This window comes from Paraburkholderia sp. RAU2J, from assembly GCF_003634845.1.
GTDB classification, from domain to species: domain Bacteria; phylum Pseudomonadota; class Gammaproteobacteria; order Burkholderiales; family Burkholderiaceae; genus Paraburkholderia; species Paraburkholderia fynbosensis.
In genome coordinates this window covers 2,755,061-2,870,403 of record NZ_RBXG01000001.1, presented here as the reverse complement: position 1 = coordinate 2,870,403, position 115,343 = coordinate 2,755,061, and the positions used below count along the sequence as shown (strand labels likewise).

At 63.9% G+C, this 115,343-nt stretch carries 93 protein-coding genes, 6 tRNA genes and 3 pseudogenes (2 of these 102 running past the window's edge); 37 read left to right on the top strand and 65 right to left on the bottom strand.

The annotated features are described in order from the left end of the window. From B0G69_RS13105 to B0G69_RS42940, 3 genes are all read left to right on the top strand, one after another. A protein-coding gene (locus tag B0G69_RS13105) for a [protein-PII] uridylyltransferase (RefSeq protein ID WP_121317538.1) crosses the window boundary here: on the top strand, positions 1 to 1,379 show its 3' portion. The gene continues 1,201 nt to the left of window position 1, outside the view; the window shows 1,379 of its 2,580 coding nt (coding positions 1,202–2,580); its start codon lies off the left edge, out of view; its stop codon occupies positions 1,377 to 1,379. A 241-nt stretch (positions 1,380 to 1,620) separates the two neighbouring features. Continuing rightward, positions 1,621 to 2,517, top strand: a complete 897-nt coding sequence (locus B0G69_RS42945) for a hypothetical protein (RefSeq protein WP_347232469.1) — start codon at positions 1,621 to 1,623, stop codon at positions 2,515 to 2,517. Positions 2,518 to 2,834: 317 nt separating this feature from the next. Next, entirely contained in the window at positions 2,835 to 3,587 is a 753-nt protein-coding gene (locus B0G69_RS42940) for a pseudouridine synthase (protein WP_347232468.1), read from the top strand. 160 nt (positions 3,588 to 3,747) lie between these two features. Here the strand turns inward: B0G69_RS42940 and def are convergent, their stop codons facing one another. The 5 genes from def to B0G69_RS13075 all read right to left on the bottom strand — a co-directional run bounded on the left by def (position 3,748) and on the right by B0G69_RS13075 (position 12,684). Further along, on the bottom strand, positions 3,748 to 4,281 hold the full coding sequence (gene def, locus B0G69_RS13095; RefSeq protein WP_121317534.1) for a peptide deformylase: 534 nt from the start codon (positions 4,279 to 4,281) through the stop codon (positions 3,748 to 3,750). After that, positions 4,278 to 6,344 carry an NAD-dependent DNA ligase LigA gene (gene ligA, locus B0G69_RS13090; protein WP_121319370.1) on the bottom strand — a complete coding sequence of 689 codons (2,067 nt, stop codon included), beginning with the start codon at positions 6,342 to 6,344 and terminating at the stop codon, positions 4,278 to 4,280. Before ligA ends, def begins: the two co-directional genes overlap by 4 nt. 253 nt (positions 6,345 to 6,597) lie before the next feature. After that, positions 6,598 to 7,908: a cell division protein ZipA C-terminal FtsZ-binding domain-containing protein gene (locus tag B0G69_RS13085; RefSeq protein ID WP_121317532.1), complete on the bottom strand. Its 1,311-nt coding sequence runs from the start codon at positions 7,906 to 7,908 to the stop codon at positions 6,598 to 6,600. Between the two features lie 112 nt (positions 7,909 to 8,020). Then, a complete protein-coding gene (gene smc / locus B0G69_RS13080) occupies positions 8,021 to 11,539 on the bottom strand; it encodes a chromosome segregation protein SMC (protein ID WP_121317530.1) in 3,519 nt (1,172 codons plus the stop codon). Positions 11,540 to 11,688: 149 nt separating this feature from the next. Continuing rightward, complete coding sequence (locus B0G69_RS13075; protein ID WP_121317528.1) at positions 11,689 to 12,684, bottom strand: DMT family transporter; 996 nt, start codon at positions 12,682 to 12,684, stop codon at positions 11,689 to 11,691. Positions 12,685 to 13,210: 526 nt separating this feature from the next. Between B0G69_RS13075 and dapC the strand changes: the two genes are divergently transcribed. From dapC to cls, 6 genes are all read left to right on the top strand, one after another. Next, a complete protein-coding gene (gene dapC / locus B0G69_RS13070; RefSeq protein WP_121317526.1) occupies positions 13,211 to 14,428 on the top strand; it encodes a succinyldiaminopimelate transaminase in 1,218 nt (405 codons plus the stop codon). A 96-nt stretch (positions 14,429 to 14,524) separates the two neighbouring features. After that, positions 14,525 to 15,352, top strand: a complete 828-nt coding sequence (gene dapD / locus B0G69_RS13065) for a 2,3,4,5-tetrahydropyridine-2,6-dicarboxylate N-succinyltransferase (RefSeq protein WP_121317524.1) — start codon at positions 14,525 to 14,527, stop codon at positions 15,350 to 15,352. Further along, complete coding sequence (locus B0G69_RS13060; RefSeq protein ID WP_006053008.1) at positions 15,352 to 15,717, top strand: ArsC family reductase; 366 nt, start codon at positions 15,352 to 15,354, stop codon at positions 15,715 to 15,717. The genes dapD and B0G69_RS13060 overlap by 1 nt, the downstream gene beginning before the upstream one ends. A 154-nt stretch (positions 15,718 to 15,871) precedes the next feature. Next, entirely contained in the window at positions 15,872 to 17,011 is a 1,140-nt protein-coding gene (gene dapE / locus B0G69_RS13055; RefSeq protein WP_121319368.1) for a succinyl-diaminopimelate desuccinylase, read from the top strand. Positions 17,012 to 17,027: 16 nt separating this feature from the next. Continuing rightward, entirely contained in the window at positions 17,028 to 17,912 is an 885-nt protein-coding gene (gene prmB / locus B0G69_RS13050; RefSeq protein ID WP_121317522.1) for a 50S ribosomal protein L3 N(5)-glutamine methyltransferase, read from the top strand. Positions 17,913 to 17,983: 71 nt separating this feature from the next. Further along, entirely contained in the window at positions 17,984 to 19,435 is a 1,452-nt protein-coding gene (cls, locus tag B0G69_RS13045) for a cardiolipin synthase (RefSeq protein ID WP_121317520.1), read from the top strand. A 35-nt stretch (positions 19,436 to 19,470) separates the two neighbouring features. On the opposite strand, the gene B0G69_RS13040 is transcribed toward cls, so the two are convergent. Beyond that, complete coding sequence (locus B0G69_RS13040) at positions 19,471 to 19,950, bottom strand: glutathione peroxidase (RefSeq protein ID WP_121317518.1); 480 nt, start codon at positions 19,948 to 19,950, stop codon at positions 19,471 to 19,473. 135 nt (positions 19,951 to 20,085) lie between these two features. On the opposite strand from B0G69_RS13040, the gene B0G69_RS13035 reads away from it, so the two are divergent. Both B0G69_RS13035 and B0G69_RS13030 read left to right on the top strand, forming a co-directional pair. After that, positions 20,086 to 22,038: an ATP-binding cassette domain-containing protein gene (locus B0G69_RS13035; RefSeq protein ID WP_121317516.1), complete on the top strand. Its 1,953-nt coding sequence runs from the start codon at positions 20,086 to 20,088 to the stop codon at positions 22,036 to 22,038. A 70-nt stretch (positions 22,039 to 22,108) separates the two neighbouring features. Next, the gene (locus tag B0G69_RS13030) at positions 22,109 to 23,206 is read left to right on the top strand and encodes a CaiB/BaiF CoA-transferase family protein (protein ID WP_199731198.1); all 1,098 of its coding nucleotides are present in this window, start codon (positions 22,109 to 22,111) and stop codon (positions 23,204 to 23,206) included. A 99-nt stretch (positions 23,207 to 23,305) separates the two neighbouring features. On the opposite strand, the gene B0G69_RS13025 is transcribed toward B0G69_RS13030, so the two are convergent. The 3 genes from B0G69_RS13025 to alr form a co-directional block, all read right to left on the bottom strand. After that, positions 23,306 to 23,584 (bottom strand): DUF2866 domain-containing protein, encoded by a 279-nt coding sequence (locus B0G69_RS13025; protein ID WP_121317514.1) that lies wholly within the window; start codon positions 23,582 to 23,584, stop codon positions 23,306 to 23,308. Positions 23,585 to 23,726: 142 nt separating this feature from the next. Beyond that, positions 23,727 to 25,103, bottom strand: coding sequence for a DNA repair protein RadA (gene radA / locus B0G69_RS13020; protein ID WP_121317512.1), 1,377 nt, complete (start codon positions 25,101 to 25,103; stop codon positions 23,727 to 23,729). Between the two features lie 365 nt (positions 25,104 to 25,468). After that, complete coding sequence (gene alr, locus B0G69_RS13015) at positions 25,469 to 26,539, bottom strand: alanine racemase (RefSeq protein WP_121317510.1); 1,071 nt, start codon at positions 26,537 to 26,539, stop codon at positions 25,469 to 25,471. 218 nt (positions 26,540 to 26,757) lie between these two features. Here alr and lplT (B0G69_RS13010) point away from each other — a divergent pair, with 218 nt between their 5' ends. Continuing rightward, positions 26,758 to 28,065, top strand: a complete 1,308-nt coding sequence (gene lplT, locus B0G69_RS13010) for a lysophospholipid transporter LplT (RefSeq protein WP_121317508.1) — start codon at positions 26,758 to 26,760, stop codon at positions 28,063 to 28,065. 59 nt (positions 28,066 to 28,124) lie between these two features. Next, complete coding sequence (gene thiD / locus B0G69_RS13005) at positions 28,125 to 28,931, top strand: bifunctional hydroxymethylpyrimidine kinase/phosphomethylpyrimidine kinase (RefSeq protein ID WP_121317506.1); 807 nt, start codon at positions 28,125 to 28,127, stop codon at positions 28,929 to 28,931. A gap of 350 nt (positions 28,932 to 29,281) precedes the next feature. Here the strand turns inward: thiD and B0G69_RS13000 are convergent, their stop codons facing one another. From B0G69_RS13000 to tsaB, 4 genes are read right to left on the bottom strand one after another with little or no spacing between them, the layout of a single operon-like run. Then, positions 29,282 to 30,340: a DUF1853 family protein gene (locus B0G69_RS13000; protein ID WP_121319364.1), complete on the bottom strand. Its 1,059-nt coding sequence runs from the start codon at positions 30,338 to 30,340 to the stop codon at positions 29,282 to 29,284. Then, positions 30,340 to 31,563: a uracil-DNA glycosylase gene (locus B0G69_RS12995; protein ID WP_199731196.1), complete on the bottom strand. Its 1,224-nt coding sequence runs from the start codon at positions 31,561 to 31,563 to the stop codon at positions 30,340 to 30,342. The genes B0G69_RS13000 and B0G69_RS12995 overlap by 1 nt, the downstream gene beginning before the upstream one ends. Beyond that, complete coding sequence (gene rimI, locus B0G69_RS12990; protein ID WP_121317504.1) at positions 31,550 to 32,044, bottom strand: ribosomal protein S18-alanine N-acetyltransferase; 495 nt, start codon at positions 32,042 to 32,044, stop codon at positions 31,550 to 31,552. The genes B0G69_RS12995 and rimI overlap by 14 nt, the downstream gene beginning before the upstream one ends. Further along, positions 32,041 to 32,904, bottom strand: coding sequence for a tRNA (adenosine(37)-N6)-threonylcarbamoyltransferase complex dimerization subunit type 1 TsaB (gene tsaB, locus B0G69_RS12985; protein WP_121317502.1), 864 nt, complete (start codon positions 32,902 to 32,904; stop codon positions 32,041 to 32,043). Before tsaB ends, rimI begins: the two co-directional genes overlap by 4 nt. Before the next feature lie 157 nt (positions 32,905 to 33,061). Here tsaB and B0G69_RS12980 point away from each other — a divergent pair, with 157 nt between their 5' ends. The 3 genes from B0G69_RS12980 to aceA all read left to right on the top strand — a co-directional run bounded on the left by B0G69_RS12980 (position 33,062) and on the right by aceA (position 37,179). Next, positions 33,062 to 33,331 (top strand): acyl-CoA-binding protein, encoded by a 270-nt coding sequence (locus B0G69_RS12980; RefSeq protein ID WP_121317500.1) that lies wholly within the window; start codon positions 33,062 to 33,064, stop codon positions 33,329 to 33,331. Between the two features lie 497 nt (positions 33,332 to 33,828). Next, positions 33,829 to 35,454, top strand: a complete 1,626-nt coding sequence (locus B0G69_RS12975) for a DEAD/DEAH box helicase (protein WP_121317498.1) — start codon at positions 33,829 to 33,831, stop codon at positions 35,452 to 35,454. Positions 35,455 to 35,874: 420 nt separating this feature from the next. After that, a complete protein-coding gene (aceA, locus tag B0G69_RS12970) occupies positions 35,875 to 37,179 on the top strand; it encodes an isocitrate lyase (protein WP_121319360.1) in 1,305 nt (434 codons plus the stop codon). Between the two features lie 289 nt (positions 37,180 to 37,468). Here the strand turns inward: aceA and B0G69_RS12965 are convergent, their stop codons facing one another. Further along, positions 37,469 to 37,903, bottom strand: a complete 435-nt coding sequence (locus B0G69_RS12965) for a universal stress protein (RefSeq protein WP_121319358.1) — start codon at positions 37,901 to 37,903, stop codon at positions 37,469 to 37,471. Between the two features lie 157 nt (positions 37,904 to 38,060). After that, entirely contained in the window at positions 38,061 to 38,963 is a 903-nt protein-coding gene (locus B0G69_RS12960; RefSeq protein ID WP_121317496.1) for a LysR family transcriptional regulator, read from the bottom strand. A gap of 172 nt (positions 38,964 to 39,135) precedes the next feature. Here B0G69_RS12960 and B0G69_RS12955 point away from each other — a divergent pair, with 172 nt between their 5' ends. Both B0G69_RS12955 and aceB read left to right on the top strand, forming a co-directional pair. Continuing rightward, a complete protein-coding gene (locus tag B0G69_RS12955; protein WP_121317494.1) occupies positions 39,136 to 39,981 on the top strand; it encodes a (S)-2-haloacid dehalogenase in 846 nt (281 codons plus the stop codon). A gap of 75 nt (positions 39,982 to 40,056) precedes the next feature. Further along, entirely contained in the window at positions 40,057 to 41,658 is a 1,602-nt protein-coding gene (aceB, locus tag B0G69_RS12950) for a malate synthase A (protein ID WP_121317492.1), read from the top strand. A gap of 211 nt (positions 41,659 to 41,869) precedes the next feature. On the opposite strand, the gene B0G69_RS12945 is transcribed toward aceB, so the two are convergent. Beyond that, the gene (locus B0G69_RS12945) at positions 41,870 to 42,271 is read right to left on the bottom strand and encodes a gamma-glutamylcyclotransferase family protein (RefSeq protein WP_121317490.1); all 402 of its coding nucleotides are present in this window, start codon (positions 42,269 to 42,271) and stop codon (positions 41,870 to 41,872) included. Positions 42,272 to 42,343: 72 nt separating this feature from the next. Beyond that, positions 42,344 to 42,838 (bottom strand): ribonuclease E activity regulator RraA, encoded by a 495-nt coding sequence (gene rraA, locus B0G69_RS12940; protein ID WP_121317488.1) that lies wholly within the window; start codon positions 42,836 to 42,838, stop codon positions 42,344 to 42,346. Positions 42,839 to 43,019: 181 nt separating this feature from the next. Between rraA and B0G69_RS12935 the strand changes: the two genes are divergently transcribed. Continuing rightward, positions 43,020 to 43,919: a helix-turn-helix transcriptional regulator gene (locus B0G69_RS12935; protein ID WP_121317486.1), complete on the top strand. Its 900-nt coding sequence runs from the start codon at positions 43,020 to 43,022 to the stop codon at positions 43,917 to 43,919. 9 nt (positions 43,920 to 43,928) lie between these two features. Here the strand turns inward: B0G69_RS12935 and B0G69_RS12930 are convergent, their stop codons facing one another. The 7 genes from B0G69_RS12930 to gltX all read right to left on the bottom strand — a co-directional run bounded on the left by B0G69_RS12930 (position 43,929) and on the right by gltX (position 46,832). After that, the gene (locus B0G69_RS12930; protein ID WP_121317484.1) at positions 43,929 to 44,393 is read right to left on the bottom strand and encodes a GNAT family N-acetyltransferase; all 465 of its coding nucleotides are present in this window, start codon (positions 44,391 to 44,393) and stop codon (positions 43,929 to 43,931) included. Between the two features lie 140 nt (positions 44,394 to 44,533). Then, a tRNA-Asp gene (locus B0G69_RS12925) sits at positions 44,534 to 44,610 on the bottom strand. A gap of 55 nt (positions 44,611 to 44,665) precedes the next feature. Continuing rightward, positions 44,666 to 44,741: transfer RNA gene (locus B0G69_RS12920), tRNA-Glu, on the bottom strand. Between the two features lie 61 nt (positions 44,742 to 44,802). Beyond that, positions 44,803 to 44,879: transfer RNA gene (locus B0G69_RS12915), tRNA-Asp, on the bottom strand. A gap of 103 nt (positions 44,880 to 44,982) precedes the next feature. Continuing rightward, positions 44,983 to 45,058: transfer RNA gene (locus tag B0G69_RS12910), tRNA-Glu, on the bottom strand. Between the two features lie 164 nt (positions 45,059 to 45,222). Continuing rightward, a tRNA-Ala gene (locus B0G69_RS12905) sits at positions 45,223 to 45,298 on the bottom strand. Between the two features lie 124 nt (positions 45,299 to 45,422). After that, a complete protein-coding gene (gene gltX / locus B0G69_RS12900; protein ID WP_121317482.1) occupies positions 45,423 to 46,832 on the bottom strand; it encodes a glutamate--tRNA ligase in 1,410 nt (469 codons plus the stop codon). 687 nt (positions 46,833 to 47,519) lie between these two features. Here gltX and B0G69_RS12895 point away from each other — a divergent pair. Continuing rightward, the gene (locus B0G69_RS12895; protein WP_121319356.1) at positions 47,520 to 48,470 is read left to right on the top strand and encodes a patatin-like phospholipase family protein; all 951 of its coding nucleotides are present in this window, start codon (positions 47,520 to 47,522) and stop codon (positions 48,468 to 48,470) included. Between the two features lie 234 nt (positions 48,471 to 48,704). Here B0G69_RS12895 and B0G69_RS12890 read toward each other — a convergent pair whose 3' ends face one another. The 5 genes from B0G69_RS12890 to B0G69_RS12870 all read right to left on the bottom strand — a co-directional run bounded on the left by B0G69_RS12890 (position 48,705) and on the right by B0G69_RS12870 (position 55,321). Beyond that, positions 48,705 to 49,370 carry a C40 family peptidase gene (locus tag B0G69_RS12890; protein ID WP_121317480.1) on the bottom strand — a complete coding sequence of 222 codons (666 nt, stop codon included), beginning with the start codon at positions 49,368 to 49,370 and terminating at the stop codon, positions 48,705 to 48,707. Positions 49,371 to 49,508: 138 nt separating this feature from the next. Continuing rightward, positions 49,509 to 51,128: a dipeptide ABC transporter ATP-binding protein gene (locus B0G69_RS12885; protein ID WP_121317478.1), complete on the bottom strand. Its 1,620-nt coding sequence runs from the start codon at positions 51,126 to 51,128 to the stop codon at positions 49,509 to 49,511. After that, positions 51,125 to 52,231, bottom strand: coding sequence for an ABC transporter permease (locus tag B0G69_RS12880; RefSeq protein ID WP_121317476.1), 1,107 nt, complete (start codon positions 52,229 to 52,231; stop codon positions 51,125 to 51,127). Before B0G69_RS12880 ends, B0G69_RS12885 begins: the two co-directional genes overlap by 4 nt. Beyond that, on the bottom strand, positions 52,231 to 53,268 hold the full coding sequence (locus B0G69_RS12875; protein WP_121317474.1) for an ABC transporter permease subunit: 1,038 nt from the start codon (positions 53,266 to 53,268) through the stop codon (positions 52,231 to 52,233). The genes B0G69_RS12880 and B0G69_RS12875 overlap by 1 nt, the downstream gene beginning before the upstream one ends. Before the next feature lie 61 nt (positions 53,269 to 53,329). Beyond that, positions 53,330 to 55,321 carry an extracellular solute-binding protein gene (locus B0G69_RS12870; RefSeq protein WP_121317472.1) on the bottom strand — a complete coding sequence of 664 codons (1,992 nt, stop codon included), beginning with the start codon at positions 55,319 to 55,321 and terminating at the stop codon, positions 53,330 to 53,332. A 125-nt stretch (positions 55,322 to 55,446) separates the two neighbouring features. On the opposite strand from B0G69_RS12870, the gene fabI reads away from it, so the two are divergent. After that, positions 55,447 to 56,238, top strand: a complete 792-nt coding sequence (gene fabI / locus B0G69_RS12865; RefSeq protein WP_121317470.1) for an enoyl-ACP reductase FabI — start codon at positions 55,447 to 55,449, stop codon at positions 56,236 to 56,238. A 203-nt stretch (positions 56,239 to 56,441) separates the two neighbouring features. Here fabI and B0G69_RS12860 read toward each other — a convergent pair whose 3' ends face one another. The 3 genes and pseudogenes from B0G69_RS12860 to B0G69_RS12850 all read right to left on the bottom strand — a co-directional run bounded on the left by B0G69_RS12860 (position 56,442) and on the right by B0G69_RS12850 (position 57,797). After that, positions 56,442 to 56,789 (bottom strand): hypothetical protein, encoded by a 348-nt coding sequence (locus B0G69_RS12860; RefSeq protein ID WP_121317468.1) that lies wholly within the window; start codon positions 56,787 to 56,789, stop codon positions 56,442 to 56,444. A gap of 370 nt (positions 56,790 to 57,159) precedes the next feature. Continuing rightward, positions 57,160 to 57,252: pseudogene (locus B0G69_RS41795) on the bottom strand (ABC transporter ATP-binding protein); the annotation flags it as partial. Continuing rightward, positions 57,225 to 57,797, bottom strand: coding sequence for a zinc ABC transporter substrate-binding protein (locus tag B0G69_RS12850; protein ID WP_241991313.1), 573 nt, complete (start codon positions 57,795 to 57,797; stop codon positions 57,225 to 57,227). The gene B0G69_RS12850 and the pseudogene B0G69_RS41795, both read right to left, overlap by 28 nt. A gap of 382 nt (positions 57,798 to 58,179) precedes the next feature. Between B0G69_RS12850 and B0G69_RS12845 the strand changes: the two genes are divergently transcribed. From B0G69_RS12845 to B0G69_RS41380, 3 genes are all read left to right on the top strand, one after another. Continuing rightward, positions 58,180 to 59,187 (top strand): GTP-binding protein, encoded by a 1,008-nt coding sequence (locus tag B0G69_RS12845; RefSeq protein ID WP_121317466.1) that lies wholly within the window; start codon positions 58,180 to 58,182, stop codon positions 59,185 to 59,187. A 103-nt stretch (positions 59,188 to 59,290) separates the two neighbouring features. Next, the gene (zigA, locus tag B0G69_RS12840) at positions 59,291 to 60,481 is read left to right on the top strand and encodes a zinc metallochaperone GTPase ZigA (RefSeq protein WP_121317464.1); all 1,191 of its coding nucleotides are present in this window, start codon (positions 59,291 to 59,293) and stop codon (positions 60,479 to 60,481) included. A 113-nt stretch (positions 60,482 to 60,594) separates the two neighbouring features. Next, entirely contained in the window at positions 60,595 to 60,936 is a 342-nt protein-coding gene (locus B0G69_RS41380) for a hypothetical protein (protein ID WP_199731194.1), read from the top strand. A 271-nt stretch (positions 60,937 to 61,207) separates the two neighbouring features. Here the strand turns inward: B0G69_RS41380 and B0G69_RS12830 are convergent, their stop codons facing one another. Then, a complete protein-coding gene (locus B0G69_RS12830; protein ID WP_241991312.1) occupies positions 61,208 to 61,483 on the bottom strand; it encodes a metalloregulator ArsR/SmtB family transcription factor in 276 nt (91 codons plus the stop codon). 663 nt (positions 61,484 to 62,146) lie between these two features. Between B0G69_RS12830 and B0G69_RS12825 the strand changes: the two are divergent. Continuing rightward, positions 62,147 to 62,551, top strand: a pseudogene (locus B0G69_RS12825) (cation diffusion facilitator family transporter); the annotation flags it as partial. A gap of 255 nt (positions 62,552 to 62,806) precedes the next feature. On the opposite strand, the gene B0G69_RS12820 reads toward B0G69_RS12825, so the two are convergent. The 7 genes and pseudogenes from B0G69_RS12820 to metC all read right to left on the bottom strand — a co-directional run bounded on the left by B0G69_RS12820 (position 62,807) and on the right by metC (position 70,535). Then, entirely contained in the window at positions 62,807 to 63,409 is a 603-nt protein-coding gene (locus tag B0G69_RS12820; RefSeq protein WP_121317460.1) for an SCO family protein, read from the bottom strand. 253 nt (positions 63,410 to 63,662) lie between these two features. Continuing rightward, complete coding sequence (locus tag B0G69_RS12815; protein WP_241991311.1) at positions 63,663 to 65,315, bottom strand: penicillin-binding protein 2; 1,653 nt, start codon at positions 65,313 to 65,315, stop codon at positions 63,663 to 63,665. Positions 65,316 to 66,549: 1,234 nt separating this feature from the next. Further along, positions 66,550 to 67,046: pseudogene (locus B0G69_RS12810) on the bottom strand (putative Na+/H+ antiporter); the annotation flags it as partial. Positions 67,047 to 67,072: 26 nt separating this feature from the next. After that, the gene (locus B0G69_RS12805; RefSeq protein ID WP_121317458.1) at positions 67,073 to 67,843 is read right to left on the bottom strand and encodes an amino acid ABC transporter ATP-binding protein; all 771 of its coding nucleotides are present in this window, start codon (positions 67,841 to 67,843) and stop codon (positions 67,073 to 67,075) included. Continuing rightward, the gene (locus B0G69_RS12800; RefSeq protein ID WP_121317456.1) at positions 67,840 to 68,490 is read right to left on the bottom strand and encodes an amino acid ABC transporter permease; all 651 of its coding nucleotides are present in this window, start codon (positions 68,488 to 68,490) and stop codon (positions 67,840 to 67,842) included. The genes B0G69_RS12805 and B0G69_RS12800 overlap by 4 nt, the downstream gene beginning before the upstream one ends. Positions 68,491 to 68,492: 2 nt before the next feature. Further along, complete coding sequence (locus tag B0G69_RS12795; RefSeq protein WP_121317454.1) at positions 68,493 to 69,332, bottom strand: ABC transporter substrate-binding protein; 840 nt, start codon at positions 69,330 to 69,332, stop codon at positions 68,493 to 68,495. A gap of 39 nt (positions 69,333 to 69,371) precedes the next feature. After that, positions 69,372 to 70,535 (bottom strand): cystathionine beta-lyase, encoded by a 1,164-nt coding sequence (gene metC / locus B0G69_RS12790; protein ID WP_121319350.1) that lies wholly within the window; start codon positions 70,533 to 70,535, stop codon positions 69,372 to 69,374. Between the two features lie 101 nt (positions 70,536 to 70,636). Between metC and B0G69_RS12785 the strand changes: the two genes are divergently transcribed. Further along, positions 70,637 to 71,629, top strand: a complete 993-nt coding sequence (locus B0G69_RS12785) for a LysR substrate-binding domain-containing protein (RefSeq protein WP_241991310.1) — start codon at positions 70,637 to 70,639, stop codon at positions 71,627 to 71,629. Between the two features lie 419 nt (positions 71,630 to 72,048). Here B0G69_RS12785 and B0G69_RS12780 read toward each other — a convergent pair. The 6 genes from B0G69_RS12780 to cysS all read right to left on the bottom strand — a co-directional run bounded on the left by B0G69_RS12780 (position 72,049) and on the right by cysS (position 79,047). Beyond that, positions 72,049 to 72,142 (bottom strand) — tRNA-Ser (locus B0G69_RS12780). 181 nt (positions 72,143 to 72,323) lie between these two features. Continuing rightward, the gene (locus B0G69_RS12775; protein WP_121317452.1) at positions 72,324 to 73,574 is read right to left on the bottom strand and encodes an aspartate kinase; all 1,251 of its coding nucleotides are present in this window, start codon (positions 73,572 to 73,574) and stop codon (positions 72,324 to 72,326) included. 384 nt (positions 73,575 to 73,958) lie between these two features. Further along, the gene (gene tilS, locus B0G69_RS12770) at positions 73,959 to 75,410 is read right to left on the bottom strand and encodes a tRNA lysidine(34) synthetase TilS (protein ID WP_121317450.1); all 1,452 of its coding nucleotides are present in this window, start codon (positions 75,408 to 75,410) and stop codon (positions 73,959 to 73,961) included. 45 nt (positions 75,411 to 75,455) lie between these two features. After that, positions 75,456 to 76,427: an acetyl-CoA carboxylase carboxyltransferase subunit alpha gene (locus B0G69_RS12765; protein ID WP_121317448.1), complete on the bottom strand. Its 972-nt coding sequence runs from the start codon at positions 76,425 to 76,427 to the stop codon at positions 75,456 to 75,458. Between the two features lie 125 nt (positions 76,428 to 76,552). Then, a complete protein-coding gene (locus tag B0G69_RS12760) occupies positions 76,553 to 77,602 on the bottom strand; it encodes a DNA-3-methyladenine glycosylase (RefSeq protein WP_121317446.1) in 1,050 nt (349 codons plus the stop codon). A 47-nt stretch (positions 77,603 to 77,649) separates the two neighbouring features. After that, positions 77,650 to 79,047 carry a cysteine--tRNA ligase gene (cysS, locus tag B0G69_RS12755; protein ID WP_121317444.1) on the bottom strand — a complete coding sequence of 466 codons (1,398 nt, stop codon included), beginning with the start codon at positions 79,045 to 79,047 and terminating at the stop codon, positions 77,650 to 77,652. A 231-nt stretch (positions 79,048 to 79,278) separates the two neighbouring features. Here cysS and B0G69_RS12750 point away from each other — a divergent pair, with 231 nt between their 5' ends. The 4 genes from B0G69_RS12750 (at position 79,279) to B0G69_RS12735 (ending at position 82,233) form a co-directional block, all read left to right on the top strand. Then, entirely contained in the window at positions 79,279 to 80,067 is a 789-nt protein-coding gene (locus B0G69_RS12750) for a tetratricopeptide repeat protein (protein ID WP_121317442.1), read from the top strand. A 47-nt stretch (positions 80,068 to 80,114) separates the two neighbouring features. Next, the gene (locus B0G69_RS12745) at positions 80,115 to 80,696 is read left to right on the top strand and encodes a peptidylprolyl isomerase (RefSeq protein ID WP_121317440.1); all 582 of its coding nucleotides are present in this window, start codon (positions 80,115 to 80,117) and stop codon (positions 80,694 to 80,696) included. Positions 80,697 to 80,894: 198 nt separating this feature from the next. After that, on the top strand, positions 80,895 to 81,389 hold the full coding sequence (locus B0G69_RS12740; RefSeq protein ID WP_121317438.1) for a peptidylprolyl isomerase: 495 nt from the start codon (positions 80,895 to 80,897) through the stop codon (positions 81,387 to 81,389). 46 nt (positions 81,390 to 81,435) lie between these two features. Then, positions 81,436 to 82,233, top strand: a complete 798-nt coding sequence (locus B0G69_RS12735) for a UDP-2,3-diacylglucosamine diphosphatase (RefSeq protein WP_121317436.1) — start codon at positions 81,436 to 81,438, stop codon at positions 82,231 to 82,233. Between the two features lie 259 nt (positions 82,234 to 82,492). Here the strand turns inward: B0G69_RS12735 and cysE are convergent, their stop codons facing one another. Further along, on the bottom strand, positions 82,493 to 83,335 hold the full coding sequence (gene cysE, locus B0G69_RS12730; RefSeq protein WP_121317434.1) for a serine O-acetyltransferase: 843 nt from the start codon (positions 83,333 to 83,335) through the stop codon (positions 82,493 to 82,495). Positions 83,336 to 83,522: 187 nt separating this feature from the next. Next, the gene (locus B0G69_RS12725) at positions 83,523 to 84,368 is read right to left on the bottom strand and encodes an RNA methyltransferase (RefSeq protein ID WP_121319348.1); all 846 of its coding nucleotides are present in this window, start codon (positions 84,366 to 84,368) and stop codon (positions 83,523 to 83,525) included. A 671-nt stretch (positions 84,369 to 85,039) separates the two neighbouring features. Here B0G69_RS12725 and B0G69_RS12720 point away from each other — a divergent pair. From B0G69_RS12720 to B0G69_RS12705, 4 genes are all read left to right on the top strand, one after another. Beyond that, positions 85,040 to 85,843 (top strand): inositol monophosphatase family protein, encoded by an 804-nt coding sequence (locus tag B0G69_RS12720; protein WP_121317432.1) that lies wholly within the window; start codon positions 85,040 to 85,042, stop codon positions 85,841 to 85,843. A gap of 353 nt (positions 85,844 to 86,196) precedes the next feature. Beyond that, positions 86,197 to 87,495, top strand: a complete 1,299-nt coding sequence (lplT, locus tag B0G69_RS12715) for a lysophospholipid transporter LplT (RefSeq protein ID WP_121317430.1) — start codon at positions 86,197 to 86,199, stop codon at positions 87,493 to 87,495. Between the two features lie 154 nt (positions 87,496 to 87,649). Then, positions 87,650 to 90,340 carry a DNA mismatch repair protein MutS gene (gene mutS / locus B0G69_RS12710; RefSeq protein ID WP_121317428.1) on the top strand — a complete coding sequence of 897 codons (2,691 nt, stop codon included), beginning with the start codon at positions 87,650 to 87,652 and terminating at the stop codon, positions 90,338 to 90,340. Then, complete coding sequence (locus tag B0G69_RS12705) at positions 90,327 to 91,712, top strand: metallophosphoesterase (protein WP_121317425.1); 1,386 nt, start codon at positions 90,327 to 90,329, stop codon at positions 91,710 to 91,712. The genes mutS and B0G69_RS12705 overlap by 14 nt, the downstream gene beginning before the upstream one ends. On the opposite strand, the gene B0G69_RS12700 is transcribed toward B0G69_RS12705, so the two are convergent. Beyond that, positions 91,692 to 92,231, bottom strand: coding sequence for a peptidylprolyl isomerase (locus tag B0G69_RS12700; RefSeq protein ID WP_121317423.1), 540 nt, complete (start codon positions 92,229 to 92,231; stop codon positions 91,692 to 91,694). The two genes, B0G69_RS12705 and B0G69_RS12700, sit on opposite strands and share 21 nt — an antisense overlap. A 32-nt stretch (positions 92,232 to 92,263) precedes the next feature. Between B0G69_RS12700 and B0G69_RS12695 the strand changes: the two genes are divergently transcribed. Together B0G69_RS12695 and B0G69_RS41790 are read left to right on the top strand one after the other, a co-directional pair. Further along, the gene (locus tag B0G69_RS12695) at positions 92,264 to 93,514 is read left to right on the top strand and encodes a cupin domain-containing protein (RefSeq protein ID WP_121317421.1); all 1,251 of its coding nucleotides are present in this window, start codon (positions 92,264 to 92,266) and stop codon (positions 93,512 to 93,514) included. Positions 93,515 to 93,749: 235 nt separating this feature from the next. After that, entirely contained in the window at positions 93,750 to 94,013 is a 264-nt protein-coding gene (locus B0G69_RS41790) for a hypothetical protein (protein WP_168669870.1), read from the top strand. A gap of 150 nt (positions 94,014 to 94,163) precedes the next feature. On the opposite strand, the gene B0G69_RS12680 is transcribed toward B0G69_RS41790, so the two are convergent. The 3 genes from B0G69_RS12680 to B0G69_RS12670 all read right to left on the bottom strand — a co-directional run bounded on the left by B0G69_RS12680 (position 94,164) and on the right by B0G69_RS12670 (position 97,762). Then, positions 94,164 to 96,434: an ATP-dependent DNA helicase gene (locus tag B0G69_RS12680; RefSeq protein ID WP_121317417.1), complete on the bottom strand. Its 2,271-nt coding sequence runs from the start codon at positions 96,432 to 96,434 to the stop codon at positions 94,164 to 94,166. A gap of 63 nt (positions 96,435 to 96,497) precedes the next feature. Next, positions 96,498 to 96,716, bottom strand: coding sequence for a DUF465 domain-containing protein (locus B0G69_RS12675; RefSeq protein WP_042322843.1), 219 nt, complete (start codon positions 96,714 to 96,716; stop codon positions 96,498 to 96,500). 134 nt (positions 96,717 to 96,850) lie between these two features. Then, complete coding sequence (locus B0G69_RS12670) at positions 96,851 to 97,762, bottom strand: hypothetical protein (protein ID WP_121319346.1); 912 nt, start codon at positions 97,760 to 97,762, stop codon at positions 96,851 to 96,853. A gap of 402 nt (positions 97,763 to 98,164) precedes the next feature. Here B0G69_RS12670 and B0G69_RS12665 point away from each other — a divergent pair, with 402 nt between their 5' ends. Then, entirely contained in the window at positions 98,165 to 100,513 is a 2,349-nt protein-coding gene (locus B0G69_RS12665) for a Tex family protein (RefSeq protein ID WP_121317415.1), read from the top strand. Between the two features lie 229 nt (positions 100,514 to 100,742). On the opposite strand, the gene B0G69_RS12660 is transcribed toward B0G69_RS12665, so the two are convergent. From B0G69_RS12660 to hisS, 13 genes are all read right to left on the bottom strand, one after another. Beyond that, a complete protein-coding gene (locus tag B0G69_RS12660; RefSeq protein WP_121317413.1) occupies positions 100,743 to 102,629 on the bottom strand; it encodes a potassium transporter Kup in 1,887 nt (628 codons plus the stop codon). 299 nt (positions 102,630 to 102,928) lie between these two features. Further along, on the bottom strand, positions 102,929 to 103,519 hold the full coding sequence (locus B0G69_RS12655; RefSeq protein ID WP_121317411.1) for a phosphoribosyltransferase: 591 nt from the start codon (positions 103,517 to 103,519) through the stop codon (positions 102,929 to 102,931). A gap of 3 nt (positions 103,520 to 103,522) precedes the next feature. Continuing rightward, entirely contained in the window at positions 103,523 to 104,869 is a 1,347-nt protein-coding gene (locus B0G69_RS12650) for an adenylosuccinate synthase (RefSeq protein ID WP_121317409.1), read from the bottom strand. Between the two features lie 203 nt (positions 104,870 to 105,072). Beyond that, positions 105,073 to 106,224: an ATP phosphoribosyltransferase regulatory subunit gene (locus tag B0G69_RS12645; protein ID WP_121317407.1), complete on the bottom strand. Its 1,152-nt coding sequence runs from the start codon at positions 106,222 to 106,224 to the stop codon at positions 105,073 to 105,075. Between the two features lie 233 nt (positions 106,225 to 106,457). Then, positions 106,458 to 106,649 carry a DUF2065 domain-containing protein gene (locus B0G69_RS12640; RefSeq protein ID WP_121317405.1) on the bottom strand — a complete coding sequence of 64 codons (192 nt, stop codon included), beginning with the start codon at positions 106,647 to 106,649 and terminating at the stop codon, positions 106,458 to 106,460. 45 nt (positions 106,650 to 106,694) lie between these two features. Next, entirely contained in the window at positions 106,695 to 107,597 is a 903-nt protein-coding gene (locus B0G69_RS12635; RefSeq protein WP_121317403.1) for a protease modulator HflC, read from the bottom strand. A 12-nt stretch (positions 107,598 to 107,609) separates the two neighbouring features. Beyond that, positions 107,610 to 108,989, bottom strand: a complete 1,380-nt coding sequence (gene hflK / locus B0G69_RS12630) for an FtsH protease activity modulator HflK (protein WP_121317401.1) — start codon at positions 108,987 to 108,989, stop codon at positions 107,610 to 107,612. 49 nt (positions 108,990 to 109,038) lie between these two features. Then, complete coding sequence (hflX, locus tag B0G69_RS12625) at positions 109,039 to 110,226, bottom strand: GTPase HflX (protein ID WP_199731190.1); 1,188 nt, start codon at positions 110,224 to 110,226, stop codon at positions 109,039 to 109,041. 57 nt (positions 110,227 to 110,283) lie between these two features. Beyond that, a complete protein-coding gene (gene hfq / locus B0G69_RS12620) occupies positions 110,284 to 110,520 on the bottom strand; it encodes an RNA chaperone Hfq (RefSeq protein WP_006051315.1) in 237 nt (78 codons plus the stop codon). Positions 110,521 to 110,662: 142 nt separating this feature from the next. Continuing rightward, positions 110,663 to 112,000 carry a ribosome biogenesis GTPase Der gene (gene der, locus B0G69_RS12615; protein ID WP_121317397.1) on the bottom strand — a complete coding sequence of 446 codons (1,338 nt, stop codon included), beginning with the start codon at positions 111,998 to 112,000 and terminating at the stop codon, positions 110,663 to 110,665. Positions 112,001 to 112,457: 457 nt separating this feature from the next. After that, positions 112,458 to 113,603, bottom strand: a complete 1,146-nt coding sequence (gene bamB / locus B0G69_RS12610; protein WP_121317395.1) for an outer membrane protein assembly factor BamB — start codon at positions 113,601 to 113,603, stop codon at positions 112,458 to 112,460. Positions 113,604 to 113,677: 74 nt separating this feature from the next. Beyond that, complete coding sequence (locus B0G69_RS12605; protein WP_121317393.1) at positions 113,678 to 114,307, bottom strand: tetratricopeptide repeat protein; 630 nt, start codon at positions 114,305 to 114,307, stop codon at positions 113,678 to 113,680. A 66-nt stretch (positions 114,308 to 114,373) separates the two neighbouring features. After that, positions 114,374 to 115,343, bottom strand: partial view of a histidine--tRNA ligase gene (gene hisS, locus B0G69_RS12600; RefSeq protein ID WP_121317391.1) — the 3' portion only. 371 nt of this gene lie beyond the right edge of the window; 970 of the gene's 1,341 nt are visible here — the last part of the coding sequence; its start codon lies off the right edge, out of view; its stop codon occupies positions 114,374 to 114,376.

Genomic DNA, 115,343 nt, shown 5'->3' with positions numbered 1-115,343 from the left:
AGCAGCCGGCCGGCATCACGCACGCGTTGCGCCTCATGAACCAGACGAGCGTGCTCGGGCGCTACCTGCTGAATTTCCGGCGCATCGTGGGGCAGATGCAGCACGACCTGTATCACGTCTACACCGTCGACCAGCACATCCTGATGGTGCTGCGCAATCTGCGTCGCTTTGCGGTGGCCGAGCACGCCCACGAGTATCCGTTCTGCAGCCAGTTGATCGCCAACCTCGAACGGCCGTGGGTGCTGTACGTGGCGGCGTTGTTTCACGATATCGCCAAGGGCCGCGGCGGCGATCATTCGACGCTCGGCATGGTCGACGCGCGGCGCTTTTGCCGCCATCACGGCATCGAGGGCGAGGACGGCGACCTCGTCGTCTGGCTGGTGCAACAACATCTGACCATGAGCCAGGTCGCACAGAAGCAGGATACGAGCGATCCGGAAGTCATCAAGCGCTTTGCCGAACTCGTCGGCACCGAGCGCCGTCTGACCGCGCTTTATCTGCTGACCGTGGCCGACATTCGCGGCACCAGCCCGAAAGTCTGGAACACGTGGAAAGGCAAGCTGCTCGAAGATCTGTACCGCGCCACGCTGGCTGTCCTCGGCGGCGCGCGGCCGGACGCGCATTCGGAACTGAAGTCCCGCCAGGAAGAGGCGCTCGCGCTGCTGCGCCTCGAAACCGTGCCGGAGGGCGCGCAAAAGGCGCTGTGGGACAAGCTCGACATCGGCTATTTCCTGCGCCACGACGCGGCGGACATCGCGTGGCAAACGCGCGTGCTGTACCGCCATGTCGAAGCGCCGACGCCGATCGTGCGGGCTCGCCCGTCGCCGATCGGCGAAGCGTTGCAGGTGCTCGTGTACGTGAAGGATCAGCCCGATCTGTTCGCCGGCATTTGCGCGTATTTCGACCGCAATGGCCTGTCGGTGCTGGATGCGCGGGTCAGCACGACCCGTCACGGCTATGCGCTCGATAATTTCCTCGTCGCGCATACCGAAGAAGACGTGCATTATCGCGATATTGCCAATCTCGTCGAACAGGAACTGACCGCACGCCTCACCGGCCACGGAACCCTTCTGCCGGGGCCGTCTAAAGGCCGCTTGTCGCGGCTGTCGCGGACCTTCCCTGTTACGCCGCGCGTCGATCTTCGGGCCGACGAGCGCGGCCAATACTACATCCTGTCCGTGTCGGCGAACGACCGGCCAGGCCTTCTTTATTCGATCGCGCGCGTGCTGGCCGAGCACCGGGTCGGCGTCGCGTCGGCGCGGATCAATACGCTCGGCGAACGCGTCGAAGACGTGTTCCTGCTGGATGGAAACGGTCTGTCGGACAACCGCCTGCAAATTCAGGTCGAGACCGAACTGCTGCGCGCGATTGCAGTGTGAGATTTCATGCGAGTCAAATTAACAGCCAAGCACCCGCGGCCGGCTTCGTCCGAACGCGCCCCTGTCCGTACCGGTAGCACGTCGGCACGTAAGCCGACGCGCCCGCAGGCACCGAAGCCGTCGATGGCAGGTTCCAGCGGGGCGCGGGGTGAAGGCGCTGGCGCAGCGGGCGGCGGCAAGCGGCCCGTGGGCGGTAAGCCGACGGGCGGCGGTGCGCGCGCGCCGCGCGCGGAGGGGTCGTTTGCGCGCCCGCGGGACGGGGGCGCCGAAGGCGCGCCGCGCCGGACGACATCGGATCGGCCGCCGCGCCGGGAAGGCGCGGGGGGTGATCGCGATGAACGCGCACCGCGTCGCTTTGAAGGCGCAGGTAATCGTGATGAACGCGCGCCGCGTCGCTTCGAAGGTGCTGGTGATCGTGGTGAACGCGCGCCGCGTCGTTTCGAAGGTGCCGGTGACCGCAGTGAACGCGCGCCCCGCCGTTTCGAAGGTGCGGGTGACCGCAGTGAACGCGGGCCGCGCCGTTTCGAAGGTGCGGGTGACCGCAGTGAACGCGCGCCCCGCCGTTTCGAAGGGGCGGGTGATCGTGGTGAACGCGCCCCCCGCCGTTTCGAAGGCGCAGGCGACCGCAGTGAACGCGCGCCCCGCCGTTTCGAAGGTGCGGGTGATCGTGGTGAACGCGGGCCGCGCCGTTTCGAAGGTGCTAGTGACCGCAGTGAACGCGCGCCCCGCCGTTTCGAAGGCGCAGGCGACCGCAGTGAACGCGCACCCCGCCGTTTCGAAGGCGCGGGTGACCGCAGCGAACGCGCACCCCGCCGCCCCGAAGGCGCGGATGATCGCGGCGAGCGCGCCCCGCGCAGTTTCGGCGACCGTCCGCCGCGTCGCGACGACGGCGAGCGCCGTCCGTTCAGCGGTGCGCGCCCGGGCGCAAACCGACCGTCGAATGCCGGCCCGCGCGCCGAACGTCCGGAGCGCCGCGAGCGTGACGCTTCCGATCGCCCCCGTTTCGGCAGCGACCGTGGCGCTCCGCAAGAGCGCCGCAACAGCGACCGGAACGACAGGGGACCGCGTAGCGACAGCGCGCCGCGTCGTCTCGAAGGTGAGCGCGGCTCATCCGGGCGCAGCTTCGCCAAACCCGTAAAAAGCGGCTACGCAGACCGCTCGGACCGTCCGGCACGCGCACCGCGCGACGACCGTGGCGAGCGCAGCGAACGGGCACCGGCCAAACGCGAGTTCGGCGATCGCCCCTCGCGTGACGGCGAACGCAGCGAACGCCCCGCACGCAGCTTCGACAAAAACCTGCCGTCCGCGCCCCGCCGTTTCGGTGACGACCGCCCTGCACGCGCCGACAAGCCGCGCGGCCCGGCGCCAGCGGCACGCGCCGAGCGCCGTGACGCCGAGAGCGGTGCCGATGCCGAGCCGCGCACTCCGCGTCGCGATTACGAAGACGCGCCAGGCATGCTGCGTCTGTCGAAACTGATGTCCGAACTCGGCCTGTGCTCGCGCCGCGAAGCCGACGAGTGGATCGAAAAAGGCTGGGTGCTGGTGGACGGCGAGCGCGTCGACACGCTCGGCACCAAGGTCCGTCCGGATCAGCGCGTCGAGATCGACCCCGCCGCCGAAGCCGCGCAAGCGAGCCAGGTGACGGTGCTGATTCACAAGCCGGTCGGTCTGGTCTCGGGCCAGGCGGAAGACGGGTACCAGCCGGCCATCACGCTGGTCACGCCGGAGAATCGCTGGGAAGGCGACCATTCGGAGATCCGCTTCTCGGTCGCGCATCTGCGCCAGCTCGCGCCGGCCGGCCGCCTCGACATCGACTCGACGGGCCTGCTGGTGTTGACGCAGGACGGCCGCGTCGCCAAGCAGTTGATCGGCGGCCATTCGGAGATCGACAAGGAGTATCTGGTGCGCGTGGCTTACGGCGAGCACACCGTGGACGTCGAAAGCCACTTCCCGCCCGAAAGCCTCGAACTGCTGCGCCACGGCCTGTCGCTCGACGACGTGCCGCTGAAGCCGGCGCAAGTGGAGTGGCAAAACGGCGAGCAACTGCGTTTCGTGCTGCGCGAAGGCAAGAAGCGCCAGATTCGCCGGATGTGCGAACTGGTCGGCCTCGAAGTGATTGGCCTGAAGCGCGTGCGGATGGGTCATGTGATGCTGGGCGCGCTGCCGCCGGGCCAGTGGCGCTATCTGTCGGCGGACGAGTCGTTCTGATGATGCTGCGAGCGTCTGTCTGAGCGAGGCGTTGGACAGGCGCAAGCCCAATAAAAAAACCCACGCAGATGCGTGGGTTTTTTATTGCCGGCGCTGATGCGGCGCACCGCAACTGCCGGGCGTCGCACGCACCAACCGCGCAACGCAGATCGCCACCGCCTCAATCGTCGCTATTCGGATCCATATCCGGAAATAGCACTTCGGTGAAACCGAACTTCGCAAAGTCGTTGATCCGCATCGGATACAGCTTGCCGATCAGGTGATCGCACTCGTGCTGCACGACACGCGCATGAAAACCCTCTGCCACCCGGTCGATCGGCTTGCCATACTGATCGAAGCCGTGATACTTGATCATCGAAAACCGGCTCACCGCGCCCCGCAGGCCCGGCACCGACAGACAGCCTTCCCAGCCCTCCTCCATATCAAGCGAGACCGGCGTGACGGTCGGATTGATCAGCACCGTTTCCGGCACCGGCGGCGCATCCGGATAGCGCTCGTTCTTGCCGAAGCCGAAGATCACCACCTGCAGATTGACGCCGATCTGCGGCGCGGCGAGACCCGCGCCGTTTGCGTCATGCATGGTCTCGAACATGTCCTTGACGAGTTCATGCAGTTCGGGCGTGTCGAAGTGATCGACCGGATCGGCAATACGCAGCAGACGCGGATCGCCCATCTTGAGAATTTCGCGGATCATAACTGCCCCTCCAGGAGCTGATGCATACCATCTTCGTCGAGTACGGGGATGCCGAGTTCCTCGGCCTTCGCCAACTTGCTGCCGGCGTCGGCTCCCGCGACCACATAATCCGTTTTCTTCGACACGGACCCCGCCACTTTCGCGCCGGCCGCCTCGAGCATTTCCTTCGCCGTTTCGCGCGACAGGTTCGGCAACGTGCCGGTCAACACCACGGTCTTGCCGGCCAGCACGCCTTGCGGCGCCTTCGGTGCGGGCGGACCTTCCGGCCATGTGACCTTGCCCGGCGCGCGCAGTTGCTCGATCACCGTGCGGTTGTGCTCTTCGGCGAAGAACTGATGAATCGACTCGGCGACCACCGGCCCCACGTCGTTGACTTCGAGCAGCGCTTCGACCGACGCGTCCATGATCGGCGTCAGCGAACCGAAATGTTTGGCCAGATCTTTCGCCGTCGATTCGCCCACGTGACGGATGCCGAGCGCATAAATAAAGCGCGCCAGTGTAGTGTGCTTGGCCTTTTCGAGCGAATCGAGCAGGTTCTGCGCGGACTTGTCGGCGAAGCGGTCGAGTTCCGCGAGCGTCGCGAAGCCGAGGTTGAACAGATCGGCCGGCGTGCGCACCAGATTCTGCTCGACCAGTTGATCGATGATTTTCTCGCCGAGCCCGTCGATGTCGAGCGCGCGCCGCTGCGCGAAGTGCCACAGCGCCTGTTTGCGTTGCGCAGGACAGAAGAGGCCGCCGGTACAGCGCGCAATCGCTTCGTCGGGCAGCCGCTCGATGTTCGAGCCGCACACCGGGCACTGGGTCGGCATCACGAACTCGCGGGCGTCCGCCGGGCGGCGCTCGAGCAGCGCGCTCACCACTTCGGGAATCACGTCGCCGGCGCGCCGCACGATCACCGTGTCGCCGATGCGGATGTCCTTGCGGCGCACTTCGTCTTCGTTATGCAGCGTGGCATTGGTGACCGTCGCGCCACCGACGAACACCGGCTCGAGGCGTGCCACCGGCGTGATCGCGCCGGTGCGGCCGACCTGCACGTCGATCGCAACGAGCCGGGTCAGCGCTTCCTGCGCGGGAAACTTGTGCGCGAGCGCAAAACGCGGCGCGCGCGACACGAAGCCGAGCGCGTCCTGCTCGTCGCGCCGGTTGACCTTGTAGACCACCCCGTCGATGTCGTACGGCAGCGTGTCGCGCTTCTCGCCGACCGCGTGGAAGAACCCCAGTAAGCCTTCGGCGCCCTGCACCACCGCCCGCTCGCTGTTCACCGGCAAGCCGAGCTCCTTGTACCAGTCGAGCAATTCGCTGTGCGTGGCCGGCATTTCGATCCCGTCGAGCACGCCAATGCCATAGGCAAAAAACGACAGCGGCCGCTGCGCGGTGATCTTCGAATCGAGCTGCCGCAAACTGCCCGCCGCCGCGTTACGCGGATTGGCGAATTCCTTCTGCTCGGCCGCGCGCTGGCGTTCGTTCAGGCGTTCGAAATCGCGCTTGAACATCAGCACTTCGCCGCGCACGTCGAGGATGTGCGGCACGCGCCTGCCTTTGAGCTTGAGCGGGATGGAGCGGATCGTGCGAACGTTTTCGGTGACGTTCTCGCCGGTGGTGCCATCGCCACGGGTGGACGCCTGCACGAACGCGCCGTCGACGTAACGCAGCGAGATGGCGAGGCCGTCGAATTTCAGCTCGGCCGCGTAGTCGACCGGAACCGGCGGCTCGCTCGCGTTCCTGCCGAGCGCGTCGCCGACGCGTTTGTCGAACGCAACGATGTCTTCATCGGCGAAACCGTTGTTCAGCGACAGCATGGGCTGGTCGTGCACGACCTGCTCGAAGCCGCTCGCCGCCTTGCCGCCCACGCGCTGGGTGGGCGAATCCGGCACGATCAGGTCCGGATGCTCCGTCTCGATACGCTCCAGTTCCTTGAACAGCTTGTCGTACTCCGCGTCCGGCAGGTCCGGCTGGTCGAGCACGTAGTACGCGTAGTTCGCGCGTTCGAGTTCCGCGCGCAGCCACACGGCGCGCTCGGCCGGAGCGCTGATTGCTGAGGGGGAGACGGGAGTTCTGGCCATGCTCTCTGACGGTTCTTGATGAAATTCGGACATTGGATTATCGCAGGAAGCGTGCCCCTTTACATCGGCCGAATGGGCTGCATGCGGAGCGTGTTTTAGCGTGGCGGCAGGATGGCCGCGGGTGGACCGCGGCTTCGCCGCGCGCCGCTTCCGGCAGGCTCGCGCGCGCTGCGTCGCGACATGCGAACGCAGCGCCTCAAACGACGACGGCCGCACATCGTGCGGCCGTCGAGACACCGGAAAATCGTGCGCGTTACTGGCTGAACAGGCGCCGGGTAGCGGGCGACCCTGCCGGAATCCCGGCCTGTTCGAGTTTCGCGTAGAGCGTCATCAACTGCTTCTCGATCGCGAGCAGCGCGGTTTCCGGCAACGGACGGCGGCCGTCGTCGACCACCCGTCCGCCGATACGCTCAGCCAGCGATTTCGCGTAGTCGCACATCAGCCGAAACGGCAGGATGTCCTCGTCGGCGACCGGCACGTCGAGCACCAGCGTAATCATCTGGCCGCCCTTGTAGGTAAGGTCGTCGCGCAGGAAGTTGGTGTCGCCGAACTGCAGCATGAACACCGGGCTCTGGCGCGCGTCGAGCTTGACGAACCGCGTGCCGTCGCGCGAGAGCAGCAAGCCGTCCTGCGACGCCACCGCCTGCACGTAGTTGGCCGACCACGGCGCGCCGTCGGAGAGCACGTTGATCGACAGCTGCGCGTCGCACTGTGCGGCGAACCCGTCGAGCTCGCGCGCCATCGCCACCGTTTCGAGCATGTCCGGGAATTCCGGCGATGCATCGAGCGCGTCGGCGAATTGCTGCACCCCGGTCACGAACTCCGAAAACTCCAGTTCGTTGAGCGCGCCGCTGCGATTGGCGAGCTGCGCGGCCGCGCGTAGTTCTTCATAGCGCGCGCCGTTTTGCAGCAGCTCCCACGCCCCGCCTTCGGGCTTGCCTTCGATATGCACCGGCTTGCTGCCGGCGCGGCGCAGGCGCTGCGCGAGTGGAATCACCTTGTCGCCGGCAACCGGCCCGTTCAGACGGATCGGCACGATGCAGTCGATCCGCCGATCGACGATGGCCGGCGGCGCCGACGAGATCGTCGTGGCGGCGGGCAGAATCGGTTCGGCCCGTTCGTTGTCCTCGCGAGCGGCATCGCGAGCGGCGGGTGCCGGCTTGCCCTCACCGGCCTCGGCCGCATGAACATGCTCGCCTTCCGCTTCGGCCACGCCCTCGGCTTCCGGAAAGCCGTTCGGCGTGACGGTGTCGGCCTGAATATCGGCCGGCGTGTCGAGCGGCGCGACGGGGCTGCCGCCGAACGTGGGCTCGACGCGCGCCTCGGCCGTTTCCGTCGGCGCATCGGAATTCACCACCGGTTCGCGGCGCGTAGTCGGCCGGGCCGGTTCGATGAACGGACTCTGCTCCTCCTGATCGTCCCGCGCGAAAGTTTCAGCGGTCTCGGCAGGCATCGGGCGCGGCATCTTGCGACGCACCTTCGCGCTCTGCCACGCGTTGTACACGACCACGCCCCCGACCACCACGGCACCCGCGCCGATCAAACCGAGTGTCAACTCGTCCATGCATGCTCCATCAGCAATTCTTTATCCGCGCGGTCATGCGCCCGCTCCACGTGTCGCGCGGCCTGCCATGCAAGCCGCTGCGCTGAACGCGGACGCCCGCGAAGGCTTTAACTCAAACGATATTCTGGGCGAAACCGGCCGCCGTTTCCATGTCGACCGCGACGATGCGTGACACGCCCTGCTCCTGCATGGTCACACCGATCAACTGTTGCGCCATTTCCATCGCGATCTTGTTGTGCGAAATGAACAGGAACTGGGTTTTGTCCGACATCGCCCGCACGAGGTTCGCGAAACGTTCGGTGTTGGCATCGTCGAGCGGCGCGTCCACTTCGTCGAGCAGACAGAACGGCGCCGGATTCAGCTGGAACATCGCGAACACCAGCGCGGTGGCGGTCAACGCTTTCTCGCCGCCCGACAGCAGGTGAATGGTCGAATTCTTCTTGCCCGGAGGCTGCGCCATCACCTGCACGCCGGCGTCGAGAATCTCGTCGCCGGTCATGATCAGCTTCGCCTGACCGCCGCCGAACAGACGCGGGAACAGTTCGCCGAAATGACGGTTCACTTCGTCAAAGGTGCCTTGCAACAGCGTGCGCGTTTCGGCGTCGATCTTGCGGATCGCGTCTTCGAGCGTTTCGATCGCGCTCGTCAGGTCAGCCGATTGCGAGTCGAGGAACGTCTTGCGCTCGGTGGCCGCCTTCAGCTCATCGAGCGCGGCCATGTTGACCGGACCGAGCGCGACGATTGCGTTGTTGATACGCGTGACTTCGCCTTGCAGATACGACGGCTTCATGTCCGGTGTGAGCTTGGCCTGCAGTTCGGCCTCGTCGACGCCCGCCGCCGCAAGTTGCTCGATGAACTGCTCGCCGTTCAGACGCGCGGCCTGCTCCTTCAACTGCAATTCGTTGATGCGCTCGCGCAGCGGTTGCAGCGCGCGCTCGGCGGCAAGGCGGGTTTCGTCGGCGGCCCGCAGCTTGGCGGTCAGATCGTCCAGTTCGAGGCGCGCGGCATGCAGCGCCTCTTCCTTGACCGAACGGATGTCGAGCGCGTCCTGCAAGCCGGTATGCGCGGTCTGCTCGTTGATCGTCTCCAGCTCGGCGCGCGCGTCTTCCAGCGACGCCGCGACACGCTCGCTCTGCTCGTGCGCGACCTGGATGCTGCGCTTCAGTTCGTCGATACGGTTCGCCATGTTGCGAGCGGCGAAGCGCGCATCGGTGGCGCCACGGTCGAGGTCGCGCGCCTGGGCGCGTGCGGTGGTCAGTTCTTCGTCGAGTGCCTCGAAGGCCAGCTGGTGATCTTCGAAACGCGCCTGCAGTTCGGCCAGTTCGCCGTCGTGCCGCTCGAAGTTCGCCTCCGATTCCGCACGCATCGCGCGCTGCTCTTCGATCTGCGCGGTGATCTCTTCGAGTTCCTCGCGAATCTGCGTGCTGCGCTGCGTGTAACGCTCGTGCGCCTGAGTGAGCTTGAGCACCTCCATCTGCAGGGCGTGCACGCGCTGCGTCGCGCGTTCGGCCTGCTGACGCACGTCGGTCAGCACCTGCGTGCCTTGCGTGTGCGCGGCTTCGGCGCGAATCGCCGCGGCTTTCGCCTCGTCGGCGAGCAAGGCCTGCGCGCGCACCTGGCGCGCGAGGTTTTCGATTTCCTGCTGACGGGCCAGCATGCCGGCCTGTTCGGAATCGGCTGCATACAGCTGCACGCCGACGCGCGTCACCACATGCCCCGCCTTCACGACGAACGAGCCGCCTTCCGGCAATTGCGAGCGCATGCCGAGCGCCTGCTGCAGGTCGTCGGCGACGAAGGCGAGCCCGAGCCAGTCGGTCAGCACCGCGCGGATGCCCGCGTCGTCGATGCGCACGAGCGACAGCAACGGCCGCAAAGCGGGCGGCGTGGCGGCCGGCTGACCGGCGACGGGCGGCGCGTAGAACGCGAGCTTCGCGGGCGGTGCGTCGGTGGCGAACGCCTTGACCCAGTCGAGGTTCGACACCTCGAGTGCGGCCAGCCGCTCGCGCAACACCGCTTCGAGCGCGGTTTCCCAACCGGCTTCGACGTGCAGCTTCTTCCACAGACGCGGCAGGCCGCCCAGTTCGTGCTTGTCGAGCCACGGCTGGATCTTGCCTTCGGTCTGGACGTTTTCCTGCAGCTGCCTGAGCGCGGCAAGGCGTGCGTCGAGCTGATGAATCTGGGCGCTTTCGGCCTGCACGCGCTCCTGCGCGGTGCGGCGTTCGGCGTCCAGACGCGGCAGCGTTTCCTGCGCGTCGGTCAGACGCGCCTGCGCGTCGTGCAGAATCTCTTCGTGCTCGGCGAGCTGCATGCGCAGGTCTTCGAGCTGCGCTTCGTCGGGCGCGTCGAGGCCGCCCGCTTCGAGCTTCAGGCGCTCGTGACGCTGCTGCAGCTGCTGCAACTGCTGATCGGCATTGCGCTGATGCGCGGCCTCGAGCTTCAACGCCTGTTCGGTCTGCGCGATCCCGCCGCGCTCCGCGTTCAGCTCGGTCTGCGCGTCGCGCCAACGCGCTTCGAGCGCGGGCATCGCGTCGTGCTTCGCGGCGGCTTCGTCTTCGGCAAGCGCGGCTTTTTCTTCGGCGACGGCCAATTGCTCTTCGGCGTCTTCGATATCGCCCTGCGCCTTTTCGGCTTGCGACTGCCACTGCTCGCGCTGCGCGCTCAGCGCGGCGATCTGCGCCTGCACGCGGTTGCGCGATTCGACGATGAACTTGATCTCGGCTTCGAGGCGGCTGACTTCCGAGTTCGCCTCGTACAGCGCGCCTTGCGCGCCCTGCATCGCATCGCTCGCGGAATAATGCGCGACCCGCAGCGTTTCGAGTTGCGCTTCGACTTCGCGCAGCTTCGCGGTTTGCGCTTCGAGGTCGATCTGCGCCTGTTCGATCGCGCGTTGCTGGCGTTCCTGCTCGCTGCCGGCTTCGTTCTTGCGCAACAGCCACAACAGACGCTGCTTCTCTTCGCCGTCGGTCTGCAGTTCCTTGTAGCGCGTGGCGACCACCGCCTGGCCTTCGAGCTTCTCGAGGTTGGTCCCCAGTTCGCGGACGATGTCCTCGACCCGCGTCAGATTTTCGCGCGTGTCGTGCAAACGGTTCTCGGTCTCGCGGCGCCGTTCCTTGTACTTCGACACGCCGGCGGCTTCTTCGAGGAACACGCGCAGCTCTTCCGGCTTCGCCTCGATCAGGCGCGCGATCATGCCCTGCCCGATGATCGCGTACGCGCGCGGCCCGAGGCCGGTGCCGAGGAAGATGTCCTGGATGTCGCGGCGGCGCGCCGGCAGATTGTTGATGTAGTAGCTCGAGGTGCCGTCGCGCGTGAGCACGCGCTTCACGGCGATTTCGGCATACTGGCCCCACTGGCCGGCGGCGCGGCCGTCGGCGTTGTCGAACACGAGTTCGACGCTGGCGCGGCTGCCGGGCTTGCGCGCGGTCGAGCCATTGAAGATCACGTCCTGCATCGATTCGCCGCGCAGCTCGGAGGCGCGCGATTCGCCGAGCACCCAGCGCACGGCATCGATGATGTTGGACTTGCCGCACCCGTTCGGTCCCACCACGCCAACCAGCTGGCCCGGAACCTGGAAATGCGTGGGATCGACGAATGACTTGAAGCCAGCGAGTTTGATCGAGGTCAGACGCACGGCGATTTCGCTGTTTGAAAAGGGAAAATGATAAGTGGCTCGTGAAGGCTGCGTAAGCCGTTCGCCATTGAGGCGAAGCAGCCCGCGATCCTTCGCGACACGGGCGCCGGCGGCACGCGGTCAGACATGCGCCGGCCAATGAGGGGCAATCATACCATCGCGCGTGGGCGATTCTTACCGCCCTTACGGTCGCCGCGACCGGCATCGTGCGCGTCGTCGAGGCTCGCGTCCCCGGTGGCCGGATCGGGCGGCACGGCCTTGCTCCGATGCACCCAACTCGACAGCGCCGACGCCAGCACGATGCACACGCCGCCGGCCCATTCGCGCGGGCCCGGCGTCTCGCCGGCGAACAGCCACGCGGACAACGCGGTGACCACGATCTCGAACAGCATGATGATCGACGCGCGGTTGGCCGGCACGCGCGCAAGCCCGTACTGCACCAGCATATTGTTCGACGCCAGCAGCAGACCGAGGCCGAGCACGAGCCACGCGGCAGTGCCCAGATGCGCACCGGTGGGCGGCGCGGGCATCGCTTCGAACAGCGACGCGCAAGCGCTGAAGAGCGCCGCGCCGCCGAAGATGGTCGCGGTGCGCATTTCCGGCTTCATGTCCGGCAGCACGCGGCTCGTCTTGAGGATCAGCACGTTGCTCATCGCGAAGCCCATGCCGCCCGCGAGGCCCGCCCATTCGGCGAGATTGCCGGGCAACGGCATACCCAGTTGCGGCGACCACAGCATGGTCATCGCGCCGGCCAGCGACAGCGCCGCGAGGCCCGCGCCCGCCCATGTCAGCCGCTCGTGCAGGATGAAGTGCGCGAAGAGCGCCGTCCACGCCGGGGTGAGATAGAACAGCAGCAGCACGCGCATCACCTGGCCATGAATCGAGCCCCACACGAAGCCGAGATTGGTGACGCCCGCGGCCAGCGCGAGCGCCGGCAGCAGCCAGTGCCAGCGCACCGTCTTGAGCGCGCGATGGCGCACCAGCAGCACGAACAGGCAGCCTGCGCCGCTCGTCAGCGCGCTTGCCGCGGTGCCGGTGACACCGAGCGCCGCGAGCATGCGCAGCGGATACCAGATCATCCCCCATACCGATGCGCCCAGCATGATCGCGAGCGTCGGCCAGCCGTTGCGAAGCCAGTGGGTCATCGCGCGGGGCTCCCCGTCGTGCCGTCAACGAATGCGGCGGGTGCCCGCCCGCGTCGTGCGGCTGTCTCCTGAACTGCTGCGTACATTGCTGCTCCTGCTTCTTTTCTTGCGCGAACCGTGTGCGGCTCGCGTCGTTCCCGCTGCAACGCATACGCTGCGCCGCCTGGCGGGTTGCGCCGCTGCTTGCCGGCGCGGCGTGTTTCGTTTGCTGCGTGGTTTGTTGCGCCACACGGCGCGGGGCGGCCGCAATTGCCGGCGCGCGCCGCCGTGCCGTGCTTGTCGACTGCTTAACGGCCGCGCACCGCCTGCCGACCAGGTCGCCCCTTCACCCAAGTCGCCCCGTCACTCGTCTCGCGATGCCCGCCACGTTGTCCGCCGCGTCATGCGCGCCACGCTATAATCATCCGCTTGGCCGCCGCTGCCGGCCGGTCGGCCCCGCGCTACAGCGGGCTGCGCCAGCGGTGCGCGTGCCGCGTTTCTTCCAGCATCCATCTGCGCCCATCTTCGATCAGGCTCGATCCGCCCAGTGAACCCCCTACTCGACTCCCTTCAGTCCTACCCGTTCGAAAAGCTGCGCGTGCTTTTCAAGGACGTTACGCCGCCCGCCGGCCTTGCGCACATCAGCTTCGGCATCGGCGAGCCGAAACATCCGACGCCCGCGCTGATCCGCGACGCCGTGGTGGCCTCGCTCGGCGGCCTCGCCGCGTATCCGGCCACGCTCGGAACGCCCGCGCTGCGCGAATCGATCGCGAACTGGGTCACACAGCGCTACAACCTGCCGCCGCTCGACCCGGCCACCCAGGTGCTGCCGGTGTCGGGCTCGCGCGAGGCGCTGTTCGCTCTCGCGCAGACGGTGCTGGACCCGCAGCGCAACGCCGGCGGCGAGCCTGCGATCGTACTCTGTCCGAACCCGTTCTACCAAATCTACGAAGGCGCGGCCCTGCTCGGCGGCGCGCAGCCGTACTTCGTCAATAGCGATCCGGCGCGCAACTTCGCGTGCGACTACCCGGCGGTGCCGGCCGACATCTGGGCCCGCACGCAACTGCTGTACGTCTGCTCGCCCGGCAACCCGACCGGCGCGGTACTCACGCTCGACGACTGGCGCGAGCTGTTCGCGCTGTCGGACCGCTATGGTTTCGTGATCGCGTCGGACGAGTGCTACTCGGAAATCTATTTCGACGAAGCGAATCCGCCGCTCGGCGGCCTGGAAGCCGCGCACAAGCTCGGCCGCGGCTTCGAGCGCCTCGTCATGCTGTCGAGCCTGTCCAAGCGTTCGAACGTGCCGGGCATGCGCTCGGGCTTCGTCGCCGGCGACGCGGCCATCCTCAAGGCCTTCCTGCTGTACCGCACCTACCACGGCGCGGCGCTCTCGACGGTGTTCCAGAGCGCCAGCATCGCCGCGTGGAACGACGAAACCCACGTGCGCGAGAACCGCGCGAAGTACGTGCAGAAATTCTCCACCGTCACGCCGATGCTCGCGGAGGTGCTCGACGTGCGCCTGCCGGACGCCGCGTTCTACCTGTGGGCGGACGTCTCGCGCACCGGTCTGTCGGACACCGAGTTCGCCCAGCGCCTGTACGCCGACTATAATGTGACGGTTCTGCCGGGCTCGTTCCTCGCGCGTACCGCGCACGGCGTGAACCCCGGCCGCAATTTCGTGCGCCTCGCGCTCGTCGCCGACGTCGACGAATGCACCGAGGGCGCGCAGCGGGTCGTCGATTTTTGCCGCGCGATCGCCGGTTGAGTTTCGCGAGGCCGTCCGAACTCCGGCACCTCGCAACCGAACTCCCGGTGCATCGCATCCCCTCTTCAGACTTCAACTCTTCAGAAAAGCACGCATATGTCGCAACAACTTCAGCAGATCATTGACACCGCCTGGGAAAACCGCGCCGACCTGTCGCCGAAGGCCGCTCCGGCCGAAGTGCGCGAAGCCGTCGCCCACGCGATCGAGCAACTGGACAAGGGCGCGCTGCGCGTCGCCGAAAAGAAGGACGGCGACTGGGTCGTCAATCAGTGGCTGAAGAAAGCCGTGCTGCTGTCGTTCCGCCTCGAAGACAACGCGCCGATGCCGGCCGGCGGCTACAGCCAGTTCTACGACAAGGTGCCGTCGAAATTCGCGAACTACACCGCTGAAGACTTCGCCGCCGGCGGCTTCCGCGTGGTGCCGCCCGCGATCGCGCGCCGCGGCTCGTTCATCGCGAAGAACGTCGTGCTGATGCCGTCGTACACCAACATCGGCGCTTACGTCGACGAAGGCACGATGGTCGACACGTGGGCCACCGTCGGTTCGTGCGCGCAGATCGGCAAGAACGTGCACCTGTCGGGCGGCGTGGGCATTGGCGGCGTGCTGGAGCCCCTGCAGGCGAACCCGGTCATCATCGAAGACAACTGCTTCATCGGCGCGCGCTCGGAAGTCGTGGAAGGTGTGATCGTCGAAGAGAACTCGGTAATCTCGATGGGCGTGTACCTCGGCCAGAGCACCAAGATTTACGACCGCGAAACCCGCGAAGTCACGTATGGCCGCATTCCGGCGGGCTCGGTGGTGGTGGCGGGCAACCTGCCGTCGAAGGACGGCTCGCACAGCCTGTACTGCGCGGTGATCGTCAAGAAGGTCGACGCCAAAACCCGCGCGAAGGTCGGTCTGAACGAGCTGCTGCGAGGCGATTGATGGCGCGCGGCACGAAAACCGTCGTCTACGGCATCCCGAACTGCGACACCGTCAAGAAGGCCCGCGTGTGGCTGGAAGAACACGGCGTCGAGTTCGAGTTTCACGACTTCAAGAAGGCCGGCGTGACCGAGCCGCTCGTGCAGGACTGGCTGAAGGACGTGAAGCTCGACGCGTTGCTGAACCGTCGCGGCACGACGTGGCGCGGTCTGTCCGACGACATGAAGGCGGCCGCGGACACGCAGCCGGGCGCGATCGCGTTGATGATCCACAAGCCGTCGGTGATCAAGCGGCCGGTGCTGGTGGTCAACGGGCGCGTCAAGTCGCTGGGTTTTTCCGCGGACGAGTACGCGGCGCTGTTCGCGTAATCCGACGCGTGTGACTGAACGCAACACGCAGAACGAGTAAGCAAGAGCAAGCGGTAAGCGCGGCACGCGCCGCGTGCATCAAACGCTGTTGCCGGCTGCGGTGCCCAACCGCCAGCCGGCATTTTTTCATTTCAAAGTGGCTTGTACTGAAACCATGTCCGGCACCCTCGCCCTTACCGAACAACTGATCGCGCGCGCGTCCGTCACGCCCGACGACCAGCATTGCCAGCGCCTCCTGATCGAACGCCTGTCCGCGCTCGGCTTCGGGCACGAGACGATCGAATCGAACGGCGTGACTAACCTGTGGGCCGTCAAACGCGGCGTCGACGGCACGAAGGGCAAACTGCTCGCGTTCGCGGGACATACTGACGTCGTGCCGACCGGCCCGCTCGAACAGTGGCACTCGGCGCCGTTCGAGCCGACCCGGCGCGACGGCAAGCTGTACGGCCGCGGCGCGGCGGACATGAAGACGTCGATCGCAGGCTTCGTGGTGGCGAGCGAGGAATTCGTCGCGGCGCACCCCGCGCATCGCGGCTCGATCGCGTTCCTGATCACGAGCGACGAAGAAGGCCCGGCCACCGACGGCACCGTCAAGGTCGTCGAAGCGCTGCAGGCGCGCGGCGAGCGCATGGACTACTGCATCGTCGGCGAACCGACGTCGAGCGCGCAGTTCGGCGACATGGTGAAGAACGGCCGGCGCGGTTCGATGTCGGGCAAGCTGATCGTCAAGGGCGTGCAAGGCCACATTGCGTATCCCCATCTGGCGAGGAATCCGGTGCATCTGCTTGCGCCTGCGCTCGCCGAGCTGGTAGCCGAGCGGTGGGACGACGGCAACGAATACTTCCCGCCCACCACGTGGCAGGTGTCGAACATTCACAGCGGCACCGGTGCGACCAACGTGATCCCCGGCCACGCGGACGTGATGTTCAACTTCCGCTTCTCGACGGCCAGCACCGTCGAAGGTTTGCAGGCCCGCGTGCACGCGATCCTCGACAAACACGGCCTCGACTACGATCTGCAGTGGAATGTGAGCGGTCTGCCGTTCCTGACGCCGCGCGGCGAATTGTCGAACGCGCTCGCGAAGGCGATCAAGGACGAGACCGGCGTGGTCACCGAACTGTCGACCACCGGCGGCACGTCGGACGGCCGCTTCATCGCGCGCATCTGCGAGCAGGTGATCGAATTCGGCCCGCTGAACGCCAGCATCCACAAGATCGACGAACATATCGAAGTCGCACACATCGAGCCGCTGAAGAACGTGTATCGCCGCGTGCTCGAACAACTGATCGCCTGACCAAGGACTATTCGCGATGACGCTCCCGTTTTCCACTGTCCGCGACCTGCTGCGTTTCGCGGTGTCGCGCTTCAACCAGGCCGAGCTGTCGTTCGGCCACGGTTCGGCCAACGCGTACGACGAAGCCGCCTATCTGATCCTGCATACGCTGCATCTGCCGCTCGATCTGCTCGATCCGTTCCTCGACGCACGCCTGAGTGCGGCCGAGATCGACGCCGTGCTGAACGTGATCGAGCGCCGCGCCGCCGACCGCGTGCCGGCCGCGTACATCACGCAGGAAGCGTGGATGCACGGCTTTCGCTTTCACGTCGATGAGCGCGTGATCGTGCCGCGTTCGTTCATCGGCGAATTGTTGCAGGACGGCCTGCAGCCGTACGTGGAAGATCCCGAACAGGTGAGCGCCGTGCTGGAGCTGTGCACCGGCTCCGGCTGCCTCGCGATTCTCGCGGCGCATGCGTTCCCGAACGCGGATATCGACGCGGTGGACCTGTCGGCGCCGGCGCTCGAAGTCGCGACGCGCAACGTGACGGACTACAAGCTCGACGACCGCATCGCGCTGTTCGAAGGCGATCTGTATGCGCCGCTCGCCGAGCGCCGCTACGACGTGATCATCAGCAATCCGCCGTACGTGAACGCGGCGTCGATGCAGGAACTACCCGCCGAATACAAGCACGAGCCGGACATGGCGCTCGCGGGCGGCGCGGACGGCATGGACATCGTGCGCCGGATCATCGCCGAGGCGCGCAACTGGCTGACCGAAGACGGCGTGCTGGTGGTCGAGATCGGCAACGAGCGCGCGCACGTCGAAGCGGCGTTCGGCGGTCTGGACCTCGTGTGGCTGTCGACCAGCGCCGGCGACGACACCGTGTTTCTGATTCAGGCGGCGGATCTGCCGGTCTGAGGTTCCGTCGGCTAGTCGTGTAGGTGCGATGCGGGTGGCGCCGCGCCGCTTCGCCAACTCTTCGCGAGCTTATGCAATTCGACCTGCTTCATGTCGGCCCACTGGTCGCTCTCGCCCACATCCTCGGGGCGATTGCGGCGTGTCACGCGATTCTCAACACCCGTACGTCGCAAGGGGCGGTTGCGTGGGCCGTGTCGTTGGTCGCGATGCCTTATCTGACGCTGGTCCCGTATCTCTTCCTCGGCCGCAGCAAGTTCGCCGGCTATGCGGACGCGCGCCGCGTCGAAAACGAACTGCTGCGCACGCGTGCGCATCCACCGGAATGGGACACGCAGGCTTCGTCGGCGGGATTGCCGACGCAGCAACTCGGCGGCAGGTTCGCGCATTCGCTCACGCGTCTCGGCGGCATGCCGTTTTTACCGGGCAATTCCGTGCGCACGCTGGTGAATGGCGCCGCAACGTTCGAGGCCATCTTCGAAGCAATCGAGAACGCGCGCCACTACGTGATTGTGCAGTTCTTCATCGTGCGCGACGACGCGCTCGGCGAGATGCTCAAGGACGCGCTGATCGCCAAGGCCAGTCAGGGCGTGCGCGTCTACTTCCTGTACGACAGCATCGGCAGCTTCGATCTGCCGCACCGCTACGTCGCGGCGCTGCGCGCGGGCGGCGTCGAGATGCATGCGTTCGCGACCAACCGCCGTTTCGTCAACCGCCTGCAACTGAACTTTCGCAATCACCGCAAGATCGTTGCGGTGGATGGCGAGCGTGCGTTTGTCGGCGGCCATAACGTCGGCGTCGAATATCTCGGCGGCAGGGCGCCGCTGTCGCCGTGGCGCGATACGCATATCGAGGTGCGCGGCCCGGCGGTCGCGAGCATCCAGTTCGTCTTCACCGAGGACTGGCACTGGGCCACGCAACAGTTGCCCGAATTCGATATGCCTGCGGCGACACCCGGCGCCCCTGCCCGGAACGAGGGCATGCACTGCCTCGTCGTGCCGAGCGGTCCGGCCGACAAGCAGGAGACCTGCTCGCTCTTTTTCGTCGAAGCGATCAATGCGGCGCGCGAGCGCGTCTGGATCACCACGCCCTACCTCGTGCCGGACGAAGCCGTGTTCTCGGCGCTGCGGCTCGCGGTGCTGCGCGGCGTCGACGTGCGCATCCTGATTCCGTGCCGGCGCGACCACCTGGTGGTGTTCGCCGCCTCGAAGCTGTATGCGTACGACTCGCTGCGCGCGGGCATCCGCATCTTTCGCTACCAGCCGGGCTTCCTGCATCAGAAGGTCATCCTGATCGACAGCGTGGCCGCCGCGATCGGCAGTGCCAATCTCGACAACCGTTCTTTCCGGCTGAACTTCGAGATCATGGTGCTGACCGTGGACCACGGCTTCGCGCAGGAAGTCGAAACGATGCTGCTGAATGATTTCGCCGAATCGCTCGAAATCGATCACAACGAATACCGGCACGCGAGCGCGCTGCGGCGCGTGCTGATGCACGTGGCGCGGCTTTTTTCACCGATTCTTTAGGCGTGCTGGAGGCGCCGCGCCGCGACGTCAGCGCCTCACAACAGCTTTTCGATATCCGCTGTCATCGCCTCGGGCTTGGTGAGCGGCGCATAGCGCTTCACGACATTGCCGTCCCGGCCGATCAGAAACTTGGTGAAATTCCATTTGATTCCTTCAAGCCCCAGCAGACCCGGCGCCTCGCCCGTCAGATAGCGGAACAGCGGATGCGCGTTCGCGCCATTCACGTCGATCTTGTCGAACATCGGGAAGGTCACGCCGTAGTTCTTTTCGCAGAAACTGCCGATCTGCGCGGCGTCGCCCGGCTCCTGCTTGCCGAACTGGTTGCACGGAAACCCGAGCACCGCGAGCCCGCGCGCGGCGTAGGCGTCATACAGCTTTTGCAAGCCCGCATACTGCGGCGTGAATCCGCATTCGCTCGCCGTATTGACGATCAGCAACACCTTGCCTTGATACTGCGTGAGGCTCACTTCCTCGCCGCCGAGCGTGCGTGCCGAAAACGAATAAATCGATGTCATGTGCTCTCCCCGTGAAAGCCGTCAGTCTATGCCAAAAGCCGCGCCACAACAGTCGTCCGAATGGCCGATCCCGACTGAGCGCCCGGTGTCACGCCGGGCAGTCTAAAATAGCGGTTTTCTTCAGCCGGCCTCTTCGTGATCCGCTTTAATCAGTTCAGCCTCGCGCGCGGCACCAAGCCGCTCTTCGACAACACCACGTTCACCCTCAACCCCGGCGAAAAGGCCGGGCTCGTGGGGGCGAACGGCGCGGGCAAGTCGACGCTGTTTGCCGTGCTGCTCGGTGAACTGCATGCGGACGGCGGCGATTTCTCCATTCCGCCCACCTGGCGCATCGCCCACGTCGCACAGGAAACGCCCGCCGCGGACAAGACCGCGCTCGACTACACGCTCGACGGCGACGCCGCGTTGCGTGCGATCGAGGCGCGCATCGCCGCCGCCTCCGCCGCGCACGACGGCGCAGCCGAAGGCGAAGCGCACGCCGCGTTCGCGGACGCCGACGGCTACACCGCGCCCGCGCGCGCCGAAGCGTTGCTGCTCGGTCTCGGCTTCACGCTCGAACAGACGCGCGAGCCGGTCAGCAGTTTCTCGGGCGGCTGGCGCATGCGGCTGAATCTCGCCCAGGCGCTGATGTGCCGCTCCGATCTCCTGCTGCTCGACGAACCGACCAACCACCTGGACCTCGACGCGATCGTCTGGCTCGAAGACTGGCTGCATCGCTACGCCGGCACGCTGATCGTGATCTCGCACGACCGCGAATTTCTCGACTCGGTCTGCAACGTCACCCTGCACCTCGAACAACAGCAGATCAAGCGCTACGGCGGCAACTACTCGCAATTCGAAGTGCTGCGCGCGCAGCAGATCGCGCTGCAACAGAGCGCGTATGAAAAGCAGCAGCGCACGGTCGCGCATCTGCAGAGCTACATCAACCGCTTCAAGGCGCAGGCCACCAAGGCGCGCCAGGCGCAGAGCCGCGTGAAGGCGCTGGAAAAGATGGAACTGATCGCGCCGGCGCATGCAACGTCGCCGTTCACGTTCGAGTTCCGCGCACCCGACTCCGCGCCGAATCCGATGATGGTGATGGAGGACGTGCGCTGCGGCTACCACGGCGAAGAAGGCGTCGAGATTCCGATCGTCGACCACGTGATGCTGTCGATCCAGAACGGTCAGCGCATCGGCCTGCTCGGCGCGAACGGCCAGGGCAAGTCGACGCTGATCAAAACGCTCGCCGGCACGCTCGAAGCGCTCGGCGGCCGCGTGCGCGAAGGCAAGGGGCTGCGCATCGGTTACTTCGCGCAGCATCAGCTCGAAACGCTGCGCGCGGACGACACGCCGCTGCAGCACCTCGCGCGCCTCGCGCCGGACACGCGCGAGCAGGAACTGCGCGATTTCCTCGGCAGCTTCAATTTTTCCGGCGAGATGGCGACCTCGAAGATCGCGCCTTTCTCGGGCGGCGAAAAGGCGCGCCTCGCGCTCGCGCTGATCATCTGGCAAAAGCCCAACCTGCTGTTGCTCGACGAGCCGACCAACCACCTCGATCTCGAAACGCGTCACGCGCTGACCATGGCGCTCGCGCAATTCGAAGGCACGCTGATTCTGGTGTCGCACGACCGCCACCTGCTGCGTGCCACTACCGATCAGTTCATGCTGGTCGCGAAACACCGTCTGACCGAATTCGACGGCGATCTCGACGACTACCGCGACTGGCTGCTGCAACACGCGGCCGAGCAGCGCGCGGCGCTCAAGGCGGGCACGGCGGCCAATGGCGCGAACGGCGGCGCGGACAGCGGCGCCGATAACAGCGTGAATCGCAAGGAGCAGCGCCGCCTCGAAGCGGAAACGCGGCAGAAGCTCGCGCATCTGAAGAAGCCGCTGCACAGCCGCATTACGAAGATCGAAAAGGAAATGGACGCGCTCAATACGGAGAAGGCGGCGCTGGATGCGTTCGTCGTCGATCCGGCCAGCTACGAGCCCGAGCAGAAGAACAAACTGACGGAGGCGATCCGCCGTCAGGCAGATGTGAACGCGCGCCTCGAAACGCTCGAAGCCGAATGGCTCGAGACTCACGAGGAACTCGAACAAATCGGCTAGCGGCACGCAGTTTCCGGTCCGCGCCGGCACCGACGAGAGGTTGGCTTTGTCTTCCGCGACAGCATCATCCATGTCATCGGCTACAGCGGTACCGCCCGCGCTGCAGGGGCTGCGCGTTCTCGACCTGACGCGTCTGCTGCCGGGGCCCGTGGCCGCGTTACGGCTCGCCGAGCTCGGCGCCGACGTGCTGAAAATCGAAGCACCCGGCGCGGGCGACCCGACCCGCACGATGATGCAATCGTCGAGCGACCGCGTGGCCGGCCGGCCCGGCGCGTTCTACCGGATGGTCAATCGCGGCAAGCGCGAAACGCGCCTCGACCTCAAATCCGACGCGGGACGCAACGTGTTGCGCGCGCTCGCGGCGGAAGCGGACGTGCTGATCGAGAGCTTCCGGCCCGGTGTGATGGAGCGCCTCGGCATCGGCTACGCTACGTTGCGCACGGCCAATCCGCGGCTCGTCTACTGCGCGATCAGCGGCTATGGCACGAGCGGGCCGTTCGTCGATCGCGCGGGCCATGATCTGAACTACATCGGCTATGCGGGCGTGCTCGATCAATTGGCAAGCCGCGACGGCACGCCGATCCTGCCGAATTTCCAGATCGCCGACCTGCTCGGTGGCGCCTTGAGCGCGGTCACGCAGATTCTCGCCGCACTATGGCATGTGTCGCGCGGCGGCGAGGGCCGCTTCCTCGACGTCTCGATGACGCATGTCACGCATGCGCACAACATCGTCGCGCAAGTCGCGCTCGCCAACGAAGGCGCTGCGCCGGCCCCAGGCGCCGGTCTGCTGAACGGCGGCGTGCCGTGCTACAACCTTTACCGCACACTCGATCAGCGCTGGCTCGCGGTCGGCGCGCTCGAACTGAAATTCTGGGAAACGCTGTGCATGGCGCTCGACCGGCCCGAGTGGGCGACGCGCCACTGGAGCCTTGGCCAGGCGATCGGCGGCCCGGACGCGAACGCGCTCACGCAGGAGTTGGCCGACATGATCGGCACGCGTACGCTGGCGGATTGGATGCTGCTGCTGGAGCCGCTCGACTGCTGTGTGTCGCCGGTGCTGACGGCGGCCGAAGCGGCACGGCATCCGCTGTTCGATCCGCAGGCGTATGCGGCGCAGGCCGAAAGCGATGCGGATGATACAGGTACCGCCGATGGCCTGAACGGATGACGTCCGCCTACCTACGGCTTCGCTGTGCTGCTTTCAGCTGATGCGGCTCTGACAGCGAAGGACTTACTGCGAGGAATGTTTGCTGCTCGGCCCCTACCCTCAGCGCCGCACAGCCGTCTGCCGCGGCAACGTCTGGCGTGGCGTCTTTTCATCGTCGTACAGCAGGTGCTTGCGGCCTTCGACGTGACGGTCGATCGTGGCGCGAACCTCGGCGGCAGTCGCGTCCTCGGCCACTACGCGCCGCGATATCTGTCCCGCCGTGTCGATCCACTCGACGATCCGGCACGCGTCGCCCCATGGCTGGCGAATCGGTGCGGACACGCGGCAGCCGCGCACCTGTATCGGCCGCTCGGCGACGGTTTCAATTGACTGTTTCAAGGCGCGATCCTTTTTCGAGCATCGGAAGGGATGGTTGCCCTCGCAGCTTAGAAAAAAGAAATGCCATTCAGGTTACAGACAATGCGGGGATATTTACGGCGCATTACGGCGCGCTTGCTGCCCTCATGCGCCGCGGTCCCGTCTATTCGAGCGTGCGGACCCGGTCGATCGCCTGTTCGATCCGTTCGACCGCAACGACCTGTAAGCCTTCGATCGGCTGTTTCGGCGCGTTGGCCTTCGGAATGACCGCGACCGAGAAGCCCAGTTTGGCCGCTTCCTTGAGCCGCTCCTGGCCGCGCGGCGACGGCCGGATCTCGCCGGCGAGGCCGACTTCGCCGAACACCACGAGCCCCTTGGGCAGCGGCTTGTTGCGCATCGACGAGTGGATCGCGAGCAGCACGGCCAGATCGGCGGCGGGTTCGGTGATCTTCACGCCGCCCACCGCGTTCAGAAACACGTCCTGATCGAAGCACGCGATCCCTGCATGCCGATGCAGCACGGCCAGCAGCATCGCGAGCCGGTTCTGTTCGAGACCGACCGCGAGCCGGCGCGGATTCGGCGCGTTGGCCGCGTCCACCAGCGCCTGCACTTCGACCAGCAGCGGCCGTGTGCCCTCCTGGGTCACCAGCACGCAGGAGCCCGGCACCGACTGCTCGTGCTGCGACAGAAACAGCGCCGACGGATTCGCCACGCCGCGCAGGCCGCGCTCGGTCATCGCGAACACGCCAAGCTCGTTGACCGCGCCGAAGCGGTTTTTGATCGCGCGCACGAGGCGGTACGACGAATGCGTGTCGCCCTCGAAGTACAACACCGTATCGACGATGTGCTCCAGCACGCGCGGGCCTGCCAGCGCGCCTTCCTTGGTCACGTGGCCAACCATGATGATCGTGGTGCCCGACTGCTTGGCGACGCGCGTCAATTGCGCCGCGCACTCGCGCACCTGCGCGACCGAGCCCGGCGCGGAGGTCAGCGCGTCGGAATAGACCGTCTGGATCGAGTCGATCACCGCGACGTCAGGCCGCTGGTCGGCGATCGTCGCCTGGATTTTTTCGAGCTGGATTTCCGCGAGCAATTGCAGCTCGCTCGCCTTCGAGCCAGGCTCCAGCAACGAAAGCCGCTGCGCGCGCAACGCAATCTGCGCGGCCGACTCTTCACCGCTGATGTAGAGCGCGCGTTTGTCGGCGGCGATTTCGGCGAGCGATTGCAGCAGCAGCGTCGATTTGCCGATGCCCGGATCGCCGCCGATCAGCACCACCCCGCCCGGCACCAGACCGCCGCCCAGTACGCGGTCGAACTCGCTCACGCCGGTGGAAAAACGCGGCACGTCGGACGCATCGATATCGGCGAGACGGCGCACCGGCGCGCTCTTCGCGAGCGACTGGAAACGATGCGTGGACGGCGCTTCGGCGACCGATTCGACCAGCGTGTTCCACGCATTGCATGACGGGCACTGGCCAGCCCATTTCGGCGATTGCCCGCCGCATTCACTGCAGATGTACAACGTCTTCGGTTTAGCCACGCGTGATTGCCTGTATTGCTGTTCTTGGGATTGATCGGGTTGATGCGCCGGGTGCGGTTAATGGCCGTTTCCGCGCCGGGACGCCAAGCGCGGCGGCGAACGCGACGACATGCAGCGGCGTGCTGTGCGACGCAAAAATACGGAGCAACACGCAGTGCCGTCAGCGGTGCGCCCAACAGCGCAAATTCCGACGCAGCCGGCGACGCAAAAAGCGAAGCGCGACGCCATCAGGGAAAACTCATCGCGAGGCGCGAACTGGCGCAGCCACCCGCCATGGCCTCGCGCCGCGCACTACCTGCCTCGCTACACCGTGCGCGACTGCGCCGCTCACTCCGCCTGTGACTTTGCCCGCTGCTGCGCGCACCCTACTCCGCCCGCACCGGCACACGCGGCGCCACCGCGCACATCAGCTCGTAGCCAATCGTGCCGCACGCCTGCGCGACGTCGTCGATCGGCAGCGCGTTGCCCCACAACTCGACGCGCGAGCCGACGTTGGCGGTCGGCACCGGCGTGAGGTCGACCGTGAGCATGTCCATCGACACGCGTCCGACGACCCGCGTGCGCACGCCCTCGACGATCACCGGCGTGCCTTCCGGCGCGACCCGCGGATAGCCGTCCGCATAGCCGCACGCGACCACGCCGATACGCATCGCGCCGCGCGCCTTGAACGCCGAGCCGTAGCCGACGGTGCTGCCTTCATTGAGCATCTGCACGGCGATCAGTTCCGAGGCGAGCGTCATCGCCGGCTGCAGCCCGGTGCTTTCGATCGCGGCTGTCACGCCCGACGGCGACGCACCGTACAGGATGATGCCCGGGCGCACCCAGTCGAAATGCGCGCCCGGATGCCACAGCGTGGCCGCCGAATTGGCGAGGCTGCGCGCGCCCGCGATGCCTTGCGCGCCGCGCTCGAACGCTTCCATCTGATACGCAATGCCGCGCTCGCCGTCGGCATCCGAGAAATGGGTCATCAGCGTGATCTGGCCGACGCCCTGGCAGGCGCGCGCCCGCTCCCACGCGGCGCGGAATTTCTCCACCGTGTAGCCGAGCCGGTTCATGCCGGTGTTCATCTTCAACTGGATGTTGACGGGCTTGGACAGGCGCGCCATTTCGAGCATGCGCAACTGTTCGTCCGAATGCAGCGCGGTCGTCAGGCTATAGCGGTCGATCACGTCGATATCGGTCGGACGGAAGAAGCCTTCGAGCAGAAGAATCGGCCCAGCCCAGCCCAATTCACGCAACTTCACGGCTTCTTCGAGGTCCAGCAATCCGAAGCCGTCGGTTGCGCGCAAGCCGGGAAACACTCGCGCAAGGCCATGTCCATATGCGTTCGCCTTGACGACGGCCCATATTTTGGACTTTGGCGCGTAGCGTCGCGCGACGGCAAGATTATTGGCAAGTGCGGCGGTATGAATCGTGGCTGAGAGGGGGCGCGGCATGGGATATTTTCGTAAAGACACTTGCGAATCAGCGGCTTACTGGGCGTTTTCAACGCGCGGCAGTCCGCTGGGCGGTGCGATCAAGGATTCTGCTAGTCCGAATTCAGCTATTTTCGTGATATAAAGCCGTGCGCACAACCCATTTCGAACGGCATAAGCCCGGACGTATTGCAAACGGCCGGGGCGGACAGACCGCAGCGAGGACAGCATCGCATCAGATGAAAAAAGGTTTTTACACCATCATGGCCGCGCAGTTTTTTTCGTCGCTGGCCGACAATGCGCTTCTGATCGCCGCTATCGCACTGCTGAAAGATCTTCACGCCCCGAACTGGATGACGCCGCTGCTCAAGCTGTTTTTTGTGCTGTCGTACGTCGTTCTCGCCGCGTTCGTGGGCGCCTTCGCCGACTCCCGTCCGAAAGGACGCGTGATGTTCGTCACCAACACCATCAAGGTCCTCGGTTGCATCACGATGCTGGTCGGCGCGCATCCGCTGATTGCGTACGGCATCGTCGGCTTCGGCGCGGCGGCGTACTCGCCCGCCAAATACGGCATTCTCACCGAACTGCTGCCGCCTGACCGGCTGGTCGCAGCGAACGGCTGGATCGAAGGTACCACGGTCGGCTCGATCATTCTCGGCACCGTGCTCGGCGGCGCGCTGATCAGTCCGCACATTGCCGCGCCGATCCTGCGGCAGCACATCCCCACCGTCAATACGCCCGCCGAAGCGGCGATGCTGGTGATCATGGCCATCTACGTCGTCGCGGCGCTGTTCAATCTGCGCATTCCGGACACCGGCGCGCGTTATCCGAAACAGGAACGCGGCCCGATCAAACTCATCACCGATTTCGCCGACTGCTTTCTCGTGCTGTGGCGCGACAAGCTCGGCCAGATTTCGCTCGCAGTCACGACGCTGTTCTGGGGCGCCGGCGCGACGCTGCAATTCATCGTGCTGAAGTGGGCCGAAGTGTCGCTGAACATGTCGCTCTCCGAGGCGGCGATCCTGCAGGCGGTGGTGGCCGTCGGCGTGGCGGGCGGCGCGATCTTCGCGGCCTCGCGCGTGCCGTTGAAGAAGTCGCTGTCGGTGCTGCCGGTCGGCATCATGATGGGGATCGCCGTGATGCTGATGGCGTTCTACACGCGCGACCTGTTCCCCGCGCATTGGGGCCTCCGGATCGGCCGCATGCATATGCCGGGCTACCTGATCTTCGCGTATATCTTCCTGATGGTGGTCGGCGGCCTGTCGGGCTTTTTCGTCGTGCCGATGAATGCGCTGCTGCAGCATCGCGGCCACGTGCTGCTCTCGGCGGGTCACTCGATCGCCGTGCAGAACTTCAACGAAAATCTCTCGGTGCTCATCATGCTGTGCCTGTACGCGGTGCTGGTGTGGCTCGACGTGCCGGTCACCGTGGTGATCGTGCTGTTCGGCACCTTCGTGTGCCTGATGATGTGGCTCGTGATGCGGCGCCACCAGGCCAACCAGCGCGCATTCGACTCGGTTGCGCTGATCGGCGAAGCCAAGCACTGAGCTTGCCGCGGGCCGCTGCTCACGAGCGTGCCCGCGCCTTCCTTCTTCCTCGCTTGACCATGACGCAAACGATTCCCAATGTGCTGACGATCGCCGGTTCCGACTCGGGCGGCGGCGCCGGCATTCAGGCCGATCTGAAGGCTTTCTCGGCGCTCGGCGCCTATGGTGCAAGCGTGATCACCGCGCTCACCGCGCAGAATACGCGTGGCGTCACCGCGATTCACGCGCCGGACCCGGCCTTCATTACCGCGCAACTCGACGCGGTGTTCGACGACATCCGCATCGACGCGGTGAAGATCGGCATGCTGGCGAACGCGCCGATCGCCCGCGCGGTCGCCGATGCGCTGCGTCGTCACAAGCCGAAGCACGTCGTGCTCGACACGGTGATGATCTCGAAGAGCAATCATGCATTGCTGCTGCCGGATGCGGTCGCTGCGGTGCGCGACGAATTGCTGCCGCTCGCGGATCTGCTGACGCCCAATCTGCCCGAAGCCGCCGCGCTGCTCGGCGTGCAGCCGGCCACCGACGAGACCGGTATGGTCGAGCAAGGCGAAGCGCTGCGCGCGCTCGGCGCACACGCGGTGCTGATGAAGGGCGGCCATCTGAGCGCAGCGGACAGTCCCGACTGGCTGGTGCAGGACAGTGGCACATTGCGCCTGGGCGGCCCGCGCGTGCCGGTGAAAAATACGCACGGGACGGGTTGCACGCTGTCGTCGGCAATTGCGGCGCTGATTCCGCAACGCGGCGATCTGGCGAGCGCGGTGGCCGATGCGAAGATTTATTTGACGGGTGCGTTGCAGGCGAGTGATCGGCTCGATGTCGGCGGCGGCGTCGGGCCGGTGCATCATTTTTATCGCTGGTGGTGAGCGGCTCGCTGTAGGGGGCGTTGTTGAGTGTCTGCCGCGTTTCGCTGCTGGGCTGTGCGGTTTTTTGCGTCGGGGGCGGAACCTACGTTTTGGCACGCTGAAGCCACGCGAGCGTTCGATCAACTGACGGTGATACGCGGTGAGATCGTGACGTGGCTCACGTTACGACGAGCGGGTATGTCGTACCGCCTGCTGCTCCGCGTACGCCGCGCGTCATGCCGCACTTTCTCCGGCCACTCGTGCGGCACGGTGAAGCCCACAGAAGCGTTCCAAACGAATCGTCACCGGCGAGCGGTGAGATCGTGCCTCGTTATGCCGGGAGCGACTGCGTCGTACCGGCTACCACTCCACTACTTCTGCGCGTAGTTCCATGCCTGCTCCGGCCACTCGTCCGGCACGATGAAACCGCGCGAGTGTTCGACCAGATAGCCTGCGCGATCCTCGACAAGAGCGGCGACCATCGCCGGTCCATGCTGGGGTGAAATCTGTGCCGCAAGCGTTTGCGCGTCGACCCAAAGCGATCCCACGGGCTCGCTCCCAGCCTGCTCGCTCTCCAGCGCAACGCGCCTCGGCGCAAGCCATTCCAGCCGCGGCAACTGCCGCCACTTTTGCGCCTGCGCCGCCGCGAACGCCGGCCAATCGCTGCGCGTGACCCACCAGCCTCGGCCATGCGACGGATTGAGCTCGACGGGGTCCGCCGGCCTCTCGCCATGCCGGTAAAACAGCCAGCCTTTAACGAACATCTCAGGCGTCCACGGTCCCGCATAACCGACCGACGCAAACTCTTCGCGCGCACTCAACGGCAATTGATGGTTCAGCAGATGCGCGAGCTTGAGATCGAAGCGGTCTTTCAGATTCGGCCCGACATAATCCGCCAGGCGCGCGTCCGTTTGCCCGGCTCCCTGCCCCTGCCCATGCCCATGCCCCTGCCCACGCCCGTCGCCCGCATGCAGATAACACTTCACCGCCAACTCCCAATGCAGCCGCGCGCCCTGCCGCGACTCCACAAGAAAATCGCATTCGCCGAGCGTGACGCCCGCGCGCCGCAACGGCACGCCGGCCGCGACCAGCCGCGCCGCCGGCCCGTTTTGCAGGAACCAGCAGAGCAGCCGTTCCGCGTACCGGCCAAGACGCGTGATGCGCGTCGCCGCGAGGTCACGATGCAGCGGCTGCGGCGTGGCATCGAGTGCGCAGAGCCAGTCGACGCCTGCGTGAAGTTCCTGCGGGGTATCGAAAGGATTCGCGAGCGCGCCCATCGGCGCTTGCGCGCGCAGCAGGTCGGCGCTCAGCAACAGCCACGCGAGATCGCGCACGGCCGGGTCGCGCAAGGTGCGGAGCAACGTTTCGAGGAGCGTGGCATGGTTGCCCCGCGCGGCGGCGACATGCGCCGCCGGTCCGTCGACGGCCATCACTTCACCGTGTTCGACGGCGCACCGCCCGCCGCGCGCCACGTATCGCGCGCGAGACACAGGTCGGCCCAGGCCTTCGCCTTGTCGGGCAGCCGGCGCAGCAGATACGCCGGGTGATAGGTGACGATCACCGGGACGCCTTCGTACTGATGCACGCGACCACGCAGCGACGAAATGCTCGCGTCGGTCTTGAGCAGACTCTGCGCGGCGAAGCGGCCCATCGCGACGATCAGCTTCGGCTTGACCAGCCCCACCTGACGTTGCAGATACGGCTCGCACCGCAGAACTTCGTCCGGTTCGGGATTGCGGTTGCCGGGCGGCCGGCATTTGATCACGTTGGCTATATAGACGTTGGTGTCGCGCGCGAGCGCCAGCGAATGCAGCATGTTGTCGAGCAGCTTGCCGGCCTGACCGACGAACGGCTCGCCGAGTCGGTCTTCGTTCTCGCCGGGCGCTTCGCCGATCAGCATCCAGTCCGCGGCGCGATCGCCGACGCCGAAAACGGTGTTCGTGCGCTTCTCGCACAGGCGGCACAGCCGGCATTCGGCGACGCGCTCGCTCAGCGCGTCCCAGTCGAGCGTGTGGACGGGCGGCAGTTCGGGCGCTTCGCGGCGGGCTTCCGACGGAGCGTGCGCTGGCGGGCCGTCGAACCATGCGAAATCGTCGTCGGGCGGGGCATCGAATGGCGGCGGCTCCGGGGAGCGCGCCGGCCCGACTGGCTGGCGCGGCGGCGCCTGCTGAGCCTGCTGGGCGGATTCGCCCGCTGTATGCGGCTGTTGCCGCGCGTCGACAGGCGTTGATTGCCGGTCCTGCGCGATATCGTGAGCCGGCTGCATCCAACGCTCACCGTCCTCGCTCTGTTGCGTGGCTCGCGTCGGCTCGCTCGCACCCGCCGAAGCGGCATGATCATCGAACCGCTCGCGGGCTCCGGCCGACGGGCCCACCTGCTCGCCGCGAAGCGGCGCACGGGGCTCGCCCGACATCTGCGCACGCCCGGTTTGCTGCGTCTCGCCCGTACGGATAGCTGGCCGCTGCGCATCCTGCGCGAGCGGTACCGACGCTGCCCCCACCGCCCCGCGCCCATCGTCGCGATGCCCCGGGTGCCCGGTCAACGCCTCCGCACCCGGCCCGGCGCCTTCGACCTGCGGCTTGACCGCCATCCCGCGACGCACCCACAGCGTCGTCAGGCCGAACTCCTCCAGTACCGATTCATGCAGCGCCATCTGCGCCCTCCGTGGCAAACGAGAAACGCATCACGATGGCGTCCTCCCGGCTGCGATGCCGCGCCGGATAATAGTTTTTGCGCCGGCCGATCGACGCGAAGCCGAAGCGTTCGTACAGCCGGATCGCCCGATGATTCGACGGCCGCACTTCGAGCAGCAGGCCATCGAGTTTTTCCGCATGCGTGATGCGCACCGCCTCGCGCAGCAGCGCGAGGCCGGCGCCGGCACCTTGCGCACTGGGCGTGACGCACAGGTTGAGCAGATGCATTTCATCGACGACCGGCATCAGCACGCAGTAGCCGATCAGCGTGCCGGTCACGTGCCGCAGGCAGACGCCGAAATAGCCGTTGCGCAGCGAGTCGCCGAAATTGCCCCGGCTCCACGGAAACTCATACGCGATCTTTTCGATAGCAGCGACCTCGTCCAGATCGCCTTCGGTCATCGGCGACATGTAGCGGTCCGCGAGCAACACGCCGCTCATTGCCGGCCCTCGCCGTGAGATCCGCCGTGCGCGGGCGCGGGCTGGGCTGCGCCGTCGTGGACGTCCTGCGGGCTCTGCGCGAGTCCCGCGTCCCGTTCTGCCCTCGCGGCCTTTTCAGCCTTCCCGGCTTTCTCTGCCATACGCTCCGCCGTGGTCTGCGCCACCTTGTCGCGCACGTATTCCGGCGCGGCCTGGTCGGCGGGCACGGTGCGGCCGGCGCGCAATGCGCGCAGCGCCGCGTGTGCGAGCGGCAGCGCATGCGGCAGCGCTTCGCCGTCGACCGTACGCGCGGCGGCCACTGCTGGCAGCCGCGCGCCGAACGCCGCGGCGGCGTTGCCGGCAAGCGTGAAGGGCGTGTCGGGTAGCACCAGCCGCTCTGGCGCGTCGAGCGAGGCCGCCTGAACGGTGCGCCATTCCTGCTGCGCCTCGTCCCACGCGAAGTCGGCCCAGTAGATTTCGTCCATGCGGGCGTCGAGCGCGGCGAGCACGCGCGTCGCCGCCGGATCGCGCAGGCGCGCGCTCTCCGCGCAGGCCAGCAGCGTGCTGACCGGCACGACCGGCAGGTTCAGGCCGAACGCGAGGCCTTGAGCGACGCCGGTCGCGGTACGCAAGCCCGTGAACGATCCGGGACCGGAGCCGAACGCGACGGCGTCGCAAGCCGCGAGCGTCAGGCCGGCTTCGTCGAACAGCTCGCTGATGGCGGGCAGCAGCCGTGTGCTGGAGACCGCGCCGGTCTGCTCGTGGCGAACCCAGAGCCGGGGTGCGGCGCCAGTCTGAGCGGCGTCGACGGGAACGGACAGCAGCGCGACCGAACAGAATTCGGTCGAGGTATCGAGGGCAAGGAGCACAGTTTGAGTCATGGACCGTATTGTAATCGGCGCCGCGCGCGTCAATGGGGTTTGGCGTTGCGTCCTGGCGGCGCCCTGTTTGGAATAAGCCCTCGCCCACGCGAGCACAGGCAGTTGTTATGATCGTCGGCCGATCCTCATTTGACCCCGCCCGGCGGGCAACACCACCATGACAGACATCGACGCCCAATTCGCCAAAGCCCACGAAGAAGTGCAGCAGTTGCCGGAGCGGCCGGGCAATCTCACGCTGCTGCGCCTCTACGCGCTCTACAAGCAGGCCACCCGCGGCGACGTTCAGGGCGACAAGCCTGGCTTTACCGACATCGTCGGCAAATACAAGTACGACGCGTGGGCGGCGCTCAAGGGCACCGCGCAGGACGTCGCGAAGCAGCAATACGTCGAGCTCGTCGAATCGTTGAAGAGCGGCGCTGCGACCTGAGCGCGCCGAAGCGGCGGCCGGCGCTGCGGTCGCGGCTTTATTTCGAGCGCCCGGTAACCCAGGTGCGCCGACAGCCGCGCTGCCCCAGCCGTCGAAACGCCGGCCCGCGCCAGCCGGATTCGCAAACTTTTCGGCTCGGAAATGTCCTAACAGTGGCGCAGTGCAACAAAACCCTATACAATGCGGCCTGCGCTTCACTGCTTTGCCCGCTTCATGTAGCGGCCCTTGCGGCGCAGCGCCTCGTAGCGTTTAGCTCCAATCCAGTTTAGAACCTGTCCCCTCCTGCCTAGCCCTCTTCGGGCGATCATGTCCCAGGCTGGCGGCACGCCGTGTTGGCATGTCGCATCCGATACAGCTTCTAACGAAAAGCTCGCCTTCATTGTCGCGAGCTGCCCCCGTTTTTCGATTTGCTCGCTGCTTCTTTGCTCGCTGAATCCGACGACTTGGGTATGCCGATTGGCGCCGACGTTTTAATTCCCTGTGTACCAAGGATTCTCATGACTTCGAGCAACACCTCCAGCCCGTTGAACGCCATCGCCGATCAGGCACTCGGTCTCGCCGACGCTCCCGCCCAAGCCGCAGCCGTTGCTGCCGCTCCGGAAGCCGTCGCCGCTGAAGCCGCAGTCCCGAGCGGCCCGACGTTCGCGTCGCTTGGTCTCTCCGCGGATGTCGTCTCCGCGCTGACCGCCGCTGGTTACCAGAACCCGACGCCGGTTCAGCAACGCGCCATCCCGGCCGGCATCGCCGGCCGCGATCTGCTGGTCTCGAGCCCGACCGGTTCGGGCAAGACCGCCGCGTTCATGCTGCCCGCCATCGAGCGTTTCTCGCAACTGCAAAAGGCGCAAGCCAGCCAGCCGCGTGAACCGCGTCCGGCCGACGGCGCCCGCAACACGCGCCGTCCGCAACCGGTTGCCCGTCCGACCATGCTGGTCCTGACGCCGACCCGCGAACTCGCGATGCAGGTCACGACCGCCGCCGCCACGTACGGCAAGCACCTCAAGCGCCTGCGCACCGTCAGCATTCTGGGCGGTGTCGCTTACGGTCAACAGCTGATGTTGCTGGCGAAGAACCCGGAAATCCTGGTTGCCACGCCGGGCCGTCTGATCGACCACCTCGAACGCGGCCGTATCGACCTGTCGCAACTGCAGATTCTCGTGCTCGACGAAGCCGACCGCATGCTCGACATGGGCTTCATTGAAGACATCGAAACGATCGTCGCCGCTACGCCGGCTACGCGTCAGACCATGCTGTTCTCGGCCACGCTCGACGGCAAGATCGGCTCGCTGACCGGCCGTCTGCTGAAGGATCCGGAGCGTATCGAGATCGTTCAGCGTCTGGAACAGCGCACCAATATCGCGCAAACCGTCCACTACGTCGACGACCGCGATCACAAGGATCGTCTGCTCGACCATCTGCTGCGTGACTCGGGCCTCGATCAGGCCATCGTGTTCACGGCAACCAAGATGGACGCCGACCAGCTCGCAGGGCGTCTTGCCGACGCCGGTTTCGAATCGGCCGCTTTGCACGGCGATCTGCCGCAAGGCGCGCGTAACCGCACCATCAAGGCACTGCGCGAGCGTCGCGTGCGTGTGCTGGTGGCAACGGACGTCGCCGCTCGCGGTATCGATATTCCGGGCATCACGCACGTGTTCAACTACGACCTGCCGAAGTTCGCTGAAGACTACGTGCACCGTATCGGCCGTACCGGCCGTGCCGGCCGCTCGGGTATCGCGGTGAGCCTCGTGCATCACGCGGAACAAGGCGCATTGAAGCGCATCGAGCGCTTCGTGCGCACCCCACTGCCGGTCAACGTCGTCGAAGGCTTCGAGCCGCGCAAGTCGACGCCGGCGGGCAACGGCCGTCCTGGCTTTGGCGGCCGCGGCCGTCCGGGCGGCGGTAACGGCGGTGGCCGTCGTTTCGGTAGCGGTTCGGGCAAGCCGGCCGGCAACGGCGGCGCTTCGCGCAGCGGTAGCGGCGGCGGCTGGGCCGGCAAGTCCGCTGGCGGCGGTTCGCGTGAAGGCGGCTTCGGTGGCGGCTCGCGTGAAGGCTACGGCGGTTCGCGCGACGGCGGCTACGGCGCACGCCGCAGCGACGGCCCGCGCACGGCGCGTCGCGGCAGCTAAGCTATCCGGCGGCAATACCCGGATTAGCGTGTAAAAGACTCCGGACGGCTTCGCGCCGCCCGCTCAGTCGGAAGAAACCGGTGCTCGGGCACCGGTTTTTTTTCGTCCAAAGCTTGTGCGCCTTGACATTTCACGATGTGGTAAATTTTTTTGCGTCGTAAAAAATCATGCTGCAGGGTACAAGAGGCGCCGTTGCAACATGGAAAAAATCGTTTCTCAATGTGAAAATGTGCGCGTAACGCATTGAATAAAAACAATAATAAATATTGGAAAAACACTACCTGCCGACTATTGTGGGACCCTCGGTTTGCCTAGACTCTTATATAAGACTTCACGAAACGAAACGCCTGATGGCCAGCCGCTTCGACGAAGACAGAGTCACCCATCCATTACAGGCAACCCAAGGAGAACACGATGACCATCACCCGCGAAGAACAGGCGAAGCAACTCCAGCAGCAATGGGAGACCGATCCGCGTTGGAAAGGCGTCAAGCGGACCTACTCGGCGCAGGACGTGATCCGTCTGCGCGGTTCGGTGCAGGTGGAACACACGCTCGCCAAACGCGGCGCGCAGAGACTCTGGGAGAGCGTCAACACCGAGCCGTTCGTCAACTCGCTCGGCGCGCTGACCGGCAACCAGGCGATGCAACAGGTCAAGGCTGGTCTGAAGGCGATCTATCTGTCGGGCTGGCAGGTGGCAGGCGATGCGAACGTGGCCGGCGAAATGTATCCGGACCAGTCGCTGTATCCGGCCAACTCGGTGCCGCTCGTCGTGAAGCGCATCAACAACACGCTCACGCGCGCTGACCAGATTCAGTGGTCGGAAGGCAAGAATCCGGGCGACGAAGGCTATATCGACTACTTCGCACCGATCGTCGCCGACGCGGAAGCCGGTTTCGGCGGCGTGCTGAATGCGTTCGAACTGATGAAGGCCATGATCGAAGCAGGTGCCGCGGGCGTGCACTTCGAAGACCAGCTCGCATCGGTGAAGAAGTGCGGCCACATGGGCGGCAAGGTGCTCGTGCCGACCCGCGAAAACGTCGCCAAGCTGACCGCCGCGCGTCTGGCCGCCGACGTCTGCGGCGTGCCGACCGTGCTGCTCGCCCGCACGGATGCGGAAGCCGCCGACCTCGTCACCTCGGACATCGACGACAACGACAAGCCGTTCCTGACCGGCGAGCGCACGGTCGAAGGTTTCTACCGCACGAAGCCCGGCCTCGAGCAGGCGATCTCGCGCGGTCTCGCCTACGCGCCGTACGCGGACATGATCTGGTGCGAAACCGGCAAGCCGGACCTCGAGTTCGCGAAGAAATTCGCGGATGCGATCCACAAGGAATTCCCGGATCAACTGCTGTCGTACAACTGCTCGCCGTCGTTCAACTGGAAGAAGAATCTGGACGACGCGACCATCGCCAAGTTCCAGCGCGAACTCGGCGCGATGGGCTACAAGTTCCAGTTCATCACGCTGGCCGGCTTCCACGCGCTGAACTACTCGATGTTCAACCTCGCGCACGGCTATGCCCGCAACCAGATGACGGCCTTCGTCGAAATGCAGCAGGCCGAGTTCGCCGCAGCCGAAAAGGGCTTCACCGCGGTGAAGCATCAGCGCGAAGTCGGCACCGGCTACTTCGACGCCGTGACGCAAACGGTCGAACGCGAAGCGTCGACGACCGCGCTGCACGGCTCGACGGAAGACGAGCAGTTCTTCGACAAGAAGGTCGCCTGACAGGCCGCGTGACAGGCCGCGTCGCCGCCGACCAGGTCGGCCTCGCGGCCTGATCGCGAAAAGCGCCAGCGCAAAAGACGATCAAGCAGTTCCGATAGAGAGCCGCCGTCACAGGGAGGACTCGCACCGCCGGAGGTATCGACGCTCAGCCCCGGCGGCCGGAATGTCGGAGCAAACTCGCAGCAGCGGAGAAAGCGCCGGCACAACAGCGCACCGGCGAGCAGTAGTGGCGCGCCGGCTTCACCGCCGGCGCGTTTTTTGACGCCACCACGCGCCGCCCAACGGCCGTTCAGCGGTACACGATTACCGGAATCTTCGTATGCGTCAGCACCCGCTGTGTTTCGCTGCCGATCAGCAGACTGCCCAGGCCGCGCCGCCCGTGCGACGCCATGAAAATCACGTCGCAAGCACCCTGCTGCGCCGCTTCGATGATGCCCAGGTAAGGCGCCGGATGAACGCTGGTCCTGCTCTCGACGACCACGCCCACACGCCGCGCGGCCATCTCCACTTCCCGCAGATGCACGCGCGCTTCGCGCTCGCTGCGCTGCAGGAATTCGGCGGGCGGCTCGACCACCACGTCGGAAAACGGCGAGTACGGATATTGCGGCAGGCACGCGTAAGCGGTGATGCGCGCGCCGACGGCCTGCGCCAGATCGATCGCGCCGTCTATCGCTTTGTGTGACAGCTCTGAACCATCGGTCGGAACCAGGATGTGCCTGAACATGATGCCCTCCGTCGCCGGCTGCGCGCAGCGCGGCGTGAGCGTCCAACGAGGCTCGGCTTGCAAGCCGCTTCAATCGATTGTAGGTCGCGCAAATGAGGGCATGGATTCACCAGGGTCTGTCCGCATGTCGCGACCGTGTTGCTCGTGACGCCGCGCATCAGCCCCAGTAGCCGGGATGGCCATACGTATGCTTGAGAAAGTCCAGAAACAGCCGCACCCGCAGCGGCAGATGGCGGCGCTGCGGAAACACCGCGTGGATGCCGATCGGCGGCGCGGCGAATTCGTCGAGCACGCTCACGAGCCGCCCCGCTGCGATGTCGGTGCCGACTTCCCACCACGAGCGCCACGCGAGCCCGTGGCCGGCGAGACACCACTCGTGCAGCACCGCGCCGTCCGAGCATTCCATCGTGCCGGATACCTTGATCGACACCACCTTGTCGCCCTGCTGGAACATCCAGCCGCGCTGCTGGTTGGCGCTCGCACCGAGCGCGAGACAGTTGTGCCGCGCGAGATCGGCCAACGTGTGCGGCGCGCCGCGCCGGCTCAGATAGGCCGGCGACGCCACGCACACGCGCCGGTTTTCGCCGAGCTTCAGGGACACCAGCGACGAATCCGGCAATTCGCCGAGCCGCACGGCGCAATCGAAACCCTCATTGACCAGATCGACGAGCCGGTCGGACAGATCGAGCGTGATCGACACGTCCGGATGAGCGACGGTGAACGCCGGCACCAGCGGCGCGACGTGCCTCCGCCCGAAACCGGCCGGCGCCGACAGCCGCAGATGGCCGCTCGCTTTCACGCCCCCCTCCGACACGCTCGCTTCGGCGTTCTGCATGTCGTGAATGATGCGCTGGCAGTCTTCGAGGAACGCGGAGCCTTCGAAAGTCAGCGTGATCTTGCGGGTGGTGCGCACCAGCAGCTTGACGCCAAGGCGCTCTTCGAGCGCATCGACGCGGCGGCCGATGATCGCGGGCGCGACGCCTTCGGCCAAGGCGGCGGCCGACAGGCTGCCCTTGGCCGCGACGGTGACAAAAGTCTCGATCTGCTTGAAACGGTCCATAGGCGGTGCGCGCCGCGAAGCCCGAAAGAGGTTCTTCGCAACACGGGTGAAAGTGAGGGTGCGCGTCAGATTAGGTGGATGAAAGTAAAAGATCAAGTGATGTTTAGCCTCTTTTTTAGCGTCGAGTGTCACTAATACAATCCGTCCTGACCTCTGACAGGAGTGCACGGCAATGTCGGCCACAACGGCACCTTCCCCAAAAGCAGTGATTTTCGACGCGTATGGCACGCTTTTCGACGTGCATTCGGTGATCGCTGCCGCCGAGCAGATGTTCCCCGGTCACGGCGACGCGCTCTCTCAGTTGTGGCGTCAGAAGCAGATCGAGTACACGCAATTGCGCACACTGGCCGCTCCCGCCGACAAACCCGGCGCGCACTACCGGCCGTTCTGGGACGTCACGCTCGACGCGCTGCGCTTCGCCGCGAAAAAGCTTCAACTCACGCTGGGCCGCGCGGCCGAGAAGCGGTTGATGGACGAATACGCGTGCCTTTCCGCGTTTCCCGATGCGGTGCCGGCGCTGCGCGCGTTGCGCGACGCGCCGGCTCGCGAGGCGACTGCGTCAACGCCTTCGACGCCCGCCGCCGAAGAGCCCATTGCACGCCTCGGTCTCGCAATTCTCTCGAACGGCAATCCGCAGATGCTCGACATCGCGCTCAAAAGCGCCGGCATGAACGGGCTGTTCGACCACGTGCTGTCCGTCGACTCCGTGCGCGCCTACAAGCCCTCGCCCGCCGCGTATGCGCTCGGCACGCGAGCCTTCGACGCGCTGCCGGGCGACATCGTCTTCGTGTCGTCGAACGGCTGGGATGTGGCGGGCGCCACGTGGTTCGGCTTCACCACGTTCTGGCTCAACCGGCAAAACGCCCCCGTCGAAGAACTGGGTGTCGCGCCGCATGGCACGGGCGGCGGCATGAACGACCTGCTTGCTTTTCTGCAGGCCCTCGCACCGCCTCGCGACTCAATCAGTTCCCCGAACCATCCCGGCAACCGCCGCAAACGCCACAGCCCTGGCACATGACGGCGGCTCCCCGGACTATCTCAACGCTTTTTCAACATCCACGATTTGCACAATCTGACCGACCAAGGAGAACACATGGCGAATTCGCTCTCATCACTGTCGCTGCCGCAGGGCATGGAAATCTCGGCTGAAATCAAGCCGGGCTTTGACGCGATCCTCACGCGCGAAGCGCTCGAACTCGTTGCCGCGCTGCATCGCACGTTCGAGCCGCGCCGCCAGCAATTGCTGCAGGCGCGCGTGGAACGCACGAAACGGCTCGACGCCGGCGAGCGTCCCGACTTCCTCGCCGAGACGAAATCCGTGCGCGAAGGTGACTGGACAATCGCGCCGCTGCCGCAGGATCTGCAATGCCGCCGCGTGGAGATCACCGGTCCGGTCGAGCGCAAGATGATCATCAACGCGCTGAACTCGGGCGCAGATTCGTACATGACCGACTTCGAGGATTCGAATGCGCCGAGTTGGGACAACCAGATCACCGGGCACATCAATCTGAAGGACGCGGTGCGCCGCACGATTTCGCTTGAGCAGAACGGCAAGTCGTATCGGCTGAACGACCAAGTCGCCACGCTGATCGTGCGTCCGCGCGGCTGGCATCTCGACGAGAAACACGTGAAGGTGGACGGCAAGCGCGTGTCGGGCGGCATCTTCGATTTCGCGCTCTTCATGGTGCACAACGCCAAGGAACTGGTCGCGCGCGGCTCGGGCCCGTACTTCTATCTGCCGAAGATGGAGAGCCATCTGGAAGCGCGTCTGTGGAACGACATCTTCGTCGCCGCGCAGGAAGCGGTCGGCGTGCCGCGCGGCACGATTCGCGCGACGGTGCTGATCGAGACGATCGTCGCCGCGTTCGAAATGGACGAGATCCTGTACGAGCTGCGCGAGCATAGCTCGGGGCTGAACGCCGGCCGCTGGGACTACATCTTCTCGGCGATCAAGAAGTTCAAGGCCGATCGCGATTTCTGCCTCGCCGACCGCTCGCAGATCACGATGACTTCGCCGTTCATGCGCGCGTATGCGCTGTTGCTGCTGAAGACCTGCCATCGCCGCAACGCGCCGGCGATCGGTGGCATGAGCGCGCTGATCCCGATCAAGAACGACCCGACGGCCAACGACACGGCAATGGCCGGCGTACGCTCCGACAAGGCGCGCGATGCCGGTGACGGCTACGATGGCGGCTGGGTCGCGCATCCTGGCCTCGTGCCGATCGCGATGGAAGAGTTCGTCAAGGTGCTCGGCGACAAGCCGAACCAGATCGGCAAGCAACGCATCGATGTGCTCGTCACGGCCACGGACCTGATGGACTTCCGTCCTGAAACGCCGATCACCGAAGGCGGCTTGCGCAACAACATCAACGTCGGCATTCACTACCTGGGCTCGTGGCTCGCGGGCAATGGCTGCGTGCCGATTCACAACCTGATGGAAGACGCCGCCACCGCGGAAATCTCGCGCTCGCAGGTATGGCAATGGATCCGCTCGCCGAAGGGCAAGCTCGGCGACGGCCGCAAAGTGACGGTCGAGCTCGTGCGCGAGTTGGCGGTGCAGGAACTCGGCAAGGTCAAGCAGGCGGTGGGCGGCGATACGAAGCCGTACGAACGCGCTGCGCAGATCTTCGAAGAGATGTCGACGTCGGAGCAGTTCACCGACTTCCTGACGCTGCCGTTGTACGAGGAGCTTTGAGGTTGCTGACGCGCGTCATGCTGTCCGGGCGTGAGGCGCTCTGCGAAGGATAAGCATCGCATGATGCTGTAGCTGCTTGCTGTAGCTGCCGTAGCGAGCTTGCCTTCATCTCCCATGTGCGGCGTGAAGGCGGCTCGATCCGCAGACTGACCGACCGCACCGCCCGCCAGGCGCGAGCCTGTCGGGCCTTTTTTTGCACGGGCTCAGCCAGTCAGCGCGAGTTGCGATATTCGACCCAATCGCCGGATTTGATTTCGGGCAGGCCCTTCACCGCATTCGGCGTGACCGGATAGAAACGGCAATTCACCACATCGCCGTCCACCTTCACCATCACTTCGCGCGCGAGAAAGCGATCTTCGACGCCGGGGTAGACGGCTTCGATTTCGTCGAGCACCGCGACCAGCGCATCGTCGATTTCGTAGACGTCGCCGATCACGTCGACGCCCGCTTCGTCGACGACGAGGCCCGGATACAGGCCGAAGTCGAACAGATGGCCACGCACCGAGGCCGTGCCGAGCAGATTCGGCGCGTCGATCTCGTTGCGCGCCGCGGCTTCGCTGATGTCGTTCACTTCACCGGCACGCAGCGTGCCGTATACAAAGACGGTTTGCATCGTCGTTCGCTCTCCTTGATTGAGGGTGTGGCTTCCGGTCAGGCCACGGTTCAGCCGGCGTTCCAGTTCAATTCAGTTCAGCGCCGCGCTCGCGACGAGTACGCCGTCGATGTCCGCATAGATCCATTCGCCGGGACGCACCAGCGCGCCGGGCAACTGCACCGCCACGTCGCGCTCGCCGGCACCGCGCTTCTGGGCGCGGCGCGGGCAGGTCGCGAGTGCAGCCACGCCGACGTTGACCTCGTTGAGTTCCAGCGTATCGCGCACGCAGCCGTTCAGCACGATGCCGGCCCAGCCGTTCTGTTCCGCGATCTGCGCGAGATTGCCGCCGAGCAGCGCGCAGCGCAGGCTGCCGCCGCCGTCGACCACCAGCACGCGGCCCGCGCCCTTCTCTTCGAGTGTGGTTCGCACGAGCGCGTTGTCTTCGAATACCTTCAGCGTCACCGCCTCGCCGCTGAAGCACTCGGTGCGGCTGAAGAGGTGAAACACCGGTTCGAGCACGCGCAGCGTGCCGAGTGTCAACTGGTCTTCGTGCGCGTCGCACAAGTCCGCGGTAGCAAAACTCATGGGGATCTCCTCCAGGGCGGGACGGTCGGGCCATTATGCAACGGCTGGCTGCGGCCAACACCTACAATGATGAGGCCCGCCGGCTTGTGCTCGCGCAACTGTGCGCGCGAAGCTTGCGCATCCAATATCGCCACGCACCGCACCGACTTCCGGCACTCCATTCTCTGGACCGCTCTTCGCCATGACTTCGTCCGCCGACACCGAATTGTCGAGCTTCGTCCGCTTCGCCGACATTCCGCCCGAGTTCCAGCCGACCGACACGCACCCGATCCGCGTGCGCTCGCGGCAAATGCCGTCCGGCTGGCGCATCGCGCGTCATACGCATGCGTGGGCGCAGGTGGCGTATGCGTCGCGCGGCGTGCTGCGCGTCGCGACGACCGGCACGACGTGGATGGTGCCGCCCTCGCGCGCGATCTGGGTGCCGCCGCATGTGACGCACGAGGTAGTGGCCGTCGAAGATGCGTTCCTGCGCACGCTCTACATCACGGAAAGCACGGTGCCGGCAGGGCTCGATGCGCCGCGCGTGGTCGAAGTCTCGGATCTGCTGCGCGAAGTCATCGCCGCGCTCGATACGCCCGGCATTTCGGCCACACGCGAACAGTTGCTCGGCGCGCTCGCGCTCGACGAACTGACGCGCTCGGAGCCGCTGCCGCTGTCCGTGCCGATGCCCAATGAAAAACGTCTGCGTGCGCTGTGCGAGGCCGTGATCGCGGATCCGACGCACGGCGAGTCGCTCGAACAATGGGCGTCCAGCGTGGGCGCGAGCACGCGCACGATCGCGCGGCTGTTTCGGCAAGAATTGGGGGTGAGTTTTTCGCAATGGCGTCAGCAGGCGATCCTCGCGCGCGCGATTCCGCTGCTGAGCCAGGGACGGCCGCTCTCGCATGTCGCACAGGAACTCGGCTATCAGAGCCAAAGCGCGTTCTCCGCGATGTTCCGGCGCGCGTTCGGTAAGAGTCCGCGCGCGTTCATCGAGCGCGGCTCGGAGCATCGCGTGGAAAACGACGAACACGGCGACGCGGAACCGGACGACGAATCAGCGCACGATCGCGCGGATGTGCCGAACGGCGCCGCGCGTTGAGCGTTGATCTCAGACCCGCCGCGCGAGATGCCGGATCGCACCGAGCTGCGCCAGACGCGGACCCGCGAGCTTGTAGCCCTTGCGCTGATACAGCCGCGCCGCGGGATTGTCCACGAACACGCGCAACTGCAATTCGCGCAGCCCACGCTCGCGCGCCCATTGATGCGAGATGTCGAGCAGATACGTGCCGGCGCCGTGCCGCCGATGACCTTCGGCAATCTGCACGTCGCGGATATGGAGAGAATCACCCTCCTGCGTGATGCGCAACACGCCGATCGCCTGGCCTTCCACTTCGAGAATAAAATTCTCCGACTCGCGCCAGCTGCCGAGAAACAGATCGGGCCGCCAGACTAGGTGGTGCCGGCGATAATAGCCGCCCATGTTGTTGCGAGTCAGCGCCTCGGCGAACTCGAAATCGTCCATGCCGGCGTTGCGAAGATGAAACGGTGACGGAGCTTCGGTTGGATCGAACATGGCGGAACGACGAAGATGAGTCGGTCAACGGTAAAACAGGCCGCGCACGCTGGCAATGGCTGTTTGTCCCGAGCATACCAGGCCGGCTGGTCGCGGAAATAAAAAAAGCCCACTTCTTTCGAAGTGGGCTTTCTCGAATCTGGCGGAGCGGACGGGACTCGAACCCGCGACCCCCGGCGTGACAGGCCGGTATTCTAACCAACTGAACTACCGCTCCAGATCTTGGCACCTACTGCACCGTTCAAACTTCCAACCGAACGACGCCGATGTGTTGGCGTCCCCTAGGGGATTCGAACCCCTGTACTCACCGTGAAAGGGTGATGTCCTAGGCCTCTAGACGAAGGGGACAACGTACTGCTTACACCTTTAATGAAAAAGCCCGTTCAGATTTGAATGAACGGGCTTTGTCTGGCGGAGTGGACGGGACTCGAACCCGCGACCCCCGGCGTGACAGGCCGGTATTCTAACCGACTGAACTACCACTCCAGTCTTTACACCCTGGCTTGCGAGCGTCGGCTATTTCTCTGCAAGCTGCATTGCTTTACTGCCAATCGGGCTTTAACCCGAACACTAAAGCGACGCTGATGTTTGGCGTCCCCTAGGGGATTCGAACCCCTGTACTCACCGTGAAAGGGTGATGTCCTAGGCCTCTAGACGAAGGGGACATAATCTTTTTCAGATCTGTCTTTAATCTGCTGCCAACTCACGCTAACTTCTCAGTTATTTCGTTTCGTCAACAGCGAAGACCGATATTCTAACTACGTTTCAAGCATTTGGGAAGTCTTTTTTTCTACAACTTCCAGACTTCTGAGCTACTTTACTCTTTTGTTGGTGGAGGTAAGCGGGATCGAACCGCTGACCTCTTGCATGCCATGCAAGCGCTCTCCCAGCTGAGCTATACCCCCTGCACATCAGAGAAACGAGATTTTAGAGGCCAATCTGCGCTTTGTAAATACCCTTTGAGCAATTACATGCGACTTTTTTCAAGCCGCATGCAAACCTTCTCAACGCGCGTGTGAACGCACGCGCTTAAGCCAGCGCTTTTTCAATACGGCTCACGACCACCTCGCGGCCAAACAGCATCAGCACGCTGTCGACCGACGGCGTGTGCGTCGTGCCCGCCACCAGCAGACGAACCGGCATCGCCAGTTGCGGCATCTTCAGTTTGTGCGCGCCGAGCGTCGCTTTCAGCGCGGCGGCGATCGCCTCCTTGCTCCACTCCACGGTCTTCAGTGCGGCGGCCAGATCGGCCAGCGCCGGACGCACCACGTCGGTCACGTGCTGCGCGAGCGATTCGGCGTCGGGCGCCGGTGTGCGGTAAAACATCGCAGCGTTTTCCGCGATCTCCTTGACCGTCGACGCGCGATCCTTCAGCAAGCCCACCACTGCCGTGAGATCCGCACCTTGGGCGAGCGCCGCTGCGTCGATACCCAGCTCGGCAAAGAACGGCTTTGCCAGCTCCGCAAGACGCGCGTTGTCCGCTTCCTTGATGTAGTGCGCATTCAGCCAGTTCAGCTTGTCGTGGTCATACTGGGCCGGCGACTTGCCGAGGTGATCCAGATCGAACCATTCGACGAACTGCTCGCGCGAGAATACTTCCGCGTCGCCGTGCGACCAGCCGAGGCGCGCCAGATAGTTGACCACCGCTTCTGGCAGATACCCCGCATCGCGATAACCCACCACGCTCATCGCGCCATGGCGCTTGCTCATCTTCTCGCCCTGCTCGTTCAGTACGGTCGGCAAGTGCGCGTACACCGGCGGCTCGCCGCCCAGCGCACGCAGGATGTTGATCTGGCGCGGCGTGTTGTTCACGTGGTCGTCGCCGCGGATCACGTGCGTGATGCGCATGTCCAGATCGTCGACCACCACGCAGAAGTTGTATGTCGGCGTGCCGTCCGGACGCGCGATCACGAGGTCGTCGAGTTCCTCGTTCGAGATCTCGATGCGGCCCTTCACCGCGTCGTCCCATGCGACCACGCCCGTCAGCGGATTACGGAAGCGCAGCACCGGCTGCACGCCTGCCGGCGGCTGCGGCAGCACCTTGCCCGGTTCCGGGCGCCACGTGCCGTCGTAGCGCGGCTTTTCGCCGGCTTCGCGCTGCCGTTCGCGCAGCGCGTCGAGCTCTTCGGTCGACATGTAGCACGGGTAGACGAGCCCGGCGTCCTGCATCTCCTTGAGCACTTCGCGGTAACGGTCCATGCGCTGCATCTGGTAGAACGGGCCTTCGTCGAAATCGAGGCCGAGCCACGCCATGCCTTCGAGAATGGCGTCGACGGATTCGCTGGTGGAGCGCTCGACGTCGGTGTCCTCGATCCGCAGCACGAAGGTCCCTTTCATCTTGCGCGCGAACGCCCACGGATAGAGCGCGGAGCGAATGTTGCCGAGGTGGATGAAGCCGGTGGGACTCGGTGCGAAACGGGTACGAACGGAGGTGGTCATTAGCGGTTACTCGGAAGACTGGCGCCGGCACCCGCACGGACATGGCCCTTCAGGCGCGGCAGCGGACCGCGCCCATGCGACGGAAAAGCGCCGTGCATGGACACGAGGGAAATAAATGCGAGAGGCGAATTATACCTTCCGCGCGTGCGTTGCCTGGCCTCGTCCGAATGGACGATGGCAGTGTGTGCGAGGCAGCGGTTGCGCATGGAATGGGCTTTAAGCGCTTGCTTGATCGTGTCGGCGCGCGTGCGCGCAGCAAACTTCCGGGATGTATCGCGCGAGCGGTGGACTGCGGCGCGCGCTGGCCTGGTCGCAGGGCTATGTTTTTTCCACGGGGACCGGCTGAAGGCCAACTGAGCCCCTCCCGCGCTGCGCGAGACGCGGATTTCGCCGAACTGAGCCGAGGCATTTGCGCAACGCTCCGGCGGCGCACGTGCGCCGAGTCCGAGCCGCCTCGAAGCCTCGGCGAAACCGCGCCCCACGCCACCCGAATGGATCCTCTGCAACGTTTCATTACCAGGCCGCCGCGCGCGTGGGCCTTTGATTTATGATGTGCGCGCGCTGCGGTTGCCGATAGATCCTCAGCGCGTGGAATCGTCGCTGACGATCCTGTCCGTTTGACTATCAGCCTGAGCGCGGACCGTGGCGACGTCGAATGCGTCAGCCGCGCCGTTGCTGGAGAACTCGTTGAAACCCTCGTCGCCCCGTCTCGCCCGCCGCAACTTTTCATTGGCAGCCGCCTCCGCGGTGCTGGCCGCCTGCACCACGACCGGCGGCGGCAAAACCGATAACTCGCCGCTCGCCGCCACGCCCACCGTCAACCCGCCGCCGCTCGACAAAGCGCAGCGACCGGTCCGCGTCGCGCTCGCGCTGGGCGGCGGCGCCGCGCGCGGCTTCGCGCACATCGGCGTGATCAAGGCATTGGAGGCGCGCAACATCCATGTCGATCTGGTGGCCGGCACCAGCGCCGGGTCGGTGGTCGGCGCGCTGTATGCATCGGGTATGAACGGCTTTGCGCTGAACAAGCTCGCGCTGACCATGGACGAAGCGTCGATCAGCGACTGGGCGATGCCATTTCGCACGCGGGGCTTCCTGCAAGGCATCGCGCTGCAGAATTATCTGAACACGACGCTGAATAACCGTCCGATCGAGAAGATGGCGAAGCCTCTCGGCGTGGTGGCGACCGATCTGAAAACCGGTCAGCCGATTCTGTTCCAGCGTGGCAACACGGGCATCGCGGTGCGCGCGTCATGCAGCGTGCCGTCGATTTTCGAGCCGGTGAAGATCGGCGGTCACGAATATGTCGACGGCGGTCTGGTGAGCCCGGTGCCCGCCTCGTTCGCACGCAAGATGGGCGCGGACTTCGTGATCGCCGTGGATATTTCGCAGCGCCCGGAGAGCGGCCTGACCGCCAGTTCGTTCGACGTGCTGATGCAGACCTTCACGATCATGGGCCAGACGATCAAGGCCTATGAACTCGACAAGTACGCCGATGTCGTGATCCGGCCGAATCTGGCCGCGATGAGCGGCAGCGATTTCTCGCAGCGCAACTCGGCGATTCTGGCGGGCGAGGAAGCGGTGGCGAAAACGATGCCGGAGTTGCAGCGCAAGCTGGCCACGAGCCGGGCGACGGCGTAGACGCGCAGGCAGGGGTGAGCCAGTGCGGCGCCGGTGAGCCGCTAGCGACACCGCAGTGGGTCAAAGCACCGAGCGGAACGGCAGCAGGAGCCATTGCAAAATCCAGCCTATCCGGTCCAAAAAACCGCGCAAGCCAGCCTCCGCGCGGCGCACAAACCGCCAGCAGAAAGCAAAAAGCCTGCTTCATCCGAAGCAGGCTTTTTTATCGCGCTTGAAACGCCGAAGCGGCCGAAATCAGTTATTCCCGCCGATCGTCGCACTCACGCGCTTGCGCAGATCTTCGCCTTCCTGATACGACGCCTCGATCCGGCGCGCGCCTGTGAAACGCTTTTCCCAGTAGCCGCTATCCATGTCGTCGACGCGGATCGTGCTGCCGGTGGATGGCGAATGCACGAACTTGTTGTCGCCGATATAGATGCCCACGTGCGAGAACGTACGGCGCATCGTGTTGAAGAACACCAGGTCGCCCGGCTTCAGGTCGCTCACGCGAACCTTTTCGCCGACGCGGCTCATTTCCTCGGCTCGGCGCGGCAGCGCCATGCCGAGCGTGTCCTGGAACACGTAGCGCACGAAACCGCTGCAATCGAGCCCCGAATCAGGCGTGTTACCGCCCCAACGGTAGCGAACACCGATCATGTTCAGCGCACCGACCACCACGTCGCCCGCTTTGCCAGCCATGCCGGACAGGAACGATTTGGCGCCGCTGTCGCTGTCGGAAGCGCCTGCTTGCGAGTTGGAGAAGGACAAGGGATTCGACCCGGTGGAGGTCGAAGGTGAGGCATTCTGATTGAAACTGCTTACTTCGTCGGCGAAAGCGCCGGGAGCTGCTGCCATCAAGACGCCAATGAACATCCCGGCGACGACGCGCGTGCAAGCCTGGGTTAAGTTTCTGTGCTGCATTGGTCGGTAGTTTTTGCCAAAAAAATCAGGGGTCTACGGAAAAAAGTTTGGTCGATACTAGCCAGTAAGTATTCACGTGTCAAAACAAATAGAAAAATTCAATCGAGATACGCACCCAATTGGTGAAAGGGTGAAAAATCAACGGTCGAGCGCCGCTTTCAGCAGCTTTCGCGTGTAAGGATGCGCGGGTGTCGCAAAAATCTTCTCAACCTCTCCGCTTTCGACAATCGAACCGTTTTGCATCACCGCGACACGGTGCGCCATCGCTCCGATCACGGCCAGATCGTGGCTGATGAAAACGAAGCCCAGGTTGTACTTCTGTTGCAACCCGGCTAGCAATTTCAGCACTTGCTGCTGAATGGAAACGTCGAGCGCGCTGGTCGGTTCGTCGAGGATCAGCACGCGTGGTTCGAGCACCAGCGCGCGCGCAATCGCAATCCGCTGGCGCTGGCCGCCGGAAAACTCGTGCGGATAACGGTACAGCACCGTACGGTCGAGCCCGACTTCGCGCAGCACCGCGATCACCTTGTCGTGCCGCGCTTGCGGCGTCATGTGCGGCCGGTGCAGCGCCAGCCCTTCGCCGACGATCCTCTCGATCGTCTGACGCGGTGAAAGCGAACTGAACGGGTCCTGAAACACGACCTGCATGTTCGACCGTAAGGCGGTCTGCTCGGCGCCGCGATAGCTGCCGAGCGCCCTACCCTGGAATTCGATCGCGCCGTGCGCGGTGCGCTGCAGACCGAGCAGCGCCATCGCGAGGGTCGACTTGCCGGACCCCGATTCGCCGACGATCCCCAGCGTCTCGCCCTGCCGAACCGACACGTTCGCCTCAGCGACCGCGCGAAACCGTCCCGAGCGGAACCAGCCGGCAAAGCCCGGCAGCGTCGTTTTGAAGTCGACGCAGACCTCGCGCGCCTCGAGCAGCACGGGCGAGATCGGCAGCACTGGCACCACCGTGCGCTGTGGCCGGCTCGCGAGCAGGCGCTGCGTATACGGATGCTGCGGCGCCTCGAACACTTGCTCGACCGGCCCGCTCTCGACCAGCACGCCCCGCTCCATCACCGCGATGCGCTGCGCGAAGTGGCGCACCAGATTCAGGTCGTGTGTGATCAGCAGCACGGCCATGCCGCGCTTTTGCGCTTCGTCGCGCTGCAGCTCCAGCAGCAGGTCGACGATCTGCGCGCGGATCGTCACGTCGAGCGCGGTGGTCGGCTCGTCGGCCAGCAGCAGCCGCGGACGGCACGCGAGCGCCATCGCAATCATTGCGCGCTGCCGTTGCCCGCCCGACAGTTGATGCGGGTAACTGTTCACGCGCTTGCCCGGCTCGGCGATACCGGTGCGCCCCAGCAGCGCGACCGCGCGCTTGCGCGCCTCGCTCGCCGTCACGCCGTCATGCACGACGATGGTCTCCGCAATCTGGTCGCCGACCGTATAGAGCGGATTGAGCGCGGTCATCGGCTCCTGAAAAATCATCGCGATGTCCGAGCCGCGCATGCCGCGCATCTCGCGTTCGCTTTTGGCAAGCAGTTCCTCGCCATCGAAACGGATCGAGCCGCTCACCTGCGCGTCGCTCAGGAGCCGCAGGATCGACAGCGCGGTCACGCTCTTGCCCGAGCCGGACTCGCCGACCAGCGCGACCCGCTCGCCGCGCTCGATCGCGAGCGTGACGTCGTTGACCGCGACGGTGTCGCCGAAGCTCACGCGCAGATGCTCGAGCTCCAGCAGGGGCGGCGCGCCGTTTTGAAGCGTTGCCCTCATTGATTGCCTCCAGCGCGCATCGCATCGGAGATGCGGGTGTCGAGCGCGTTGCGCAGCGCGTCGCCCATGAAAGTCAACAGCAAGAGCATCGCAACCAGCACGCCGAAGGTGGACAGCGAAATCCACCACGCGTCGAGATTCGCTTTGCCTTGCGCGAGCAGTTCACCGAGGCTCGGGGTCGGCGACGGCACGCCGAGGCCGAGAAAGTCGAGGCTCGTCAGCGCGAGAATCGCGCCGCTCATGCGGAACGGCAGGAACGTGATCACCGGTGTCAGGCTGTTGGGCAGCACGTGGCGCCACATGATCTGCCAGTTCGACAAACCCATCGCTCGCGCCGCACGCACATAGTCCTGGTGACGATTGCGCAGAAATTCCGCGCGCACGTAATCGGACAGGCCGATCCAGCCGAACAGCGAGAGCAGCACGATCAGCAGAAGGAAGCCCGGCTCGAAGATCGACGAGAAGATAATCAGCAGGTAAAGCTCCGGCATCGCGCTCCAGATTTCGATCAACCGCTGCCCGACGATATCGATACGTCCTCCGAAATAACCTTGCACGGCGCCCGCGGCGATGCCGAGTATCGTGCCGATCAGCGTCAGCACGAGTCCGAACTCCACCGACACCCGGAAGCCATAGAGCAGCCGCGCGAACAGGTCGCGGCCGCGGTCGTCGGTACCGAGCCAGTTCTCGCGCGACGGCGGCGCAGGATTCGGTGCCTTCGAGAAGTAATTCAGCGTGTCGTAGTAGTAGCGATTCGGCGGATACACCGCAAAGTTGCCCGGCGCGTCAAAGCGGTGCTTGATATACGGATCGAGATAATCGGCCGGAGTCGGGAAATCGCCGCCGAAGGTGGTCTCCGCATAAGTCTTGAACATCGGGAAATACAGGTGGCCGTCGTAGCGCGCCACCAGCGGCTTGTCGTTCGACCACAGCGGACCCGCGAGGCTTGCCGCGAACGCCACCACGAACACGATCAGACTCCAGTAGCCGAGGCGCTGCTGGCGAAAACGCTGCCACACGCGGCGCGCGGGCGACGGCGACACGAACGCGCGCGCGGGTTCGGTGCGCGCCGCCGCGTCGACGGAAAGACGGGCTCGATTCATCAGCGTTCCAGTTGTTCGAATTGGATGCGGGGATCGACCCACACATAGCAGAGGTCGGAGATCAGCTTGGTCGCGAGGCCGATCAGCGTGAACAGATACAGCGTGCCGAGCACGACTGGATAGTCGCGCCGCACGACCGATTCATATGAGAGCAGCCCGAGCCCGTCGAGCGAGAAGAGCGTCTCGATCAGCAGACTGCCGGTGAAGAACGCGCCAATGAACGCCGCCGGAAAACCGACGATCAACGGCAACAGCGCATTGCGGAACACGTGCTTCCACAGCACACGCTTTTCGGACAGGCCTTTGGCACGCGCGGTCAGCACATATTGCTTGCGGATCTCGTCGAGAAAAGCGTTTTTCGTCAGCATCGTGACGACCGCGAAACTGCCGACCACAGAAGCCGTGATTGGCAACGTGATGTGCCACAGATAGTCGACGATCTTGCCGCCGAGACTCAGTTGCGCCCAGTTGTCCGAGGTGAGATTGCGCAGCGGAAACAATTGCAGGAAGGTGCCGCCGCCGAACAGCACGAGCAGCAGCACACCGAGCACGAAGCCCGGAATCGCGTAGCCGATCAGCACCACGAGGCTCGTCGCGATATCGAAGCGCGAGCCGTTGCGCACCGCCTTCGCGATGCCGAGCGGCACCGATATCAGGTACGTGAGGAAGAAGGTCCATAGGCCAATGCTGATCGACACCGGCAACTTCGACACGATCAGCGACCACACGCTTTGATGGCGGAAATAGCTCTGCCCGAGGTCGAAGGTCGAGAAGCGCTTGAGCATCAGCACGTAGCGTTCGAGCGGCGGTTTGTCGAAGCCGTAGAGCTGCTTCAGCTGCGCGAGCTGTTGCGCGTCGACGCCGCTATGCGAGCGCAGACCGAACGGCGCGCCGCCCTCCGCGCCCTTGCGCAGTTCGTGCTGCATCTGCTCGACCGGGCCGCCCGGCACGAACTGGATCACGACGAAGGTCAGCGTTAGCACGCCGAGCAAGGTTGGGATCATCAGCAACAGGCGTTTGAGAATGTAGCTCCACATAGGCGGCGTTCCGGTGCGAAGACGATAAGTGGGGGGCGCGCTGGCGCGGCTGCGGTTGTCGCTACGAATGCGGTTGCGGCTGAGGCTGCGCATGGGGTTGCAACTGGGACTGCGGTTGCTCGTACCACCACGTCGACGTGATCCAGCCTTCCGCGACATAGTACAGCGGCAGCGTTTTCGGCCATGCCAGGCCGCGTTTGAACGCCACCCGATGCGTGCCGCTGTACCAGTGCGGCACGACATAGTAGCCATGCATCAGTAGCCGGTCGAGTGCATGCGTAGCATCGACTAGTTGCTCGCGCGTCTGCGCATGCACGAGCGCGTTCAGAACGGCATCGACCACCGGCGACTTCAAGCCGATCGCGTTGTCCGAACCCTTGGTATCGGCGGCCTTGCTGCCGAAGCGTTCGATCTGCTCCGAGCCCGGCACCTGCACGTCCGGCATGCGCAGCGTAGTGACATCGAAGTCGAACGCGTCCAGACGCTTCTGATAGACCGCGTAGTCCGACACCCGAAACGTCGCGGTAATGCCGAGCTTCTGCAGATTGCGGATGAAGGTCGCGACGATCGGCTCCATCGACGCGGCCGAGCCGGAATCGTCGAGAATCTCGAACTGGAACGGCTCGCCTTTGGCGTTGCGCAATGCGCCGTCGCGATAGGTCCAGCCGGCTTCCTGCAACAGCGCGCGCGCCTGCAGCAGATTGGCGCGCAGCGAGCCCGGCGCATCGGTGTCCGGCTGCTTCGGCGGCGGACCGAAGACGGTTGGGTCGAGTTGCGCTCGCCACGGCTCGAGCAAGGCCAGCTCGCCCGGCGAAGGCAGGCCCTTCGCCTGCAAATCCGTATTGGCGAAGAAGCTGTCGATACGCCGGTATTGATTGAAGAACAGTTGCCGGTTCAGCCACTGAAAGTCGAGCGCGAGATCGAGCGCCTTGCGCACGCGCACGTCCTGGAACAACGGACGCCGCGTGTTCAGGATGAAGCCCTGCATGCCGGTACCGTTGTGCTGCGGGAATTCACGCTTGATCAGCTCGCCGCTATCGAACTTCTTGCCGACATCGCGCCGCACCCAGTTGCGCGCGACGTATTCAACCAGCGCATCGTACTCGCCGGCCTTGAACGCTTCGAGCCGCGCGGTGGCATCCGAGTACAGCTTGTAGACGATACGATCGAAGTTGTTCATGCCGACGCGCACCGGCAGATCCGCGCCCCAGTAATTCGGGTCGCGCCGATAGGTGATGGTGCGGCCGTTATCGTACTGCTCGATCAGATACGGGCCGCTGGAGATCGGCTTTTCGAATGCGAGCTGGTCGAACGGAATGCGGCTGCCGTCCGGCTTCAATCCCCACTTGCGGGAGAACACCGGCATGCCGCCCGCGAGCAGCGGCAACTCGCGATTGCGCTGGCGAAATTCGAAGCGGACCGTGTGCGGATCGACCACCACCGCGCGTTCGATCTCGCCGAAAATCGAGGCGAATTGCGGCGCGGCCTGCGGGCTCTTCAACGTGTCGAGCGAGAACTTGACGTCGTCGGCGGTGACTGGATCGCCGTTGGAAAAGCGCGCGCGCGGATTGATGTGAAACGTCACCGACATGCCGTCCGGCGCGACGTTGATGTCGTCGGCGAGCAGCCCGTAGGCGGACGCGACTTCATCGCTGCTGCCCACCGTCAGGCTCTCGAACAGCAGGTCCACACCAGGCGCTGTATTGCCGCGCAGTGTGAACGGATTGAACTTGTCGAAACTCGTGAGACGGCTCGGATTGGCCAGCACCAGCGTGCCGCCCTTCGGCGCATCCGGATTGACGTAGTCGAAGTGCTTGAAACCGGCCGGGTATTTCGGCTCGCCGTATTGCGCGATCGCATGCGCCGCGTGGGCCTGCGACGCCGCGAGCAATCCAGCCATGGCAAACACACAGGCTGTCGCGACGGCGCGCACCGGACGCCATGCACGCCGCACCACTGCCAGGCCGGCACGCGAGGGTCCGTGCGAGGGTTCGTCAATCACGCGGCATCGACATGCAGGAGGCGTTTGAACCCGTCGCGAGCCAGTTGTCATAGGGGCCTTGTTGATCAGTGGGCAATTGCAGTGTGAGAGAATTCTACCCAATTAATCCGCGCGGTCCGCGCATCCCGAGCGCGCGATCTTCGCGTGCGCGGCGCGCCGAACGTTCAGGAGATGTCATGGGCTTCCTCAGTGGCAAACGCATCCTGCTGACCGGCTTGCTGTCGAACCGTTCTATTGCCTACGGCATCGCGCAAGCCTGCCGGTGCGAAGGCGCCGAGTTGGCCTTCACCTACGTCGGCGAGCGCTTCAAGGAGCGCATCACCGAATTCGCCACCGAGTTCGGCAGCAACCTCGTGTTTCCCTGCGACGTCGCCGAGGACGCGCAGATCGACGCCCTCTTCCCTGCGCTCGAGGAACACTGGAGCGGCCTCGACGGGCTCGTTCACTCGATCGGCTTTGCACCGCGCGAAGCGATTGCAGGCGATTTCCTCGATGGCATGACGCGCGAAAATTTCCGCATCGCACACGATATCTCCGCATACAGCTTCCCCGCGCTCGCGAGAGCCGCGCAGTCGATGTTCACGCCGGACGCGTCGCTGCTGACGCTAAGCTATCTCGGCGCCGAACGCGCGATTCCGAACTACAACACGATGGGACTCGCCAAGGCTTCGCTCGAAGCGAGCGTGCGTTATCTGGCGGTGTCGCTCGGCGCGCAGGGCGTGCGCGTGAACGGTATTTCCGCGGGACCGATCAGGACGCTGGCCGCGAGCGGCATCAAGGGCTTCGGCAAGATTCTCGACTTCGTCGAGCAGAATGCGCCGCTCAGACGCAACGTAACGATCGAACAGGTCGGCAATACCGCGGCGTTCCTGCTGTCGGATCTGGCGGCCGGCGTAACCGCGGAAATCGTGCACGTCGATAGCGGCTTCAATGCGGTGGTGGGCGGTATGGCTGCGGCGACCGAGTGAATGTTGAAGGCGTCCGCGGTCTCGCGATGAATGTCACGGCATGATGAATAGGCCGTATGAACAGGCTGCAACACGCGGGCGTGGCTCGCGTCACGGTTGCGCTATTCGCGAGCCAGGCGCGCATGCGTGCCAGACATAAAAAACCGCCCTGCTAGGCGGTTTTTTTCTGAATCGACGACGCCAACCTGATCGCACTCGACAGCTTAGTGCCAGCCGCGATGATTGTCGTAGTGACGGTGGCCATAGTCGCTATGGCCCGGAGGATGATGGCGATACCAGTCATCGCGCGCCCAGTAGCGGCGGCCGTCCCAGTAGCGGTCGCCATGCCAGCCGATAACGATCGACGGGCCGCCGTAGTACACCGGTGCCGGCTGATACACGACGGGCGGCGGAGGCGGCGGAGGCGGTGCGTAGACCGGCGCCGGCGCAACGTAGACCGGCGCGGGAATGCCGATATTGACCCCGACGTTGAGCCCCGAGGCCATTGCCGCACCCGATGCACCCAACGTCAAAACCCCGAGCAGAAGCGGAACTAAGCGAGCGGACTTCATTGATCACCCTTTGGAAGAATGTGTTCTGTGGGCGGAAATATAACGCAAGGTAGCGTTCCGCGTATTTCACGTTTGTAATAACTGATGCACAACATCGCAGTATCGACTGCTACGTAACGTCTGGTTACATGCGAGCGCGTTCGGGTTAAATCGATGCGGGGTTGCAATCGAAGTACGCGTGGCGTTCAAGTGTGCTTGATGCGCGCGATGCAGTCGCCGTGAATTCATCGTCGCGAACACGGACATAGGCAAACAGGCATCGTTGTTTCGCCAGCGTTTAGCAAGTGCCCGACGCGCATTCACACCGAACTACGAGCCGAGAAAACAAAACCCCGCGGAGCCTGGACTCTCCGGGGTTTGCCGCCAGCGCGCGGCCGTGCACGCGGACGACATCGATGTGATAGCCGTACAGTCTGCTCAGGACCTCGGTACGCACTACTTCGTCCGTCGCCCCGCTCGCTGCGTGGTGCGGACCGCTTCGAGCATGTAGTTACCGACCGGCTCCGTCAGCGCGACAGGCGTTTTCGAGTAGTGCGCCTTGAACGATGCAATTGCAGTCAGCCAGGGCTTGAGTGATGCGTCGAACTTCTTCACGTTGGCTTGAAAGTAGGCTGCCTGCGCGGGGTTCAATGTGGAAAGGTCTGCCGCCACTGCTTTCGCAACCGCCGGCATGGCTTTCGGGTCGTACCAGAGGTGCGGGTTCGGCGTGCTGTCGGGCAGGCCGAGCAGGTGTTGGGCGTCGATGACCTTGCGTTTGCTGTCGGGCGCGGCTGCGATGATCTTGTCGGCCCAGGCGTCGTATCCCACGCCGTTCTTGACGATCAGATCGGCGGAAGCAATCTGCGCTGCCACCTTCGGGTTGACCTCGAAGGTGTGTCGATCCGTGTTGGGATCCGTTTCGATCGCGCTCACCTGAACGTACTTGCCGCCGATCTGGGCGATGACGTCGGCGTACTCGTTTTCGACACCGATGGCGTTGATTACGCCAGCCGCTGCCGATGCCGCCATGCGCTTCCCGGATGCAGGGCAAGCAGGATCAATGCCGCCGAAAGGCTACCGATGGGCGTTAGTGCGGCGCGCCAAACAAACCGGTCTGGCTGTCCTGCACTCCGGGAGGCGCGGTGCCGAACGGAGTTGCAAAGCATGGCGGCGATTTTTTTCATCGGCGTTCCTGGTACGAAAATAACACTCCGATAGGGTTAGATACGTTATAACATAACAAATATGGTGTGCAGCGTTCCCGGTGGACAGACTGGCCGTCCCGGACCGTGGCATCAGCGACGTGGGCTGTCACCGCATGGGGGGCATCTCCACCGTAACCATTTGCTCAGCGCCCGGGCACCTCGACGGGCGAACATGCTTGAGCGCGTGCCGCTCACAGGAGAATGCAATGCAAGATGCAACCGACTTCCAGCGTATCCCGACGACCATCCTGACCGGCTTTCTCGGCGCCGGAAAAACGACCTTGCTCAACCGCATCCTGACCGAGCATCACGGCGGACGCGTTGCGGTCATCGAAAACGAGTTCGGCGAAGCGGGCATCGACAACGAATTGCTGGTACAGGACGGTAACGAGCAGATTGTCGAAATGAACAACGGCTGTATCTGTTGTACGGTGCGTGGCGACCTGGTGCGTATTCTTTCGACGCTCGCTGCGCGACGGGAGACAGGGGAACTCGCGTTCGAGCGGGTCATCATCGAGACAACGGGACTTGCCGATCCGGCGCCCGTCGCGCAAACGTTCTTTGTTGACGATGTCGTGCAGGAGAAATACGTGCTCGATGCCATCGTGACGGTGGTCGACGCGCGGCATGGCGGCGAGCAACTCGACGAACATCACGAAGCACAGGAGCAGGTCGGATTCGCGGACCGTATCCTCGTATCCAAGGTGGACCTGGTTGACGAAGAGCAGGCGCAGCAACTGATGCGCCGGTTGCGGCAGATGAACCCGCGCGCGACGATCAGGCCGGCACATTTTGGCGAGACGGACCTGAAGCAACTGCTCGACATCCGCAGCTTCAGTCTGGATGCCATTGTCGACATCGAGCCCGATTTCCTTGAAGACGTTTCGCACGAGCATGACGACGATGTGACGTCCTTCGTCTACCGCTCTACTGCGCCTCTGGATCGGGACAAGCTCGAGGCGTTCTTCAGCGCCACGGTTGCGATCTATGGTGCCGCGATGCTGCGCTACAAGGGCGTGCTGAACCTGGCGGGTGTCGACCGTCGCGCAGTGTTCCAGGGCGTACATATGATTTTTGGCGCGGATATCGGTAAGTCCTGGGGCGCGAATGAAACGCGCGAAACCCGAATTGTTTTCATCGGCAAACAGTTGCCACATGATCTTTTCAAGGCGGGCCTCGACAACTGTATGGTTGGCGAAGTCCTGCAGAACTGACACGAAGGATCGCGCCTGCTTGCCGCGCGCCCGCCTCGGCCAGCAGGCTGGCCGTGTCGATTCATGCGATCTTCTTCACCATGTTTGAGGCTCCACTTTTCCCATGCACAAGCTCCCCGTCACCGTACTGTCCGGCTTTCTCGGCGCGGGCAAGACCTCGCTCCTGAACCACGTCCTGAATAACCGCGAAGGCAAGCGGGTGGCCGTAATCGTGAACGATATGTCGGAAGTCAACATCGACGCTCAACTGATTCGTGACGGCGGCAGCCAGCTCTCGCACATCGACGAAAAGCTCGTCGAAATGAGCAACGGTTGCATTTGCTGCACATTGCGCGAGGACCTGCTGATCGAGATCCAGCGGCTCGCGCGGGAGAAGCGCTTCGACTATCTGCTGATCGAATCCACGGGCATATCCGAGCCCTTGCCGGTGGCGGAAACCTTTACGTTCCGCGACGAGCAAGGTCACAGCCTCTCGGATATCTCTCGCCTGGATACGATGGTGACGGTCGTCGACGCCTATAACTTTGTGCGCGACTACGGTTCCCACGACTTCCTGGCGGATCGCGGCGAAACGATGGGCGCGGAAGACCGCCGCACCGTGGTCGATCTGCTGACCGAGCAGATCGAGTTCTGCGACGTGATCGTGCTGAACAAGACGGACCTTGTGAGCGCAAGCGAGTTGGCGTTGCTCAAAGGCGTGCTGCGGGTGCTGAACGCCCGCGCGAAGATCGTCGAAAGCCGCTTTGGCCAGGTGCCGATCGGGCAGGTTCTCGATACCGGCCTGTTCGACTTCGAAGCCGCTGCGCAAGCGCCTGGGTGGCTCAAGGAGATGCGCGGCGAACACATTCCCGAAAGCGAACAATATGGCATCACCAGCTTCGTCTACCGCGCGCGCCGTCCGTTTCATCCGCAGCGTTTCTTCGACTGGATTCAGAGCGAGTGGCCGGGCGTCGTACGCTCGAAGGGGTACTTCTGGCTGGCCTCGCGCAACCATGCGGTCGGCGAATGGTCGCAAGCCGGCGCGATCTCGCGTCACGGACGGGCCGGGACCTGGTGGGCGGCTGTGCCCAGGCACGCCTGGCCGCAGGAGCCCGAAGCACAGGCGATCATCCGAAGCCGCTGGCATGAGCGTTTCGGGGATCGTCAACAGGAGCTGGTCCTGATCGGCACCGGAATGGACGAGGCAGCCTTGCGCGCCTCCTTTGATGCCTGCCTGCTAAGCGAGGACGAACTGGCCCGTGATGAAGTCGCGTGGCACAAATTTACCGACCCGTTCCCTGAGTGGACGCAGTAAGGTGTGTCCACCCAGGCAGTAACCTGGCACCATGCATCCTCAATCGCATTGAGGTACTTCGCCTGCCTGGCGCCGGGCACTCAGGCGAGCTCAACCGGGCCGTGGTCGTCGCAATGATCGCCGTGCGGATGGTGCAGGTGGCCGTTGACCAGGTAGTCGACGTGATCGCCATGCGGTACCGCTTCGTGGCCGCATGCCGGCCCGTGGACATGTCCCGACTCATGACCGCCGCAGTCGGAAGTACATTGATCCGGATTTTTTGCGCTCACCTCCAGCCGGTGTTCGTCCACGTGATCGCCATGGGGATGGTGCAGGTGGCCATCGTGCAGATAGTCAGTGTGATCGCCATGCCTGATCGCAGTGTGTCCGCAGTTCGGACCATGCTGATGGTCATGATGGGCATGATGCGGTTCGTTGCAGGTGCTCATAGCGGTGCTCCTCGACTCATGTGGTAGAGAACGCATGACGTGGGCTTCGCGGCGTGCCCACAATGGGCAACGGTTAATCCCGCCAGATTTCAAAGCGATCCTGCTTACGCACGCCGAAGTCAACGCCCTTTGGGTCCGTCTAGATGATGACATACCGCCGATGAAGTGAACGCGTCTATGCTTTAATTAACCGGCGCGGTGGGTTCGATAGCCGGAAAACATCGGGCTTGCCTTGCAGGTCAGCTGCAAGACGCGTCATTCCTCCTTCGGTGGCTCATCAAATGCGGACGGCGGACGCTCACACGTGTTCAGCCATGTCGCTGATGACACGCTTTACGTGCTCGTCAGTTGCTACACAGAAAATCTGTTTTCCGCACCGGTCGGCGCGCAGCACCCGGACTGTTCGCAAAAGCCGCAGGTGACGGCTGACGAGCGTTTGCGCCAGACCAAATTTTGCCGCGATGTCGGAAACGCGCATCGGCACGCGAAGGCATGCTGCAATTATTTTGAGGCGGGTCGGATCGCCCATCTGCCGAAACATCTCTACCAGGTCCGCGACCTGGTCGTCGATCAACTCGGACGCCTGCAGTTTTGCATTCCAAAGAGTCACGTCGCCAATAGATGACGCGCCGCCGCATGCACGGAATTACCGCGATTGCCCGTCTCCTCCCAGGGGCCATCGGGATATCGACGTCGACCGATGGGACTCGACACATTAACGTGGCCGGCACCGATGTCACGAATCGCTTTGCCACGAAGCTTTGCCCAGTTCGACCGACGTCGAATGGCCGGGACCCAGGCGCGACGAAAAGGCCGTGTACGAAGGGTCGAATTGGGCGATTAGCTATCCGCAACCGAGCAATGGCTGCTGCACGTTCACGATAGCCCTTCGATCGGAGCCAGGTCGAACGGCCGCGACGGGTTCGCGCGGTCTCGCTCGCAGCATCTGAAGCACGCGGCGCATATTCTTATGATGCTGTGTCCGGCCAAAAGCAGCCGATCACGTTGGGAAAACGTATGCCTGCTTCCTCCTGGTGACCCGACGCCAACGCGGCACGAGCCAATCGCAATGATCGCGTGCCTGGCGCGTCCCGGTGGACGATGACGCCCTATCGCGTATCGTGGATTCGCTCGCACGTGCCGTCCTCGCGCAAACAAAATCCATCCATAAAGGCCACTGCCCGAAAGGCGAAGCCGGGTCTAATGCAGTCAAATTCTTTCAATTCGCCGTCGTTCACTCCACGTCATGGCTGACGCCGCGGTCTCCGTGCCGGCAATCATTGGCCTCGTACTTGCGCGCACGTTCGGTTGGCTTTGGATGGACCCGCTCGCGGGCGTCGTCGGCGCACTGGTGATTGCAAAATGGTCGTACGGGTTGATGCGTGACACCGGTGCAATCCTGCTCGACATAAATCCGGACCGGCACATGGCGGAGAACGTTCGCCATGCCATCGAGGACCGTGGCGACAAGGTGCTCGACCTGCATGTATGGCGGGTGGGCCCTGGCCACATGAGCGCGGTCGTATCGGTCGCGACCAGCGAGTCACAGCGGGATTCACGTTTCTATCATGCGGTGCTCCAGCGCTTTAAGGGATTGTCCCATGTCACGGTCGAGGTCCAGCCTGCTCAAGCGGTGGCGTGATCCACGATGCTACTGGCGCCACACACTTGTATGCGAGGAAACCTTGCGTTGAGCGTGCATAGGGATTCTGGTCGTCGCCGGTTATTGACCAGTTGAACGCGGTGGTATGCGCGGAACTTCGGGTGGCGACAACAAGCGCTCCTCCGGGCGAATCTGGCCGGACTCTCCGACGTACGTCCGACTCCATCTGTTGAATACACCGTGGGTGCGCGGGCTCGTTCGCGGCCTCTTCAGCGCCGTCGCGAGCGCCTGTCGTCAGGTCTCATCGGCCAATTGACGCAGATCGTGCGCGAATGCGTCGGCCGGATCGTCGTCCGCGCCGATCAGGCGTGCATGCCCTTTCGCATCGAATATGTAGATCGCCGAGCTATGGGTTACCTCGTATCCACCATTCGCGCGGGGCTTGTCAGCCTGGTACGCGACGCGATAGCGTTGCGCAAGCGCCTTGATCGCGCTATCGGAACCGGTCAGGCCGACGTCATGCTGTGCGTCGAACGCGTCGACATACGCATGCATCACTGCGGGCGTGTCCCGCGCGGGGTCGACGCTCACGAACAGAATCTTCACATGCTGTGCGGCGCCGCCCAGTTGATGCGTCACCTGGGCCAGTTTGGCCAGTGTCTGCGGGCATACGTCGGGGCAATGCGTGTAGCCGAAGTAGACGAGTGTGACATCACCTGCCAGGTTCGCCTGGCTAATCTGCTTTCCGGTGTCTGAGGTCAGCTCGAAATCCAGATCGGGCAAGTGTCCCTGGACGTCCGTGAGCTTCCACGGCTCTTCGTGGTGGCAGGCGGCGAGTGAAACGGCGAGCGTCGCGCCGACAGCGAAACGCACACAGCGATGAAAGAATCGGGGCATGGATAGGTTCGGCATTGCCGTCGCAAAAGATCAAGCTTGGGAAGCACAGTCTATTGCGGAGAGCTTTCATTCGCCTGCCCGCGTAGTGCCTTATCCGCTTCACAACTTGGGCCAATCTCTTGCCAAGCAGTGAGGAGCGGCGACGGTTCGCGCGAGAGCATGCCGTTTCACATGCACTGCCCTGCATTCCCATCCGACAGTGGAGCCTCATTCGAAATTACGCTCTGCGAAAAACGTAGTACCTCTCTATCGTCTAAGTGACCGGCCTTGGCTTGTCCTGCACAAATTGTGCGCCAGGGTCATCAGGTGTCACGCCCAGAAGATTCATGGTCTTCGCCGCGATATCCGAGAAGGCTGGTCCTGCGACTGCTCCGCCGAAATGCGAGCCCACGTGGGGCCGGTCGATCGAAACCGCGATGATAACCCTCGGATGCTGTGCCGGGACAATCCCAACAAACGACGCCCGATACTGACTGCGGTCGTAGCCGCGCGCGGTCCAACGATATGCGGTTCCGGTCTTGCCTGCGGCCGTATAGTCCGGTACGGCTGCCTGTGGTGCTGTACCGTCCCGGGACACCACGGACTCAAGCATGGTGAGCACCTCCGCCGCGACGCGTGGCGAATAAATGCGTCGACGATGCACAGGCATACCCTGTCGCGGATGAATCGTAGCGGGTACAAACACACCTTCATTGCCGAACACCGTGTACATCTGCGCGAGTTGCAGCAGCGATGCGGACAGACCGTAGCCGTACGACATCGTTGCCTGCTCGATGCGCCGCCAGTTCTGGTAAGGGCGCAATGTGCCGGTTGCCGCACCCGGCAACCCCGCGCGCGGCGCCCGGCCCAGGCCGACAGCATGAAAATTGTTCCACATGTCGTGCGGCTTCATCAGCAGCGCGATTTTTGTCGTGCCTACGTTGCTTGACTTCTGCACGACGCCGCTGACCGTCAGAGTGCCGAAGTTCTTGTCGTCGTGAATCACGGCCCCGTCGAGCCGCAGCTTTCCACCATTGGTCGGTACCACGGAGCGAGGCGATACCTTATTGCGTTGCAACGCCAGTGCGATCGTCAGGGGTTTCATGACCGAGCCCGGCTCGAACACATCGGTGACAGCGTGGTTGCGGACAGCCTCGCCCGCTCTGCCGCGGCGCGCATTCGGATCGAAACTCGGCCAGTTTGCCATGGCGAGAATCTCGCCACTATGTGCATCCAGAACGATCGCCGAGCCTGAATGCGCATCGGTGCGCTCAACGGCGTCACGCAGCGCCTTGAACGTTGCATACTGGATCGGCTGATCAATGGTGAGCTGCACGTCCTCGCCAGCAACGGCAGGTTGCAACGCAAGCGTTTCGATAACCTGCCCTCTGGCGTTCCGTAGCACGCGGCGACTGCCATTGCGACCGGTCAGGAGGCGATTATCGACTTTTTCAATGCCTTCCAGACCCGTCCCGTCGACGCCGGCGAAACCCGTGACATGCGCCACGATACTGCCTTCCGGATAGTAACGACGGTAATCCGGTTGGGCATACACACCAGGCACATCGAGAAGCATTGCCCGCTTCGCAACATCAAGGGGCACCTGCCGTTTGAGGTAGACGAATGGTTTGTGGGACGCCGCGATGGCGTCGATCGAGCGCGTGTCGATGTCAAGCAACTTGCCCAATGCAGATGCCTGGTCCGATGAGGCCGTGTCCGCGCCGTCCGCATCCATCCATAACGTGCGCGTCGGAAGGCTAAGCGCCAGCGCTCGCCCGTCGCGATCGAGAATGCGTCCACGCATCGCATGAATGCTGAACTCCCGCACCTGTCGCAGTTCCCCCTGCTTCTGATAAAACCCGTCCTTGACTCCCTGTACCCACAATGCTCGCGCGGCAAGGACGAGAAAGCCGAATGAGAAAGCCACTCCCAGGGCGCGAGAACGCCAACGCGGCAGCGCATGTGGTCTGGTTGAAAATGGAGAAAAATTAACGGGTCTTGAGCGAAAACGCATCGAGTGATTTCAGAGGAGGTGACCTTCGCCACCTTCACGAGAACGAGCGCCGACAAACGCAGTACAAGGGCGCGCCGGAGCCTGGGGATCCCTGAAATACTAGCACGAGACTTTCTGCGCCAGATCTCTACCGCAGACAGCCTTTCACAAACGACATGTAGATGTGATCTGTCAACCGCGCCTGGAAAAACTGCACGCGTGTACGTCCCATCGCGCGAGCCACCGTTACGCCAACGGGTACACCGTGAAAGAAAGTCTCCCCCTGCAATCGCACACTCTCCCCGGAGCGCGAACGGTGCAATTCGCGCGTGCTGCGCTTCCATCGATCGGCGATGCATTCGACTACGGATGACACGTCCTGCTCCGTCACGCCCGAGTATGCGGGCGCACCTTCAAACACACCATGCGTTCGTGAACACGACACGAGCATGACGCATCCACATGCTGCGGCAAGTATCCAGTTCCTTCTTGCCCGACGGTGATGCGAGTGTCGCTGCGCTCCGGCCGTCCCGACTCGCAGCGCGGCTGCGCAATTGTCCTGGGCATCCCCGCTTCGGGCAAAGCGTGCAGAAAGTCGGTTTAAGGCTGCGTGTATACTCATAGCCTGTTGCCCTATGGATAAGTGCCCGCGGCGGGCTTGCTACCGAATGAAGGTTATCACTAGTCTTTTTTTTCTCCTCGTATGTTGCTGGACCTATCACCTGGCTCACGCCCAACCGAAACCCGCACCACTAGCCGACTACGCTTTTCTCAGACGCATCCATGTCCGTGAGTCCGTAGTCAATTGCATCGCGGCGTTCGACCAATGGGTTCGAACCGAGCCACGCTACGATTCAATCATCGTCTCGGCAGGCAATGCGTTACACGCGAAAGTATTGCCGGCGAGAGGTGCGCAGGAATCCGGGCAGCGGTCCGCACTCGATGCGACGGTAAATATGCTTGCGGTAGCCAAGCTTCGACAAAAGTATGTGTGGATTCCTGTCACGGCTTCCTGTGGCGTATGGAAGAAACACGTCATCTCCTTTTCACTCGGGCCTAGAGAGCGACACCCGTAGAGCGCACGCTGCCTGCCGTTGCACTCGACGCTTTGAACGAGTTTGCCGGCAGTCGTGCTTGTCCGAGCGCGTCAGCGCGATTGGCAACGCGTCTACAGCAAGACGAATGCTACGCGCGCGGTAGCGGTCGGAAGAATAGCGCTGGCCAGCAGCCAGAGGGCACTGACGCATTCGTCAGAAAATCCCTGGCGAACAAGGGCGAGCCCGGCCGGATTGGGTGCATTGGCGATAACCGTTAGCCCTTCCCCGGTCCCGCGCCTGCGACCAGCAGATATCTTGCTTCATGAGATAACCCCTCTATCAACGAGCCGAGATAGGTGGTCGCTGCGTTATCCATGATCGCTGTCAGGCCAGTCGCCCCAACATAAAGCACCTGCGCGTCCATGGAGCGCACAATCGGCTGAAGCCACCATTGCTGCAGGCCACCCAACACAACCAGCCGGCTCAGGAAGAATGCAACAAGCAGGCTTTCCCGCAGCAGGAGCGGCGTCTGAAACCGTTCATACGCCTGCCTAAAGCCCAGGAAAAACAGAAAGGCCGCGACAAACAGGATCGCGTGATGGGCGTTCAGAACGACGAATATCAGAAAACGATTTATCTCGGCGTACTCAACGCTCAGGTCTCGATCAGATGAAGGAACTGCCTTACGCGTGGACTGATGCCCTCACCAAAGAAGGCTTGCGGTGTCGTGTCTTCAGCAACCACTCCGCCGTCCATGAAAACGACCCGATCCGCAACATCTCGCGCAAACCGCACTTCGTGCGTGACGATCAGCATCGTCATGCCGAGTTTGGCGACATCGCGCATTACGGTCAGGACATCCTCTCGCAGCGCTGGATCGAGAGCGGAGGTGGGCTCGTCGAACAATATGACTTCCGGATCCATCGCGAGCGCACGCGCGATCGCTACGCGCTGCTTCTGACCGCCGGACAGCCGTCCGGGATACTCGTTGGCTTTCGCGGCGAGCCCAACCTGCGTCAGCAGGCGCATTGCGCGCTCCGATGCTTGCGCGCGAGGAACACCCCTGACGCTGACCGGACCTTCCATCACGTTTTCCAGCGCTGTCCTGTGCGGAAAGAGATTGAACGACTGGAACACCATGGCCGTGCGCTGACGGATCGCGCGGATCTTCTTCTGCTGGTCACCCGACAGTTTCGATAAACCAGTGCATTCGACATCGATACCGCACACGGTCACCGTGCCGGCATCCGGCATCTCGAGGAAATTCAGTGAGCGCAGCAGCGTGGTCTTGCCCGATCCCGACGGCCCCATCACCACGACAACTTCGCCTTTCGATACGCTGAAGTCGACGCCGCGCAACACCTGGTTGTCGCCGAAGGCCTTCGAAAGTCCACGAACTTCGATTGTCCTGCTATCCGTATTCATATATAACGCCTCGACAAGCGATTCTCGAGGACTGTCTGAACTATCGTGAGAATCTGATTGATGCCCCAGTAGATGATACCGACCGTCAGGAACATTTCCATGTAGCGGAAGGTGGATGCGCCGACCTGGTCGGCCACGCGGGTCAACTCCACCACAGTGATGGTCGAGGCGAGCGACGTGTCCTTGATCAGCGCGATCATGCGGCTGCCAACGGGCGGGATCGCGATACGCAGACCCTGAGGAAGGATCACCCGCGACATGGCTTTCCAGTAACCCATGCCCAGCGACATCGCGGCTTCCCACTGGCCCTTGTCCACCGCGTTGATGCCGGAACGGAAGTTCTCGCTCAGATACGCGGCCGAGAACAGCGTCAGCGCGAGCAGCGCTGCAGGAACCGGGTCAAGTGTCACACCGTAATGGGGCAATCCGAAATAGATGAGCAGTATCTGCACAAGCAGCGGCGTACCACGAAAGATGGATACGTATGCGAACGCGAACGCGCGCAATACGCCGATGCTTGAGAGACGGGCCAGCGCGACGAGCAACCCCAGCGTCGAACCCAGCACGAACGACGATAGCCCGAGGAAGAGTGTCATCAGCACCGCGCTCTTCAACAGCGGCAGCGAGCGGATGAAAAGTTCGATCATGGCTATTCCTTCTGCGCCTTGGCTTTAGCAATCATGCCGACCATATCGTAGTCGTGCCCGACCCACTTCTTCGCAATGGCCTGAATCGTCCCATCGGCCATCATCTCCGCGATCGCCTTGTTGACCGCCGCGCGCAGAGCCGGTTGGCCTTTCACCATAGCCGGTGCCGATAGCTGATAGATCAGCGGGTCACCCACTTCCTTAACGGGCAAGTGGTTGACGTTGGCGTACTTCATGCCGCCGAAGTGAGAAATAATCACCGCGTCGATACGCCCACTGCCGAGATCGTTGAAGATAAATCCCCCGTTGTCGTATGAACGGATATCGGAGTCCTTCAGATGCGCCCGGGCCCATGATTCGTTGCTGGAGCCGGTGGCCACGCCGACCCGCTTGCCCTTAAGCGAGTCCTTGCCCTTAATATCCGTGTTGCCGACAGGTACGAAAATACGGAAATCCTCCACGCCGTATGGATCGCCGAAATCAACCTGTTGTTCGCGTTCAGGCGTAGGTGTGAGATCGTTCATCACGAGGTCGTACTTGCCCGTCTTCAACCCTTCCACGAAGTTCTTGAATGAATCTGCAATGAACACGACGTTCGGCACGCCAATGCGCTTGCCGACTTCTTTTGCAATTGCGACGTCATAGCCGACCGGCTTATTGTTTTCGTCCAGCATGCTCCACGGAGGACTGCTCTGGGTATTGGCCACACGCAGCGTGCCGTTTGCCCTCGCCTGCGCGAGCAGGTCTGCTGCGTGCACAGTCGCGGGCGAGCTGAATGCCACGCAAAGCGCCACGAAACTCATTAGCGTGATAGCGCGTCTCCGTCCATTGATTGTTCTCATGTCGTCCTCACTAATCCGGATAAGTTGAATGAAAAAATATTACGTAGCGACTGCGCGAGTTCGTTTGAACGCGTCGAGACCGGCATTCAGGTCTGCAAGTAGCATCGCCGGATCTTCGAGCCCGATCGAGAGACGCACGATAGGCTGGTCGGTAAGCGGGAACGCGCGCTCGGCCTGCAAAGGAGCCGGATAGTAGGCAGCGAGGCTATGCACGCCTCCCCAGCTAGCGCCGATGGCGAAGTGCTGGAGTGCATCGAAGAATGCGTTGAACGCGGCTTCCGGCGCGGGCGGGAGAATCAGGGAAAACAGACAGCCGCTGCTCGAAAAGTCCCGCTTCCAGATCGCGTAGCCGGGATCGGACTGGAGCGCCGGGAACAGCACCTTGCTCACTTCCGGGTGATGTTCGAGTTCCCTCGCGATTTGCAGCGTCGCGGCGCTCTGGGCGGCAAACCGGACCTTCAGCGTTTCCAGACCACGCATCACCAGGAAGCAGTCGTCCGGGCTCGTCTGCTGACCGAGAATGCTCTGCGTCTCGCGCACAGCCGCGTAGTAACCCGCGTCGTTCATGCTGATGCAGCCCACCAGCAGATCCGAATGGCCGCCGAAGAATTTCGTCGCGGCTTCGATGCTGAAGTCCACACCGTGTTCGAGCGGTCTAAAAGCGAGCGGACTCCCCCATGTGTTGTCCATCATCGTCATCACGCCGTGACGTTTCGCGACTTCGACGATTGCCGGGATGTCGGGCATCTCCATCGTCACCGTGCCCGGCGACTCCATGCAGATCATGCGGGTATTAGTCTTGATGCACTTCTCGATCTCGGCTCCGATCGCCGGCGAATACAGCTCGACCTCGACGTTGAAGTGCGCAAGCCAGTTATGTGCGAACGTTTTTAGCGCGCCGTAGCAGGCAGCGGACACGAGCAGGTGATCGCCGCCGCGCACGAAACTCATGACGGTCGTCATCAACGCGGACTGACCGGAGGGCGTCACCACGCAATGCGCGCCCCCTTCGAGTTCGGCAATGCGATGCTCCAACTGGCGAGCCGTCGGCGTCCCCGTGATGCCATAGCTATAACCGTCCGGTTGCCGCTCCTTGCGGCGCGTAAATTCGGCCAGAGAATCGAATACGACCGTGGATGCCCGCATGACAGCGGGCGAGAGGCTGCGGAATGGCTGCGGCGCTTTCTGGGTATGACTTGTCATCATGCTCTCTGTGATTGCCTGGTGATGAATCGATGAGCGCAGTTTACTTTCGCCCGAGATTCCATCAACATCGGAAATAATTAGGTCAATAAGTTCTGGTTATGAGGATCCGCGACATCGAGGTGTTCAGAGCGGTCATGAACGCGGGAAGCACGAGCAAAGCGGCGGCCCTGCTCGGCATTTCGCAACCGGCTGTGAGCCAGGCCATCAGGCGTCTGGAAACCATGGCTGACTTCAGGCTGTTCGAGCGCTTGCGCAGCCGGCTCGTTCCGACTCAGGAAGCCGTCGCCCTGATGCGAGAGGTGGACCAGTATTTCCGCGGCTTCGAGGTCATCGAACATCGAATCCGCAGTTTGCGGTCTTACGGGCTGGGGCGGCTGACGATCGCCTGTCTGCCGGCGCTGGGCACAGGCTTTCTGCCTCGCGTCATCGCGGCGTTCGATGCGCCGTCCAGAGACGTGCAAATTTCGCTACAGGTGATGAGCTCGCGCGAAGTGCATGAGAAGGTCTCGGCAGGCCAGGTGGATTTCGGCCTGATGTCCGACGAAATGTCGATGGCCGGCCTGGAGCACTCGGTATTCGTGCGTATGCCGGCTGTAGCAGTGATAAATCAGCATCACCCTTTAGCCGCGCGTCCTTTCATCGCCGTCGCCGATCTGCCTGAATTTCCCTTCATCGCGCTGAATCCCGAAGACAGCACCAGGCTGCGCCTGGACACGCAGCTCACGGCGCGCGAAATCCGCCTCAAGACGGTCGTCGAAACGCCGTATTCGCACACGGTATGCGAACTGGCGCTCGCGGGAGTCGGTATAGGAATCGCTCATCCGCTCGTGACGTTGGACTTCGCAGAGCGGGGGCTCGTGGTGAAGCCGATTGACGTCGAGGTAATGTTCACGGGAGTGCTCGTGTTTCGCCCCGGCACCCCACACACCGAGACCGCGAGGCAGTTCATGCGGCACATGAGAATGCAGCTTGAACGTGACCAGAAGGCGCTGAAACTGGCGCTCAGCGCTGTGGCGACAGTGGGGGACGAAGCTGCCGTTCCCAAGCGTAGTCGCCGTCCGGCAGGGGGGCGAGCTCCGCAGCGAGTTTAATAGTACCGCCCGAAGGCTATAGTCAAGCCGAACAGGCATCTGAGCCACAGCCCGACTCCTGTCCTGACTGTCCGTATTACTATGGCGCGGTCGGACATGCGGCCTGGGCCAACGCGCGACAGAAAAACCAGATACTCGATCAGAGGACCGCTCGGCAGCTTGACGTGGACTTCGACAGTTTCCCCGCTGAATTGCGTTATAAATTTCTGGGAGTATTTGAGGCAGCAGGAATCGCGTCACTTCCGGCAAAGGAGGCGCTGCGGGCAGCATGGGCGGTAGCATCCGGCACCGCGCTTTCATGACATGGCGCGATCAGGCAAGATCGAAGGAATTCAGTCTTTGCCGCGTGATGGCCTGATGATGGGCTGAAAAAACAAAACCCCGCAGAGCCTAAACTCTGCGGGGTTTGCCGCCATTGCTGGCGGAGACGGAGGGATTCGAACCCTCGATCCAGGTTTTGGCCCAGATGCTCCCTTAGCAGGGGAGTGCCTTCGACCTCTCGGCCACGTCTCCCAAACTTTCTGTCGCACAGGGAGTCAGTGCGACGAAGCCAAGATGATAGCGGGCCGAACGTCGAAGGTCAACGTCTGAAGAACACTTTTTGTGCCAGGTTTGTCATTGCCGGCGCAATTTGTTCGCATTGGTCGCGCAAAAGCAAACGGGGCGCTTCGTTGCGCCCCGTTATTCAAATCATTTACGCCTGATCCAGATCAAACGCCTTATGCAGCGCGCGCACCGCGAGCTCCATGTACTTCTCGTCGATCAGCACCGAAATCTTGATTTCGGAGGTCGAGATCATCTGGATGTTGATGCCCTCTTCCGACAGCGTGCGGAACATCGTGCTCGCGATGCCGACATGCGAACGCATACCGACGCCGACCACCGATACCTTCGACACCTTCGGATCCCCGAGCACCTTTTCGGCTTGCACATGACCCTGCACCTGGCCCGTGAGGATCTCCATCGCGCGCTGATAATCGCCACGGCCGACCGTGAACGTGAACGCCGTTTTGCCTTCGACGCTCTGGTTCTGGATGATCATGTCGACGTCGATATTCGCGTCCGCCACCGGGCCGAGAATCTGATAGGCGATGCCCGGCTTGTCGGGCACGCCCATCACGGCGATACGAGCTTCGTCGCGCTGGAATGCGATGCCCGAGATGACTGCTTTTTCCATGGTCTCGTCTTCTTCAAAAGTAATCAGGGTGCCCGACTTCATTTCAGCGTCGAGCGGCATCAGCGGATCGGTCAGGCTCGACAGCACGCGCGTCTTCACCTGATACTTGCCGGCGAATTCCACCGAACGGATCTGCAGCACCTTCGAACCCAGGCTGGCCATTTCCAGCATTTCTTCGAACGTCACGCGATCGAGCCGGCGCGCTTCTTCGACCACCCGCGGGTCGGTCGTGTACACGCCGTCGACGTCGGTATAAATCAGACACTCATCGGCTTTCAGCGCGGCCGCCACCGCGACCGCCGACGTGTCCGAGCCGCCGCGGCCGAGCGTCGTGATGTGGCCGTCCGGGTCGATGCCCTGGAAGCCGGTGATCACCACCACCTTGCCTGCGTCGAGGTCGCGCAACACGCGCTCGCCGTCGATTTCGCTGATGCGCGCTTTCGTGAACGCGCTGTCCGTTCTGATCGGCACTTGCCAGCCTGCGTAGCTGACAGCGTCGACGCCGGCGTCCTGCAACGCGATGGCGAGCAGACCCGAACTGGCCTGTTCGCCCGTGGCGGCGATCATATCGAGTTCGCGCGCGCTCGGTTGAGCCGTGATTTCTTTCGCGAGACCGAGTAAGCGGTTGGTTTCGCCGGACATCGCCGACGGCACGACGACCATCTTGTGGCCGGCCTTATGCCATTTCGCGACGCGCTTGGCGACGTTCTTGATGCGCTCGACCGAGCCCATCGAGGTGCCGCCATATTTATGTACGATGAGTGCCATTGTCGTTCTGAACTGGAAGAGAAACCGCGCTGGCGCGCTGGAGACGACCGCACAAAAGCACAGGAGCGCAACGTCTTGTGAACGACGGCAAAGTGTGTGGCGGCGTAAATGCAGCGCGCGTGCAACACGCGCGGGTTTGCCCGGGAATGATCGCTAGTGACTTAACGGGAAACGACGGATCACGCTCGCAACCGGCGATAGCGACAAAAGCGACGGCGAAATCGGGTCGGGCAAGCGGGTAAACGTACCCGATTGAGCGTAAAAAGACAAGCCGCAGCGGCCATCGAAAGCCGCGGAATCAGCGCCGCAAAGGCTTGTTTCGTGCGGATTTGCGCCCTATTTCCCGATTTGTCGCTCGCTTCTCAGCGCAGCCCGACCGGCCGGTCAGGCGATCAGCAGGTCTTCGCGCCAGATGATCCTGATGCGTGTTCCGTCGGCGTCGGCCGAGGCCGGCAACGCTGCGCGATTCACGCCGAGCAAAGGCACGAACAGCAGTTCGTCACCGATATAGAGCAACGGCACGTCGCGCTTCCATGCAGGGACGCCGCGTTCCTGGAACAGGTTCTTCAGCGTTCGGCTCGGTGCGCCGGCCGCGTCGCTCGTGCGCATTCGTTCGCCGCCGCTGCGCGAGCGCGCGCTCAACGAGGCGCGTCGCAGGACGTCGCAAGGGATCGTGTCGGTGGCGTCAGAGCCTGCCTCTGCCGCACCCTGCTCCTCGAGCGCAAACACAAACGTGCCCCGCCATTGCGGCAAACGCCAGATCGATTCGCCCTGCCACGCGAGTTCGCTGATCTCGCGCGCGGCGAGCGCGGTCTCATCGGCGGCTTCACTGCTGTCGCCCGCTTCCCAATACACGAGGCCGCGATAGCTGCGCAACGCCTGGCCCGCATGATCGACACGCAGACGATGCCCGTCGCCCGCCGCGCCCACTTCACGCAGTTGGCGCAACGCATCGCTCAGACGAGCACTCGATGCCGCAGTGAGACCCAACGTGCGCATCCAGTAACGCATGAGATTGAGCGCGCGATCGTCGTCGAGTGCGAGCAGCGCATCGTGCGACAGCGCGCGTCCTTCGTCGGCGGATACCGCATCCATGTCGATGCGCGCGAGCGCATCGAGCAAGCGCTGCGCCGACGCCGCATGAGCGGCCGTGCGTGCCAGCGCGTCGCGAAAACCGGGAAAATGGACCGCCAGCGCCGGCGTCACCTCGTGACGCAGCGCATTGCGCGCGTAGCGGGTGTCCGCATTCGACTCGTCGTCGATCCAGTGCAAGGCACGCGCGCTCGCATAGTGCTCGAGCTGCGCGCGCAACACATGGAGCAACGGCCTCACACGCGCCGCGCACGCGCCGGCCGCACTGAACTCGGGCGCCATCGCCGCAAGACCCGCGAGACCCGCGCCACGCAGCAATTGCAGCAGGACGGTTTCTGCCTGGTCGTCGGCGTGTTGCGCGAGCCAGAGCGTGTGAATGCCGCGCGCCGCGCACATCGCATCCAGCGCGCGATAACGCGCATCACGCGCTGCCGCCTCGACGCTCACGCCGCCAGCACGCGGCACCTCGACGCGCAGCGCGTCGAATTCGACGCCGCGTTCCTGCGCAAACGCCTGGCAATGCGCGAGCCACGCGTCGGCGTGAGGACTCAGCCCGTGATGCACATGCAGCGCGACACAACGCGACGCGCCCGCGACGCGCACCGCGGCATCGAGCAGCACGCTCGAATCGACACCGCCGCTGAACGCTACCGCAATGCGCGCACTGCCAGGAAGCGCCGACAGCGCCAAGCCGACCGCCTCGATCACGAGGCGGTCGGCAGGCGAAGCGGCGATGGGAGTCACGTCGTTAGCGCACGAAGCGCTGATGGAGAGAGAACGCGCGCGGGCTCAAGCACCCGGCGTCGTTTGCTTGAACTTGCCGTACGACATCAACCGTTCGAAACGGCGTTGACGCAGGTCGTTGATGCTCATCCCCTGGAACTGGCGCAGCGAGTCGGCGAGCGCACGGCGCAGCATGGCGGCCATGCCCTTCGGATCGCGATGCGCGCCGCCGAGCGGCTCGTTGACGATCTTGTCGATCAGGCCGAGCGCCTTCAGACGATGCGCGGTCAGGCCGAGCGCTTCTGCGGCTTCCGGCGCCTTCGCGGCACTCTTCCACAGAATCGATGCGCAGCCTTCCGGCGAAATCACCGAGTAGGTCGAGAACTGCAGCATCAGCACGCTATCGCCGACCGCGATGGCAAGCGCGCCGCCCGACCCGCCCTCACCGATGATCGTCGCAATCAGCGGCGTCTTCAGTTCGGCCATCACGTACAGATTGCGGCCGATCGCTTCGGACTGGCCACGCTCTTCCGCGCCGATGCCCGGATACGCGCCCGGCGTGTCGATGAACGTGAAGATAGGCAGGTTGAATTTTTCGGCCAGACGCATCAGGCGTTCAGCCTTGCGATAGCCTTCCGGACGCGGCATGCCGAAGTTGCGCAGTGCGCGCTCCTTCGTGTCGCGGCCCTTCTGATGGCCGATCACCATGCAGGCCTGGCCGTTGAAGCGCGCGAGGCCGCCGACGATCGACAGGTCGTCCGCGTAGTTGCGGTCGCCATGCAGTTCGTGGAAATCGGTGAACAGCTCGCTCACGTAATCGAACGTGTACGGGCGTTGCGGATGACGGGCGATTTGCGAAACCTGCCACGGCGTGAGGTTCGCGTACAGATCTTTGGTGAGCTGTTGACTCTTCTTGGACAGCCGCTCGATCTCTTCCGAAATATCGACGGCCGAATCGTCCTGCACGAAGCGCAATTCTTCGATCTTCGCTTCGAGTTCAGCGATTGGCTGTTCGAAATCCAGAAAGGTGGTCTTCATTGGTTGTAATCCTTGGACTTACCGGCAGCGCGTATTCTAACCGCGCTCGCCGCTGTCAAAACCATCTCGCAACTATCCAAATCTAACAATCGATAGCTTTTTGAGATGGCCTCGTTTTTTGTTGTTCAGTAGTCGACCGGCAAGGGATCGAGACTACGCCACATATACCAGGTCGCGACCGTGCGCCACGGCTCCCAGTTCGCCGCGACCTCGCGCGCTTCGCTGCGCGTGACCGGTTCGCCGCTGAAATAGTTGACGCTGATCGCGCGGATCAGGCCGAGGTCGTCGAGCGGCAGAACATCGGGACGCGACAGATTGAAGATCAGGAACATCTCCGCGGTCCAGCGGCCGATGCCTCGAATCTGGGTGAGCTCGGCGATCACCGCCTCGTCTTCCATCGACGTCCACTTGCCGACGTGCAGCGCCCCCGACACGAAATGCTGCGCGAGATCGAGCACATACTCGGCCTTGCGCTTGGACAGCCCGCACGCGGTCAGCTTCTCCTGACCGAACTTGATGAACTGCTGCGGCACGAGCTTCGGACACGCGGCTTCGACTTTCGCCCACACGGCTTGAGCAGACGCGACCGAAATCTGCTGCCCCACCACCGAGCGCGCGAGCGTGACGAACGGGTCGCCACGGCTCAGCAGGTGCACCGGGCCGAATTTCGGAATCAGCTTCTTCAGAATACGGTCGCGCTTGACGAGGTCCGCACACGCCTTGTCCCAATACGCCGGACGCGTGACTTCGGGCGTGAGGCCGCCGATCTGCACCGGTACCGCCGCATCGCTCGCACTCGCCGCTTCGCCACCGGCACTCGCCGATGCGCGCGTCTTGCGCACGACTTCGCCCGCGTTGGTGTCGCGCGCGAGCTCCTGCACGTCGCCGGCGAGTTCGGCCGGCAATGCGCCATTGCCTTTCACACGCGTCGCCTTGGCGCGCTTCGCGGCAGGCGCGTGTGCCGACGTCCCGTTGAGCGCACGCTTGAGCGTGGCCTTTTTCGCTGCCGCCCCTACGCTCGCTGCGCTCTTCGCCGCCACCGCAGTGGCTTTCGACGATGCTTTCTGTACCGCGCCGCTGCCCGCGCGAGCCGACGTGCGTGTCGACTTTGCCGCGGCTGCCGCGTTTGTCTGAGACGCGGCTCGTTTAGCCGGCGTCTTCGTGGCCGTTGCCATCCTGCCTCCTGCCTGGCGGGTCGATCAGAGGGAAGTACGAGGTGCGCTCACACGCGCCGCCACTCGGTCAACCCGCCGGGTTTGTCTTCAAGTGCAACGCCGGCCTCGAGCAATTCGGCCCGGATCCGGTCTGCTGCCGCATAGTCCTTCGCCTGCTTGGCGGCCACACGCGCGGCGATCTTCGCTTCGATCGCGGCGGGCTCGAGCGCGCCTTGTGCTGCGGCACCCGCGGCCTGCTGCAGATACGCACGCGGCTCACGCCCGAGCAGTCCGATCACCGCGCCGAGCGCGCGCAATTGACGGGCCAGCGCGGGGTCGCGCGTGCGGTTCACTTCAGTTGCCAACTCGAACAACACCGACACTGCAACCGGTGTGTTGAAGTCGTCGTTCATTGCCGCCTGGAAACGCTGCGCATGCGCTTCGTTCCAGTCGAGCTCCGCGGCGTCCGGCGTGACATCCTTGAGCGCGGTGTACAAACGCGCGAGCGCGTTGCGGGCGTCGTCGATATGCACGTCGCTGTAGTTCAACGGCGAGCGATAATGCGCGCGGGCAATGAAAAACCGCACGACCTCTGCATCGTACTGCGCCAGCACTTCGCGAATCGTAAAAAAATTGTTCAACGACTTCGACATCTTCTCATTGTCGATCTGTACGTAGCCGTTGTGCATCCAGTAATTGACGAAGGTTTGACCGGTAGCGGCTTCACTTTGCGCTATTTCGTTTTCGTGGTGCGGAAACTGCAGATCCTGGCCGCCGCCATGAATGTCAAATTGATCGCCGAGCAGCGTGCAGCCCATCGCCGAGCACTCGATATGCCAGCCAGGACGACCGCGCCCGTACTTCGATTCCCAGCCAGTGTCGGCGGGTTCGTCGGGCTTCGCCTGCTTCCACAACACGAAGTCGAGCGGGTCCTGTTTCGCGTCGTTGGCCGCGACGCGTTCGCCCGCGCGCAGGTCTTCGAGCGACTTGCCCGAGAGCTTGCCGTAGCCGGCGAACTTGCGCACCGCGTAGTTGACGTCGCCGTCGCTCGCCTGATACGCGTAGCCGTTCGCCTCGAGCGTCTCGATCATGCCGAGCATCTGCGCAATGAAGTCGGTGGCGCGCGGTTCGAGGTCGGGCCGCTGGATGCCGAGCGCGTCCGCGTCTTCATGCAACGCGTCGATGAAGCGGTCGGTCAGCGACTTGATCGTCTCTCCGTTCTCGACGGCGCGGCGGATGATCTTGTCGTCGATATCCGTGATGTTGCGCACGTAGGTCACGTCATAGCCGAGCGTGCGCAGCCAGCGCTGCACGATGTCGAACACGACCATCACCCGCGCGTGACCGACGTGACAATAGTCGTACACAGTCATCCCGCAGACGTACATCCGCACGACGCCTGCTTGCAGCGGCACGAAAGTTTGCTTGTCACGCGCGAGCGTGTTGTAGATGCGCAGTGATTCCATAGAGAACGGTGCGTGGGCCGAAAGAAATCCGCATTGTGTTTCAGACGCGCCGCGCCCCGCCAGAAGACGACGGGTGCGTCGCATACAGCAAAACCGGCGCACCTGGTGCGGCGATCAAGCTGCGGTCAAAGCGGAGACGACCACGAGTGGCGAAAAGACAGTTTGCGGTTCGACGGAACGCGCAGACCTTTTGTTAGAATGGGTCGGAGTATAACATCCAGACCCAAGCCTATGAAACCTTCCAGCGGCCGCGCGCACAGCGCTGCGACCCTCGCCGCGACGGCGTGCAATGGCCTCACGCGCGGCGCTGTGCGCGCCCTCGCCGTGCGCGTCACCGTGGCCGTCGCTCTCGCGGCCCTGCCCGTTGCGGCAGCCTATGCACAGAAGGCCGGCATGATGCCGCAAGGCCCCGCGGTGCGCGATAACACGCCGGAAATCGACGCGTCGATTGCGCAGAAAAACTGGGAAGCGTCGTTGACCCAGCTCGATGCGCGCATCGCATCGAATCCGCGCGACGCGCAGGCGAAGTTCAAACGTGCCACCGTGCTCGCGCACCTGAATCGCGACGACGAGGCGATCGCCGCGTTCACCGAACTCACGCAGTTGTACCCCGAATTGCCCGAGCCGTATAACAACCTCGCCGCGTTGTACGCGAAGCAAGGCCATCTCATCGAAGCGCGCACCGCGCTCGAAACGGCCACCAAGGCCAACCCGAGCTACGGCCTCGCGTACGAGAATCTCGGCGACGTGTATCTGCGCTTGGCGAGCGAAGCCTACCGTCACGCGCAAGGCCTCGGCAAGGCGAGCCCCACGACCGCGCGGCGTCTGGCCGACATCCAGAAGATCGTCTCGCCGCCGAAGAACGGTGCGCCGGCGAGGCCCGCTGCAGCGGCAGCGCCCACGGAGAGCGCCACGGGCCGCGCCATCTCGAACATGAACATGCCGCAGACGCCGAGCTTCCAGTTCGGCGGCTCGAATGGCTCGCTGGCCATGCCGCCCTACATGGCGCCGTCGCAGTAACGCCGGCACGTTGTGGGCACTCCGCTTCTTCCACCCCGAGGATCTTCATGAAATGGTTGATGTTGGCGCTCGGCAGCGCCGCCCTGATCGCAAACGCACCCGCTTTTGCCCAGTCCGGTTCGCAAGCCGCGCATCCGTCCGTGCTGCTCAAGACATCGGCGGGCGACATCGGCGTCGAGTTGTATCCTGAGAAAGCGCCGAAGACGGTCGCGAATTTCCTCGACTACGTGAAGTCCGGCCAGTACAGCGGCACGATCTTCCATCGCGTGATTCCCGGCTTCATGATTCAGGGCGGCGGCTATACGCAGAGCTTCGCCGAGAAGCCGACGCGCGCGCCGATTCCTCTGGAGAGCCGCAACGGTCTGAAGAACCTGGCCGGCACGCTCGCGATGGCGCGCACGAGCGATCCGAATTCGGCCACCGCCCAGTTCTTCATCAACACGGTGGACAACGCCGGCCTCGATTATCCGAATCCGGACGGCAGCGGCTACGCGGTGTTCGGCAAGGTCACGAGCGGCATGGACGTCGTGAAGAAGATCGAAGCCACGCCTACCACGTCGCGCGGCCCGATGGGCGACGTGCCTAAGACGCCGATCGTGATCCAGTCGGCCACGGTAGTCGGCAAGTAAGTGAGCAGCTAAGCGGACGAAGCACGACGAGCGCGCACGAGCCAACCCGAGCGTGCTCTCGAATCAGCACGGCAACGCCCGTACGTCGACGCGTTGGTGCACAATCCACGCCCCGGCGCGGGCGGCAGTCAAGGCAGTACGTAACGCATGACGGTTCGCCGCGCCCTTTTACCCACCCGTTCATCAAAGGATTCCATCATGGTTGAACTGCATACGAACCACGGCGTCATCAAACTCGAACTGGACGCCGAGAAAGCGCCGAAGTCGGTTGAGAACTTCCTCAACTACGTGAAGGCCGGCCACTACGACAACACGGTGTTCCACCGCGTGATCGACGGTTTCATGATCCAGGGCGGCGGTTTCGAACCCGGCATGAAGCAGAAGCCGACGGCCGAGCCGATCAACAACGAAGCGAACAACGGTCTGAAGAACGTCAACGGCTCGGTCGCGATGGCGCGCACGAACGACCCGCACTCGGCGACGGCACAATTCTTCATCAACGTGAACGACAACGACTTCCTGAACCACTCGTCGCCGACGCCGCAGGGCTGGGGCTACGCGGTGTTCGGCAAGGTGGTCGACGGCATGGACGTGGTCGAGAAGATCAAGAAGGTCAAGACGGGTTCGAAGGGCTTCCATCAGGACGTGCCGGCCGACGACGTCGTGATCGAAAAGGCTGTGATCGTCGACTAAGCTCTACCGAGCGTCGACTCGTTCGAACTGAAATCAGGCACCTTCAATGCTGCAAGAGACGCCGCTGCGAAGCGTCGCCGCGGGCGTGCCTGGCGAGGGCCAACACCCGCGCGCCGCACGCCCGTTTTTTCTCCTCTCCGACATTCATTTGAGCGAGGCGATCCCGCATACGGTCGCCGCGTTCGAACATTTCATTCGCGTCACCGCCGAGCAGGCGGACTCGGTGTTCATACTCGGCGATCTATTCGAGTACTGGGTCGGCGACGACATGCTGGTCGAGCCGTTCGTCGCACGTATTGCGGCGCTGCTGCACACGCTGTCGGAGCGCGGCATCGCGCTCTACATCATGCACGGCAATCGCGATTTTCTGCTCGGCAAGCGCTTCATGAAAGCGGCCGGCGCGATCTGGCTGCCCGATCCGTTCGTGATCACGGCGTTCGGTATCCGTGTCGCGCTCGCGCATGGCGACGGTCTGTGCACCGCGGATCATGGCTACCAGATGTTCCGGCGTTTCGCGCGCAACCGTTTCGCGCAGATGCTGTTTCTGGCGTCGCCGTTTCGCTGGCGTCAGAAGCTCGCCGAAAACATGCGCGCGAAGAGCGAGCATGGCCGCATGCGGCCGGTCTCGTTGAAGTATGACGTGACGCCGAAGGCCGTTGCCGCGTTGTTCGAGGCGTCGAAAACGGCGACGATCATCCATGGGCACACGCATCTGCCCGCGCGGCATCGCGAGCCGGGCGGCACGCGCTGGGTTCTGCCGGATTGGGATCTCGACCATGGCGCACACCGCGGCGGGTACCTGCGGCTCGATGCGGATGGGATTCGGGCGTTGCCGTTGGGCTGAGGCTGCTTGAGTGAGTTGCCTGACTTCTGGCCGGTTTGATTCGGGCCCCCTGTCCTGCCGACCTACCTGAAGCCGACTTATGACTTACTTTACGCTGCCCCGCCTGGCGACACGCTGATCCGGAATGGCTCGCTAGCGATCGACTCGCTTGAAATCGGCTTGCCGGCGTTGCTGCCTGCGCGAAGGCCCGCCGTCTGAAACCACCCCGCGGGAAAGCTCCTGCGCCGGCCACCCTTCACGACGGCCGGCCCGTTGGCGATTACCGCTGCGCCACCGCCCCTTCCTCTTTCCCCGCAATCGCCGCCGACAGGCGCCGCAAATCGAGCAACGCCGCGTCCGCGCCTTGCAAGCCTTGCAGACCTTCGAGGCTCGTGCCCAGGCGCTCCAGCGCATCGACGATCTCGTCGATACGCTTCGATTGCGTGGCGGCATGATCGATCAGACCGTGAATCGCCAGCGACACGGGATCGTCCGCGTTCGGCGTGATGCCGTATGCGCAGAATGCGCTGCGTTCGCTCGTTCGCTTCGCATCGCGCGCGGCGTCGTTGCCATCCGCGTTGGCGGTGCTCGCCGCCGTGGCTGCTGACGCCGGCACGATAATCCGCGCCGGATTGCCCACCGCCGTGCCGCGCGCGGGCACCGGTTTAGTCACCACCGCGTTCGAGCCGATCTTCGCGTCCGCGCCGATCGTGAAGCCGCCGAGCACCTTCGCGCCCGCGCCGACGATCACCCCGCGCTCGAGCGTCGGATGCCGTTTCGCGCCGCGCGTGAGCGATGTGCCGCCAAGTGTCACGCCCTGATAGATCGTGCAGTCGTCGCCGATCTGCGCGGTTTCGCCGATCACCACGCCCATGCCGTGATCGATAAACACGCGCCGCCCGAGCGTCGCACCCGGATGGATCTCGATGCCGGTCATGAAGCGCGCCATCTGCGAGAGGAGACGCGCGAGCCAGCGGCGCTTCGCCTGCCAGCACGCATGCGCGAGCCGGTGCAGCACGAGCGCGTGCAGGCCCGGATAACACGTGAGCACTTCCCATGCGCTGCGGGCGGCGGGGTCGCGCTCGCGGATCGTGGCGATGTCTTCGCGAAGTCTCGTGAACATGGCAGGGACAATGTGTTGTGGGAGAAGGACCGTCCGCGCACTGCGACGCTGCTGCGCCGCGCATGACGGCGATGCGGCCGCTTAGCACGGCTGCAGATTTACTTAGAACGTTGCAGGGATTGTAGGTCGATTGCGAGAAACCTGCCGGAAGTCCACGCTGCCGGCAAGGTCGTCGGACGAATACGGCTCAGGGCGCGTCGCCGTCGTCTCGCTTCGTCTTCAGCAGAATATGCTTGGCGATGCCGCGCACGATGTTCACTTCCTCGCGCTCCAGCCCGGAGCGCGCGAAGAGTCGCCGCAAGCGGGACATCAGTTTCTTCGGATTGGCCGGATCGAGGAAGTCGAGGGCGACCAGCGCGCTCTCGAGATGCGTGAACATGCTTTCGATTTCGTCACTCGCCGCGCGCGGGCCGGCCGATTCGCCCTGCGTCGCCTGCCCCACGCTCGCCTGAGCGGTGACCAGCGCGCGCGCGGTCGCGTCGTCCTCGGACAGATACTCGGTGCGCAATTCGTACGCGAGCACCTGCACGGCCTGCGCGAGATTCAGCGAACTGTAGGCCGGATTGGCCGGAATATGCGCGAGCGCGCTGCAGCGCTCGACGTCCTCGTTCGACAGACCCGTGCGCTCGTTGCCGAACACCAGCGCGATCTCGCCATGCACCGCCTGCTCATGCGCGACCGCGGCTGCGGCACGTGGTGTCCATTGCGGCGGACCGTATTCGCGCAGCCGCGCGGTCAGCGCGATCGACCAGTGCACGCCCATCAGTGCGTCGGCGAGCGTTGGCACGACGTGCGCGGACGCGAGCACGTCGTCCGCGCCGCTCGCCATCGCGATCGCTTCCGGATCGCTCTGCACGTGCGGCACGCGCGGCGACACCAGCACGAGTCGCGAGAAGCCCATCGTCTTTAGCGCGCGCGCCGCCGCGCCGACGTTGCCGGGATGGCTGGGCTCGACGAGCACGAAGCGTGTCGAGGTGAAGCCGCCGCGCAGGTCGGCCACGGCGGGATCGGAGGAATGGGGGGTGTGGTCCACGATGGCACTCTGCAAGCTAAAGACGCGTATGGTAGCGCCAACCTCGGGCGGGCTCCGAATTGCCGCGATGCGGGCTTAGCGAATTGCGTACCGGAAGGCGGGCGATGTGCGGGCTGTGGCGCTAGTTCGCCGTCACCATGCCGCTATCGGCCGAAGGCGATTTGATCGCCCGCGGTAACGAGGCAACCAGCCGGACGGTCGCCACGTAGAAGCGAAGACGCCATCCGTGACGCACTTCGCGCTCGCCATGCCGCTGCCGGCGAAGCGCAATTTCACCGCGGCATGGCAGCCGGGCAGCCGGTGAGGCACCGCCTCGCAGAAGCGAAGCCTGCGCCAGACGTTTCCCACTCCGTCGCCACGAACCGGCCATGCGGCTGCATCACAGCGCCCCAAAGCACCCCGCTTGCCGCCGAATTCCCCGCCCCCGACGCGAACGCTGCCGCGTCGCCCGGACTCAGGTAAAATACGAGGATTCGCGCCCGGTTTTAGCCCTTCGCTCAACCGGGCGCCTCGTTCTTATTCAATTCGTCTCCGTCGGCGGAATGCGCACCGGTCCTATACCGGGCGGGCGTTCCGTGCTGTTTCCGCGCTCTTCGGGCGCCCAGTCAGCGCAGGTTTAGCGCTCATTTACCGGCCAGCAGCCGTGCTGCCCCGGCACAAGGATCAGTCTCATGCATCCCATGCTCAATATTGCTGTGAAGGCCGCGCGCCGCGCAGCCCAGATCATCAACCGCGCGTCGCTCGACCTCGATCTGATCCAGGTCAGCAAGAAGCAGCACAACGATTTCGTCACGGAGGTCGACAAAGCGTCTGAAGCGGCGATCATCGACACGCTGAAGACCGCCTACCCCGATCACGCGATCCTGGCCGAAGAATCCGGCAAGTCGGATAACGAATCCGAGTACCAGTGGATCATCGATCCACTCGACGGCACCACCAACTTCATCCACGGTTTTCCGTACTACTGCGTGTCGATCGCGCTCGCGCACAAGGGCATCGTGACGCAGGCCGTGGTCTACGACCCGACCCGCAATGATCTGTACACCGCATCGCGCGGCCGTGGCGCGTTCCTGAACGACCGCCGCATCCGCGTGGCCAAGCGCGACCGTCTCGCCGACGGGCTGATCGGCACCGGCTTCCCGTTCCGCGAAAAGGACGGCATCGAAGCGTACGGCCGCCAGTTCGCTGAAATGACCGAAGCCTGCGCGGGCTTGCGCCGTCCGGGCGCCGCCGCGCTCGATCTGGCGAACGTCGCCGCGGGCCGCATGGATGGCTTCTTCGAACAGGGCCTCAGTGCGTGGGACGTCGCTGCGGGCAGCCTGCTGATCACGGAAGCCGGCGGTCTGGTCGGCAACTACACGGGCGACTCGGACTTCCTGCACGTCGGCGAAATCGTCGCGGGCAACCCGAAGATCTATGCGCAGATGATTCCGGTCCTGTCGCGTTACAGCCGCACGCGCGAGCAGTCGGCGTAAGGCCGGTTGTCGTGGGCGGGGCCGGCCTGAGTCGACATTGATTCAAGCTCCTCGGGCCTTCATCAAACTGGCATCCGGGCCGGCCCTGCGGCGGCAGGTTGAACAAAAAAAGCGGCTTCGGCCGCTTTTTTGTTGGCGGCTCTGCATCGCATGAGCGTTCGTGCTACAAAGCGGGATGCCGCGCCGGCGTGCTGCTTCGTCCGGCCACGTGTCGCATGTATCGCGCGTTTTTTCGCTGCGCCCGCTTCGCGCCGCGCTTTTCAGCCCGAATTTGAGCCCGAATTTGAGCCCCCTCGCTAGCCCGCTTGTTGCTCTGCGTTTCATCAACAAGCGCGCGGCCTCCACTCCGCTTCATGAAAAAAGGCTTCTACACAATCATCGCGGCGCAGTTCATTTCGTCGCTCGCGGACAACGCCCTGTTGATCGCCGCCATCGCGCTGCTCTCCGTGATCCGTTCGGCCGCCTGGGTCACCCCGCTTCTACAGATCTTCTTCACCGTCTCGTACGTGCTGCTCGCACCGTTCGTGGGCGCATTCGCCGACTCGCTGCAAAAGCGCCACGTGATGTTCATCTCGAATGCGCTGAAGGCGAGCGGCTGTCTGATGATGATCGCAGGCGTTCATCCGATGATCGCCTACGGCGTGGTCGGCTTCGGCGCGGCCGCGTATTCGCCCGCCAAATACGGCATCCTCACCGAACTGCTGCCGGCGGAAAAACTCGTCAAGGCGAACGCGTGGCTCGAATCGGCGACGGTCCTGTCGACCATCGTCGGCACCATGGTGGGCGGCGCGCTGATCAGCACCGTCGCCGACAGATTCGTCGCGCATGCGCACCTGCCGCTGATCCGCTCCGCCGCCGATCTTGCGATGTTCGCGGTGATGATCACCTACGCGATCGCCGCCGCGATCAACATGTTCATTCCCGATACCGGCGCACGTTATCCGAACCGTCTGTCAGAACCCACGAAGCTGGTCGCTGATTTCTATCACTGCTTCAACGTGCTGTGGGCCGACAAGCTCGCGCAGATCGCGCTATGGGTCACCACTCTGATGTGGGGCGGCGCGGTGACGCTGCAATTGCTGGTGCTCAAATGGGCCAATGTGAACCTCGGGCTATCACTGTCGAAGGCGGCGGTAATGCAAGGCGTGACGGGGCTCGGCATCGCGGTCGGCGCGGCCGCGGCGGCCGCGCTGATTCCGTTGCGCAAGTCGCTGCGGGTGCTACCGGTCGGCATTCTGACCGGCGCGGTGGCGATCGCGATGGCCTTCTACAACAAGGACCTGTTTCCGGCGGGCGCGGGCATCCGGATCGGCTCCTACGTCGCGCCGTTCTATATCCTGCTCGCGTATCCGCTGATGATCCTGCTCGGCGCGCTCTCGGGCTTTTTCATCGTGCCGATGAACGCGATTCTTCAGCATCGCGGCGCGACGCTGCTGTCCGCGGGCCATTCGATCGCCGTGCAGAATTTCAACCAGAACCTCGCCGTGCTGCTGATGCTCGGCGCCTATGCGCTGCTGCTCACCGCGAAGATGCCGGCGCAATGGATCATCGTCGTGTTCGGCAGTTTCATCACGTTCATGATGTGGCTCGCCAAACGGCGCAGCGCAGTGAACGAGCGCACGGTGGACCTGCGGGCGATGGCCGGGGAATGACGCCATAGCGGCTTGCGCGCATTCGAGCGCGCGCAGGCCGCTGCACCGCGCGCGAGCGAACCACCGCGCGGATTGGCCATCCGGCCAGGGTCCGCTCGCCGCGCCGGCAGGTTAAACTCACGCCCTGAACAGCTAACGCAAGAAGACACCGAGGATGGGCATTCAAACCGCAGCGGCCAACGACGTCGCACAACACACGCCGATGATGCAGCAGTATTTGCGCATCAAAGCGGAGCATCCGGGCACGCTCGTGTTCTACCGGATGGGCGACTTCTACGAACTCTTTTTCGAAGACGCGGAAAAAGCCTCGCGTCTGCTCGATCTGACGCTCACGCAACGGGGCGCGTCGGGCGGCAATCCGATCAAGATGGCGGGGGTGCCGCATCACGCGGTCGAGCAATACCTCGCGAAACTCGTGAAGCTCGGCGAATCCGTCGCGATTTGCGAGCAGATCGGCGACCCGGCCACATCGAAAGGCCCGGTCGAGCGCAAGGTGGTGCGCGTGGTCACGCCCGGCACGCTGACCGACGCCGCACTCCTGTCCGACAAGAACGACGTCTATCTGCTCGCCATGTGCGTCGCGCACAACCGGCGCGGCGTCGCGACCAGCGTCGGCCTCGCGTGGCTGAATCTGGCGAGTGGCGCGCTGCGCCTCGCGGAAGTCGCACCCGACCAGGTGGCGGCCGCGCTGGAGCGGATTCGTCCCGCCGAAATTCTGGTCGCCGACACGCCTTCCGATTCCGCAAGCTGGACGCCGCCCGTGAACGCGAGTGCACTGACCCGCGTGCCGGTCTGGCATTTCGATATCGCCTCGGGCACGCAACGCCTGTGCGATCAGCTGGAAGTGGCGGGCCTCGACGGCTTCGGGGCGCATTCGCTAACCTGCGCCTGCGGCGCGGCCGGCGCGCTGCTGCTGTATGCGGCGTCCACGCAGGGACAGCAACTGCGCCACGTGCGCAGTCTGAAGGTCGAGTACGAATCGGAATATATCGGCCTCGATCCCGCCACGCGCCGCAACCTCGAACTCACCGAAACACTGCGCGGCACCGAATCGCCCACGCTGTGTTCGCTGCTCGACACCTGCTGCACCACTATGGGTAGCCGTCTGCTGCGCCACTGGCTGCATCATCCGCCGCGCGAGTCCGCGGTGGCGCAGGCGCGTCAACAGGCGATCGGCGCATTGCTCGACGCGCCGCCGGGCGCCGATGTCGATACGCTGCGCGGCGCGTTGCGGAAAATTTCGGATATCGAACGGATCACGGGCCGGCTCGCCCTGCTGTCGGCGCGGCCGCGCGATCTGTCCAGTCTGCGCGACACCTTCATCGCACTGCCCGAGCTGCGCACGCAACTCGCGGCTGTGTCGTCGAACGCGGATTCGCTCGCGCGCATCGATGCGTCGCTCGAACCGCCGCAAGCCTGCGTCGAACTGCTCACACGTGCGATCGCGCAGGAACCCGCGGCGATGGTGCGCGACGGTGGCGTGATCGCGCGAGGCTACGACGCGGAACTCGACGAACTCCGCGATATTTCGGAGAACTGCGGACAGTTCCTGATCGACCTCGAAACGCGTGAGCGCACGCGTACCGGGATCGGCAATCTGCGCGTCGAATACAACAAGGTGCATGGCTTCTATATCGAAGTCACGCGCGGCCAGACCGACAAGGTGCCCGACGACTATCGCCGCCGTCAGACGCTGAAAAACGCCGAGCGCTACATCACGCCGGAACTGAAGACTTTCGAGGACAAGGCGCTGTCCGCACAGGAGCGCGCACTCGCGCGCGAACGGTCGCTATACGACGCGCTGCTGCAAACGCTGCTGCCCTTCATTCCGGATTGCCAGCGGGTCGCCGCGGCGCTCGCCGAACTCGATCTGCTCGCCGCCTTCGCGGAGCGCGCCCGCGCGCTCGACTGGGTGGCGCCGACGTTCTCGCCGGACACCGGCATCGAGATCGAACAGGGACGGCACCCGGTCGTCGAGGCGCAGGTCGAGCAGTTCATCGCCAACGACTGCACGCTCACGCCCGAGCGCAAACTGCTGCTGATCACCGGCCCGAACATGGGCGGTAAATCGACCTTCATGCGCCAGACCGCGCTGATCGCCCTGCTCGCGTACGTGGGCAGCTATGTGCCGGCGCGGCGCGCGGCGTTCGGGCCGATCGACCGCATCTTCACGCGCATTGGCGCAGCCGACGACCTGGCCGGCGGCCGCTCGACCTTCATGGTCGAGATGACCGAAGCCGCCGCGATCCTGAACGACGCCACGCCGCAAAGTCTCGTGCTGATGGATGAAATCGGCCGTGGCACGTCGACATTCGACGGGCTCGCGCTGGCGTGGGCCATCGCGCGGCATCTGCTCGCGCATAATGGCTGCCATACGCTATTCGCTACGCACTACTTCGAACTGACGCAGTTGCCGGCCGAGTTTGCGCATGCGGCCAACGTGCACCTGTCGGCGGTCGAACATGGGCACGGCATTGTGTTCCTGCACGCGGTCAGCGAAGGTCCGGCCAATCAGAGCTACGGTCTGCAGGTCGCGCAGCTCGCGGGCGTGCCGAACGCGGTGATTCGCGCGGCGCGCAAGCATCTCGCCCATCTCGAACAGCAGTCGGCGGCGCAGCCCGCGCCGCAACTCGATCTGTTCGCCGCGCCCATGCCGATGCAGGTCGAAGACGCGGACGATGATGAACACGACGCCGGGTCCGCGCAGGCGCCTGCATCGCCCGCGATGCAGGCGCTCGTCGAACGTTTGCGCGGCATCGATCCCAACGATCTGCGCCCGCGCGAAGCACTCGATCTGCTGTACGAGCTCCACGAACTGGCCGCCGCGCCGGATGCGGATCATTGACGCACACAGGCCCTCGCAGCACCCGCGCGGAATTCGCGCGGCGTTGACTTTCGCTTTCGCGTTGATCGGCGCACTCGCGGGTTGTCTGTCTCTCGCGGGACTCTTCGCATTCGCCGCGCCCGCCTACGCCGCGGCGCCGCGCTTCACCTTCGCGGTCATCGCCGACACGATGCACGGCCCCACCGACGAACCCGCCACGCAACGGCTGATCGAGGCGATCAACCGCGAGCGCGACGTGTCGTTCATCGTCTACAACGGCAATCTGAAGGGGCCGAAAGAAGCCTGTCGCGATGCGCTCTACGAGCGCCGTCACACGCTGCTCGAAACTTCGCGCATCCCTCTCTTCTTCATTCCGGGCCAGCATGACTGGGTCGATTGCGGCACGGCCGAGGCCGGCGGTTTCGATCCGGTCGAACGGCTCGACCTGCTGCGTCAGACCTTGTTCGCCGACGCCACGTCGATGGGCCAGAGCCCTATCGCGTTGACGCGGGAAAGCGAAGTCTCGCGCTTTCGGCCGTTTCGCGAAAACGTGCGCTGGTTATCCAACGACACACCGGGCGACAAAGATGACATCGTGTTCGTCGGCCTGAATGCGCCGAGCCCGAACAATCACTATCTGACCGCGGGCGGCCGCAACGGTGAATTCGAAGACCGGGTGATCGCCAACGCCTTCTGGCTCGAACACGCCGGCGAATACGCGAAACGCCGCGACGCGCGCGCGATCGTCGTATTCCTTCAGGGCGACTTCGATCCGGAGCGTTACGAACGGCCCGACCGTTTCGCGTGGCTGCGCTTTGCGCACAGCCCTCGCCGCGACGGCTTCCTGGAATTCAAACGCAGCCTCGTCAGGCTCGCCCAGATTTTCCACGGCCCCATACTGGTGATACACGAGGACGACGAACGCGCCAACGGCGGCTTCGTGATCGATCAGCCACTACGCAACGACAAAGGGATGCTGGTGACGAATCTCACGCGAGTCGCGCTTGCGCCGCATGATCGTCTTAACCAGTGGATTCAGATTGAAGCGGAACCGGGCACAAAAACGCCGTTCCGTGTGAGAGTGCGCGATGTGCCGAAGCAGATGCCAATGCCCACGACGCAACCGGCGTGGTCACGCGAGGAACCGGCTGCTTCGATGCCGGCGGTACCGGCACTGGGACCGGCATCAGAATTACCGCCGCTACTGCAGGCTCCCGGCGAGCCGCAACCGGATCAAGTGCCGCGCCTGCCGGCCGATCAGGGCGGCGGCGGATATGGCCCGGCAATGTCGGCGCCGCCCGCCCCGGCCTCCGCACCGCACACGCCCGGCGCCGCATCAGGCTCGAGCGTGCCCGGCGGCGTGCCGGCAAGTTCAGTGCAGAGTGGGCCCTGATTTGTCTTCGTCTTCCTCGTCGTCTTCGTCGAGGATTTCGAGGCCGTCAGCGCCATGCGCGTGCTCGTGCTGGATTTCGTCTTCGGTGGCCGGGCGCACGTCTTTCACGGTCAGCGCGAAACGCAGCGCCATGCCCGCGAGCGGATGGTTGCCGTCGAGCACGACCTTGTCTTCCGCGACTTCGGTTACCACGTAGACGAGCGAGTCGAGATCTTCGTCGCCTTCTTCCGGCGTGCCTTCGAATTGCATGCCGACTTCGAGCGGTTCCGGGAAGCGATCGCGCGGCTCGATCTTCACGAGATCGGCATCGTACTCGCCGAACGCGTCTTGCGGCTCGAGCTGGATCTGAGTCTCGAAGCCGGCCTCGTGGCCGTCGAGCTCTTCCTCGATCTTGGGGAACGTGCCATCATAGCCGCCGTGCAGATAGACCATCGGCTCGTCGCTTTCTTCAATCAGATTGCCCTGCGCATCCGATAGCTTGTAAGCGACCGACACGACGGTGTTCTTTGCGATTTTCATTCGATTCTCCAGAATACAAGTCACATTATACGATGCCTAAGCGGCCCACAGACCACCCGGCCGATGCAGCTTCGGCACGGAATTCGTCGCCGGCTTCAAAGCCGGCGCTCCCCGTTCTTCCGCCCTCGCCCGACACGCCCACTGCCTTGCTCGGCAATTTGAGTCCTTCGCAATTCATGCGCCGGTACTGGCAAAAAAAGCCGTTGCTGATTCGCCAGGCGATTCCGAACGTGGAAGCGCCGCTCTCACGCGACGAATTCTTCGAGCTGGCCGATCAGGACGAAGTCGAAGCGCGCCTGATCACCCACTTCCGCAACAAATGGCAACTCGAGCACGGGCCGTTCGCGCCCGATGAACTGCCCTCGGTAAAGCAGCGCGCCTGGACGCTGCTCGTGCAGGGCGTGGATCTCTACGACGATCGCGCGCGCGCGTTGCTCGACCGCTTCCGCTTCGTGCCGGACGCGCGCCTCGACGATCTGATGATCTCGTACGCAACCGATGGCGGCGGCGTAGGCCCCCACTTCGATTCCTACGATGTGTTTCTTTTGCAAGTAAAAGGCAAGCGCCGCTGGCGCATCAGCTCACAGAAAGATCTGACCTTGCAAGCCGGCCTGCCTTTGAAAGTTTTACAGAATTTCCAGGCGGAAGAGGAATGGCTGCTCGAGCCCGGCGACATGCTGTATTTGCCGCCGCACATCGCGCATGACGGCATTGCGCAAGGCGAATGCATGACCTGCTCGATCGGCTTTCGCGCCCCTGCCGCGAGCGAGTTGACCGCGCAGTTCCTCTACCATCTGGCCGAGCGCGGCGAATCGGCGGGCAAGACTGGCGCGCTTTACCGCGATCCGCAGCAGCCCGCCGTCGACCGCCCTGCGGAGTTGCCGGCGGCGCTGGTAGAGAGGGTTGGCGCGATCCTTGCTGGTATCAAATGGAAAGAGCAGGATATTGCGTCGTTCCTTGGCACCTATCTCAGCGAACCGAAGCCGAGTGTCGTGTTTGATCCGCCGCAAAGGCCGCTCAACGAAGCCCGTTTTATCAGTCAAGCGGCGAAGTCCGGCCTGCGGCTCGACCGCAAGACCAATCTGTTGTACAACCGCCGTTTTTTCTTCGTAAATGGAGAAGAAACGTCATTTGATGGCGCAAAAAAATGGCTGTTTGATCTCGCTGATCACCGGTGTTTGAGTGCGAAACGCTTTGTAACACTCTCACACGATTCGTCGGTGACAGCACTGCTGCACGAGTGGTATTGTGCGGGCTGGATACAAGTGGGCGAGCTTGTGTGACTCTGCCCGCCTGCTATATACCGTACTGTTGAAATTTTGTATGAGAAAGACAACGTATTGACCCCGGATTTATCGACTGTCAGTACGAAAGTGCATATAATTTCCGCCCAAGCCGTAGGGAAGATTCCAGCTCGTCGAAAGAGCGTCTCCACCAGCGGCCCAGGTCGGTGTTGGAGCACATTACCGGTTTTATTTTGCGCTGTTGCTTACCTTTAAACCATAAAAGGACGTGATCATGAAGAAATCCCTCCTCGTAGCATCCCTGTTGGCAGCTGTGGCACTGGCTGCATGCAACAAGAGCAACGATCAGGCCGCTGCCCCCGCTAGCGACGCTGCTGCTGCTTCGGCACCGGCTGCTGCTGCAGCTTCGGATTCGGCTGCTGCTGCGAGCGACGCTGCTGCTTCGGCTACGGCTGCTGCTTCGGATGCAGGCGCTGCTGCTTCGGACGCAGGCGCTGCTGCTTCGGCTGCTGCTCCGGCTTCGGCTGCAAGCAACTAAGCTGTAGCTCAGGGCTCGCCTTCGGGCGAAAACCGCACCGCGAAGTCTTTCCGATTTCGCGGGTGGTAAAGCAAAACGCCACGGATTCACATCCGTGGCGTTTTGCCATTCAAGCGCCGTTTTTCAACGGCGGTTCGACACACGTCCGCCCTATTGAACCCGCGTCGAATTCTCTTCGAAGAACTCGCGCACCACCCCGATCTCGCGTGTGCGCTTGAACGGCGGCAGGCTTTGCCAGATACGACGTCCATACGGTTTGTCGACGAGGCGCGTGTCGCAGATCATCAGCACGCCGCGATCGGTCTCCGCACGAATCAAACGGCCCGCACCCTGCTTCAGCGTGATCACGGCCTGCGGCAACTGATGCACGGCAAACGGGCTCAAGCCTTTCTTCGTCAACGCATCGAGCCGCGCCGACAGCACCGGATCGTCGGGCGGCGCAAACGGCAGCTTGTCGATCACCACCAGCGACAGCGCGTCACCCCGCACGTCCACCCCTTCCCAGAAGCTCTGGCTACCGACCAGAATCGCATTGCCGTACGAGCGAAAGCGGTCGAGCAACTCGGTGCGGCTCGCATCGCCCTGCACGAGCAACGGATAGTTCCAGCCCCGCGCTTCGATCGTATCGCGCAACTTCGCCGAGATGCGATCCACCGCGCGCAGCGTTGTGCACAGCATGAAGACGCCGCCGCCCGAGGCTTCGATCGCGGGCAACGCGGCGTCGAACACGGCGTCGGTAAACATCGGCGAGGAAGGCTGCGGCAAGTTGCGCGGCACGTACAGGAGGCCCTGCGTCGGATAGTCGAAGGGACTGGGCAGCGTCATCGAGCGCTTGGCGTTCAGACCCATCTGTGCAGCGTAGTGCGTGAAGTCGCCGCGCACCGACAACGTCGCCGACGTGAAGATCCACGCGCGCGGCACGCCGGCGCGCTGCTTCGCGAAGATCGGCGCGACCGACAGCGGCGTCTCGTGCAACTGCACGGTATGGGAGAAGACTTCAATCCAGCGCACCTTTTCGTTCGGGTCGGCGCGCTCGGCATTGCCGTCGTTCGAGGTGGCCTGCTGTGCGTCGGCGGCATTGCGTTCGGTCGCGGTGGGCGGCGTCGTCCAGCCGGCCAGCACGCCCTGCAATTCGCGCGCGCGACGCAGGCACGCGCCGATCGACTCGGCGCGCTCGGCCTGCCCCGCCAACGCGGTGGCCAAGGCGTCGAGTTCGGTTTCGAGCGTTTCGAGCGCGGGGAACAGCGGATGATCGTCGGGCAACTGGCCGATCGACAAACGCACCGAGTCTTCCTTGAACGCGAGCCGCACATCGCGCGCCGCGCGCTCGAGCGTCGCGCCGAGCTTGACCCAATCGACCGTTTCGCGCGCATGACCCAGACCTTCGGCGACGGAATCGCGTGCGAGCTCGAGAAACTGCGTGGTCGACAGCGTCTCGCCGAAGAACAACGTCGCGGTCTCGGGCAGTTGATGCGCTTCGTCGAAGATGACGGTGTTCGCGGTGGGCAGCAGTTCCGCCATGCCCGTGTCGCGCAACATGATGTCGGCGAAAAACAGGTGATGGTTGACCACCACGATATCGGCCTGCTGCGCTTCGCGGCGCGCTTGCATCACGAAGCAGTCCTTGTAATGCGGACACTCCTGGCCGAGACAGTTTTCGCGCGTCGACGTGACCATCGACCACACCGCCGCCGTTTCCGGCACGCTCGCGAGTTCAGCCTTGTCGCCGGTGCGCGTGATCTTCGCGAAGCGCACGATGTCCTGCAGATACGAGGTTTCCTGGCGCGACGGCAAACGGCCGTTGTCCGCGGTGCGCTGCAGATAGTAGTGGCACAGGTAATTGGCGCGCCCCTTGAGCATCGCGACCGACACCGGCACCGCGAGCGCGTCGCGCACGGTCGGAATGTCGCGCTGGAAGAGCTGGTCCTGCAAGTGCTTGGTGCCGGTGGAGACGATCACCTTGCCGCCCCACAGCATGGCCGGCACGAGGTACGCATAGGTCTTGCCGGTACCCGTGCCCGCTTCGACGATCAGCGTGTTTTCACTGCCGTCGAGTCCGCTCGATCCGCTGTTTTCAGCGGCGTCGGCCGCGGCCTCGGCGTCGGCCGCACCGGCCGTTTGCAGACGCCGTGCGGGACGCTTCTGCGCCTCGAACATCGCGGGCTCGGGCATCGCGCGGCCCGACGCTTCCATCGCTGCGGCGACCGCGCGTGACATTTCGATCTGCGAGGCCCGCGAGCGATAGCCGTCGATCTGCCGGGCCAGCAGGCCGTCATCGGCGAAGATCTGATCCAGTTCGGCGACGCGCCGCGGGTTCAACGACGCGCTCAGCGCGGACGCGGCAGGACGCGGCGCCGGCGTGCCGGTGGCTGCGTCATCGCCCGACGTGCGCCGGGATGAAGTTTCAAGCGGTGAATTCAAGGCAAGCATTCCTGCAAAGTCCGGCTCGCGCGGCGCGCGCCCGGCGCCTGCCAGGCCGCGAACTCAGGCGCGTGCGTCCGGTTCGAGCTGCAATTGCAGCAAGATGATGGTGTCCTTGACTTTGAGTTTGCGCTTTTTCAGGCGCTGCAACTCGAAGTCGTCGATGCCGGGCTCATCCGACATTCGGTCGATCAACCGATCGAGCCCACTGTGCTCCGATTCCAGTTGCAGAATCCGGTCGCGAAGTGTGTCCGCGTTGATGACGTGGTGATGATCGCGCATGCTCGCCTCCTCCCGTCTGCGGCGCGGGCTGCGCGCGCAGACCGACGCCTGAGGTTGCTGTCCGGCTCAAAACGCGTTACGGCGACTGCGACTACAGTCCTGGCCAGAACCCGCCAGGACCCACTACAGCACATTTACTGTTGCTGCTGTTGCTGTTTTTGCTGCTCTTCGAGTTGCTGCTGCTTCAACTGGTCTTGCCGCTTCTGCTCGGCCTTCTCGGCCGCCTGCTTCTGACGCGCTTGCACATCGGCCTTGTGCTGGGCGGCCTCGGCCTGCTTCTTCTCGAAGCTCTGCTGCTTCTCAACGCGCTCCTGCGCCTTCTGCGCGCCCTGCTGACGCGCTTGCTCGAGCTTGCGCTGGTAGTCGGACTGCTTCTGATCGTAGGCCTGCTGATTGGCCGCCGCCTGCGACGGGCTGATGCCGCGCTGCGCCTGATCGATCGCATGCTGGCGCTGCTTGTCCTCGTAGGCCTGCGCGTTGGCCGCGCGTTGCGGCGCTTCGGCGCCACGTTGTGCCTGATCGATCGCGTGCTGACGCTGCTTGTCCTGGTAAGCCTGTTCGTTGCGCGCATCTTCGGCGGCACGCTGCGGCGCATCCGCTTCGTTACGGGCGCGGCGCAGCGCGGCGCGTTCGTCACGCGCACGCGCGCGTTGCGCGCGCTGCTCGCCGTCGAGCGCGAGCTGCTCCTTGCGAATCTCCGCCTGCACCGCACGCATGCTGTCGCGCGCCCGGTTCAGGCAGTGATTGACGAAGAACCGGCTATAGCAGTTGTGCTGCGCGACGCCGTAGGTGTAGTTGTTCTCGTCGCTGCGCTGATCCAGCGCGCGTTGCCGCGCTTCGAACGAGTTGTCCGGCGCGGCCGCGTCGCTCGCGTTATCGGCACTTGCCGCGCTATCGGTGTCCGCGTCGCCGGTCGGCTCCTGGTCCTGCACGGTTGTGGCTGCTGCCGGCGCTTCAGTTCCGGCGGACACCGCCGGGCTGTGGCCCGCCGACGCCGGCGTTTGCGCCGCGACCGGGGTTGCGGACACGGCCAGCGCGGCCGCCATCACACACGATGCACACGACACGGCGCACAGCCGCTGCGCGATGACGGTGGACCCGAAGGTGGCCCCAAACGTGGACCCAAGCGCGGAACGCGCCACCGACACCAGCGAGGCGAGCGACAAACGCAGCAAAAACAGCGGCGATTCTGGCAATACCGGCGACAAACCCGGTGACAGGCGAGAGACCAAGCGGGAGCCCAGGCGGTTGAGGGACAAGGAGATTGGCAACGTCGTAGAGGGTCAGCGGAACATGCCCGAAATTCTATCACCCTGCGGTTGAGCCCTTTGGCATTTATGGCAAAATGCCCCGCTCCAGCAACCTGGTCGCAGCGCACACGCCGGGCGTGTCCCAACGCGCCGTCAGCGCGCGGCCCCTGACTGAGTCCGCAGGAACACCAAGACCTTATGACGGAAACCGTAGCACTCAAGATCGTACAGCGCATCGCCGCCGAACTGTCCGTCCAGCCGCGCCAGGTCGCGGCCGCGGTGCAACTTCTCGACGAAGGAGCGACTGTTCCGTTCATCGCCCGCTACCGTAAGGAAGTGACCGACAATCTCGATGACACGCAACTGCGTAATCTCGAGGAACGCCTGCTGTATCTGCGCGAGCTGGAAGACCGCCGCGCCGCGATCATCACGAGCATCGACGAACAGGGCAAGCTCACCGACGAGCTGCGCACCGCGATCGAAGGCGCCGACAGCAAGCAGGTGCTGGAAGATCTGTACCTCCCGTATAAGCCGAAGCGCCGCACCCGCGCACAGATCGCGCGCGAAGCCGGTCTGCAGCCGCTCGCCGACGCGCTGCTGGCCAATCCGTTGCTCGATCCGCAAACCGAAGCCGCCGCGTACGTGGACCCCGAGAAAGGCGTCGCCGACGTCAAGGCCGCGCTCGACGGCGCGCGCGACATCCTCTCCGAACAGTTCGGCGAAACGGCCGAGCTGCTCGGCAAGCTGCGCGACTACCTGTTCAACCAGGGCGTGGTGTCGTCGAAAGTGGTCGAAGGCAAGGAAAACGCGGAAGAAGAGAAATTCCGCGACTACTACGATTACGCGGAGACCATCCGCACCGTGCCATCGCATCGCGCGCTCGCGCTGTTCCGCGGCCGCAATGCGGGCGTGCTGATGGTCAAGCTGGGCCTCGGCGAAGAACTCGACGCGCAGGTGCCGCATCCTGGCGAAGCGTTGATCGCGCGCCACTTCGGCATCGCCAATCAGAACCGCCCGGCCGACAAGTGGCTCTCCGACGTGTGCCGCTGGTGCTGGCGTGTGAAGGTGCAGCCGCACATCGAAAACGAACTGCTGACCAATCTGCGCGACGAAGCCGAACACGAAGCAATCCGCGTGTTCGCGCGCAATCTGAAGGACCTGCTGCTAGCCGCACCCGCTGGCCCGAAGGCCGTGATCGGTCTCGATCCGGGAATGCGCACCGGCGTGAAAGTCGCGGTGGTCGACCGGACCGGCAAGGTGCTCGCCACCGACGTGATCTATCCGCACGAACCGCGCCGCGACTGGGACGGCTCCATCGCGAAACTCGCGCGCATCTGCGCGCAGACGCAGGCCGAGCTGATCAGCATCGGCAACGGCACGGCGTCGCGTGAAACGGACAAGCTCGCGAGCGAGCTGATCGCGCGTCATCCGGAATTCAAGCTGCAGAAAATCGTCGTGTCCGAAGCGGGCGCGTCGGTGTACTCGGCCTCCGAACTCGCGGCGAAGGAATTCCCCGACATGGATGTGTCGCTGCGCGGCGCGGTGTCGATTGCGCGCCGCCTGCAGGACCCGCTCGCCGAACTCGTGAAGATCGAGCCGAAGGCGATCGGCGTCGGCCAATATCAGCACGACGTCAACCAGCGCGAACTGGCGCGTTCGCTCGACGCCGTGGTCGAAGACTGCGTGAACGCGGTCGGCGTCGATGCGAACACCGCGTCGGTCGCGCTGCTCGCGCGCGTGTCGGGTCTGAACGCGACGCTCGCACGCAACATCGTCGACTATCGCGATGCGAACGGTCCGTTCCCGTCGCGCGAGCATCTGCGCAAGGTGCCGCGTCTCGGCGACAAAACCTTCGAACAGGCCGCCGGCTTCCTGCGCATCAACAACGGCGAGAATCCGCTCGACCGTTCGTCGGTGCACCCGGAAGCGTATCCGGTCGTCGAACGGATGCTCGCGAAGATCAGCAAGCATGTCGGCGAAGTGCTCGGCAATCGCGACGCACTGCGCGGACTGTCACCGAGTGAATTCGTCGACGAGCGTTTCGGCCTGCCGACCGTGCGCGACATTCTGCTCGAACTCGAAAAGCCGGGCCGCGACCCGCGCCCCGAGTTCAAGACTGCAACGTTCCGCGAAGGCGTCGAGAAGGTCAGCGATCTGACGCCGGGCATGGTGCTCGAAGGCGTGGTGACGAACGTGGCGGCGTTCGGCGCGTTCATCGACATCGGCGTGCATCAGGATGGTCTCGTGCACGTGTCGGCGATGTCGACGAAGTTCATCAAGGACCCGCACGAAGTCGTCAGGGCCGGCCAGATCGTCAAGGTGAAAGTGCTCGAAGTCGACGTGAAACGCCAGCGCATCGCGCTGACCATGCGTCTGGACGACGAGTTTGGCGCGGCCACGGCACGCAGCGGCGGTGGCGCGCAGCAGGATCGCGGCGCCGCCGGCCGCTCGGGCGGTGCAGGGCGAGGCGCGCCGCAGCAACGCTCGCGCGAACCGGAACCGGGTGGTGCGATGGCTGCCGCGTTCGCGAAGCTCAAGCAGAAGTAAGCGCGTCGGGGTCGCGCGTGGGCGGTATGTTGACCCGTTCACGCGTTGCCCTAAGCATGCTTTCCGGTTGCACGTGCGCACGTTCATCGCCTGAGCGCTCGCGCGGCGAGTGAGCCGATGCAGCAACGAAGCCCTTGAAGACACCCAAACAAAAAGCCCACGCATTGCGTGGGCTTTTTGTTTTCGCGCGCCGTCGTACGAAGCGCACGGCAACCCGCTGTGACCGTACTCAGATCTCGATCTTGGTCCCCAACTCCACCACCCGGTTCGCCGGAATGCTGAAGAAGTCCGTCGGCTTCGCGGCGTTCTGATGCATCCATGCGAACACGCGCTCACGCCACACCGACATGCCCGGCAACTGCGTCGGCACCACCGTTTCGCGAGCAAGGAAGAACGACGTGTCCATCAACTCGAAGGTCATGTCGTGCGTGCGGCCGACTTCGAGCAGCACCGCTTTTACATCGGGGGTCTCGTTGAAGCCGTACGCCGCTTTCACGAGATACAGACCACCGTCGATGTCCTTGACCGTCACCCGCTCCGCGTCGTTCACGTACGGAATGTCGCGCGTCACGAAGGTCAGGAAGATCGTGCGTTCATGCAGCACCTTGTTGTGCTTCAGGTTGTGCAGCAGGCTCACCGGTACCAGCGTATCGCTGCCGGTCAGATAGATCGCCGTCCCCGACACGCGATGCGGCGGATGCGCAAGCAGCCCCTGCAGGAACGGCATCAGCGGAATACCGTCGGCGGCCGTGCGCTCCTTGACGATCATCCTGCCCTTGAACCAGGTCATCAGCAGGAAGAACAGCAGTGCGCCGATACCGAGCGGCAGCCAGCCACCCTCTTCGACCTTCAGCAGATTCGCGCCGAAAAAGCCCAGGTCGATCGTCATGAACACGCCGATGATCAACGCCACCAGCAGCTTGTTCCAGTTCCACACGTTCACCATCACGACGCAGGCGAGGATCGTCGTGATGACCATCGTGGCCGTCACCGCGATACCGTACGCGGCGGCGAGATTGTCCGAACTCTTGAAGGCGATCACGATGCACAGGATGATGAACAGCAGCATCCAGTTCACGACCGGCACATAAATCTGACCGATCGCCAGTTCCGACGTGTGCAGGATCTTCATGCGCGGCACGTAGCCGAGCTGGATTGCCTGGCTCGTCAGCGAATACGCGCCGGAGATCACGGCCTGCGATGCGATCACGGTCGCCACTGTCGAGAGCACGACGAGCGGCAGCAACGCCCAGTCAGGCGCGAGCAGGAAGAACGGATTTTCGATGGCCTTCGGGTCGTGCATCAGCAGCGCGCCCTGGCCGAAGTAGTTCAGCACCAGCGACGGCATCACCAGCAGATACCACGCCATGCGGATCGGCTTCGCGCCGAAGTGGCCCATGTCGGCGTAAAGCGCTTCGGCGCCGGTCAGCACCAGCACGACCGAGCCGAGCACCACATAGGCCTGCAGCACGTGCGCGGCCATGAACGAGTACGCGTAATACGGGTTCAGCGCGCGGATCACGTTGGGCGACTGCCCGATATGCCAGAGGCCCAGCGCGGCGAGCACGACGAACCACACCACCATGATCGGGCCGAACAGGCGGCCGACCATCGCCGTGCCGTGCCGCTGAATCCAGAACAGCAGAACCAGGATCGCAATCGTCAGCGGCAGCACCAGATGTGACAGATGGGGCGCGGCAATCTGCAGGCCCTCGACCGCCGAGATCACCGAGATGGCCGGCGTAATCACCGCATCGCCATAGAACATGCAGGCGCCGAAGATGCCGAGCATGACGAGCAGCCCGGCCATTTTCGACTTCTCGTCGAGCGAGCGCAACGCCAGCGCCATCAGCGCGAGCACGCCGCCCTCGCCGTTATTGTCCGCGCGCATCACGAACAGCACGTACTTGACGCCGACCACGATCATGATCGCCCAGAACAGCAGCGAGATCACACCGAGGATCGATTGCTCGGTCAGCGGAATGCCGTGCGACGGGCTGAATGCCTCTTTCAACGAATACAACGGGCTCGTGCCGATATCGCCGAACACCACTCCGATCGCGGCAATCGCGAGGGAAGGCAGTGGATGTTTGTGCACGTGATTGTTATCTGTCATAGACGCGAGGAATCCGTTCCCTGAGCGGAAAAAACGACCGCCATTCTAAACTGCCCGCCTGACGCCGCCCTGCTTGTTGTGGATACACCACGTGGATAGTCCGCGCAGTGTAGCACTGCGTTTTGCACGCGTCTGCCGGGTCGGCCGTCCCGTCAGCACCGGCATCACGCGGATTGCGACGTACATTCGAGCCGCGCGCAGACGGGATCGATGCGCAAAAAAAAACGGAGCCCATACGGACTCCGTTTTGCGGGTACTGCGGTGCAAACGACGCGACGGTTAAAGCGCCGAAGTCCACATCACTCTCCCGACGACTCCTGCGCCTGCGCGACACCGCGCTTGATCCACGCGCCAAGGTTGTGCGGACGAACGGTGTCCCACTCCTCGAACGGTTGATGAATCCACGGATTGGTGGGCAGATACTGCACGTGGTAATCGGGCTTCACCTTCGAGCAGCCCTTGTACCAGAGCACTGCCGAGCGCACCGCGGTGATCGCCGGATAGCGTTCCTTCAGATGCTGCTGAACCCGCGCCAGCGTGACGCCCGAATCGACCAGGTCGTCGACCAGCAGCACGTTGCCGTGCAGTTCGCCGCGCGTCATCGTGATGTATTGGGCGATGTCGAGTTCGCCCTGCTCCGTGCCGGCCGCTTCGCGATACGAGCTGGTGGCGAGAATCGCCAGCGGCAGGTCGTAGATGCGCGAGAGCTGGTCACCCACGCGCAGGCCGCCACGCGCGAGGCACAGAATCTGATCGAATTTCCAGCCCGATTCGTGCACGCCGAGCGCCAGCAACTCGATCAGCCGGTGATACTCGTCCCAGCCGACCCACAGGTTCTTGTCGTCATTGCGCGGATCTTTCATCGCGATCATGGGTACACCTTGAACCATGGCTTAAACCTTGAACGGATGACGCAGCAGAATGGTCTCGTCGCGATCCGGGCCGGTCGACACCATGTCGATCGGAATACCTGCGACTTCCTGCACACGCGACAGATACGCGCGCGCATTGGCCGGCAGCTTGTCCCATTCCTTGATGCCGACGGTGCTTTCCTTCCAGCCCGCGAAGGTTTCGTACACCGGCACGCAGCGCGCGACTTCCGACGAGCCCCGCGGCAGCAGATCGACATTCTTGCCGTCGACCGTGTAGCCGACGCACAGCTTCACTTCGTCGAGGCCGTCGAGCACGTCGAGCTTGGTCATGCACAGACCCGACACGCCGTTGATCTGGATCGAGCGACGCAGCGCGGCGACGTCGAGCCAGCCGGTGCGGCGCGGACGGCCGGTGACCGAGCCGAATTCCTTGCCGACAGTAGCCAGTTCGAGGCCAATCGCCTCCTGACGCGCGGCATTGTCCGCGTCGTACAGTTCGCTCGGGAACGGGCCCGAACCGACGCGCGTGCAGTACGCCTTGGTGATGCCGAGAATGTAGTTCAGCTTTTGCGGACCGACGCCCGCGCCCGCGGTCGCCGCACCTGCCACGCAGTTGCTCGACGTGACGAACGGATAGGTGCCGTGGTCGATGTCGAGCAGTGTGCCTTGCGCGCCTTCGAACAGCAGATTGCTGCCAGCGGCATTCGCGTCGTACAGACGGCGCGAGACATCCGTGACCATCGGCTTCAGGCGGTCGGCGTAGCTCAGCATCGTGTCGAGCGTTTGCTGGAAGTCGACAGCGGCGACACCCAGATATTGCGTGAGCACGAAGTTGTGATAGTCGAGGTTTTCGCGCAGACGTTCGGCGAACGTTGCCGGCTCGAACAGGTCCTGCACGCGCAAGCCGCGGCGCGCCACCTTGTCTTCGTAGGCCGGGCCGATGCCGCGGCCGGTCGTGCCGATCTTGCCTGCGCCACGGCGCGCTTCGCGGCCCTGGTCGATGGCGATGTGATACGGCAGGATCAGCGTGGTGGCTTCGGAAATGAACAGGCGGTTCTGGACATCGACGCCGGCGGCTTCGAGTTCGCCGATTTCCTTGAACAGCGCTTCCGGCGACAACACGACGCCATTGCCGATATAGCACGCGACGCCCGGATGCATGATGCCCGACGGAATCAGGCGCAAGATGGTTTTCTTGCCGCCGATGATCAGCGTGTGACCGGCATTGTGACCGCCCTGGAAGCGAACGACGCCTTGGGCGTGGTCCGTCAGCCAGTCGACGATCTTGCCCTTGCCCTCATCACCCCACTGGGTTCCCACGACGACGACGTTACGCCCGGGGTTCACATTCACTGCGCTGGCAGACATGTTGTTTCGTAAGCTGGTTAAAAACGTATTCTACCTAGGTTCGCGGAACCTTCCGAATTTTTCCGTTTCCGCTCAACGGTATGCACGTTATGTTGGCTATAGGAAAGCCGGCGCGGCGGCTCGTCGCGCCGGGTTCAGCGGCACTTTCGCCGCCGTCTGACCGGTGCCGGGGATAGTCCCTCGAGCAATCAGCCGGAACGCGCTCAGGCACGCGGTTCGACGACCCATGCACCGTTGCGCTCGACCAACACGCGGTCGAACGCGAATTCATCCAGATTGTGCTCGTGACCAGGCAGCGCCTGGATCACCACTTCACCGGCATCGCGCAACGCGGCGACGCTCACGCGCAACGCGTCGTCGTGCTGCCACGGCGCGAGAATCGCGCTGCTGCGCGCTTCGACCGGCGAGATGCGCGCCACTTCACGCAGATCGAGCGAAAAACCGGTTGCCGCACGAGCCCGCCCATAGGCCTGGCCGACGTGATCGTAACGGCCGCCGCGCGCCACCGCGTTCGGCACGCCGTCGACGTAGGCGGAGAACATCACGCCGCTGTGGTACGCGTAGCCACGCAGGTCGGCGAGATCGATCATCACTTCGGCGCTGTCCACCTGGCTCGCGAGGAACGCGAGGTCGTCGAGCGCGCGGGCGATCGCCGGTGCATTGGGCAGGCGCGCCCGGGCTTCGTCGAGCATCGACGCGTCGCCGTACAGCGTCGGCAGCGCGCGCAACGCGTCGCGAATGACCGGCGTGAGCCCTGCCGTCAGTTCGACGAGGCGCGGCACGTCCTTGCCTGCCAGCGCGTCGTACAGCGACTGCCCGAGGTCGGCGCCGGCCGGCTCGGCTTCGATCAGGGCCGCGAGCACGCCCGCGTGACACAGATCGAGGCGTACTTTGGCGAGCCCCGCAAGACGCAGCGCGTCGAGCATCAGTTGCTGGATCTCCAGATCCGCTTCGAGGCCGGCGTGACCGTAGATTTCCGCGCCGATCTGAATCTGCTCGCGCGTCGCGTGCAGGCCGCGCGGCCGCGTATGAGCGACATTGCCCGCGTAGCAAAGACGCGTGACACCCTGACGGTTCAGCAGATGCGCATCGATACGCGCAACCTGCGGCGTGATGTCGGCGCGCAGGCCGAGCGTGCGGCCGGACAATTGGTCGACGAGCTTGAAGGTGCGCAGATTCAGATCATGGCCGCCGCTAGTGAGCAGCGACTCGAGGTATTCGAGCAGCGGCGGCATCACCATCTCGTAGCCGTACGAACGGAAACGGTCCAGCAAATGGCGCCGCAACTCTTCGATCTTGCGCGCTTCCGACGGCAGCACGTCGGCAATATTCTCGGGAAGTAACCAGGTCGACATCGATACAGTCCTACGACGTTGAACACGGCGGCTGAAGCGCCGGTAAGTGAGTATGAGAATGGCGGGCGGCGGCTGGATTCTGGCGACTATCGCGGACATGGGCGTGGTCCGCCGACAGCGCTTCAAGTGGATATCGGCGTACGTTACAGCGCCCACCGCACCCAAACCGTGCCCTTGGCCCTTGCGAGGAATCGGGCAAGCACCACGTGCCGCCCACTCGCCGACGTCGCCCGTCAGGTCACGATAAACAGCAGGATCAGCCCGAGCAGCATCACGATCAGACCACCCACGCGAATCTGATGCGCAGGCCGTTCCGCTATTTTACGGAACGTGTCCCGCCAGGCGGCCGGAAAAACGAAGGGGAACATCCCCTCGATAATCAGCATCAACGCGATCGCGAGCAGTAACGAGCCGGCTATATCCATGCGAATTCAACGGGCCGCGATACGAATGCCACGGCCTTCCGGTTATCAGTGTTTGCGCGAGGCCGCGGGAGCGTCCGGCGTAACGCCACCGGTCGGACTACGCATGAAGCGGAAGAACTCGTTGTTCGGATCGACCACGATCAGATCGCCCGGCTTGAAGGTCTTCTTGTATGCCTGCATGCTCAGATAAAACTGGTAGAACTGCGGATCCTTGCCGAATGCTTCGGCGGCGATTTCCGCTGCCTTCGCATCGCCTTCGCCACGGATGGTCTGCGCCTGGCTGTAACCGTCGGCGAGCACCGCCTGCTGCTGCGCGAGCGCGTCCGCCTTGATCTGGTTGGCCTCGGCCGCGCCCTTTGCGCGCTCGTCGGCGGCGACCTGCTCGCGGGCGGCGATCATCCGTTTGAAGACCGAATCGGTCATCTCCGCCGGGAAATCGACGCGCGTCAGTTGCACGTCGACCACCGACACGCCCAGCGAGGCCGCGCCCTTGTCGATCGCGCCGCGTGCTTCGTCGGCGACGCTTTGCTGTTTGGCGAGCGCGTCGGCCAGCGTGAACTGGCCGAACGCATCACCGAGCGCTGCGCGCGACAGCAACGCGAGCCGGTCCGGCAGACTCTGCACATCACCCTTGGTTGCGGCGAGCAGCTTGAGCGGATCGGTGACGCGGAACCTGATGACCGGATTGACCAACAGTTCGGTCTTATCCGACGTGGCGAAGCGGTCTTCGTCCGGTGCGTCGAGCGACTGGATGCGGTTGTCGACCAGCGTGACCGTTTGCAGAGGCGGCGGCAATTTGACGTGCAGACCCGGGCCGAGCAACGTGGACGGCGTATCGCCTCGCGACGACAACACGGCCATGTGCCGCTGATCGACGACGAACACCATCGACGAAGCCGCGAACAGCACGATGACGACAGCCACGACGAGCGCAATGATCTTGTTCATGTTGTGCGCTCCTTATTGAACGTCGTCTTCGCGCATGCGATTGCGGAAGGCTTCGCGTGAACGCATCGAGGTGCCGCTGGCTCTCGGCTCGCTGGCGGGCACATCGCTCGCGGCGGGAGCCGATGCCGTTCCCGCGACCGGGGCGGAAGCGCCCGACGGTGCCACGGCGCTTGCCGCTTGCGGCGCACCGGCAGCCGTGGCGCCCGGCGTGGCCGCAGCCGCGTCGGCGACGCGCTGGCGGGCCTGCTCGACCAGCTTGTCGAGCGGCAGATACAACACGTTGTTGCCGTTCTTGCTGTCCACAAACACCTTGGTCGTAGTCGAGTAGATCTGCTGCATGGTTTCCATGTACATGCGCGTGCGGATCACGGCCGGCGCTTTCGAATACTGCGCGAACACCTGCTTGAAGCGGTCGGCTTCGCCTTGCGCCTGCGCCACCGTCTTTTCGCTGTAGGTCTTCGCTTCTTCTATCTGGCGCGCCACGTCGGCTTGCGCACGTGGCAACAGATCCGCCGCATAGGCCTGCGCATCGCGCTTCGCGCGCTCGTTTTCCTGACGCACCTTGGCGGCGTCGTCGAACGCGGCCTGCACCTGGTCGGGCATCTGCACGCTCTGGATCGTCACACCTGTCACGGCGAGGCCGGATTCGTATTGATCGAGGGATTGCTGGATCGCCGCCACCAGTTGCTGGCGCATTGTTTCGCGATCCTGATCGAGGACTTCGTTCGTGCTGCGCGCGCCGACGATGCCGCGCACCGCCGCCTGCGCAGCACGCGTGACGCTCTGGTCGGGGTCACCGCCACGGAACAGATAATCGGTGGGCTTGCGCACCTGATATTGCACCGCGAAGCGAACGTCGACGATATCGCCGTCGTGCGTCAGCATCGACGCGTCCTTCACGTTCGCCGGACGCACCACGTTGTTGCGGCCGATCTCCACCTGGCGGACCTGGCCGATATTGACGAACTCATGTGCTTCGAACGGATACGGCAGGCGCCAGTGCACGCCCTGCCCGGCGGTGTAGCGATACTTGCCGAACTGCATGACGACCGCGGCCTGGCCATCCTGAACGACGAACACGCCGCTGCCGAGATAGATCGCGATCAGCACGCCGATCACGATGCCCACGCCGATGCGCGCGCCGCGTCCGTTGTCCGGACGGCCGCCACCCGCACCACCGCCCTTGCGGCCCACAATCCGGCTCAAGCGGCGGTTGAAATCACGCCACATCTCGTCGAGATCGGGCGGACCTTCGCCGTCCTTCGGCGGACGCTTGGGATCGTTGGGCCGTTGCCGGTCACCGTTGCCGTCTCCCCGGCCCCAGCGGGGATCGTTCAGTGAAAGCAAGGCTCGCATGCGCAGCCAGATACTCCGCTCGTTGTAATCGTTCACCTGTGTTCGTTCACCAGAGTAGACAGCGGGTCAGTGCAATTGGAACGGGTCAGTGCCCGAGTTCTGGAACCTTGCGGTCGTCGCGTGGTGCTGCCGACCGGCCTTCTTCCGACCGATCGATCAACGTATCGGCAAGCGGTTCAGCAGTAGCGATTTCAGCGATGGCAGCACGCAACGTATCCAGCCCTTGCCCGGTGCGCGCGCTCAAAAAGACGCGCGAAATATTACCATATTCATCCCGCTCGACCGCGTCGCCACGGGCCGCCAACTCCGGCACCGCGTCGATCTTGTTGAACACCAGCACCTGGCGGATCGTGTCCGCGCCGATCGCGTGCAATACCTCGTTCACCTGATCGATCTGGTCGAGGCGCACCGCGCTCGACGCATCGACCACATGCAGCAGCAGGTCGGCATGAATGGTTTCTTCGAGCGTGGCGCGAAACGCCGCGACCAGCTGGTGAGGCAATTCGCGGATGAAGCCGACCGTGTCGGACACCACCACCTGCCCCGCTTCGTCGCCGAGGTAGACACGCCGAGAGGTCGTGTCGAGCGTCGCGAACAGCTGGTCGGCGGCATACGCCTGAGCTTTCGTGAGCGCGTTGAAGAGCGTGGACTTGCCCGCGTTCGTATAGCCGACGAGCGATACCGACATCGTCTGGTTGCGGCTGCGCGCGCGGCGCTGCGTGCCGTGCTGACGGCGCAGTTTTTCGAGCCGCGTCTTGAGCGCCTTGATGCGCTCGCCGATCAGACGGCGGTCGGTTTCGAGCTGCGTTTCACCGGGGCCGCGCAAACCGATACCGCCTTTCTGGCGTTCGAGGTGGGTCCACGCGCGAATCAGCCGGGTCGACAGATATTGCAGCTGCGCGAGTTCCACCTGCAGCTTGCCTTCGTGGCTGCGGGCGCGTTGCGCAAAAATATCGAGGATGAGACTCGTGCGATCGACCACGCGCCGATTAAGCGCCTGCTCCAGATTGCGCTGCTGCGCAGGTGCCAGAGCGTGATTGAAGATGACGAGTTCGATGTCGTTCGCCTCACAGGCAAGACGCAATTCTTCGGCCTTGCCGCTGCCGACGAACATCTTCGCGTCGGGACTGGAGCGGCGTCCGGTGAGGGTGACTAAGGGATTCGCGCCCGCGCTTTGCGCGAGCAGGCTGAGTTCTTCGAGACTGGCTTCGAAATCGATCTTACCGAAGTCGATGCCGACAAGCGCTGCATTGATCAAATTGGAGGGTATCAAAATGAGGCGGCCGGGAGTAATCGCCAACGGGCGACGCTGCGCCGGCCGCGACGGGGGTTAGGACTGTTCGGAATCCGGGTGGAAATTCACCGGGCGGGCTGGCACGACCGTCGAGATTGCGTGCTTGTAGACCATCTGGGTGACCGTATTCCGGAGCAACACGACGTACTGGTCGAACGATTCGATGTTCCCTTGAAGCTTGATGCCGTTGACCAGGTAGATCGACACCGGCACATGCTCTTTACGCAGTGCGTTCAAAAACGGGTCTTGTAACAATTGCCCTTTGTTGCTCATAGCAAACTCCGTATTTTTTTGCAGGTTGACTAAATTGACGGTGAGGAAAAAGAGATCAGCCGTCAACCGCTACACTATAGCCGATTTTCGTTTTTGCGCGAGAGCCGGGGTTCTGCGCCCAAACCCAACACGCACGCGGGTTTCAGCCTTTGTCCGCGTAAGGGTTCGTCGATGATCTGAACTCTATTCGCAATGGAGTCCCAGTCAGCTTGAAAGTTTCCCTGAAGCGGTTTTCGAGGTAGCGTTTATATGTTTCGGTGATCGCATCGAGTGCGTTGCCGTGAATCACGATGATTGGCGGATTCTGTCCGCCCTGGTGCGCGTAACGCAGTTTCGGCCGCACCGGACCACGACGGCGCGGCTGCTGGAATTCGACCGCATCGATCAGCGCGCGCGTGAGCTTCGGCGTCGGCAGCTTGGCCATCGCCGCAGTGTACGCATCGTCGACCGAACGCATCAGCGGGCCAATACCGGTTTTCTCCGCAGCGGAAATGAAATGGAATTTCGCGAAGTCGAGAAATTTTAGTTTGCGCTCGAGGTCCGCTTTGGTGCGCTCGCGCACATGTGGATCAAGACCGTCCCACTTGTTCACGCCCACCACCAGCGCACGGCCCTGCTCCACGACGAAGCCGGCAATGTGCGCGTCCTGTTCGGAGATGTCCTGGCGCGCGTCGAGCAGCAGGATCACGACGTTCGCATCCGAGATCGATTGCAGCGTCTTCACCACCGAGAATTTCTCGATCGCTTCGAACACCTTGCCGCGGCGGCGCAGGCCGGCCGTGTCGATCAGCGTGTACGGCTTGCCCTGGCGCTCGAAGTCGACATAGATCGAATCACGCGTCGTGCCCGGCATGTCGAACGCGATCACGCGCTCTTCGCCCACCAGCGCGTTGATCAGCGTCGACTTGCCGACGTTCGGACGGCCGACGATCGCGATCTTCACGCCGCGCGCCGCTTTCTCGTCGTCGCTTTCTTCCGGCTGGCCCGCGTACGCGACGCCGAGCGCCTCGTCGATCATTTCCGTGACGCCGTCACCGTGCGCGGCGGAAATCGCGCGCGGGTCGCCGAGACCGAGTTCGTAGAAGTCGGCGGCGACAGTCGTGTACTTCATCCCCTCGGCCTTGTTGACGACGAGGAAGATCGGCCGGCCGACCTTGCGCAGATAGTCGGCAATCGACTTGTCCTGCGGCGCAAGACCGTTGCGGCCGTCGACGATGAACACGACGATGTCGGATTCCTCTACCGCCTGGCGGGTTTGACGCGCCATCTCATGCAGGATGCCGTCTTTCGCGACCGGTTCGAAGCCGCCGGTATCGACGACCAGATACGGCCGCTCGCCCGTGCGCCCTTCGCCGTAATGGCGATCGCGGGTGAGGCCGGGCAGGTCGGCAACCAGCGCGTCACGCGAGCGCGTGAGGCGGTTGAACAGCGTGGATTTCCCCACATTGGGGCGCCCGACGAGGGCAATAACGGGTTTCATCAGATGTTGTTCACGGTGAAACGCGGGATCGAAATCGATCGCTCGCGTAGCGACGCCATGCGGCCGTCACACGGCAGCGTTTGACGAAAATTATCACGAATTCGACCAGCCCCGGATGTGCGGGCAATATGCACATTCGGGCGGACGGGGATTTGGCTGTATGGGCAGCGCCAATGGGCCGCCAGATTCAGTCTTTCTTGCTCGACGGCCCGCACGCCCGTTCGCGGGCGATGGATCTGCGAGACCGTCGACAGGTGGTGCCGCAAGCAGCCACCAAGGGACACGACGCTTACACGTGCCCTGTCTGATCCGACTTGCCGGACCAGCCACTCCGGCAAAATTCTTCGACTTGCTTTGCGATACGACAACAATCAAAAACAATCAAAACCAGCTCGACAGAAACGCGCGCGGCCGGCGAAGCCGGCCTGCGCGCCAGACGACGGCGAGCCTCGCGCAATCAGCGCGGGCGATAGCCGTACAGGCCGCCGTCGCGCGTCTGCACAACCAGCGTCTCGCCGGCCAGCACCGGCGCCGCGGTAATCGCGCTGCCGTCGGTCTTCACGCGGGCGACGAGCGTGCCGTCGGCAGCCGACAGGAAGTGCACGTAGCCCTGATAGTCGCCAAACACCGCAGCGCGGCCCAGCAGGAACGGCACGCTCAGATCGCGGTTCTTCAGCTGGTCGTTCTTCCACAGCACCGCGCCGGTATTGACGTCGAACGCCGACGCCACCGACCAGTCGTCCGCCGCCACCACGGTGCGGTCATCCTGTGCGAGGCCGCTCGTGCTCGAGAACGCCTTTTCCCACACCACGCGGCCCGAGTTCGCATCGAAACAGCCAATCTGGCCCTGGAACGTCACCGCGCAGGTTTGCGAACCGACCAGCGTGGGCGGACCGGTCACGTCGTTGATACGCTCCACCTCCGTCACACCCTTCGGATACGACACCGGGGTCTGCCAGTAGGCGTCGCCGGTTTGCAGGTTGATCGCGGCGAACGAACCGCCCGGGAAACCGGCCAGCACGGCCGCGTCGCCCGCGAAGGTCATGCCCGACGACACCCGCAGATTGAGCGGCACCGCGCGGTTGCGGTAGTTCCACTTCTGCTCGCCGGTTTGCGCGTTGAAAGCGACGAGCTGGCCGTCGACCGTGCGCACCACCACGAGACCGTTGCCAACCAGCGGCGGCGAAATGATTTCACCCGGCGCCTTGGCGGTCCACAACTGTTTGCCGTCGGCGCCGAGCACGTAGACGTCGCCCTTCAGACCGCCGACCGCCGTGAGCGTGCCGTCGCTGCCGACACCCGCCGACAGATCGTCACGCAGCTTGACGCGCCAGATGTCCTTGCCGGTTTGCGCGTCGATCTTCGCAACCGAGCCGTTCGCACCTGCGGCGAACACCGCGTTACCGACAGCGACCGGCGCGAACAGGTAACGGCCCGCCTTGCCCACGCTCGCCGTCCAGGCCTGCTGCACGTCGAGCACGGGTTTGAACTCGGTGAGCGGCGTCGGCACACGGCGCTCGTCTTTCGTGGATGAGCAAGCCGCCATCGTGAGGACGGTCATCGCACAGATAACGGGCACGGCGTAACGTTTCAGCAGATTCATCGGTGGACGAAGCATTCAGGAAATTAATTAAAGGAGACCGGTTGGTCGTTCGTGCGGCGCACTGCGTGTGGCGATCAGCCGCCCAGCGCGTCCAGCTTGAACTGAATCAACTGGCGTGCCGAGCTGTCGTTTTTCGACAGCGAGTCGAGCGCGAGTTTGTAGGCCGTGCGCGCATCTTCGCGCTTGCCCTGAGCGGCGAGCAGGTCGCCGCGGCGGTTCGCCACGACGCCCTTGAACGCGTCCGATTGCGGCTCGGCGAGCAATGCGAGGCCCTGGTCATAAGCCTTCTCGTCGAGCAGCAGCGACGCCATGCGCAGCTTGGCGATCTGCTTGAACTCGTCGTCTTTCGCGTGATCGATGGTCCATTGCAACTGGGCCTTCGCACCGGCTTCGTCGCCTGCTGCGTAGAGCGCCTTGGCTGCGCCCAGCGCGCTCATCTGCGCATACGCGGTGCGGCTGAACTTGTCTTCCATGTCAGTGGCGGCGCGCGTGACCCGGGCCTTGTCGCCCGATGCCACGGCTTGCTGCACCTGGTCATACAGCACCGCGGCTTCCGCCGCCTGACGCCGTTGCCAGAAATTCCAGCCGTTCCACCCGGCTGCTGCAACCAACGCCACCAGCACGATCCAAGTGGTTGCATTGCCCCACTGCGTCCACCATGCCTTCAGACTTTCAATCGATTCTTGTTCGTCGTGGTAACTCATTGCCCGGCGATTTCCTCTTTCTTGATTCGTGTGCGTGTCGAGCCAACCGGCCCGACGACATCGCGATCAGTCGTCGCCGTCTTCGGCGGTTGCAACCATCGCATTGATTAGAAATTCGGTCAAGTCTTCGGCGGGCACGTTATGTTGCTCGTTTTTACCGCCGTTAGCGTTTGTATCGCGCAGCGGTTTGACACCGACCGTGCCGTTCGCGATTTCGTCTTCGCCGAGCACCACCGCGAACGCCGCACCGCTCGCATCGGCGCGCTTCATCTGCGACTTGAAGCTGGCCGTCTGACCGTCGGCGCTGCAATGCAGGATCACGTCGAGGCCCGTATCGCGCAGACGTTCCGCGATGATGAAGGCCTGCTCGCGCGCGGCGTCACCCTGATGGACCACGTACACGTCGCAGCCTTCGGCCTCGGGCACGAGATCTTCTTCCTTCAGCAACTCGAGAATCCGCTCCACGCCCATCGCCCAGCCGCAGGCTGCCGTCGGCTTGCCGCCGAGCTGCTCGATCAGCGGATCGTAACGGCCGCCCGCCGCCACCGTGCCTTGCGCGCCGAGCTTGTCGGTCACCCACTCGAACACGGTCAGATTGTAGTAATCAAGACCGCGCACGAGACGCGGGTTGATCGTGAAGGGAACGTTGTTCGCCTTCAGGATGCGCTGCAAACCTTCGAAGTGCGCACGCGACTCGTCACCGAGAAAATCGATCAGCTTCGGCGCGTTCTGCGCGACTTCCTGCATGGCCGGATTTTTCGTGTCCAGCACGCGCAGCGGGTTCGTGTAGAGACGGCGCTTCGCTTCTTCGTCGAGCACGTCGACGTGCTTTTCGAGGTACGCGATCAGTTCGACACGATGGGCCGCGCGTTCTGCCGCGACACCAAGCGAATTGATTTCGAGCTTGATACCCATCAGGCCGAGGTCGTCCCACAGCCGCTGACACATCATGATGATTTCAGCGTCGGCATCCGGGCCCGCGAAGCCCAGCGCTTCCACACCGACCTGATGGAACTGGCGATAGCGGCCGCGTTGC

What these genes read in the sequence shown, in the direction of transcription:
- B0G69_RS12880 (WP_121317476.1), bottom strand. Translation starts at nt 52,231, where the DNA reads ATGAATCGAGCCCGTCTTTCCGTCGACGCGGCGGCGCGCACCGAACCC.
- B0G69_RS12820 (WP_121317460.1), bottom strand. Translation starts at nt 63,409, where the DNA reads ATGCCCCGATTCTTTCATCGCTGTGTGCGTTTCGCTGTCGGCGCGACG.
- B0G69_RS12675 (WP_042322843.1), bottom strand. Translation starts at nt 96,716, where the DNA reads ATGCGCGATCATCACCACGTCATCAACGCGGACACACTTCGCGACCGG.
- dapD (WP_121317524.1), top strand. Translation starts at nt 14,525, where the DNA reads ATGTCGCAACAACTTCAGCAGATCATTGACACCGCCTGGGAAAACCGC.
- prmB (WP_121317522.1), top strand. Translation starts at nt 17,028, where the DNA reads ATGACGCTCCCGTTTTCCACTGTCCGCGACCTGCTGCGTTTCGCGGTG.
- B0G69_RS41790 (WP_168669870.1), top strand. Translation starts at nt 93,750, where the DNA reads ATGAAGAAATCCCTCCTCGTAGCATCCCTGTTGGCAGCTGTGGCACTG.
- bamB (WP_121317395.1), bottom strand. Translation starts at nt 113,603, where the DNA reads ATGAATCTGCTGAAACGTTACGCCGTGCCCGTTATCTGTGCGATGACC.
- def (WP_121317534.1), bottom strand. Translation starts at nt 4,281, where the DNA reads ATGATCCGCGAAATTCTCAAGATGGGCGATCCGCGTCTGCTGCGTATT.
- B0G69_RS12850 (WP_241991313.1), bottom strand. Translation starts at nt 57,797, where the DNA reads ATGGCGGCATCGGCAGCGGCTGGCGTAATCAACGCCATCGGTGTCGAA.
- B0G69_RS12700 (WP_121317423.1), bottom strand. Translation starts at nt 92,231, where the DNA reads ATGAAAATCGCAAAGAACACCGTCGTGTCGGTCGCTTACAAGCTATCG.
- B0G69_RS12805 (WP_121317458.1), bottom strand. Translation starts at nt 67,843, where the DNA reads ATGAATACGGATAGCAGGACAATCGAAGTTCGTGGACTTTCGAAGGCC.
- B0G69_RS12795 (WP_121317454.1), bottom strand. Translation starts at nt 69,332, where the DNA reads ATGAGAACAATCAATGGACGGAGACGCGCTATCACGCTAATGAGTTTC.
- B0G69_RS12720 (WP_121317432.1), top strand. Translation starts at nt 85,040, where the DNA reads ATGCATCCCATGCTCAATATTGCTGTGAAGGCCGCGCGCCGCGCAGCC.
- B0G69_RS12945 (WP_121317490.1), bottom strand. Translation starts at nt 42,271, where the DNA reads ATGCAAACCGTCTTTGTATACGGCACGCTGCGTGCCGGTGAAGTGAAC.
- fabI (WP_121317470.1), top strand. Translation starts at nt 55,447, where the DNA reads ATGGGCTTCCTCAGTGGCAAACGCATCCTGCTGACCGGCTTGCTGTCG.
- thiD (WP_121317506.1), top strand. Translation starts at nt 28,125, where the DNA reads ATGACGCAAACGATTCCCAATGTGCTGACGATCGCCGGTTCCGACTCG.
- metC (WP_121319350.1), bottom strand. Translation starts at nt 70,535, where the DNA reads ATGACAAGTCATACCCAGAAAGCGCCGCAGCCATTCCGCAGCCTCTCG.
- B0G69_RS12660 (WP_121317413.1), bottom strand. Translation starts at nt 102,629, where the DNA reads ATGACAGATAACAATCACGTGCACAAACATCCACTGCCTTCCCTCGCG.
- B0G69_RS12845 (WP_121317466.1), top strand. Translation starts at nt 58,180, where the DNA reads ATGCAAGATGCAACCGACTTCCAGCGTATCCCGACGACCATCCTGACC.
- B0G69_RS12965 (WP_121319358.1), bottom strand. Translation starts at nt 37,903, where the DNA reads ATGTTCAGGCACATCCTGGTTCCGACCGATGGTTCAGAGCTGTCACAC.
- B0G69_RS12640 (WP_121317405.1), bottom strand. Translation starts at nt 106,649, where the DNA reads ATGGATATAGCCGGCTCGTTACTGCTCGCGATCGCGTTGATGCTGATT.
- dapE (WP_121319368.1), top strand. Translation starts at nt 15,872, where the DNA reads ATGTCCGGCACCCTCGCCCTTACCGAACAACTGATCGCGCGCGCGTCC.
- B0G69_RS12930 (WP_121317484.1), bottom strand. Translation starts at nt 44,393, where the DNA reads ATGTTCGATCCAACCGAAGCTCCGTCACCGTTTCATCTTCGCAACGCC.
- B0G69_RS12745 (WP_121317440.1), top strand. Translation starts at nt 80,115, where the DNA reads ATGAAATGGTTGATGTTGGCGCTCGGCAGCGCCGCCCTGATCGCAAAC.
- B0G69_RS12890 (WP_121317480.1), bottom strand. Translation starts at nt 49,370, where the DNA reads ATGCAGCACAGAAACTTAACCCAGGCTTGCACGCGCGTCGTCGCCGGG.
- lplT (WP_121317430.1), top strand. Translation starts at nt 86,197, where the DNA reads ATGAAAAAAGGCTTCTACACAATCATCGCGGCGCAGTTCATTTCGTCG.
- B0G69_RS12735 (WP_121317436.1), top strand. Translation starts at nt 81,436, where the DNA reads ATGCTGCAAGAGACGCCGCTGCGAAGCGTCGCCGCGGGCGTGCCTGGC.
- B0G69_RS12670 (WP_121319346.1), bottom strand. Translation starts at nt 97,762, where the DNA reads ATGGCGGCCGCGCTGGCCGTGTCCGCAACCCCGGTCGCGGCGCAAACG.
- B0G69_RS13000 (WP_121319364.1), bottom strand. Translation starts at nt 30,340, where the DNA reads ATGGCCGTCGACGGACCGGCGGCGCATGTCGCCGCCGCGCGGGGCAAC.
- cls (WP_121317520.1), top strand. Translation starts at nt 17,984, where the DNA reads ATGCAATTCGACCTGCTTCATGTCGGCCCACTGGTCGCTCTCGCCCAC.
- B0G69_RS12995 (WP_199731196.1), bottom strand. Translation starts at nt 31,563, where the DNA reads ATGGCGCTGCATGAATCGGTACTGGAGGAGTTCGGCCTGACGACGCTG.
- cysS (WP_121317444.1), bottom strand. Translation starts at nt 79,047, where the DNA reads ATGGAATCACTGCGCATCTACAACACGCTCGCGCGTGACAAGCAAACT.
- aceB (WP_121317492.1), top strand. Translation starts at nt 40,057, where the DNA reads ATGGCGAATTCGCTCTCATCACTGTCGCTGCCGCAGGGCATGGAAATC.
- rimI (WP_121317504.1), bottom strand. Translation starts at nt 32,044, where the DNA reads ATGAGCGGCGTGTTGCTCGCGGACCGCTACATGTCGCCGATGACCGAA.
- B0G69_RS13040 (WP_121317518.1), bottom strand. Translation starts at nt 19,950, where the DNA reads ATGACATCGATTTATTCGTTTTCGGCACGCACGCTCGGCGGCGAGGAA.
- gltX (WP_121317482.1), bottom strand. Translation starts at nt 46,832, where the DNA reads ATGACCACCTCCGTTCGTACCCGTTTCGCACCGAGTCCCACCGGCTTC.
- cysE (WP_121317434.1), bottom strand. Translation starts at nt 83,335, where the DNA reads ATGTTCACGAGACTTCGCGAAGACATCGCCACGATCCGCGAGCGCGAC.
- mutS (WP_121317428.1), top strand. Translation starts at nt 87,650, where the DNA reads ATGGGCATTCAAACCGCAGCGGCCAACGACGTCGCACAACACACGCCG.
- B0G69_RS12750 (WP_121317442.1), top strand. Translation starts at nt 79,279, where the DNA reads ATGAAACCTTCCAGCGGCCGCGCGCACAGCGCTGCGACCCTCGCCGCG.
- B0G69_RS13075 (WP_121317528.1), bottom strand. Translation starts at nt 12,684, where the DNA reads ATGACCCACTGGCTTCGCAACGGCTGGCCGACGCTCGCGATCATGCTG.
- B0G69_RS12860 (WP_121317468.1), bottom strand. Translation starts at nt 56,789, where the DNA reads ATGAAGTCCGCTCGCTTAGTTCCGCTTCTGCTCGGGGTTTTGACGTTG.
- B0G69_RS41380 (WP_199731194.1), top strand. Translation starts at nt 60,595, where the DNA reads ATGATCGCCGTGCGGATGGTGCAGGTGGCCGTTGACCAGGTAGTCGAC.
- B0G69_RS12740 (WP_121317438.1), top strand. Translation starts at nt 80,895, where the DNA reads ATGGTTGAACTGCATACGAACCACGGCGTCATCAAACTCGAACTGGAC.
- B0G69_RS12975 (WP_121317498.1), top strand. Translation starts at nt 33,829, where the DNA reads ATGACTTCGAGCAACACCTCCAGCCCGTTGAACGCCATCGCCGATCAG.
- B0G69_RS12785 (WP_241991310.1), top strand. Translation starts at nt 70,637, where the DNA reads ATGAGGATCCGCGACATCGAGGTGTTCAGAGCGGTCATGAACGCGGGA.
- B0G69_RS12800 (WP_121317456.1), bottom strand. Translation starts at nt 68,490, where the DNA reads ATGATCGAACTTTTCATCCGCTCGCTGCCGCTGTTGAAGAGCGCGGTG.
- B0G69_RS12760 (WP_121317446.1), bottom strand. Translation starts at nt 77,602, where the DNA reads ATGGCAACGGCCACGAAGACGCCGGCTAAACGAGCCGCGTCTCAGACA.
- hfq (WP_006051315.1), bottom strand. Translation starts at nt 110,520, where the DNA reads ATGAGCAACAAAGGGCAATTGTTACAAGACCCGTTTTTGAACGCACTG.
- lplT (WP_121317508.1), top strand. Translation starts at nt 26,758, where the DNA reads ATGAAAAAAGGTTTTTACACCATCATGGCCGCGCAGTTTTTTTCGTCG.
- B0G69_RS12885 (WP_121317478.1), bottom strand. Translation starts at nt 51,128, where the DNA reads ATGAGGGCAACGCTTCAAAACGGCGCGCCGCCCCTGCTGGAGCTCGAG.
- B0G69_RS13060 (WP_006053008.1), top strand. Translation starts at nt 15,352, where the DNA reads ATGGCGCGCGGCACGAAAACCGTCGTCTACGGCATCCCGAACTGCGAC.
- B0G69_RS12775 (WP_121317452.1), bottom strand. Translation starts at nt 73,574, where the DNA reads ATGGCACTCATCGTACATAAATATGGCGGCACCTCGATGGGCTCGGTC.
- B0G69_RS12955 (WP_121317494.1), top strand. Translation starts at nt 39,136, where the DNA reads ATGTCGGCCACAACGGCACCTTCCCCAAAAGCAGTGATTTTCGACGCG.
- B0G69_RS12635 (WP_121317403.1), bottom strand. Translation starts at nt 107,597, where the DNA reads ATGAACAAGATCATTGCGCTCGTCGTGGCTGTCGTCATCGTGCTGTTC.
- B0G69_RS12765 (WP_121317448.1), bottom strand. Translation starts at nt 76,427, where the DNA reads ATGAAGACCACCTTTCTGGATTTCGAACAGCCAATCGCTGAACTCGAA.
- B0G69_RS12705 (WP_121317425.1), top strand. Translation starts at nt 90,327, where the DNA reads ATGCGGATCATTGACGCACACAGGCCCTCGCAGCACCCGCGCGGAATT.
- B0G69_RS42940 (WP_347232468.1), top strand. Translation starts at nt 2,835, where the DNA reads ATGCTGCGTCTGTCGAAACTGATGTCCGAACTCGGCCTGTGCTCGCGC.
- B0G69_RS12870 (WP_121317472.1), bottom strand. Translation starts at nt 55,321, where the DNA reads ATGACAACTGGCTCGCGACGGGTTCAAACGCCTCCTGCATGTCGATGC.
- B0G69_RS12645 (WP_121317407.1), bottom strand. Translation starts at nt 106,224, where the DNA reads ATGTCGACCTGGTTACTTCCCGAGAATATTGCCGACGTGCTGCCGTCG.
- B0G69_RS12605 (WP_121317393.1), bottom strand. Translation starts at nt 114,307, where the DNA reads ATGAGTTACCACGACGAACAAGAATCGATTGAAAGTCTGAAGGCATGG.
- B0G69_RS12875 (WP_121317474.1), bottom strand. Translation starts at nt 53,268, where the DNA reads ATGTGGAGCTACATTCTCAAACGCCTGTTGCTGATGATCCCAACCTTG.
- zigA (WP_121317464.1), top strand. Translation starts at nt 59,291, where the DNA reads ATGCACAAGCTCCCCGTCACCGTACTGTCCGGCTTTCTCGGCGCGGGC.
- rraA (WP_121317488.1), bottom strand. Translation starts at nt 42,838, where the DNA reads ATGAGTTTTGCTACCGCGGACTTGTGCGACGCGCACGAAGACCAGTTG.
- B0G69_RS12960 (WP_121317496.1), bottom strand. Translation starts at nt 38,963, where the DNA reads ATGGACCGTTTCAAGCAGATCGAGACTTTTGTCACCGTCGCGGCCAAG.
- B0G69_RS12935 (WP_121317486.1), top strand. Translation starts at nt 43,020, where the DNA reads ATGACTTCGTCCGCCGACACCGAATTGTCGAGCTTCGTCCGCTTCGCC.
- B0G69_RS13085 (WP_121317532.1), bottom strand. Translation starts at nt 7,908, where the DNA reads ATGGACGAGTTGACACTCGGTTTGATCGGCGCGGGTGCCGTGGTGGTC.
- ligA (WP_121319370.1), bottom strand. Translation starts at nt 6,344, where the DNA reads ATGGCCAGAACTCCCGTCTCCCCCTCAGCAATCAGCGCTCCGGCCGAG.
- B0G69_RS12665 (WP_121317415.1), top strand. Translation starts at nt 98,165, where the DNA reads ATGACGGAAACCGTAGCACTCAAGATCGTACAGCGCATCGCCGCCGAA.
- B0G69_RS12695 (WP_121317421.1), top strand. Translation starts at nt 92,264, where the DNA reads ATGCCTAAGCGGCCCACAGACCACCCGGCCGATGCAGCTTCGGCACGG.
- tsaB (WP_121317502.1), bottom strand. Translation starts at nt 32,904, where the DNA reads ATGACTCAAACTGTGCTCCTTGCCCTCGATACCTCGACCGAATTCTGT.
- B0G69_RS12655 (WP_121317411.1), bottom strand. Translation starts at nt 103,519, where the DNA reads ATGGTTCAAGGTGTACCCATGATCGCGATGAAAGATCCGCGCAATGAC.
- der (WP_121317397.1), bottom strand. Translation starts at nt 112,000, where the DNA reads ATGAAACCCGTTATTGCCCTCGTCGGGCGCCCCAATGTGGGGAAATCC.
- alr (WP_121317510.1), bottom strand. Translation starts at nt 26,539, where the DNA reads ATGCCGCGCCCCCTCTCAGCCACGATTCATACCGCCGCACTTGCCAAT.
- B0G69_RS13030 (WP_199731198.1), top strand. Translation starts at nt 22,109, where the DNA reads ATGTCATCGGCTACAGCGGTACCGCCCGCGCTGCAGGGGCTGCGCGTT.
- B0G69_RS12980 (WP_121317500.1), top strand. Translation starts at nt 33,062, where the DNA reads ATGACAGACATCGACGCCCAATTCGCCAAAGCCCACGAAGAAGTGCAG.
- B0G69_RS12650 (WP_121317409.1), bottom strand. Translation starts at nt 104,869, where the DNA reads ATGTCTGCCAGCGCAGTGAATGTGAACCCCGGGCGTAACGTCGTCGTC.